Genomic DNA, 115,343 nt, shown 5'->3' with positions numbered 1-115,343 from the left:
GCGTTGGCCATCCTGGCCGAGCAACTCGCCGTCGACGTGTCTGGCTTCGCGCTCGACGCGCCGCTGCCGCCATTGCCCGCGCAGGTCGTCGTGCATAGCCGCAGCGCGTTGCTCATCAGGCTGGCGCGTGACCGCGGGCTAACGCTGCGCCAGCTCTATCATCTGGTGGCCAGTGCGCGCGGCCACCAGATCGTGGTTGGCACCGCCGCACAGGTGGCCGACCACATGATCGAATGGGTGCGTGCCGGCGCCGCCGATGGCTTCAACATCATGCCCGCCTATTTCCCCGGTGGATTTGAAGACTTCACGCGCGAGGTGGTGCCGATCCTGCAAGCTCGCGGAGCGTTCCGACGCGACTATGAGGGCCGCACGTTGCGGGACCATCTTCAATTGCCACTTCCGCAGGGTCGTTGACGCCACGTTGAGCGTGCAAGTCGGGCGCGCATATCCAAGTACGAAAAGATTTGTTCGTATTGGATGCATCCCTCCATAAGCTGATTGGTCCGCGACATTGCTTGACTGCATGCCGACATCGTGTCGGCAGGCGTGTCCGGACTCATACTGGCTTTCATCATGCTGCGCCGCAGACTGCTCGACACATTGAAATCCGCACTGGTGGCCTTTGCCTGCTCCGCCTGCGCAACCGCCGCCATCGCCGACACGCCGGCCGACAGCTTTCCGGCCAGGACCGTCCGCATCATCGTACCGGTGTCGGCTGGCGGCAGCGCCGACAAGCTGGCCCGTACATTGGCGCAGAAGCTCAGCGAGCGGTGGCACCAGAGCGTGGTGGTCGAAAACGTGTCCGGCGCCAGCGGCACAATTGGCGCGGCCCAGGTGGCCCGCGCCACGCCGGACGGCTACACGTTGCTGCTGGGCGGCGAAGGCGTAACGCTAAATGCTTCGCTGTTCAAGCGGCTGCCCTACGACACGCGGCACGCATTCCGTGGCGTGACCAAGGCTGTCGTCAGCCCGCAGATCCTGGTCGTCCGTCCCGACCTGGGCGTGAGAACCTTCGGCGAGTACCTGGCGCTGACGCGGCGCAAGCCCGGCGAACTCGCGCTGGGATTGCCCGGCAATGGTGGGATCGCCCACGTCGCGCATGAAATGCTGTCGCGCCAGCTCGGCATCGAGGTCAACTACATCCCATACCCCGGCGGCGGCCCTGCCACGCTTGATCTGCTCGGTGGCCATATCGACGCCACACTGATCACGCTGGCCGCCGTCACCGACTACGTGCGCAACGGACGCCTGACCGCGCTCGCCGTCACCACGCCCTACCGTTCGAAGGCGCTCCCGCAAGTGCCCACGATGGCCGAATCCGGTGCACCGGGCTTCGCGGTGGAAAGCTGGCAGGGCCTGCTTGCCCCGGCCGGCACGCCAACCGAGGTTGTCGAGCGCATCAACCGCGATGCCACGGCCGTGCTGACCCAGCCGTCCACCAGGCAGCAGCTTGAAGAGGCCGGCTTTGTTGTGGTGGCCTCTTCGGCGCGGGCGCTCGACGACACGCTATCGAAGGATTTGCCCCGATACGCGGCGGTCATCGTATCTGCCGGGATCACGCTGAACTAGCTGCTGCGCACCGCCGCCGCACCCCTTCATGGGAATCTCCCTTGCTGTGCAGCGATGCCTTTTCCAGGCGCCGGCTGACCAGCTTCCACTACCCAAGCCTCATGACAACCGACCACACCCTGCGCGCCATCGCCGCACTCGCGTTCACCCTCCTCGCCACGCAGCCGGCGCACGCTGATGCCACGCTCGACAAGATCAAGCAACGCGGCAAAGTTGCCATCGGCGTGCTGGTCAACGGGGGCCCTTTCGGATCGATCGATCCTGCGACCCAGCAACTGATCGGCTGGAATCCCGAACTTGCCCGCGACCTCGCCCGGCGGCTAGGCGTGGAAGCTGAACTCGTACAGGTCAATCCGTCGAACCGCGTGCAGTTCCTGCAGGCAGGCAAGGTAGACCTGCTGATCGCCTCGATGGAGTACAACGCCGATCGCGGTGAGCTGCTGTCCTATGCGCCCACGCCGTTCTATCGCGTGGGCGGTACCGCCGCGGCGCTCAAGACCAGCGGCATCCATCAATGGGATGACCTTCGCGGGAAGACCGTCTGCGCATCGCAGGGCAGCAGCTTCGTGAAGCCGCTGCAGGAGCAATACGGCGCCCAGGTACGCGGTTTCAAAACCGCATCCGAATCGCTGCTGGCCTTGCGTGGCGGCCAATGCGTGGCGGCGGTCCATGACGCCACGCTGATCCATCCGCTGCTGCGTACCAATGCCGAGTGGGCCGGCTACGCAGCGCCGATTCCGACCGAGATCCTGCCCGCGCCATCGGTGGTCTGGGCGCGCAAGGGGGAGGCGGATACCGTCGCCGCAGTAGACAAGGTCGTGCAGGAATGGCACCGCACGGGCTGGCTGATCGGCACGGAGAAGCGGCTTGGCATTACGCCGCCGCAGCCACTGCTGCCCGAGTTGCAAGCCAGGTACAAGGGTTGAGGGGGCGCCCGATGGACAAGCGTCTCGTATCGAGCGCCCTGCTCCTGGCTGGGGTCGCGCTGGCGCATACCGCATGGGCTGACGCCACGCTCGACAGGATTCGGCAGCGCGGCAAGCTGTCGGTGGGCATCGATGGCGCCAGCCCGCCATTCGGCCTCCTCGACACTGCGACCGGCAAGACCGGCGGCTACCAGACGGAACTGGCGGCAGACCTGGCCCGGCGCCTTGGCGTGCAACTTGAGACCGTACCGGTAACCGCATCCACGCGCGTGCAGTTCCTGCAGGCCGGCAAGGTCGACCTGCTCGTGGCCAACATCCAGTGGACGCAGGAACGCAGCGAGATTCTGAGCTTCGCGCCCACGCCCTACGACCTGGTCGGCGGCGGCGCGATGGTGTCCAGGCAAAGCGGCATCAAACGCTGGGAGGATCTGCGCGGGAAAGTGGCCTGCGTATCTCAGGGCAGCAACTTCGCGAAGCCGCTGGCCGAACAGTACGGCGCCATCGTCAAGGGCCTGCGCGGCATTCCGGAATCCCTGCTGGCGCTCAAGGGGGGCACGTGCGCGGCGTCAGTGCATATCCAGCCAGCGCTGTACCAGACGCTGACCGGCCCCAACAAGGCCGAGTGGACCGCCTTCGCGCTGGCCACCGAAGATCAGTTGATCCCTTCCCCAACCGTCGTGTGGACGCGGCGCGGCGAACAGGACACCGTGGCGTTTGTCGACACGGCCATCCGCGACTGGCATCGCACCGGCTTCCTGCTCAGCCAGGCCCGCAAGTTCGGCGTGCCGGACGGTGCCTATATCAGGGCCGCCCACGACCATGCCCGCCAGGGCAAGTTCGACGTGGCGCCGCAGGATTTCACGGTCTTCACGGAAAGCCGGAAACCATGACCACGCCGTCCATTACGTCGTCCCAGCGTGCCCGTCGCGTCCGGCTGTCGCCGATTGCGGCCGCCGGGCCGCGCCATGTGCTGGAAGCGGCATTGCGGCGCATCGCGCAGGCCGTGGGCACGCTGCGCCCCGCGCCAGCGGAGGCGCGCCCATGATTGACGCCTGGATCGTCTCCGTCATCGCCGCCCTCAAACCGTTGGGCCTGAACTATGCGTTCGTGCTGGACACCACGGAGCGCACCGCGTTTCTCCACGGATTGGTCGTCACGCTGCAACTCTGCGCACTGACGATTCCGTGCAGCCTGGTAGCTGGCGCGGTCCTGGCCGCGCTACTCACGTCCGGCAAGGCGGCCCTGGCCACGCCAGCGCGTGCGTTCGTCGAACTGACGCGTAACACGCCCACGCTGGTACAGCTCTATTGCGGCTTCCTCGTGCTGAACATGCTGATTACCCAGCATCTGCACAACTTGGGCAGCAGCAATCCGCTGACGCCGTTCTTCTGGGTCGTCGCCGTCGTCTCGCTGCACAAGGCCGTGTTTCACGCCGAGGCGCTCCGCGCCGGCATCGAAGCCGTGCCGGGGGCCACACTGGAAGCCGCGCGCTCGCTGGGGTTCTCCCGCCGGCAACTGCTGCTGCAGGTCGAATTGCCGCTGGCCGTCCGATTCGCGCTGCCCGCGCTGGTCAACAACCTCGTCGACCTGGTCAAGATGACTGCCGTCGCGTCGGCCATCGCCGTCGGCGACGTCACGTACGAGTCCATCATGATCTGGACCCAGCGCGACAATGTGCTGGAGCTGCTGCTGTTGATCCTGGCATGCTTCGGATTGCTGACCTGGCTGGTCAGCCGAACAGGACGCTGGCTGGAACTACGCTTGAGGATGCCCGGCTATGGCCAGTAATCCGCTCGCCCTGCGCTGGCGCGTGGCGCCCAACCCCGTCAGGAGCGCCCTCCTCAGCCCCTGGGCGCTCGCCGCCGTGTGCGTGCTGGCCGTGGTCGGATTCTGGACCGCGACCGGTAGCACCCCGGCTGTATTCCGCAATCTCTGGACCTGGTCACCCGCGCTGCTGCGCGGCATGGGGGCCAATATCGAGATCAGCATCCTTGCGATGGCGCTCGGCACACTGGCCGGCCTGGTCATCGGGGCGCTGTCCCTGTCCACCTATCCTTGGGTACGCCACATGGCGCGTCTGTGGGTACAGGCGTTCCGCAACGCGCCCATCCTGGTGCTCGTGTACTTCACCACCTACGTGTTCCCGTTCGAGCTTCACATCGCCCATTGGACCGTGCCGTTCCCGGACTGGATCAAGGTCGTGCTGGGTCTCGCACTCCCCGCCAGTGCCAATGTGGCCGAGATTTTCCGCGGCGCGATCCAGTCGATTCCAAGTGCTCAGTGGGAGGCCGCCCAGTCGCTGGCGTTCCGTCGCAGCCAGATTTTCCGGCTCATCGTACTGCCGCAGTGCCTGCGACGCATGCTACCGCCGTGGATGAACCTGTACGCGAGCATCACCATGAGCACGTCGTTGGCCTCCCTGGTTGGCGTGCACGACGTGGTCGATACCGCCCAAGTGGCCAGCAATACCGTGGCCCGCACCGATTTCACGGTGCTGGTCTACTTCACGCTGCTGGGCCTTTTCTTTGCTTACTGCTATCCGATCGCGCGCGCCACGCGTGCGCTGGAGCGTCGTCATGACCGCCACTGATTCCTTCCTGCGCAGCCGGCAGTCGCCGGCGCCGGCCGCACCGCTTGTCGCGCTGCACGATGTCCACCTGACCTTCGGCGACAACAGCGTGCTCAAGGGTATCGACGTCGAGGTACGACGCGGCGAGGCCGTGACCATCATCGGGCCGTCCGGTTCGGGAAAGAGCACGATCCTGCGCTGCATCACTGGCCTGCTGCGGCCGCAGCAGGGGCAGATTCGCGTTGGCGATACCGTGGTGGAGACCCTGTGCACCGAAGACGAGCTGATTGCGCTGCGCAAGCGCGTGGGCTTTGTCTTCCAGCAGTACAACCTGTTTCCGCACCTGACCGTGCTGGAGAATCTGGTGATCGCGCCCACTCGCGTGAATGGCCGCACCCGCCGCGAGGCCGAGCAGGAAGCCCATGCGCTGCTGGGCAAGGTGCGGCTGTCGGACAAGGCACACGCCTATCCGGGCGAGCTGTCGGGCGGTCAGCAGCAACGGGTGGCGATTGCCCGGGCGCTAGCCATGCGCCCGGAGCTGATGCTCTTCGACGAGGTGACGTCTGCGCTCGATCCCGAAACCGTTGGCGAAGTGCTGACCGTTATCCGTGAACTGGTGGAAGACGGCATGACCTGCGTGCTGGTGACGCACGAAATGCGTTTCGCGGCCGAAATCAGCGACCACATCTATTTCACCGAGGCTGGTCGCATCGTCGAGCACGGTCCGCCCGAGCAGATCTTCGGCGCTCCCCGCCACGAACGCACGCGCGCATTCCTGCGCCGGGCGCTGGGCGCCATCCCGCGCCTGCCCGCCGGATTCAATGCCGCGTTCGCCCCGGCATCCGCAACCATCCAAGGCTGACAAGGACGATCGATGAGCCAGAATTCCGCAGACGGCATCCACACGCGGCTACTGCATGCCGGCGCACCGCGCCTGCGCAACGGCGTCGGCCCCGTCAACGTCCCTGTGGTGCGTACCAGCACGGTGCGCTTCGAGGATATCGAGACGCTGGCCGACCGTCAGCACCGCCGCTCACACGGCGAGCGCATTGCCACCTACGGTCGCCACGGACTCGACACGCATGAGGCGCTGGAAGACGCGCTGTGCACGCTCGAAGGCGGGCATCGTGCATTCCTCACGCCGTCCGGATTGTCGGCGATTACGCTGGTGCTGCTGGCGCTGCTCGGTCCGGGCGATCATGCGCTGGTTTCCGACACGGTCTACGCACCACTGCGTCGGGTTGACCAGACACTGCTGCAGCGGCTGGGCGTGCAGATTCAGTACTTCTCGCCCGCACACGACAACCTTGATGCATTGATCCGCACCAATACGCGGCTCGTGTACGTGGAGTCGCCGGGTTCCTTGCTGTTCGATGTCCTGGATCTGCCTGCCCTGACCGCCATTGCCCGCGCGAGGGGCGTTCCCGTGGCCATCGACAACACGTGGAGCGGCGGCTGGTTCCTGCAGCCGCTGCGGCTGGGGGCCAATATCTCGATCCAGGCTGCAACCAAGTACATCGCTGGCCATTCCGACGTGATGCAAGGGGCAGTCGTGGTCGACGGCCAGGCAGTGGCGGACCGCATCGCCAACGCGCACGAAGCGCTGGGCCTGACGATTGGTGCCGATGACGCCTACCTGGCATTGCGCGGACTGCGCACGCTGCCCGTACGGCTCGCGCAGCACCAGCGTAACGCCACCGAGGTAGCGCAATGGCTACAGCGGCAGCCGCAGGTCGCCCGGACCTTCTATCCTGCGCTGCCCGAAGACCCCGGCCACGCGCTCTGGAGGCGCGATTTCACCGGCGCCAGTGGGCTGGTGTCGTTCGCTCTGCTGGGGACAGACCATGCCGCCGCCGGCCGTCTGGTCAATGCCTTCCGGCTGTTTTCGATCGGCGCTTCGTGGGGCGGCTACGAGAGCCTGGCACTGGTGGCGCCGGCCGAACGGCTCAACGCATCCCGAACTTGGCAGGAACATGGCAACAACGCCCCGGTCATCCGTCTGCATGTCGGCCTGGAAGATCCGCGCGACCTGATCGCGGATCTTCAGCAAGCTTTCCAACGCACCATCGCCTGAGGAAAGCATGCGCGACATCGACCCATTCGCCCGAGACACGCGGCGGCGGCCAAGGCGGCTCTGCCAGGTGTATGCGCACGCCGTCTGGCGTGGCAGTTCGATTCAACTCGCCGTCTCGGCCGCCGCGATCAGGCGGATGCCGATGTCGCCCTCGCGCCCCAGTTGTTCCACGAGATTGACCTCCCAGTMGAGATACGCCTGGAAGCCGGCATTCCGTTGCGCGACATCGGAATGCTGATACGGGCTGAACCAGTAGTCGTCGTCGCCGGTCAGCACCCGCTCGCCACCCGTTCCCACGGGTAGCCCTGCAKCCACCCACGCCTGCGTACCGCCGCTTAGGTAGCGGGTATCACGGCCAGTACGCGCCACCAGTTCCGCGGCTACCGCGCGCGAGCACACCATCCGACGAAGTGATCAGGATGACGTGATCTGCCGGAATGTCGGCAATCAGCGCTTCCAGCCGGTCTGGCACAGCGAAATACGCGCCCTCTGCATGGCGCTTCTCGTAGGCGGATCGTCGCTCCACATCGAACAACCTTGCCGTGCCGGACGCCAGCCGTTGCGACGCCTGCTGCGCCGACACCGGCGCGGCAGGCGGTTGCGATATCAGCACGCGCACCGGCTCCGGGCCGGTCACGAGACCCGCATGGGCCTGAGGAGCGTAGACGAAGACCTCGTAGCCRCCTAGCTGCGCCAGCCACGCGGCCGTGGTCAGCGCGCGCACGCCGTCGAAGTCCGCCAGAACAATGCGCGCACGGCGCGTGGCCAGGTACTCGTCGGTCGCCTGCACCAGTTGCCCGCCTGGGGCCCAGCGCCAGCCGGGCAGATGGCCCCCCTCATACTCGCTGCGCGTTCGCACATCGAATCGGTACAGCGTACGCGTCTGCGACACTGCCTCCAGTCGTTCCAGGCCGGCGGCGTCGATCCTCTGTACACCCGCGCGCGCGGCCACATGCTCGGCGCGAGCACGGGCGCCATCGAGCGTTGTGGCGGATGGCTCCGGCAGCGGCGTCACGCGCCCCTTCGCCAGCATCCGGCCAGACAGCAACCAGGCCATCGTACCGTCCTTGAGCGACGCCACCGGGTTGGGAATGCCCGCATCGATCAGCGTTTGCGCGCCCACAATGCTGCGCGTGCGGCCCGCGCAATTGACCACCACAAGCGTGTCGGGGTTCGGCGCAAGTTCGCCAATTCGGTAGACCAGCTCCGCACCAGGCAGGCTATGCGCGAACGGGAGGCTGAAATCGGCAAACTCCTCGGTGGTGCGGCTGTCGACCACAACGATGTCGTCGCCTTCTTCGATACGGCTGTGCAGCTCGTCGACGTCGATCCAGGGCGTATGCTTCTCGTGCTCGATGACCTCGCCGAACGCCTTGCTGGGAACGTTGCTGCCCGTGAACAGCTCATTCCCGGTCGCAGCCCAGGCGGCGACGCCACCTTCGAGCACGGACACATTGCCCCAGCCCAGGCGTACCAGCTTTGCGGCCGCCTGGTGTGCGAGCGCGTCGGCATTGCCGCCGCCGTCGAGCAGTACGATGCGCGTGTCGCGTCTTGGCACCAGGCGATCGATCAGCAGTTCCAGGCGCCACAATGGTGCGGACGCCGCCAGCAGCGGATGGCCCTTCGTATGGACGCCAGTTTCGCGAACATCGAGCAGCGCGATCTCCTGCCCATCGGCCAGCGCCTCCTTCAGCGCTGCGGCCCCGATCACGGGCGCGGCCAGCCGGCGCGGCGGGCCAAAGTGGCGGTACGTGCCGCCGGCCTTGCTTTCGAACACCACGCGGCCTGCCAGACGATCCAGCGCCAGCCCGTAGAAGTGCAAATGCAGCCCTTTCTCCTCACCGATCAGTTCGATTGTGTGTACGTCGTCCGGCAGCAACGTCACGGAGGTGCCAACCACGACATCGAATTCGTCGATCTCGTGCAGTGTGTCGCGCGCCGGGTCATCGGTCCCCTCACGCGCGTAGAAGTTGTTCCGTTCGCGGCCACTGATGCCGGCAATGATCGCCCATGTGGTGTGATCGTGCGGCGGTTGCGCCTTGCCTGGCAGCCCGGCTGACACATACAGCGCGAACCTGCCGTCGATATCCTCGGCCAGGCGGTAGACCTGTGCCGGGTTGCTGGCGGACACCGGAAAATGCTCACCTGGAAACAGTTCGCGTTCCTGGCCGAGTGCCTCCAACGCCCGCGCAACCGGTTCGAGCCCAGCCTTGTCGGTCACAGCAGTGCTTCCGAGCAGGCGGCGCGCTTCGGCGATGAATCCGGCTACGGCCCGGTGACGGCGGCTGGCGATGTCGGTTCCTGCTGCAGCAGGGAAAGATGTCTGAGATGCGGTCATGTCGAAGGGCCAAAGGGTCGGATGGGGACAAGCTACCGACTCTAGGGCCTGCCGCGTGCGCAAGGAACGAACAAACACGCACAAGGTTATGCGTGATTGGCAATAGGCCGCGGCGTGATGAGCATCGGCCAGAAGACCCATGTGGCCCGTGCCACGATGTCAGCCTGAGCATCCCACAAGCCTGAACTGCCCAGTCATAGCAGCCCCTTCATATGCTTCTGTAAATCTGTTCGTTTGCTTCCCCACAGCCCGGCCCTAAGCTACGCCCATGTATTGCAAGGCGGACATGAATGCCGCCAGACGACCGCCAAGGAGCAACGAACAATGAGCGTGCAGGCTGGAATTGCAGAGGAGACGCAGGACGCCAGCCTGGGCCTGGCCGCCTACGCGGCACTGCGCCGCGACATCCTGTCCTGCAAGCTCGTGCCAGGCACGCTGGTCACCGAAGGCGAGCTGATGACGAGCTACGGCTTCGGCAAGAACAGTTGTCGCATTGCGCTCACGCGGCTAGCCCACGACCGCCTGATCTTTGCCCGGCCACGTCGCGGCTACCAGGTGGCGCCCATCACGCTCAAGGATGTGGAGGAAGTCTTCGCCCTACGTGTACAGCTGGAACCGATGGCGGCCCGGCTCGCCATCGGCCGCGTCGATACGGGGCTGCTGCATGGGCTCGAGGCGGCTTGCCGCGATGAGTACGCGATTCCGGCACCACGCCGCATCGACAAGTTCATGGACGCGAACAAGCAATTCCACCTTGCCATCGTCCAGGCTACTGGCAACGAGCGGCTGACGCGCACGCTGTCGTCGCTGATGGACGAGATGTCGCGGCTCGTCGCGCTCGGCTTCAATGTCCAGCGCGTGCGTCCGGAGATCCGCCATGACCACAGTTCGCTGATCAAGGCGTTCGAGGATCACGACGAGAAGGCCGCCGAAACGATTGCGCGCCGTCACATCGAGGCATTCCGCACTCAGACCATGGAAAAGGTCTACGCCAGCTTGTCGCAGGCCGGCACATCCCTCCCCCTGCGTGTTGTGGGAAATTTCGCATGAATCCGCCCATTCTGTCTGCGCTGGGGATCGTTAAGCGCTTTGGCGCCATCACGATTCTGGATCGTATCGACGTGGCCGTGCGCCGCGGGGAGGTACTTGCACTGGTGGGTCCGTCTGGCTGTGGCAAGAGCACGCTGCTGAACATCCTGTCTGGGCTTTTGACCCCAGACGCCGGCCAGCTCGCGGTGGACGGCGTGCCCGCGACGCAGGTTTCTGACTGGCGCCGTATCGGCTACATGTTCCAGGAAGATCGGCTGCTGCCGTGGCGCAGCGTGCGCGACAACGTCGCGTTCGGCCTCGAAGCCAGCAGCCTCTCGCGGGCCGGCCGTCGCCGTCGGGCAGACGAGATGCTCGAACTCGTCGGCCTGCACGCCCGGGGCGATGCCTGGCCGCACGAGCTGTCGGGTGGCATGCGCAGCCGCGTAGCGCTGGCCCGCAGCCTGGCCGTGCAGCCCGAAGTCCTGCTGATGGATGAGCCGTTCTCCAAGCTCGATCCTCAGACCCGCAGCCAAATGCATGAGGAACTGCTGCGCATCCAGGCGTGCAACCGCATGACCGTCGTCTTCGTCACGCACGATATGGAAGAAGCCGTGGTGCTGGCCGATCGCGTGATCCGGCTTGCAGCGCGGCCCGGCCGCGTAGCCGACGTGGTCAACCTGGAAGAACTGCTCCGGCCACGTGTCCCCACCGAGCCGGTCGTGGCAGAACAGGTGCGCGTACTGCGCGCCGCTGCATGAGGAAAGGCATCGTGACAACGGCCGCTTCCCGTCATCTCGCCACGCTGGTGCTGCAACGCCTGCTACTGGTGGCCCTGCTGCTGGGGCTGTGGTGGTGGGGCGCTACGCGCGTGCCGTCGTTCGTGCTGCCGGGCCCGGAGAAAGTCGGCTTGGCCCTGATTTCGCTGTGGCACAGCGACACCTTCGCCGCCGACGTGGCCGCCACGTGCCGACGCGTACTGTCCGGTTTCGTGCTGGCCACCTTCGTTGGCAGCGGCCTGGGACTGACGCTGGGCGCAAGCCGCGTCCTGGCCCGCTTCTTTGAACCGGTACTGACGGTCTTCAACACCGTGTCGTCGGCCATCTGGGCCATCTTCGCCATCATCTGGTTCGGCATTTCCGATGCTACGACGGTTTTTGTCGTGTTCATGACGGCCATGCCACTGATCCTGACCAATGTCTGGGAAGGCACCAAGACCGTCGATCTCCACTATGTCGACCTGGCACGCAGCTTCCGCATGTCTCGGCTCCAGGTGCTGCGCAAGATCTACGTGCCGACAATCCTGCCGCATTTCTTCGCCGGCGCGCGACTGGCGTTCGGGTTCGGCTGGCGCGTATCGCTTGTGGCCGAGACGATCGGGTCGTCCAGCGGCATCGGCTATCGGCTGCGGCAAGCCGCCGACCTCGTGCAGACGGACCAGGTATTCGCGTGGACCGTCCTGCTCGTCGGCCTGATGCTGCTGCTCGAAGGCGGCTTGCTGAAGCCCGCGGAACGCTGGTTGTTCCGCTGGAAGGCAGCGGCGCGGCAATCGTCTATCCCCTCCGTTTCCTTCCAAGCCTGAGACTTCATCGTGCGCAAACTACTGTCAGCGGCCGCCGCCGCGTTCTCCGCCTATTCCGCATTCATCGCGCTCTCCTACGCCGCGATCACCCCTGCCACGGCCAGTGCCGCCGAGCCGGCGTACACCGTCAAGATCGGCTATTGGACCAGCGGCGTCAGCCTCGGCTATGGGTCGGTTCTCGAAACCAAGGATTTCCTGGCCAAGCGTGGCGTGCGCGCCGAGTTCGTTCACTTTCCCGACGTCAACGCGCCGCTGCGGGCGCTGGCTTCCGGATCGATCGACCTTGCGTTCGGCGCACCCGTAGCCGGGGTGTTCGGTACCGCCGCATCGGGCGTGCCCATCCGCATCTTTGCCGCGACACAGCCAGCCGATGTGCAGTTCGTCGTGCCAAAGGATTCACCGATTCAGTCGATCCGTGAGCTAAAGGGAAAGAAGGTGGGCATGTCGCCCGCCGGCTCCTCGGTCGCGGTAATTGCCGGGGCCGTGCTCGCCGGGAACTATCAGATCAGGAGCGGCGACTTCGCGCTGGTCGGTGGCAACGAATCGCGCCTCGCGCAGTTCCTGGTCCAGAAGCAGGTGGATGCGGCGGCGCTGCGCTCGGTCACCGTGGAGCAACTCGGCGACGAACTGCCGGTACGCAAGCTGGGCACGTTCGCCACCGAATGGAAGACGCTGACACAGTCCGATGCCGTGCCCTACATCGGCGTGGGCGCTGCGCGCGCCGATCTGGTCGACAACCATCCGGAAGTGGTGGCACGCGTGATTGCTGCCTTGCGCGACACGCTGGCCTGGGGCAACGCAAATCGCGACGAAGTCGTTCAGATCCTGCAGAGGAAGGCCAACCTTCCGGCGGACGATGCCAAGGTCTATGTCAGCCACTGGAACGATATGAACCGCGTGACCTTCGAGCCCGCGGACATCGCCACGCTGCGCCGCCAGCACGCCGTGTTCGTCGAATCCGGCCTCGTCAAGGGCGAACTGAAGGACGATCTGTTTGCCCTCAAGCCCTATGCGCAGGCCAAGGCGCTCAAGTAAGCCCGCCTGACTGATTCCACCTTTTCCATTCCGCCTTCCCATCCCCCAAAGGAATCCATCGTGACTCAATCCATGCAAGCGCTGGTGCTCGACGCACACGGCACCGTCGAAGAACGGCTGCGCGTCGTCGCCGACAAATCCGTACCCAAGGCCGACGAAGGCCACGTCGTGATCAGCGTAGGGGCGTCGTCCTTCAACTATCACGACGTCTTCACCGTCCACGGCATGCCCGGCATCAAGGTGCCGTTTCCTGTGGTGATCGGCCTGGATCTTGCCGGCACGATCACCGAACTGGGCGCCGGCGTGACCGGGTGGAAAGTCGGCGACCGCGTACTGGTGAACCCGCTCAAGCCTGGCGTGGGCCTGATGGGCGAGATGACCGATGGCGGCATGGCACAGTTCGCGCGCGTGGATGCACGTCAGTTGATCGCCCTTCCCGACAACGTCACGTTCGCGCAGGCCGCCGCACTGCCGGTGGCCTACGGCACGGCACATCGGATGCTTGTTACCCACCAGACCGTCAAGGCCGGCGACAAGGTGCTGGTACTAGGCGCCAGCGGAGGCGTGGGAACGGCCACGGTACTGCTGGCAAAGATGCTGGGCGCTGAAGTCATCGCTGCGGCGGGATCCGACGACAAGGGTGCGCGACTCAAGGCACTGGGCGCTGACCACATCATCAACTATCGCGAGGTCGATTTCGGCAAGTGGGTCATCGAGCGCTACGGCAAGCCGCAGCGGCGTACCTTCGATGGCGGTGTCGACGTCATCGTCAATTTCACCGGAGGCGATACGTGGCTGCCCTCGATCAAGAGCCTCAAGCGCGGCGGCACGCTGCTCGTCTGCGGGGCCACAGCCGGCCATGACCCGAAGGAAGACCTGCGCTACGTCTGGAGCTTCGAGCTGAACATCAAGGGGTCGAACAGCTTCTACGACGACAACCTCAAGGCCCTGCTGGCACTGGTTGCCGACGGCAAGCTCGATCCGGTGATCGACAGCGTGCTCCCGCTGGACCAGGCCGCCAAAGGGCTGGCACTGATCCGCGACCGCGCCGTGCTGGGCAAGGTCGTGGTGACGCCTTAAGGCATCGACGCAAGCCGCCTTCGCACACGCCTCCCTACCGACATCGATACGAGAACATGACACAGACCACCACCCTCCCCTCCGCCGCAGAGGTACAGGCACGATTGCTCCGCGGCCCTTATCACCAATGGCTCGGCCTGCAGGTCGAATCCGTCTCCGAAGGCGAGATCACGTTGACCGCGAAGTTCCGCGACGAATGGATCGTCAACCCTGACGGCGGCTACATTCATGGCGGCATCCTGGCCGCGCTGGTCGACCTTGGCGCTGACTGGGCGCTGGTTTCGCACACCGGCAAGGGGGTGCCGACGGTGGACCTGCGCGTGGACTACCATCGCCCGGCGCGCGGCGATCTGAAGGTCGTGGGCACGGTCATCAAGACCGGGCGCCTGGTGAGCGCAGCCGAGGCCAATGTCTACGACGCCGAAGGCCGTCTGGTGGCCAGCGGCCGGGGCGTTTACGCCACGCCTGCGCAGGCTTGACGCATCATGGCAGCTGAAGCGCACGCGGCACAGGGCCGCAATCTCGGGAGCGTGATTGCCCGCGACGCCGATCCCGCCACGCTGGCCATCGTCGGCGTCGGCGCGAACGGGGAGGCAACCCAACATACGTACGGCGCCATCGATGCCGCCGCGGACGCCATTGCGCGCGGCCTGCTCCGGCGGGGCCTGGTGCAGGGCGACCGCGTCGCGCTGCTTGGCGTGAATTCAGTCGACTACGTCGTGTCACTACTCGGCATCATGCGCGCCGGATTGATCGCGGTGCCGGTGAATTTCAAGCTGCCACAGGCACTGGTCGACTATATCGTCGACGACAGTGGCGCAAAGCTTGTGCTGTGCGACAAGGCGAAACACGCGCAGGTGCCCGCCGGCGCGCCCGTCATCGCGTTCGGCTCATCCGAATACGCGGCMCTGAGTTCGCCGAGCGGCGATACATCGCCTTTCACGCCGTACGCGCCCGCCGATGAAGACCTGGCGCTGCTGCTCTATACCTCCGGCTCCACGGGGCGGCCCAAGGGTGTGCGCCTGAGCCACGCCAGCCACCTCTGGGTGGTGCGGGCACGCCAGGCCAGCACACCGCTGACCAACGAGCGCGTGCTGATTGCCGCGCCGCTGTACCACATGAATGCGCTGGCGCTGATCCTGCTGGCGTTGGCCTGCCACGCGCCATTGGTGCTGCTGGACCAGTTCCAGGCCGCTGCCTATATCGATGCGATCGGACGCCACCAATGCACCTGGCTGACCGCTGTGCCGCCGATGATCGCGATGATGCTGCGCGAGCATGAATTGCTGGCCCGCACCGATCTGAGCAGCGTGCGGGCAGTACGCATGGGATCTGCGCCGGTCAGTCCCGCGCTGAAGGCACAGATTCATCAGTTGCTGCCCAATGCGCGCGTCATCAACGCCTATGGCACCACCGAGGGCGGCCCCGTGGTCTTCGGCCCACATCCCGATGGGCTGCCTACGCCAGCGCAATCAGTCGGCTATCCGCATCCCGCCGTGGCGATGCGGCTCATCGACGAGCGGGGTCAGGCGGCCGATGAAGGCGTGCTGGAGTTGCGTAGCCCCGGACTGATGCTGGGCTACCACCAGCGTGCGGAATTGCGGCCCTTCACCGATGACGGCTATTACATCACCGGCGACGTGTTCCGCCGCGATGCCGATGGCTTCTACACCTTCGTGGGCCGGCGCGACGACATGTTCGTCAGCGGCGGCGAGAACCTTTACCCAGGCGAGATCGAGAAGGCGCTGGAGAGGCACGAAGCTGTGCAGCAGGCCAGCGTAGTCCCGGTTCCCGATGAGATCAAGGGCACCAAGCCGGTGGCATTCGTGGTGCTGCGTCCAGGCATCGCGCCGCCCACCGAGCACGCGCTGCGCCAATGGTCGCTGACACAGCTGGCCGCCTATCAGCACCCGCGGCAGATCTGGTATGTCGATGCGCTGCCGCTGGCCGCCACGCAGAAGATCGACCGGCGCGCACTGGCCGACGAAGCCGTGCGCCTACTGGTTCCATAACACCCCCCCGATTGCAATCCGCAGGAGTCCATGATGTTGTTCTGCAAGCCGGCGCGCGCCGGCGCCATCCTCGCCGCGCTCGGCACCACCGCTCTCTTCGCCACCTCGGCCCAGGCGCTCGATGAAGTCACGGTGGCGCTGGCCATTCCCCCGGCTGTCCACGACGGTGCGCCGTATGCCGCCGCCGAAGCGCTGGGCCTGTTCAAGGAGGCCAACCTTAGCGTCAAGACGATCGTCTTCCAGGGTGCTGGCGCCCTGCTGCCCCAGGTGGCGGGCAAGCGCGTGACGTTCGGCTATCCAACATCGGAACCGGTCATCGCGAGCTATTTCTCGGGCAAGGACCCGCTGCCACTGCGCTATTTCTATAACGGGGTCCCAGGCAATACGATGGAGTTTGCCGTGCTGGCCGATTCGCCGATCCGCACCCTGGCCGACCTCAAGGGCAAGCAGATCGGCGTGGGCGCGCTGACATGGGGCACGATTCCGGGCGGCCGCGCGGCGCTGCGCATCGCAGGCCTGGAGCCGGGCAAGAACGTCGAGTACGTGGCAGTGGGCGCGCTCGGAGCGGGGTTCCAGGCGCTGCGCACCCATCGCGTTGATGCGCTGAACTTCAACAGCAGCTGGGACGACATGCTCGAGTTCTCCGGCACAAGGATCCGGCGCATCGCGTATCCGGCGGTGTTCCAGGAGACGGCCGGCAACGGCTTCATCGCGCACGTCGATACCCTGCGCGACCAGCCCGACCTGGTGCGCCGCTTCGGCCGCGCCTACACCCAGGCCCAGATCGTTTGCGAGGCGAATCCCGCATTCTGCGTCAAAGCGTTCTGGCAGCAGCATCCGGAGACCAGACCGGCCGGCGACGAAGCCAGGCAGCTCGCCGAGGCGTCCGAACTGCTGACGCGCCGGCTGAAGCGCGTGCTTTACACGCCGTCGGGCACGCTTCGCGTGCCGGGCCAGTACGATCTGCCGGCCATCCAGCGCGGCATCGATGCCATGGCCAAGGCCGGCGAATATCCCAGCGCCGACGTGCCGGTACAGAAGATCTTCTCGAACGAGTTTGTCCAGGCGTTCAGCGACTTCGATCGCGCCGCGCTGGTACGTCGCGCAAAGGCAGCCCAATGACCCGGCATCTGCACGCGCGAATCGATATCGCGCCGGCTGACGCGCTGGTGGATGTGCCGCGCGAGATCACGCTGCGAGGTTTCAACGGCGACGAATGCGTGGCCCTGGCCGCCACCTTGAACCATCCTGACGGCAGCCAGTGGGAAAGCCAGGCCGTGCTGACTGCCGATGCCGACGGCACGGTCTCGGTCAGCGCCACGGCTCCAGTCAGCGGCGACTGGATCGTTGCCGACGCCACCGCGCCGGTCTGGGCGATGCGGCGGCTGCGCGCCCCCACGCGCCCGGCATGGAGCGAAGGCACCGCACCGCTAGAGATCGCGCTGACAGCCACGGGCCAATATGGCGCACAGGCGCGCGCGCAATACACCTTGCGGTTCCTGGCGCCCGGCGTCACGCATCGGCCGGTACGCGAAGCGGGGCTTAGTGGCACGCTCTACACCCCGGCGAGCCCCGGCCCGCATCCGGCGGTACTGGTGCTTGCCGGTTCGGGCGGCGGGATGCACGAACAACGCGCCGCGCTGTACGCCTCGCACGGCTACGCGGCGCTGGCGCTCGGCTATTTCAAGGCACCGGGCAGGCCAGATCATATCGACGACACACCGCTCGAATACTTCGAAACCGCGCTACGCTGGATGCACGATCGCCTGGCGCCCCGGCACGGATTCGTTGCGATTTCAGGCGTGTCGCGCGGCGGTGAACTCGCGCTGCTGCTGGCGTCCTGCTTCCCTGCGCTGGTCTCGGCCGTCGTCGCGTACGTACCCAGCGCTGTGGTGCATGGCACGCTGCGCGCGGGCCATCCTGACAAGCCACGCGATGCCACCGCGTGGACATGGCGCGGCGCGCCGCTGCCCAATGTCTGGCGCGACAACCCCGACGCCGACTGGCACGCGTTCGATCATCCGCCCGCACCCGGCCAACCGGTACGTCAGGCAGCCGCTTTCCATACACCGCTGCGCAACGCCGGGGCCATGGCACGCGCCCGCATCCCCGTGGAAAACATCCTGGGACCCGTTCTGCTGATATCGGGCACCGATGACGGTTTCTGGCCATCCACGCTCTACAGTGACCAGGTGGCCGACGTACTGGGCCAGCGCAAGAACGGGGCGCCCGTAGAGCACGTGCGCGGCGAAGGCGCCGGACACGCAATCGGGCTACCGCAGTTGCCCGCAACGCTGATCGCAAAGCCGCACCCGGTGGCGGGCCTGCTGCTCGATGGCGGTGGCACCGCGATGGCTAACGCCAGGGCGAGCGCCATCTCTTGGGCACGGGTGGTCAATTTCCTCGCCGACGCCGAGCAGCGGTCGGCAAGCGGTCATGCTGTGGGAGCGCCCGCGTCATGAGCGCCGCACTCTCGATATGCGGCGTGGGTCTGACCTATCCGACGCGTTCCGGCCAGACCGAGGCCCTGTCCGACGTCGATGTGGAGATCGGTGAAGGCGAGTTCGTCGCCTTGCTCGGCCCCTCGGGATGCGGAAAATCCACGCTGCTGCGCCTTGCCGCCGGCCTGCTTTCACCGACGCGCGGACACATCGCACTGAATGGGCGGCCCGTCGAGGGGCCCAGCCGCAGCACCGGCGTGGTATTTCAGAAGCCGAGCCTTCTGCCCTGGAAGAGCGTACGCGAAAACGTGCTGCTGTCAGCACGCACGCAGGGACTGGACCCTGCCCGCGCAAAGGCCCGTGCGGATCAACTGCTCGACCTTGTCGGCCTGACCGCCTTCTCCGAAAACTATCCGTTCGAGCTGTCGGGCGGCATGCAGCAACGCGTCGGCATCGCGCGCATGCTGCTACCTGACCCCGCACTGCTATTGATGGACGAGCCTTTTGCCGCGCTGGACGCGCTGTCCCGGGAGACCCTGACCTTCGCGCTGCAGGACATCTGGAGCGTCCAGCGCAAGTCGGTGTTATTCATCACCCACAGCATTCCCGAGGCCGTGTTCCTGGCCGACCGAATCCTGGTCATGTCGCCCCGCCCTGGCCGCATCGTGGAGTCACTGCCAAATCCGCTGGCGCGCCCGCGCAGTCTCGACACGTTCGACAATCCGGAGTTCACTACGCTCACCCAGCATCTGCGGAGACATTTCAATGCCCACTGACACCGTGGCCCGGCGGCTGCCCGCACTGGTCTATCCCGCCATCAGCATCGGCCTGCTGCTGCTCGCCTGGGATCAGGCCGTACGATGGCTTCAGATTCCCGACTACCTGCTGCCACCGCCAGAGGCGGTGTTTCGTTCGCTCGCAGATGGCTTTTTCACGGGCACGCTGTGGCCGCATATCGGCGCCACGCTGCTCAATACGGTGGCCGGCTTTGCGGTGGGCAGCGTGCTGGCCGTGGTACTCGGCGCGTTGCTGGCGGAATCCGAGACTTTCGAACGCTTTGTCTACCCTCTGCTGGTGGGCCTGCAAGCCACCCCGAAGGTAGCGCTGGGACCCATCCTGCTGGTCTGGTTCGGTTTTGGCGCAGCATCGAAGATTGTGCTGGTGGCCCTGGTCTGCTTCTTTCCGCTGTTCGTCAACACGGTCAACGGCATCCGGCGCACCGATCCCGAACTGCTCGAAGCGTGCCGCGCCTTCAGCGCTTCGCGCGGTTTCCTGCTCTGGCACGTAAAGCTGCCGGCAACGCTGGGCGACATCTTCTCCGGCTTGCAGATCGGCGTATCGCTGGCATTGATCGGCGCCGTGGTGGGCGAATTCCTCTCCGCGCAGCGGGGGCTGGGTTTCCTGATTGCGTCATCGTCGGTCAGCATGAACTCGGCCACGATGTTCGCGGGCGTATTGCTGCTTGCGCTGACAGGGCTCATTGGCGTGGAGGGGGTTCGGGCCGTCCACCGGCGCGTCGTCTTCTGGCATCCGACGGTACGGGGCCGATAGCAGCGGCGAGAAATCTAGACCAACAGACCGCGTGCGTCCGAGATCGGCCGTGGATTCAACCGGTCGACGGATCGTTGTCTCACTCCAGCCGACACCTGCGCCAGAGTGCAATGCGCCGCGCAAGGGAAATACAATCGGTGCTCTAAGGGATTTTAGGCAATCAGCTGGTGATCCACCGAAGCACGATGTTTAAAACCTCCACCGCAATCCCACCGTCCCGGTATGGTCCTGGTTGCCGCCGCCAAACTGCCCGGTATAGCGCAGGCCGAGCGTGGCCATGGGCGAGATGGCGAAATCGGCGCGCAGTTCGGCCAGGGCCGCGTTCTGGGCGATCGGGGCGCCCGTCACCGTGAACGGCTGGCTGCCGTCGAACGCCAGCGTTGTGGCCGGGCGTACGTCGCCGAACGCGTGGCGCCAGCCCGCCCCGACGTAGAACGCCGCGTCGGTGCCGCCAACCTGGACGCGCGCGCTGGTGCGCAGGCCGAGCGTGGTGGTGGTCAGCGTGTTGCTGTCGCCCGGGCTGTGCAGGGCCGTCGAGCCGCCCGTCTCCGCGAAGCTGCGCGTGCGTGTGTCGCTCCAGGCCACGCCGGCATACGGCTCGAGCTGGGTTGCCGCCGATAGCGGCATGGCGAAGCCGGCTTCCGTGAAGACCTGCGCCGTGCTGGCGTGATAGCTGGCCGTCAGGGACTGGACCGTGCTGCCCCCGAGGCTGGCCTGCCGGTCGGTGTCGGCGTCGTGCCAGCTATAGGCGGTGCCGAACAGCCATTTGAGCTTGCCGCCGCCGAGCGCGAAGGCGCGGCCGCCATATAGCGTGGCGCTGAAGGAATCGGTGATGGCGCGCGAGGACCGTTCGCTCACGCGCAGCGTGCTGTTGGCGTAGCCGAACGCCCCGCCGATGCGCCAGTCTTGCCCCACCGCCCCGTCGCCGCCGAGATAGAAGCCGCCAGTCTGCTGGCGCGCGCGCGCCGCATCGGCACTCCCATGGAAATTCTGCCAGTTGCCAAGCACCTCCACCCAGAGCGGCTGGGCGGCGGAAATGGGCAGCGCTGCGGCCGGCAGGGGGCCGCCTAGCTGGGCGATGGGCGCGCCGGGCAGCATGCCGGCGGACAGGCTGTCGTTCAAATGCGCCAGCGGCAGCGCCCGTGCGCCACCGGCCAGGGTCATCAGACCCGTGGCCACGCTGGCGTGGGCCTCCCCGGAGAGACTGTCGAAGACAGCCGGCGGCGCGCCCTCGGGCAACGTCACCACGGCTTCGTGCACCGGGTTGCTGTCCGACAGGGTCTCCAGTGCGTTGGCCACGGCACGCTGGTTGCCGGTGACCGCGGCGTCGGCAAAGCGCATCGGGCGCGGGGCGGCTCCGCCAATCCCGCCACCTGCGCCGCCACCCGTGCCCGGATCGACTGGCGAGACGGGCGATACAGGGTCCGTCACGTCCTTGCGCGCGAGTGCCAGGGTGACCTCGTTGGGGCCATATGTCAGCGTCGGGTCAAGGAACGCGTAGTTCGAACTTACCGACGCAAAGCGGCCCTGCACCGTCCCGGCCGTCAGGATGCTGTAGCGGCGCGTGGACGCGAAGTTGCCGTCGGGGCCGACATGGACCACCGCACCGCCGAGTGTGGCCGTACCGCTCACCGCCACGCGGTCGCTGGCCGACGAGGCCGGGTCGGCTTCCACGCGATAGGTCGAACCGGCGGCCAGCGTCAGGTCGCCGATGACGGTCAGCGTGCCGATGGAATTGCCCGGTGCCAGCGTGCCGCCCGATGCAATCACGGTACTGCCCACGCTGCCGGCGCCGCCCAGCGTGGCGCCGTTGTTGACCGTGACCGCACCCGCCACGCTGCCGTTCACGGCCAGCGTGCCCGCGTTCACCTTCGTCGCACCGGTGTAGGTATTCGTGCCGCTCAGCGTCAGCGTGCCGGTGCCGATCTTGATCAGACCGCCGCCGGTGCCGCCACCGGCCCCGCCATCCTCGATCGTGCCGCTCACGGTGGTGGAGGTGTTGTTGCTGCCCACGGTCAAGACGTTCTGGCCGAGCTGGAAGCGCCCCGCCCCCGCGATGGCGCCGGCGGTGATCCGGTGGTCGAAGGCCGGACCGGATGTGCCCGAGAAATCGACCCAGCCGCCCGCATCCGCCACCAGCGAGGCGTTGCCGGCGGTACTCCAGCCCCAGAACTCGGTATAGCTGCCACTGCGGGTGGTGACCTGGCTGTTTCCGCCGGTGCTGCCTTCCTGGAAGGACATCACGCCCCCGTTGTTGACGATTGTGGCATTGGCCGCCGTGCTGCTGCCGAGCAGGTACGTGAACCCGCCGAGGTTCGTCACCTGGGCATCGCCAAGCGTGCCGGCGCCGTACAGGTTGATGTAGCCGGATCGATTGACCACCTGCCGGCCGCCCAGGTCGAAGCCGCCGTTCAGGCGCAGCGTTGCGCCGCCAGCGACACTGACTGCACCACTGCCCAGCGCGCCGTTGACGTTGGCGATCAGCGTGCCGGCGCTGACCTGCGTGCCGCCGGCATAGGCGTTCACGGCGTTCAGTTCCAGCGTGGCGTTGCCGGTCTTGGTCAGGCCGCCGGGGCCGTCGATGACACCGTTGTGCGTCAGCGTGCCATTCGTGACCTCGAAGGTGCCGCCGCCGGCACCGAGCGTGGTGGCGCGCCCGGTGGTCATGGCTGCGGTGGTGCGCAGCGTGCCGCCGTTCAGCCCGAGCGTGCCAGCTGCCGCCCCAAGGTGGGCGTCGGACGAAATCGCCAGCGTGCCGCCCAGGATTTGCCAGCTCGTGATATCCGTGTTGCTACCGGCGAGGGTCCAGACCGACGCGCCGATTTTCTCGAAATGCTCGAAGCCACGATAAAGGCCGGCGTTGCCGATGCCGCCGGTCAGCGTGGCAGCGCCCGTGTCGCCAGCCAGCGCCAACGTGTCGTCAGTGCCGTAGGCCTCGATGCTCCCCACGAAGCTGTTGGTCCAGAACTCGAAACGGTTCGTGCCGCCCGTGAACTGGACCGCCGCCGCGCCGGGGCCGCTTGCTACGATGGTCCCCTTGTTGACGATGGTCAGGTTGCTGCCGCGCACGCCCACGCCGGACGCACCCGTAGTGCCGTTCGCGGCCGGCGAACCATCGAAGTTCATGCCACCCTGGCCACCCGCKCCCCCCGCGCCCCCCCTGATCGTGCCCTCGTTCAGCAGCGTGGAGCCGCTGGCCAGTTCCATGCCGCTKCCGCCCATGCCGCCCTTGCCGCCCACGCTGCCGTAGACATCGTAGACGCCGTCGCCGCCGTTGCCCCCGGTCCCGCCATTGCCACCCGCCACCACGGCATTTGCTTCGATATGTACCGTGGCTGCGCTGGTCAGCAACATGCCGACACCGCCGTCGCCGCCGTTGCCCGCGCCTTGGAGGCCCGCGATCGGCTTCGACCCGCCGCCGTTCCCGCCATTGCCGCCCCGGCCGCCGGACACCCCGCCGCCCGCCTTCACCACGATCTCGGTACCGCCCGCGTGGATCAGGCCGTACCCACCTTCGCCACCGCCGCCGCCGCCCCCCTGATACGCTACCGGCAAATAGCCGTCATCGCCACCGTTGCCACCCTTGCCACCACTGCCGCCGAACACGCCGGTGGAGATGGTGGTCGGCACGGCACCCATCACCATGCCATCCGCGCCACCCCCGCCGCCACCGCCGCCGCCGCCTGCGTACGAGGCATTGTCGAAGTTACCGTTGCCACCGTCGCCACCACCCTGGCCCGGCGCGGTACCCGCTGCGCCCGCCAGCCCCCGCGGCATCGCCTGGGACGCGTTGATGCCGCCCGCCCCACCGGCCGCGTTGCGCGCGCCGCCCCCGCCGCCGGTGCCGTCGCCATCGGGCACGGTCAGCCCACTCTGGMCAGCCTGGCCCGAAGCGACGCCGCCCAACMCGCCCGGCAGGTTAAAGCTGTAGCCCCCGGCGCCACCATTGCCGCCAGCGGCCTGCGCCGGCGACCCGGAAAGGGACATCATGAGGATGGCAACAGCGCCGGCAATGGCGCGCAGGCACGGCTGTTCACCGGCGGTGAGGCTCGAATGTCTTGTCATGCGGATTTGCGGCCGGCCAGGCCGGCGACCCTTTTCCCTGCGCGGCGACCAGCGGCTTGCCGCCTATGCGTGCGCTTTCATTGTTTTAATGTGCAGGCGGGCGCCCGTGCGAACATCAGTGGCATCGGCAAAAAGCCGAAACGGTGCACGAGATGGCCCMCTCGGGGCGGGATTTTCGCAATTTTGCGAATAGAAAGATACGCCTGAGTACCGCAGATATGCCTCAAAACAACAGCCCATATGTTTTAAGCCGCGCTTCGAGGTTAACGTTCATGCGTCCCGCACGCCCAATGCGCATTCACGGCTAGATGCGCAAAGGTGCCCCCGCGTGGATCGCCAGGCGGACAGCGAGGCTGGCCGCGACACTTCTTTCGAGTCCCCGGTCCGTCGCCCTTCGGCTAGTCCCCAATCCCAGTTCATAATAACGACCGCGGCGCGACGAATGGAACGGCGTGTGCCTGCATCTCTTATTTCGACGTGGAGAACGCAAATGCGTGACATCATCGACGGCTTCCTGCGTTTTCAGCGAGAGGTCTATCCGCAACGCGTTGAGCTCTTCAAGCAACTCGCGACGACGCAACATCCAAAGGCGCTGTTCGTCACCTGCTCGGACAGCCGCGTCGTGCCTGAACTCCTTACGCAACGTGAACCGGGCGAATTGTTCGTGATTCGCAATGCCGGCAACATCGTGCCTTCGTACGGTCCAGAACCCGGCGGGGTCTCGGCCACCGTCGAGTATGCGGTCGCGGTGCTGGGCGTAAAAGACATCGTGATATGCGGCCACTCCGACTGCGGCGCGATGGGCGCCATTTCGCGGTGCACGTGTCTTGACCATCTCCCGGCGGTTGCGAGCTGGCTGCGCCATGCGGATGCCGCCAAAGCCATCAACGCGGTGCACCATTTCGACACGCCCCGCGCCAAGCTCGACGGGCTCGTGCGCGAAAACGTGATCGCGCAACTTGCGAATCTGCGCACGCATCCCTCTGTGGCACTAGCCCTCGAGCAAGGACGACTGAATCTGCACGGCTGGGTGTACGACATCGAGGCAGGTAGCATCGACGCACTGGACGGCACGACCCGACGCTTCGTGCCGTTGGCCGAGTCGCCGACGACAGTTGCGGTGACTTCCCATCACCACAGAAGCGTATGACTGCGCCCTCCCTTCGCGCCAGTAGGAAGGTGCCAGGAATATCGTAGCGCAGGCGTGTACGGTGGCGGCCGAGTGTTAGCCATTCGACACGAAACTCCAKGATGTCCTCGACATTCGGTTCACACCGGCGAGACGCGTGAGCGTCCGCCGGCGTGTGCCGTCAGTCGGCGTTGACGGTGATGCGGCGCGACTTGGCCAGGAGGGTATTTCCCATACCGTCAACGCCAATCGAAAATTGCGCAGCGATGGAGGGGAGAATTGTAGATATTGCCGGCGGCCCATAGGTCGCGGCACGCTCGTTCTTCGTTMACCATCCAGCGTGTGTGTGCCTCCGCCGCTGCCAAGCTGCCCAAGCCATTCCCACTAGAAACGCMAGTGCCGGGGCGAAGATAGGCACAGCCGCACGAAGGACCACTCTACTTACCGTCATGGCCTGCTCTCTCGGTCGATTCATTGATCACGGTTGGGCGATGCTTCCAAAGCAGGGCCTCCACGCCTTCCAACTGCAACAGGTCCACGCCGGTGACGATCAATCTCGCGCAATCGCCATCTGAGTCCTCGTGGGCCTCCGGGCTCTGAGCGCCTACGATTTCCACAATCAGGCTGCGAAGTGCGGGTAAAACTCCCTGCTCGCCCTCCTCGCCCACCGATTTCTGTGAAAGCTGGACGCTAACGGCGAGGCCGGGATAAGTGTCTCGCAAAGCCTGACAGGCACTGGCTGCTGAAGATTGATTAGAAAAGCTCGCCGTGATCGTGGACATTTCATCCTCCGTGTCCTGCGCATCGAAATTAGCGATTCCTGCAACCACCATGCCAAGTCGCGCGCCTTCATCGTGTTCGCCTCCGACCGTGGATGGTCAAGCCTAACCCGCGCCGGCGGGCGGTTCAGGCGACTAGGGAATGAGGCCGGCCTGGCGGCAGCCCATAACCGCGTTATCGAACAGGCCGATGTCCCGGCGCCCACGCGCCACCAGTTGCGCGCCTTCGAGGGCGGCAAACATCGCCAATGCGCGTTGGCGGCGCTTCTGCACGCCCGCAAGTGGATCGTCCATTTCCACCACTCGCATGAGCCACGCGATATTGACATCGGTAAAACGGCCCACTTCCGAGCGCACGGCCTCAGGCAGGGCTTCCTGTTCCGCTGCCATGATTCCACAGAGGCACATACGGTTGCCGTTCAGCAGCGCGGCCCGAAAGATCGCCACATACGCGTCGAGCAGTGCCGTCGGATCCTCGGAGGTCTTGAGCAACTGTTCCAGCATCTCCGCGCCTGAATCCGTGTACTCGCGCGCCAAGGCTGCGCCGAGATCTCCCTTGGTGGGGTAATGGTGATGGACGGCGGGTCCTTTTATGCCCAGCCGAGCCGCAATGTCGCGGAAGCTGAGCGCGTTATAGCCCTGCGCTTGGACCATTCCTCGGGCTATTTCTAAGATGCGTTGTTTGGTGTTTGTCGAAGCCATGCCGCATTGTACTAAATGACTTAGCGCTAAGTAAGCTTGACGCGGTGCGAATGAGCCTTTAGGATCTGCCTACTTATCAATAGGTAAGCCACCCAAGAACGCGCGCTACAGGCACAAAATGAAAATCTTCGACATCCCAGGCTTTCCTAATCCGCTGCGCATCCGCATCGTTCTCGCTGAAAAATCGCTGGCCGACCGCGTGACTTTCGTGAAGATCGATCTTCCCGCCGCCGAGCACAAGCAGCCAGCCTTCCTGGCCATCAATCCGACAGGCACCGTTCCGGTGCTGCAGTTGGACGATGGCACGTACATTTCAGAATGCACGGCCATCACGGAATACCTCGACAATCTCGATGGCAAGCCGGTGCTGACCGGCCGCACGCCAAAGGAGAAGGGCGTCATCCATATGATGCAGAAGCGCGCTGAGTCTGAACTGATCGATGCAGTAGGCATCTATTTCCATCACGCGACGCCCGGGCTAGGCGCCGGGTTGCAGCCCTACAAGAGTCCGGACTGGACCGGACGGGTGGAATGGGGCAATCGCCAGCGCGAGAAGGCCGAGGCCGGTATGCGCTACTTCAACGCGGTGCTGTCCAAGCAAGCGTATGTGGCGGGTGACGCGTTCTCGATGGCCGATATCACTGTGTGGGCGGGGCTTCTGTTCGCGGGCTTTGCCGAGATTCCGGTGCCGGCCGAATGCGTTCATCTGATGGCATGGCGGGCCAGGATGGATGCGCGACCATCGGTCAGCCATCCGGCCTGACCGCGTCTCCCTCCGGTTAAGTCGCGCCGGCGTTACTTCGGCGCGCCCAGCTGCGGGGGTCCACCCGGCGCCGTTGTGTCGTCGCTCTTAAAGGTGTATTGAAATTGGTCACCGGGACGTGAACCATGAATTCGCCGATGCGCTGACTGCCGCCCCGATTCGGCAGACGGGCTGATCGTCCACACGCTTTCCTACTCCCCCTGCATCGTCCTCTTCGCTTCGCGCCGCAGGATCGAGACGAATTTCACCAGCGTTTCATCCTGGCCGCCACGTCGCCACACCACGCCGACTGGGCCGAACGAGCCCACGTCGGTCAGGGGCAGGCGGCGTACCAGCGAGCGGGCCACGAGGTGCCGGGCCATGGCGCCCGAGCAGACGCCCAGATAATCGCTGGCATGGAGAATGGATTCGAGAACCATGACCGATCCTGTCTCCAATGCCGGCACGATTCCCGCACCGCCCCGCTCCAGCAGCGTGTTTTCCAGCCGCACGCGCATCAGCGTATCGCGCGGCGGCATGGCCCATGGATAGGCGTACAGGTCCGTCCAGTCGATCTGGGTGGCGTTCGAGAGCGGATGGTCGGGTCCGACCACGATCGCAATATCGTCTTCGAACAGCACTTCGTGCTCAAGCGTCGGCCCATAGGCGCGTGCATCGATCGAGCCCACGATCAGGTCGAATTCGCGCTCTTCGAGCTGGCTCAGCAGCCTGTTAAAGACACCCTCCGACACCTGGAAGGCCACGTTGCCTTCGTCTTTCTGGAACGCGAGGATGGCACGCGGCAGCAGATGGGCGATCCCCGCCGTCACACTCCCAATGTGCAGCCGCGACACCTCGCCTCGTTCGAGCGAAACGAGTTCGTCATTCGTCCGGCTGACTTCGCCGAGCACGCGCAGCGCCAGCTTGCGCACGGCTTCGCCCGCTGGCGTCAGCCGCATCTGCTTGCCCCGTAGCACGAGCCGGGCGCCGACCAGTTCCTCCATCTCGCTGAGCCAGTGCGAGACGGCCGACTGGGTCATGTGGAGCCGGTCGGCAGCCAGCGTCAGCGTCCCCGCCTCGATCAGTACCAGGAACGACTCCAGATGGCGCATGCGCAACCGCCGGGCCCACGCTACGGCGTCTTGCGGTGACTGCATGAGCATTTCCTCATAGTAGGTTCGTAAGTTTTCATTGGCGACGACCGGGAAGTCGCGGCAATAATGCGATAGCAGCGGCCGCACTGCAACCACGACACGACTGAAGATAAGGATACGACATGAGGAAAATCTCCACTCGGGGGACGATGCTGGCTGCCGCGCTGGCGCTGGGCGCCACGGGGCCGGCCTGGGCCTGCGGGGAGGCCGGTAACACCAGCCCGATCCGCCTGGTGGTCTCGCAGCAGGCCGGTGGTGGCACCGACACGCTGGCACGCATGTGGGCCGAAACCGCGCGGCGGGAACTGGGCACGACGGTCGTCGTCGAGAACAAGGCTGGCGCTGGCGGCGTGATCGCGGCGAAGTACGTGCTCGGCCAACCTGCCGACGGCTGCACGCTCTTCCTGGCCGGCGTGTCGCAGATGGTGCTCAACAAGTTCGCCTACGCGCCGCTCGCCTACAAGCCTGAAGTCGACTTCGCGCCGGTGGCAGTGCTGACGACCACGCCTTTCGTGCTGGTCGCCAATCCGCAATCCGGTATCCGCACCCTGCAGGACCTTGAGGCGATGGCGAAGGCCAAGCCCGACGCGATCAACTTCGCATCGTCGGGCAAGGGCAATTCCACGCACGTCATCGTGGAGTTGTTCCAGAAGAACCAGAAGCTCCGCATGACCCATGTGCCCTACAAGGGCGAGCCCGATGCCATCGTCGGGACGGTCAGCGGACAGACCCAGGTCATGGCGCCCACCGTCGCCACCGCCACGCCGCAGATTCAGGCCGGCAAGCTGGTTCCCTTGGTGCTGTTCTCGCCGAAACGCGTCCCCGAACTGCCTAACGTGCCCACCGCATCCGAGCTGGGCCTGACGGGGTTCGACGACCTCGGCTGGATGGGGATTGCTGCCAAGGCTGGCACACCGCCTGAAACGATCCGCCGCCTGCACGCCGCCTCGCAAAAATTCCTGACCGACAGCGCCGTGCTTCAGAAGATGAAGACGATGCAGGTGATCCCGATGCCGGGACCGTCGAACCTGCTGATGCAACTGACCGAACGCGACACCGCCCGGCTGCAGAGCGCGATGTCCGACGTCGATTTCAAGGCGAACTGACCATGAGCACGCGTGGAATGGTGGTGTGCCCGCAGCCGGAAGCTGCGGAATCGGGCGCGGAGATCCTGAAAGCCGGCGGTAACGCCATCGACGCCGCAGTGGCGTGCGCGCTCGCCCAGACCGTGGTCGATCCGCTGATGTGCGGTATCGCCGGATTCGGCACCGCAGCGGTCTACCTGCCCGGCAGCAACGTGCATGAGTATTTCGACTTCCACGCGACCGCGCCGGGCAATGCCCGACCGGACATGTGGGCCGACCTGCTCGAAGGCGAAGCCCGCGACGGCTTCGGCTTCTTCATCAAGGACCGCCTCAACGACATCGGCTATCAGTCCGTCGCCACCCCGGGCACGCTGCGCGGACTCGAGGCGATGCACGCCGCGCACGGCCGCCTGCCGTGGGCCGAAGTGGTCGCCCCGGCCGTCGACTGGGCGCGGCACGGCTACTTCGTCCGCCCCGGCATGTATGCCTTCTGGAACGACGACGCCACCTTGGGCCGCGCCAGCAACCGGGAGCGGCTGGCCTTCAGTGCATCGGGCCGTACGCTCTACTGCAAGGCGGATGGCAGTCCCAAATCCGTTGGCACGCCCATCGTCAATCCCGACATGGCCAACGTGCTGGAGCGGATCGGTCGCGTCGGTGCCGACGATTTCTATCGTGGTGAAATTGCTGCTGCGATCGTCGAAGACATGCAGCGCCATGACGGCCTGATTTCGAAAGCGGATCTCGATGACTATCAGGTGGTCCGACAAAAGCCGCTGTTCGGTCGATACCGCGACCGCGTCGTGGCGACGAACCAGCCCCCCGGCGGTGGCGCCATGTTGCTGGAGATGCTGCACGCGCTCGAACAGTTCGACCTGGCGGCCATTCCGCACAACTCGCCCGAGTACATCACGATTCTGTGCGAGATCATGAAGCAGGCCACCGTCGACAAGGACCGCCATATCGGCGACCCCGCCTATGTCGACGTCCCGCTCGACTATCTTCTGTCGGCCGAGCGGGCGGCGGCAACGGCCGACGCGGTGCGTAGCGGGCAGCGTGTCGAAGTGACGCGCGTCAATCCGGGCCATGCGGTGCCGCGCGACACCACGCATCTCTCGGTGGTCGATGGCGACGGCAACTGCGTGTCGCTGACGCATTCGCTCGCCATGCCGGCCGGGGCGATCACACCCGGACTGGGGTTCATGTACAACGGCTGCATGGGCGTGTTCGATCCCCGGCCCGGTCGGGCTGGGAGCATCGCGCCGGGCAAGCGCCGCTTCACGTCGTCTTGCCCGACCATCGTGTTCCGGGATGGCAAGCCGGAGATCGTGCTCGGCGCGCCCGGGGGCACCCAGATCGCCATGGGCGTGCTGCAAGCCATCCTGAACGTGGTGGATCGCGGCATGACGATGCAGGAGGCCGTGTCGGCGCCCCGGTTCTCGTCGACCAGCAACGCCATCGACATCTGCAATCGGGTACCGCGGGCAGTGGCTCGGCAACTGGAGCAACGCGGCTACGAAGTCATCCGAAATCCCTACAACTACACCATCGGCTGGGTGCACGCTGTGCGACTCAGCGACGGCCGCCTGGAAGGCGGCGCCGACCCCGGACGCGATGGCGTCGCCTACTCGGTGGAATCGTTGATGTAGGGCAGATGCGCCGCGCTACCCAACCGTGGCGTACGCCAACGTCTTCGGCGTCTGGACGATCACCTCAGGCGCATCGCCAACAATGACGGTGTCGTCCAGACGAAAGCCGCCGAGACCGTAGACGTACAGGCCCGGCTCGGCCGAATAGACCTCCCCGGCCAGCAGTGCCCGCGTGTTGAATGCCATGTCTTCGGGGTACTCATGCAGCATGAGGCCCACCGCGTGGCCGGTCCTGTGGAAGACGAATTCCCCGCATCCCGCGGCTTCGATCACGGCCTGCGCGGCGGCATCCATATCGCAGACGCGCCGGCCGACCACGGCGGCGGCCACCGCAGCGTCCGTCGCCTGCGCGGCTACACGATAGAACTTCGCCTGCTCGTCGCTCGGCTGGCCGCAGAACCACGTACGTTCATTCTCGACGTAGAGCCCGTTCAGCCTCGGGAGTACGAGGTTGACGATGGTGTCGCCCTTCGCAATGCGCGCGCCGCAAGAGGCGCCATCGCCGTGCGGGGAAGCGGATGCAGCGCCGGTGAGGGTCCAGCACTTCAGAATCTCGAAGTCCTCGCCGGGGAACCGCCTCGCCGCTTCTTCCACCATGAGCGCCGCCATGGCGTGGTCGAGTTCCTGAACCAGACGGCCGGGGCGAATGTTCTCCCGGTACCGATCCTGGACCCAGTCGGTCAGGCCGGCCAACGCCCGCATGTTCTGGAGTTCCTCTTCATGCTTGACCCACCGGAGACTGCGCATCTCGGCAAGCGCCGGTCGCAACGTTATCTCGGGAAGGTGGCGCTGCGCCCCGGCCAGAATGGGATGCGGCACGTCCACAGCGATGCGCGACATCGCCAACCCCTTCTGGCTCAACAAGCCTGCTACCACCTCCGGCAGTTGCGACGGCAAGGCAAGACGGTTGGCCACACGCGGGTGCTCGGCATAGTAGGTCACGTCCGACAGCCAGACCGTGCCCTTCTCCGTGGCGAAGCGCATGTGGTTGGTGGAGAGCTCGTTCATCACCGCGAACGTATCTCCGTTACGCGGCACGACAACGAACACCGGTCGCTCCCAAGGCCACACATCGAGCTGGAAGTTCGTTGCGTACTGGAAGAAGTCGGGCGTGCCGAACACCAGGGCATCCACGCGCAAGCGGTCCATCAGGCGTCGCATGGCCGACAGCCGGTATTCGTGTACAGCGTTGGTCAGATGAGGCATGTCGTGGCCTAGAGAGCGATGTTGAGACGGCGAATGGTGGGGCCCCACGCGTCGGCATCGCGCTTCATATAGCGCTCGACTTCCGAAGGCGGGCCCTTGATGGCATCCAGAAACTGGAATCCCAGCTTTTCCTTGAACTGCGGATCGTCAAGAACATGGTTGATATCCGCGTTGATCTGCTGGACCACCCCCGGCGGCGTGCCGGCCCGCGCCACGATCGCGTACCAGCCGGGCACCTCGACGTCGTAGCCCAGCTCCTTGAACGTAGGCACCGTCGGCAGCGCAGTCAGGCGCCGCTCACCGGTGACCGCCAAGGGCAGCAGTTTCTTGCCCACGATGAACGGCTGCACACCCGCCACGACGTTCATCATCACGGGCGTTTGTCCATTCATCAGGCTGGTCGATCCCCCCGTCCCGTTGAAGGGCACGTGCTGCATCTTGATGCCGGTGCGCTCCGCCACCAGTTCCATGGCGAGGTGCGTGGAGTTGCCGATGCCCCCGGACGCAAAGCTGATCTCGCCGGGCCGTGCCTTGGCCATGCGCACGAAATCCTGGAACGTTTGCACGTGCAGGGATGGAGCCGCGACGAAGACGAACGGCGAGTTGGCGAGCATGGCCACGCCAGTCAGGTCCTTGGTCGGCGAGTACGGCAGCTTCGGATAGAGGAAGGGATTGAAGGCCAGGTTAGACACGCCGGCAAAGAACAGCGTGTGGCCATCGGCCGGCTGCCCCAGTACGTACGAGATGGCCAGCGTGCCGTTGGCGCCTGGCTTGTTCTCCACGACAACCGGCTGCTTCCACGCCTGCCCGAGCTTCTCGGCCAGTGCGCGTGCCAACACATCGTTGCCCGTTCCACCCGCCTGCGGCACTACCAACCGGATGGACTTGGTCGGAAAACCTTGCGCGCCGGCGGTGGCCGACAGCGCCAGTGACGCAACCGCCGCAGCAGTCCATCCCCATAACTTTTGCACGTTCATCTCGCACCCTGAAATCATCTGTTTCGTCGCTACCGCTAGCGACGATGACCGAAATGTACCATGTGGTACACGATGGGACGAAATTGGGGTTTACGCGAGCGCGCAACGACGGTGTCGGGTGAGAGTGCTTCGGGGGTCGGTCGGGGCTACGCGCCCTTCTTCGACTTTCCAGGCGAGGTCATCTTGCTGGCGAAGTACTTGAGCGCGGCCGTGGTGCCCTTGCGGTCGCCCGTCGTGATCAGGTCCAGCAGCAGGCCGCGAATCGTCGCCACTTCGACGCGTGCGAACAGCCGCGCCTCTTCCGCGCTGATGTGCATGGCTTGCTGCAATCGCTCGGCAATTACTGCGGTMCAGCTACCAATGACATCGTCAAGAAAGCCGCTGAAGCGTTCACGATCCCGGATGGCTCTTCCGTAGATTTCGAACAGCAACTGCATGATGGGCAGATAGCTCGACGCGGAGTAGCGCTCCCATGCCGCCACCAGGGTCGCTTCCGCATCCAGTCCATCCACGTGCAATTGCTCACGTGCCTGCTGCTCGGCATGCCGCACGCGGAACAGCAGTGCCTGCCAGAAGCCGTCAGCGGAGCCAAAGTAGTAGATGAGCATCCGGTGGCTGGTTCCCAGTGCATCCGCCACACTGCGCAACGACAGATCCCCAAGACCGTTCTCGAGAACATGCACGGTTGCCGCATCGAGCAATTGAATGGCCTGCTCGCTAGCGGAGCGGTCGGGCGGCGAGGCTTTGGTTTTTGGCATCCTTGGCTTCGGAGTCAGGAATAGGGCGCGGGGTGCAAAATGTACCATGCAGTACAAGACGGCAGCGCTCCCTTCATTCGTCGGCCTGGCCGCAGCGCCACGCTGATCGCTATCCAGCCTCGCCTTTCATCCCGATCTTCGTCACCAGCGCCCCGTAGCGTGAGGTTTCCGCTGCAACCAGCTCCGCGAACTGTGCAGTCGAGGCGCTCTTGCGAATCTCCCCGCCATTGGCCTTCATCGTGGCGTCCAGCTTGCCGCTGGCTTGCAAGGCGGCTACCGCCTCGAACAGCCGCCTGGCGATCGGGGCAGGGAGGCCCGCTGGCGCGAACAGTCCACTCCAGTTGTCGAGCACGAAGCCGGGCGGTAGCGATTCCGCCAGCGTCGGCACTTCCGGAAAATGTATGGAACGCGCCGCCGCGGACACGGCCAGCGCGCGCACCTGTCCCTGCCGGATCATCGGCGCGGCCGTGCTGAGCACAGGCATGCCGAACTGCGTCTGCCCGCTGATCATCGCGGTGAGGATTTCGTTGGCGCCCTTGTACGGGATGTGCACCGCTTCCGTGTGCGTGTCATGCAGCAGCGTTTCCACCGCCAGATGCGACACACTGCCTTTGCCGCCCGAACCATAGTTCAGCGCGCCGGGTCTCTTGCGCATCGCGTCGATCAGTTCGCGGGCCGACTTGTAGGGCGACGAAGCCGGCACGGCAAGCACCACGGGCCCGCCCGACAGCGCCGAGATCGCCGTGAAATCGCGCGACGGATCGTAGGGCGGTTCGCGATACAGGTGCACATTGATCACGTGCTGGTTGGCCAGCACGCCCAGCGTGTAGCCATCGGGAGCCGCCCGCTTCAAGGCGCGCGCGCCGATGATGCCGCCGGCCCCGCCGACGTTCTCCACCACCAGCGGTTGCCCCAGCACCGGCCCGAGTTCGGCCGAGATGGTTCGGGCGATGGAATCCGGCGCGGTGCCCGCGACAAACGGCACGACGAGCCGGATGGGCCGGCTGGGATACGGTGCGGCGGCCAGCGCCACGCGGCCAAACGTGCCGCCCAGCGCCGCGGCGCCGGCGGCGGCGCCTGCGCTGGCAAGCCATTGACGACGATTCATGGTTGTCTCCTGATAGGCGCGCGGTCTGGGCCGCGTCACCGGTCTGCGTTCAGGCAGCAGCGGGATCGAGGATCGCCTTGGCAATCGTGTTGCGCTGGATCTCGCTGGTGCCGGTGAAGATGCGGAACATGCGCAGCTTGCGCCAGGTCTGCTCCACGGGATGTCCGCGTGTCACGCCCACGTTACCGTGGATCTGCACGGCCTTGTCGGCCACTTCGAAACAGCGCTCGGACACGAACAGCTTGCAGGCGGCGGCCTTCATGCGCAGGTCGGCGCCGGCATCGGCCAGCATCGCCGTCTGCGCAATCATGCTCTCGCAGGCCCACAGCGCTGCCGCCATATCGGCCAGCATATGCTGGATGGCCTGGAAGCGCGCGATCGGACCGCCAAACTGCCGCCGTTGTCCCGCGTACTCGACCGATGCCTGGTACGCGCGCGTCGCCAGCCCGAGCATCGAGGGGCAATGCAGCAGTCGGTTCACGTTGATGCGCGACATGCCGAGCTTGAAGCCCCGCCCTTCCCCGCCGAAGATGTTGGCGCGCGGCACACGCACGTTCTCGAAACGGATATCCGCATCGATATGCTGGCCGGACATCGGCACGTAGGCCTGTTCGACGGTGACGCCGGGCAGGTCAAGGTCGACCAGCACTGCGGTGATCGCGGGCGGCGTGGTGCTTGCATCGGTCACGCACATCACGATGGCGAAGTCCGCAAACGGTGCCCCGCTGATGTAGTGCTTCTGGCCATTGACGACCAGATCGTCGCCATCTGCGACGKCGGTGGTCCGAATGCTCTGCGCGTCAGATCCGGAATGGGGTTCCGTCAGCGCGAAGCAAGTGGACTTCTCGCCCCGGATCACCGGGCGGAAGTAGCGCGCCACCTGGTCTGGCGTGGCGTACTTGAGCATATTGCCCACGCGGGGCGGGCCACCCAGATCGCCCAGCACGTGCGGTGCCAGTACCGCGCCGCTGGCGGCAAGGTCGGCCTTGAGCGCGCACTGCTCCTGGATGTTGAGTCCCTTTCCGCCAAGTTCTACCGGCAGGCACGCGGCGTAGAGGCCCAGTTCGCTCGAACGGCGCCATACCTTGCGCAGCACCTCGCGCGGCCATGGGTCTTCAGTGCCCAGACCGAGCTCCTGTTCGAGCGGGCGCAGTTCATCGTCGATGAAGCGCGCCACGGCGGCCCGCGTATCGATCAGCACCGGATTGGTCAGATGGTCGAACATAAGCACTCCTCAGTTCACGCGGCGGCCGGCGCCGGCCCAGTACTGCTCGCGCACGAGCTTGCGGGCCAGCTTGCCGCTGGCGTTCTTGGGTAGTTCCGCCACGAAGTCCACCGAGCGCGGCGACTTGTAGTCCGCAATGCGCGCGCGGCAATGGCCGATCAGTTCGTTCGCGCTGGCCTGCCGGCCCGGCCACAACGCCACGACAGCCTTGACGCTTTCGCCCCAGGTATCGTCCGGCACGCTGATCACGCACGCCTCCATCACGTCGGGGTGCTGGTACAGCGTGGCCTCCACTTCGTTCGGATAGACGTTGAAGCCGCCCGAGATGATCATGTCCTTCTTGCGGTCGACGAGATAGATATAACCCTCCGCATCCACGCGGGCGAGATCGCCGGTATGGAGCCAGCCATCGACCAGCACCTCGCTGGTCAACGCCGGCTCGCCCCAATAGCCCTGGAACACGTCTGCGCCGCGAATCACCAGTTCGCCGATCTCTTCGCCGCTGACCTCCTCGCCGCGCTCGTTGACCACGCGGACTTCGGTCTCGCCCAGCGCGCGGCCGCAGGACGCCAGCCGCTCGGGGTATTCGTCGATGGCCAGTGCATGGTCGACCGTGGAAAGCCGCGTGACGCCGGACGTCGATTCGCTCGCGCCATAGCCCTGCGACAGCACCGGGCCGATGCGCTGCCACGCCTCGCGGATGCGCGCCGGCGCCATCGGTGCGGCGCCATAGGCCAGCGTCTTGAGGCTGCTCAGGTCGGCAGTGGCAAGCGTCGGCTCGGCCAGCAACATGTTGATCATCGCCGGCACCATGAAGACATGGGTCAACTGCAGGCGCGCGACCTCGGCCAGGAAATGCGCGGGCTCGAACTTCTCGAACAACACCAGCGTGGCGCCGAGGAACAGGTACGGCTGCATCAGCATGCCGGAGGCATGCGTGACTGGGCCGATCAGCGCGAGGCGGTCGCCGGGGCGCGCGGGCCGGTCCATGGTCAGGATCATCTTGCGCAGCGCCGCCAGCCGGTTGCCATAGCTCTGCATGGCCGCCTTGATCTTGCCCGTGGAGCCCGAGGAGAAATGCAGCACCGCCAGATCGTCGGGGTGCGGCGTGTAGTCGATCGCTGCCATGCCGCCACCGGCCACGAGCGACTCATAGTCACCATGGCCCGGTGCCACGGTCTCGATGGCGAAGAAGTGCTCCACGCTGCCAAAGCCTTGGGTATCCCGCGAGTAGCCGGTATATCCGGGCCCCACGATCATCACGCGCGGCGTGCAGTTCTCCACCACGTCGGAAGCCTCGGCGGCGGTGAAGCGCGGGTTCAGCGCCGCCTTGACGAGCCCGGCCTTGTACAGCGCGCATTCAATCTCGACGATCTCGGGGCAGTTGCGTGACTGAATCGCCACGCGGTCGCCCTTGCGCAGGCCCAGCGCCAGCAGCGCGTTGGCCAGCCGGGTCGAACGGTCTTCAAGCTGGCGATAGGTCAGCACGCGGTCTCGGTACAGCACAGCGGGGTTATCGCCCCAGTAACGCGCCGCGCGCCTGAGGAAATAGGCGAAGGACATGGGTGTCTCCTTGATGGCTTGGTTTTTGTGCCCCCAGTCTGTAAGCTGCGGCCCATCACCACAATGAGGTAAGTGGCATGAAGCCATAACCATCAGGAATGCCATATGGAGACGCGGGATCTGGACTACGTGCTGGCAGTGGGCACGCACGGCGGAATCGGGCGGGCGGCAGACGCGCTGGGCATGACCCAGCCCGCGCTGACCAAGGCCATCCAGCGCGTGGAAGCGCAACTCGGCGTGTCGCTGTTCGAGCGCACGGCGCTCGGCATGCGGGTGACGCCGGCTGGAGCGGTGTTCCTGGAACGGGCGCGCCGCATCCGGCTGGAATACGAAGACGCGCTCAAGGAGATGCGCGGCATCCAGACGGGGGAACTGGGCTTGCTGCGGCTGGGCTATTCGCCGTCGATGCCAACCGGGCTGGTGCTCGGCGCGTGCCGCCAGTTGATCCGGGAGCGGCCGGTAGCCAGGCTGCGGCTGACAATGCGCGTAGCGCGCGAACTGATGGATCTGGTGGAGACCGGCGAACTGGACCTGGCCTTGGCTCCCCTGCCGCGCCAGCCCAACCCGGCGCTAGAGATGCGGGAACTGTTCACCGACCGCCTCGCCGTGGTCGCCGATGAGGCCCATCCGCTGCAGCAGCGGCGCAACCTCACGCTGGCCGATCTGGTCGGCCAGCAATGGATGCTGCCCAGCGCCCACGTATTGATTCGCCAACAACTCGAGGCCGCGTTTGCCGAGCTTGGCCTGCCACCGCCCATCCTGCGCGTGGAGACGGATTTCGGCAGCGCCACGCTGTTCGACCTCGTGCGCGGCACCCACATCCTGTGCATGGCCGCTGCCAACGGCAACAGCCGGATTGCCGGACTGCACCCGATCGCGCTGCGCGCCGATGCACTCGACCTGGGCCGCCGCGTCGGCGTGCTGTCGCGGGCGGGCGCCTACCTGTCCCCGCTCGCGAACCGGATGGTGGATCTGCTMGCCGCGAAGTCGGTGTGAGCGAATTCGCTGGCCAGTGGCAGCCGCTTCCGCCCCTATGCTTTGGCATAGGTGTCGATGGCTCTTCGAACAATGATGCGGATACAGACTGAGAATTGGCGTCCGACCTCCATCTGTCTAACATTCCGGCTATCAGTCGCACGTTTTGTTCGACATCCGGAGGAACCTCATGACCCCCAGCAATATATCCGCCCCCGTCGCCKCCACGCGTGCCGGGTTCGCCGTTCCGGCCTCTGCCATGGGCATTGTGCTCGGCATGGCCGGCCTATCGAACTGTCGGCGGGTCGCTCATACGCTATGGGGTGTCAGCGCGGAGATTTCTGACGCGCTCTTTGCGGTCACCACGCTCATCTGGGCCGTGCTCGTGCTCTTGTACGCCGCCAAGTGGGTGGGGCATCGTAGCGAAGCATTGGCGGAGGCACGACATCCCGTCGCCTGTTGCTTTATCGGCTTGATCCCGGTGGCCACGCTGCTGATTGCGGTCTGGCTACACGGTTACGTTCCAACGTTGGGGCGCGCCCTGATCGTGGTGGGCGTGGTTGCCCAACTGGCCTTCTCGACGTTCCGCAGCGGCGGCATGATGCGAGGGGGTCGCAAGCTCGGCGATACCACCGCGGTGATGTATCTACCCACCGTGGCGGGCAACTTTGTCTCCGCGATGGCCATGAGTTCGCTTGGCTGGATGGATCTCGCCAAGCTTTTCTTCGGCGCCGGCCTGTTCTCGTGGCTCGCGATCGAGTCGATCCTCACCTACCGACTGCATCTTGGCGACGAACTGGCCACTGCGGTGCGACCGACACTGGGTATCCAGTTGGCGCCACCGGTAGTTGGCGCGGTGGCATACCTTGCCGTCACAGGTGGCAGCCTGGACTGGCCCTTCTACGCAATGTTCGGTTATGGCGTCCTGCAGCTACTGTTCCTGGCGCGGCTCGCAACCTGGTTTTCGGCGGCGGGCGCGACACCGGGCTTCTGGGCGTTCAGCTTCGGGGTCACCGCGCTGGGGCTGTCCTGCATGCGCGCCGCGACCATCGCACCTGCTTCTCTATTCKCGAACCTCGCATTGCCCCTGTTCGTCTTCGTCAATCTCTTTGTCGGCGCGCTGTTCCTGATGACACTGCGCCTGTTGCTGCAAGGTCGTCTGTTCCGTCGCACCACTTAACCGGCAGTCACGAAAGCGCGCCCAGGACCGCAAACGCGGTTCTGGGCGTTGCGCCTGCCTTGCCTCGGCTAGCTACGCTCGAGGACTATCTTCCCGACGGTCTTGTTGCTCTCCAGCGCTGCATGGGCACGACGGAGGTTTTCGGCCGTGATATCGCCGTAGTGCTCGCCAACCGTGGTCTTCAGCACACCCTCATCGAGCAATGCCGCCACGCGCCCGAGCAGCTTGTGCTGCGCGATCATGTCGGCGGCCCGGTACATCGACCGCGTGAACATGAATTCCCAATGCAGCGAGATCGACTTGCGCTTGAGCGGCATCGCGTCCAGCGTTGCGGGATCGTCGATCAGCGCCAGTTGTCCCTGGGGCTTGAGCAGGTCGACGATCTGGGCGTAGTAGCTGTCCGTGTGCGTCAGGCTGATGACATGCTCGACCTGAGGCAGCCCCAACGCCGCCAGTTGCGGCTGCAGCGGCTGGCTGTGGTCGATCACATGGTGCGCGCCTCGCTCGCTCACCCACTTCCGGGTCGCGGGCCGGGAAGCCGTGCCAATGACCGTCACGCCGGTGAGCCTGCGCGCCAACTGGATCAGGATCGAGCCGACACCACCGCTCGCGCCGATCACCAGCAGGCTCTGTCCCTGGCCGCCACCCTCGGGGATGCGCAGCCGATCGAACAGCAGCTCCCACGCCGTAATGCTGGTCAGCGGCAGCGCCGCGGCCTCGGCGGGCGCGAGCGAAGTGGGCCGATGCCCCGCAATCCGTTCGTCGACAAGGCCATACTCGGCGTAGCTGCCCTGGCGCGTGATATCGCCGGCGTACCAGACCTTGTCGCCCACCTTGAAGAACTCCACCGCAGCGCCAACGGCCTCCACCGTGCCGACGGCGTCCCATCCCAACACGCGCGGCGCGCCCGGCTGCACACCGAGGCGTAGCTTGCTGTCCACCGGATTCACTGCAATCGCCTCGATCCGGACCCGCAGATCACGGGAATCCGGTTCCGGCCGCGGGAGGTCCACCTCGTACAAGGCACGCGGATCCTCGATGGGCAGCCCGGCCTTGTCGTAAACAATCGCTTTCATTCTGCTTGACTCCTCGATAGGTAGAACAGGCTACGCGCCGCGCAGGAACTCGCGCACGTGCGCGACGTAGGTGGGGGCATACTGGAAGAGGGCCCCGTGACCGGCGTTCGGATAGACGATCAATGTCGCATCTGGCAGACCCTCCGCCAGCACAAAGCTGTTACGCGTAGGGATCATGGTGTCGTTGTCCCCATTGGTCACGAGCACGGGATGCGAAATCTTGCCGAGCTTGCCGGTGACGTCACCCTCCCAGTTCGCCCAGGCGATCATCGCGCCAAGTTGCGCCGGCGCAACCTCGGTGCTGGCCGGCAGGTCCGGCTCGCCGGTTCGCGATGCAAGGCGCTCCAGGAAAGCTTGCGCAGCGGCGGTGCCGGCGGGCGTCGCCGGGAAGAAGAGCCGCTTGAGTTTTTCCGGCATCGGCATCTCGCCATCCGTGTAGATCGCAACCAGTTCGGGACGATCCATGCCGGCACCCTCGCCGCCCTGCGGCGCACTGCCCGACAGGATCACACGCGCCACCAGTTCCGGTCTGGCGATCGCGATATCCTGCGCGAGAAAGCCGCCGAGCGAGTAGCCCAGGATGTGGCACTTGCGGAGTGCGATGGCGTCGGCGAACCGCAGGACATGCCGGGCCATGGCCTCGATGGTGGCCGGCACGGCACCGCCGGAGCGTCCCACCCCCGCGTTCTCGAAGAGGATGATCTCCCGGTCCGCGGACAGCGCATCGATGATCGCCGGGTCCCAGTTGTCGAGCGTGCCAGTGAAATGCTGGAGGCAAAGCAGGGGGAAGCCGCCGTTTGCGTTGCCGAAGCGCCGATAGGCGTAGCGGACGCCCTCGGCTTCGGCATACTGCGTCGGGGCATTGGATGAGGTTACGGGTGTCATGCTCGTGTCCAGTGTTGTTCAGCCATCGTTGTCATGCCGCCGCGGAGCCGTCGTACGCGGGCATGACCAGCACCGCCCGGAACMGGACATCGGCACGCATCATGCGGTCGTAGGCTGCCTGCGCCTGCTCCAACGGGAAGGTCTCGATCATGGGCCGGATGCCCTGCAAGTTGGCAAAGGCCAGGGTCTGCTCGTTGTCGAAGACCGTTCCCGTGAGAGCGCCTACCACCGCACGCGCGCCGAACACGAGGTCCATTGCCGTCAGCGAGATGGGGTCGCCCGGGACTGCCACGACGACCAGCCGTCCGCGCGCCGCCAGGCCGGGAACGAGCGCCGACATGCCGGCGCCCGTAGGTGCCGTTCCCAACACCACCTTGGCCCCGCCGAGACTGCGCAGCACGGCCACAGCGTCTTCGCTTTCCGAGTCGATATAGCGATGGGCGCCCAGCTCGGCCGCCAGTTCCGCCTTGTCGGCGCCACGCGCAATCGCCACGGTATGGAAGCCCATCTTGCGCGCGAACTGCACCGCGAGATGGCCGAGGCCGCCCAGTCCATGGACCGCCACCACGTCGCCGGCCCGCGCATTGGCGTTACGCAAGGCGTTGAAGGTGGTCAGGCCGGCGMACAGCAGCGGAGCCGCCTCGGCAGCGTCGAGTTCTTCCGGCACACGTACCAGCCCGCGCGCTTCGGCGAGCATCCGTTCGGCGTAGCCGCCATCCGTCGTCATGCCCGTAATGACCGGGCTCTCGCAGTTGACGATATCGCCCTGCCGGCATGACGGGCAGCTACGGTCTTCGCCGGCCAGGAAGCCTACGCCCACGCGCTGGCCGATGCGCCAACCATCGACACCATGGCCCAGTGCCTCGATCCGGCCCACGACCTCGTGGCCGGGCACCATGGGCCGCTCCGGGTCGGCGGGAGCGCGCCCCACCGTGGCGCTGTCCGAGTGGCAGACGCCGCACGCTTCCACGCGGATACGGACCTGTCCGTGTCCAGGCTCGGTCACCGGGCGATCGATCAGCGCCAGCTTGCCAGGCGCCACCACTACGGCGGCGCGATAGGTTTGCGTTGCAGTCATGGTTGCGCCCTCACTCGAAGCGGAAGTCCGACAGATCCACGCCCACGATCAGCGGCTCCGCCATCGCCAGGTTCTCGGGCGTGCGCGGGTAGATGCGCATGCGCGTCGGCATGCGAATGCCCTGCACCTCGACATAGTCGGAAAGGTAGCGGGCGGCGGCGTTACGGCCCTGGATGTCCACCTCGTAGTCATGACGGCGCAGCAGGCCGTCCGCGTCGAAGTAGTAGGTCTGCTCCGCGCTATGCGTGGCCACGGCATCGGGGAAGGTCACACGCAGACGCCGCCAGGAGAGGCCGTCCACCACCCACGGCTCGATCTCGGTGGCACGCACGCCGGGGTGGCGCAGCACGAATGGCGACGTCAGATACGTCCACATCGTGTAGCCAGCGAAGTACGCCAGTTGGGCATTCGACCAGGGGGTCTCAAGCTCGAAGCCGGCGAATGAGGCACGGGGGTTCGAGAGGGTCTCGACCGGCGTACCGTCCGGTTGCAGGATCTCCACGCGCGCCGGCGTGAAGACCGAGTGGTTCGTGGTCGGTGCGAAGGGTTCGTGCGACACCCGTTGTGCGTGAAGGTCGACGGTCACGCGTGAATCCGTCAAGACCCCTTCACGTTGCTTCAGCGTCCACAGGACACCCGTGTGGTGCAGGCGCGCCGACACGCGCTGGAAACCCTGGAAGCGTTCGAGGCCACCCGCGGCCTCGATGGCGAAACTGATCAAATCCGACATGCTTTACCTTTCTGAAGACGAAACGATCCACTTCGACGCTGACGCGCGAAGGTGGGGAAATGGTGCGACCGGCGCGCCGTGTGCCGGTCGGTATCCGCTAAGCGTGGGTATCGATGAAAGCGGCCACGTGCCGAGCAGCCGCAACAGGAAACTGGAGGTGGGGACCGTGCCCGGCGCGCGGGAACGTCACCAGGTGGAGGGTCGGCAACTGGTTGTTCAGCGCATACCAGTTCTCGACCGGGAACACGATGTCGTGATCGCCGCCCACATGCAGCACCGGAATGTGCGTGGACTTGAGCGCGTGAATCACGGCTTCGACCGGGAAGGCGGGGTTCCGCGGCCCATCGCCAAGTTGGGCGCCGGCCCATTGCCATGGCACCTCGGGGCTGACGTCGGCTTTGCGCGCGGCGAGCCGCTCTGCGGATTGCCTGGCCGCCTCCCGGCTCTCCGGAGAGGCCGGCTCGAAGAACAGGCTGACGAAATCGTCGAAGTCGTTCTCGCGCTTGGCCAGCGTATAGAACAGCGCCTCGCCCGGTTTGGCCAGCTCGCCCGGCGGTGTCGTGGCGAGCAGCACGGCGTGGCTGACGAGCTGAGGCGCCAGTGTCATCACGAGTTGGGCAGCAATACCGCCGACCGACCAACCGCCGATGATGACCTTGCCGAGGTCTAGCGCGGCGATCAGGTCGATCGCATCACGGGCCAGCGACGCAGGCTGATAAGTCGGCTCACCGGTGGATTGCCCCATGCCACTGTAGTCGAACACGGTCACCTGGAAGCCCTGGCTGGCCAGGGAATCGAGGAAGAGAGGATCCCAGGCGTCCATGGTGCCCCGGAACCGCACGCAGAGCACGACCGGCTTTCCACGCCCGAAGGTGCGATAGGCGAGGCGCCGTCCCGGCACGTCGGCGAACCGGGTTTTCGCGGTGAGGCTTGCCGAGACTTCGGCCGTTGAAGCATTCATTGAGTCCAACCTTGCATGACCATCGATGCACTGTGAGGCACGGATGCCAGGCCTTCATGATTCCCGCTCCGCAGAAAATCTCAAACGACATTTATCGTGAGGTTTTCGGACATGCGGACCCTGAATGCCGTGCCGCGCCCTCCCAATCGCGGCGCTTTCGATGCGCGCCGCGCCAGCATCAAAACTAGCCGCAAAGCCAGACCGGATAAAGCGTGGACGCCTGAACAGTACATCCGTGCGGGCCGAACAATGGGTCTCCAATGCCGCGCTGACGCCAGTTTCCCGCACGTTTCCGGGGCATGACACGTTCACTTCGCACAGGGGGGATATGCGACAATCGCCGCGACCTTGAAGACAGAAACACAACGCTGTCATCGCGGTTGGTGCGTTTTTTAAACCCGTGAAGTGAAGCATGTCCATGGATGCCAAGACACAGGACGCGACGTCAGTCGTCTACATCGTCGACGACGAGGAATCGACCCGCTCGTCATTGACCAACCTCCTGCGTTCCGTGGGATTCACCGTCCGCAGCTTCGAAGGGACAGCGGCGTTCAAGGCATCGGCGAGCGCGAACGTACCGGGCTGCCTGCTACTCGATGTTCGCCTGCGTGGAGAGAGCGGATTGTTCTTTCAGCAGCAGGAGAAGGCGAACCACCGGATGCCGATCATCTTCATGACGGGATATGCCGACGTGAGCATCTGCATCAAGGCGATGAAGGCCGGAGCTGCGGACTTTCTTCTCAAGCCATTGGCAGAGCAGGATGTCATCGACGCCGTGACGGCCGCCCTGGCATTGGACAAGACCCTGCTCGATGCGGATCACGCGCGCAACAAGCTGGCGCAGCTCTATGACTCGCTGACCGCGCGCGAGCGCGAGGTGCTGGCCTACGTGGTAGGCGGCGCGCTGAACAAGCAGATCGCTGCCGGCATCGGCATCAGCGAAGTCACTGTCAAGGTGCATCGTGGCACTGCCATGCGGAAAATGAAATCGAACTCCGTCGCCGACATCGTGCGCAAGGCGCAGATGCTTGGCATCGAGCCGATGTGGCGCTGATCAGGGCCGCCGCGCCTGTCCTTGCACGCCCGGCAGCGTAAAGCAGAGCGTCGCGCCCTCGCCTCCCATCGACTCGGCCCAGATGCGGCCGCCGTGGGCCTCGATGATCGACTTCGAGATGGACAGGCCCAGGCCCATGCCTTCGGCCTTGGACGTCGCGAAGGGCTGGAACAGCCTCTGGAACGCTTCAGCGTCGATACCCGGCCCGGAATCGGCCACCTTGAACCGAATGCTGTCCTCGCCTTCCGGCTCCGCCTGCACGGCGAGACGGCGTACCGGCGCATTCGTTCTCGCTTCGATGGCGTGGATACCGTTCAGTAGCAGGTTGCCCAGGACTTGCTGCAGCTGCAGACGGTCCACGAACACTCGCAGGCCGGCATCCACGTCAGTTTCCACGACGATGCCCTTCGCCTCCGCTTCAGGCGTGATCAGGAAGATCGCCGACGCCACCACTTCGGCCGCCGACTGCAACCTGGCCTGCGGCGGCGTATGTGTMATGAAACCGCGCAGCTTGTGGCAGATCTCGGTGGCGTCGCGGGCCCAGCGCGCTGCGTCGCGCACGGATGACTTGGCCTCCTCCATCTCCGGCTGGTCGCGCTCCAGCCATCGGGCTGCGGCTTCGATCGACGTCCTGGTCGCGGACAGCGGCTGGCTGATCTCATGCGTGATCGACGCCGCCAATTGTCCGATCAGTGCAATGCGTCCGGCGCGTGCCATCTCGGCGCGCATCGACTGCAGGCGGCTGATGTTCTCCTGGTACTCGGAGATGTCGAACGCGAAGAACTGCAGCCGCGCATAGCGGGCAGGCTGGGCCGGCAACGAGCAGCGCCATACGATGGGGATCGTCCGTCCGGTCAGCGACGTCAGCGTGCGCTCGCCCTGACAGGCTGTCGCGCCATCGAACATCGCCTTGAGTACCTTCGAGTTGCTAAGCCGGCTGGCGGGAAGCAGGTCCCTGGCCTTCGCGAAGAAAGATGCCCGGGAGTCCGCATCGAACAACGCCAGCGCGGCGTCATTGGCGTCCACGAAAACGTGATGACGATCGCGCAATTCCTGGATGGCCATCGGATTGGCGTCCAGATAGGCCTCCAGATCCGTCACGCCCTCCGCCTTGCGCGCGTCAACCCATTGCCGGATCCCGGACCAGTCCTCGATCAGGATGGGAATCGGCGCGAACCGAAAGGTCTCATCCCCAGGATGGCTACACGATGCCAGGCGTGGACAGGCGTCGGGGTCGATTGCGATCTGGGGCGTGGAAGCTTCGGGGCTGGGATGGATCATGGAAGACGGATATGGGCGGCAGGTCACGCGGGCGCCATGGCAATCATGCCGGACMGTGGATGTACCGGCATCTATACGAACGTATAGTCTGCCGCCCTGTGGGCCTTGAAGCTACGGCGCCACCAGCCCCGAGGCCGGAGGCTTCTTCGGGACAAACCCGATGTGCCATGGCGTACGTGCCGCGATACGTCCGTATAAGTGTCCCCGGCACCGCGATTGCGCTAATGTCCGGACGAGAGACCCTTCGCCGCGTTGCGCTACCGATATGTCGTGTCAGTCCTGACGCCCGTGCCTGCCAAGATTGTCTGTGTCATCGATGATGAACCGTCCGTCCGGAGTTCCACCGGCGCGCTGATCCGCGCGCTGGGTTGGGGCGTCTCCTTTTTCTCGTGTGCCGAAAGCTTCATCGCCCATCCGAGCAGCACCGCCTACGACTGCCTGATCTGCGATATCGCGCTGGAAGGTATCTCCGGCCTCGAACTGCTGCGACGGTTCCGTCATGCGGGGCACGTAACACCGTGCATCTTCGTCACCGCCCATGGCACGCCTCGAAACCGTTCCGAGGCCATGCAGCTCGGTGCGGCATGCATGCTCGACAAGCCGGTGGATCCTGATGAGCTGGTCGACTGGATGTCACGCATCCTGGGTTCGATACCCTGACGCGACACGCGCCCGGCCCGTGCCGCCACGTTGCGCACGGTTATACGAACGTGTCGCCCACCATGCGCCAATCGCGACTATTGCGGGCGTGCTGCCGTCCCTACACTCGACGGCATCACCAATCGAGCTGATGCACAGGGGAAACCGGCCATGGAACGCATGCTGCAAGCGATGGAGGTATTTGCGCGGATCGTCGAGTGCGAGAATTTCACGCGTGCGTCGAGTCTTCTCGGCATACCGAAGGCCTCGGCGAGCTTGCTGATCCAGCAGCTCGAAGTCCATCTGCAAGTGAAGCTGCTGCACCGGACGACGCGCCAGGTTCGACCCACCCCGGCCGGCATGACCTTCTACGAACACTGCCTCAAGATACTCCTCGCCATCACCGACGTGAAATCCGTGATCGGGTCCAGCGCGGGCAAGGCGAGCGGCAAGCTGCGTGTGGAGCTGCCGGGCGATATCGCACGCCAGCTGATGCCGCACCTGACCCAATTCCGGCATGAGTATCCGGACGTCAGCCTGCAGATCTCGACACCGCGGCACGCCTCGAACCTGATCCGCGATGGCATGGACTGCGCGATCAGGCTGGGCGAACTCGAGGATTCCTACAGTTTCAGCCGCCGGATAGGGAGCTACCGCCTGATCACCGTGGCAAGCCGGCTCTATCTGTCGCGGCATGGATGTCCTGCCAAGGTAGAAGACCTGGCGGGGCATCGCACGGCTCACGCCGCACAGCACGGTGCCGGCCGCCCTTGGGAGTTCGCGTTCGAGCTTGGCGGCCGCCACACGCGGCATCCTGTGCCGGAGTCCATCGCCTTCGACGACATGGACCTGCTGTTGCACTACGGTCTCCAGCATGGTGGCGTCATTCAGGTCTGGGATGCGGTGGCACGACCCTATCTGGCCAGCGGCCGGCTCGAGGAAGTTCTCGCCGATTGCCGACCCGGCGTCCTCCCGATTCACGCCGTCCACTCGTGCCGAACGCGGGAATCCATGTCGCTGCGCGTGTTCGTCGACTGGCTGTCCGCCGCGCTCGAAGCCGAGCATTGAGCCGGCGGTCAGGATCGCCTGGCACCATTCCCAGTCTCCACGATGCCGCACGTACATTTCGCTTGACATCTATAATCCGGGTTTTCAGGCAGCGGTAGGGGTGGAAAGGATGCATCGGATCGGCTACTTCCTGACAGATGGCTTCCAGGTCATGGCCATCGGCACCCAATCGGTGTTCGAGTTCGCCAACGTCGTGGCGCGTGAGCGTGTCTACAGCGTGACGAACTACTCTCTGGATGGCGGCGAGGTGCAAGCGTCCCTCGGCGTTTCCGTCAAGACGACACCCGTGCATGCGAGCACCGAGGCCGACACCTGGATGATCAGCGGCATCGTCGATCCGACCCAACGCACCAGCACCGCCCAGGAACTGGATTTCGTGCGGACGGCGTCGGAGCAGTCGCGCCGCACGGCGGGCCTCTGCACTGGGGCCTTCGTGCTGGCAGATGCCGGCCTGCTCGACGGCAAGCGGGCGACCACACACTGGGCGTTCGCCGAGGCGCTGCAGGCGCGCTGCCCTGCTGCGCGTATCGAGCCTGACCATATCTTCGTGGCGGATGGCGCCATCTGGACGTCCGCCGGCCTGACGGCAGCGATGGACCTGGCCCTCGGGCTGGTCGAGAAGGACCTGGGCAGCGAGGTAGCCACCAAAGTCGCTCGCGTCATGGTGATGAACCAGCGGCGCGCGGGCGGCCAGCCCCAGCAGTCCGAGCTGCTCAAGCTCGCCCCCAAATCCGACCGCATCCAGACGGCGCTCGAATATGCGCGCCAGAACCTGTCGCGGCCCTTACGCATCGATGAACTGGCGCGGGCCGCACATCTCAGCACCCGGCAGTTCCAACGCATCTTCCAGTCCGAGACGGGCCACTCCCCGGCGAAAGCGGTTCAGCAGCTTCGCATCGAAACGGCACGCACCATGATCGAGCGCGGGCGCCATTCCCTGGAAGTGATCGCGCGGGAAACTGGCTTCCGCGATCGCAATCATCTGCGAGAGGTCTTTGTTCGCACCTATGGCGCAAGCCCGCAAGAATTGCGCAGGGATGCCAGGACGCTGATCGCCGCCTAGCGAGCGTGGCGGCAGGCGATCCCCCTCAGCCCCGCAACGTCACCGAAGGCAGCTCCCCAAACTCCCGCTGGTACTCGCGCGAGAACAGGCTCAGGTGGGTGAAGCCATGCCTTAGGGCGATGGCGGATACCGCGCCCCGTTCCAGGGTGGCGCGCTGGAGGTCCGCGCGCGCGGCCTGGAGGCGCAGCACGCGCAAGTATTCCATCGGCGTGGTGTTCTTGGCCTTGCGGAAGCCCAGTTGCAGGGTGCGCTCGCAGACGCCGCAATGGGCGGCCAGCGCGCCGAGCGTGATTGGCTTGTCGAGGTGGGCGCGCAGGTAGCGGATGGCGCAGCGCACGTAGGCCGGCAGGGCGGCGTGGAAGCCGCGCGGGAGCAGGCTGCCGTCATGGCCGAACTGGTCCACCAGCAGCGTGCCCAGGATCATCCGCTCGATGGCGGCGTCAGTGGCCGGCAGCGCGGCGCCATGCGCGCGGGCGTCGAACTCGGTGCGCAGCCACACCATCATGGCCTGCCAGCGCGGCGTATCCACGGCGTGGAAATCGAAGACCAGCGGCGCCGGCGCGTCGAAGCTGAAGCATTCCAGGAACGCCGCTTCCAGCGCCTGCCGACGGATGACCACGCTGAAGCGCTCGCAGTCGGCATCAGGCTGTAGCCGCACCGGCAGCGAAGGCGAGAACACGCGCACCGCGCCCACCGGCATCTCGTCGGCGCTGCCCTCCATCACCAGCCGGCAGCGGCCCGCCGTCACGGTCTGGATCACGAACTCGTCCTTGCCGACGCGCGGCTCGATCTCCATCGCCCGGCCATAGCGCGTGGTGGCCAGCGTCAGGTGACCGATCTGGCACGTGCGCAGCTGCACGTCGGGCGTCGCGTCTTCGGCATTTCCGACGCTTTCCCCTACATCGAGCCGCGTGGGCCCGAACACCCGCGCGGAGAGCGACTGCACGTGGTCCAGCGCCCGCGCGCGGCCAGCGTGGGCCGTGTTGCCTGTCTGCGATGCGGCGCGCTGCGTCATGGCACGTCTCCGGTGAGGTGCGGCCATCGTAGGAGCCACGCTCCGCTCGGGCAAGTCAGGGAAACCCGCTGTGCCGTGCCCCTGTCCGGATCTCGCGCGGTTTCGTTTCGATGCTGGCGGCTTCGTATCGATGCTACGGCCGCCGCGCCGCGCTCGCTACTGTCAGGGCAGGCGGCCACGCGGCTGCCGGCGGCAGCACGGCCCGACCACGATCGGCCGGCCCGCCCTTCCAACATGGCAGGAGACAACCCCATGCAACCCCCAATCCACCCCGTCGACCAGATGCTGCCCGCCCGGGCGATGGTCTCGCTCGGCTTCCAGCACATGCTGGTCAGCTACCTCGGCGCCATCGCGGTGCCCATGATCGTGGCCGGCGCGCTCAAGATGACGCCTGCCCAGACCACGCTGCTGATCAGCACCGCGCTGTTCACCTCGGGCATCGCCACGCTGCTGCAGACCGTGGGGTTCTGGAAGTTCGGCGTGCGGCTGCCGTTGATGCAGGGCGTGGCGTTCGGCTCGGTGGGGCCGGTCATCGCCATCGGCAGCGACCCCGCACTGGGCTTCAACGGCGTCTGCGGCGCGGTGATCGGCGCCGGCATCCTCACGCTGTTCCTGGCGCCGGTGATCGGCCGGCTCAAGCGCTTCTTTCCGCCGGTGGTGAGCGGCTGCATCATCACTGCAGTGGGGCTGTCGCTGTTCCCGGTGGCCTACCAGTGGACCGGCGGCGGGCACGGCGCCAAGGAGTTCGGCTCGCCGATGTTCTTCGTGGTGGCGTTCGGCACGGTCGCGCTGATCCTGTTCGTGAACAGCCACGGCGGCAAGCTCGTGCGCAGCCTGGCGGTGCTGATCGGCCTGCTGGTCGGTGGCGTGGCGGCGTGGCTGCTCGGCATGGGCAATTTCGACGAAGTGGCGCGCGCGCCGTGGTTCACCCTCGTCACGCCGTTCGCGTTCGGGYTGCCGACCTTCAACGCCGGCGCCATCGCCACCATGGTGATCGTGATGGTGGTGCAGATGGTCGAGTCGATGGGGTTGTTCGTGGCCATTGGCGACATCGTCAAACGGCCCGTCACCGAGCGCGAGGCCACCAACGGCCTGCGCGCCAACGGGCTGGCCAGTGCCATCGGCGGCATGTTCGCCGCGTTCCCGTTCATCGCCTTCATGGAGAACGTGGGCCTGGTGATCGTCACCGGCGTGCGCAGCCGCTGGGTGGTGGCCACCTGCGGCGTGATGCTCTGCGCGGTGGCGCTGGTGCCGAAGATCGGCGCGCTGTTCTCGTCGATCCCCTCGGCCGCGCTCGGCGGGGCCACGCTGGTGATGTTCGGCGTGGTGGTCGCGGCGGGCATCCGCACGCTCGGCCAGGTGGACTACGAGCGCAAGCCGGCCAACCTCAGCGTGGTGGCCATCACGCTGGGCTGCGCGTTGATGCCGGTGATCATGCCGTCCCTGCTCGCCAAGCTGCCGGCCGCGCTGCAGCCGTTCGTCCACAGCAGCGTGATCATTGCCTGCGTGGTGTCGGTCTTCCTCAACCTGCTGCTCAACGGCATCCCGGCGCGCGACGAGGAGCCGGCGCTGGCCGTCGCGCCCGAGCACATCCCGGAGATGTAAGCCATGACCCCTCCCCTCTCCCCTTCCCCGCAAGGCAACCTGCTGGTGCGCGGCGCGGCGGCCGTGATGACCGGCCGGGCCGGCGCCGCGGCACGCGCGGGCGCCGTCGACATCCGCATCCGTGATGGGCGCATCGCCGAACTGGCGGCCGGGCTCGTGCCGGGCGCCGACGAGACGGTCATCGACGCCACCGGCTGCGTGGTCTATCCCGGCTGGGTCAACACCCACCATCACCTGTTCCAGAACCTGCTCAAGGCGGTGCCGGCGGGCATGAATGCCGATCTCCAGGCATGGCTGGCGAGCGTGCCCTACCCCCGGCTGGCGCGCTTCACGCCCGAGCTGTTCCGCACGGCGGTGCGGCTGGGCATCGCCGAGCTGCTGCTGTCCGGCACCACCACCTGCGCCGACCATCACTACCTCTACCACCACGGCCACGGCGCGGAAACCGGCGACGCGTTGTTCGAGGAAGCCGAAGCGCTCGGCATGCGGCTGGTGCTGTGCCGGGGCGGTGCGATCCAGTCGGCCAGCGACCATCCCGGCATGCGCGCGACCGCGCTGGTGCCGGAGACGCTCGACGAGATGCTCGGCGATATCGAACGCCTGAAAGCCCGCTACCACGACGCCGCGCCAGACGGGCTGCGCCGCGTGGCCGTGGCGCCCACCACGCCCACGTTCTCGCTGCCGCCCGTGCTGCTGCGCGAGGTAGCCGGCTTCGCCCGTGGCATGGGGCTGCGGCTGCACACGCATCTGTCGGAGACCGACAACTACGTGCGCTTCTGCGCGGAGAAGTACCGCTGCACGCCGGTGCAGTTCGTGGCCGACCACGACTGGCTCGGCCCTGACGTCTGGTTCGCCCACCTCGTCACCGTCACGCCGGACGAGATCCGCATGCTCGGCAGTACCGGCACCGGCATGGCCCACTGCCCGGTCAGCAACGCGCGGCTCGGCAGCGGCATCGCGCCGGTGCGGGCGATGGCCGATGCCGGCGTGCCGGTGTCGATCGGCGTGGATGGCGTGGCGTCGAACGAGTCCGGCAGCATGGTGCACGAGGCTAATTTCGCTTGGCTGGTGCACCGGGCGCTCGGCGGCGCGACGCAGACCCGCGTGGAAGAGGTCATCCACTGGGGCACGGCCGGCGGCGCGCAGGTGCTGGGCCTGCCCGGCGTGGGCACGCTGGCGCCGGGGCAGTCCGCCGATCTGGCGATCTACGACGTGGGCGGCCTGCGCTTTGCCGGCTTCCACGACATCGCCACGGCCCCGGTGGCGGCGGGCGAACCGACCCCAGTACGCGATGTGTTCGTGCGCGGCCGGCACGTCGTGCGCCAGGGCGAGGTGGTAGGGCTCGACGTGGAGAAGTTGCGCCAGGAGGCACGCGACGCGCTGGCGGTGCTGATGGCGTAAGCGGCTTGCCGAAAGCCGCCGCAGGGTGCGGCGGCGTTCAGGGATTCTTCTCCGCCGCCGAGGCTTCGCGGAATGCCTTCTCGCCGGCGGTGGATATCTCGACCCACTTCTTGTCGGGCGCTGCGCCGTCCACGTAGCTGTCGTGCCAGTTCCACCATTTGTAGGTGGGCGTCTGCGGGTAGCCTTCGGGCGAATCCTCCCAGAGTTCCTGACGCCCCAGCGGGGTGATGTCGAGGCAGTTCCAGGTGTTGCCCATCTGCTCGTCGCCGCGATTGTTCAGGAAGTAGGTGCGGAAGATGCGGTCGCCGTCGCGGAAAAAGACGTTGGTGCCATGCCATTCGTCTACACCAAAGTCGGCATCGAAGCGGTCCGTGATGGTGAACCACGGAATGTCCTTCCAGCCCATGCGCGCCTTCAGCCCCGCAATCTCCGCCTGCGGCGCGCGCGAGACGAACACCATCGTCGTGTCCCGGGCGTTCAGGTGGGCCGGATGGGCGATCTGGTCGGCCACCAGCGAGCAGCCCCGGCAGGCATGCTCGGGCCAGTCGTGCACGCCGGGCTCGTAGAAGGCGCGGTAGACGATGAGCTGGCGCCGGCCGTCGAAGAGTTCCGCCAGGCTGCGCTTGCCGTCGGGCCCCTCGAATGTGTAGGGGGTGTCCACCGCCATCCACGGCATGCGGCGGCGCTCGGCGGCCAGCGCGTCGCGCGCGCGGGTCTGGGCCTTCTCCTTCACCAGCAGCGCCTGGCGCGCTGCCTCCCAGGCGTCCGGCGATACCACCGGCGGGGTCTTCATGTCCTTGGTTGATGTCGTCATGGTTCGCTATCTCCTATGCGTCCTGTACGGGGCGATCCCAGCCTAGTTTGGCACCCGGAGTCGGGATTGGGGAGTAACAAGGCTGACGGGATTGCGTAGGGCGCGGCCCCGGCTGTGCCGTCGTCGTCACAATCGATCATCCGTCCGACGCCATCGGCTACGCCTCAGGGATGATGGCGGCGCCGTCGGTATAGCGCCGGCCCGTCCCCATCCGCCGCAATTCGCCGCCAGCCCTTGCCAGCACTGGCCGCGCGGCGGTCGATACCCACGTCTGATGGATTCCCCCCCGCCGGCCTTCCAGAATGAACCGGACCGTCACGGCTCACTGTCATGGGGACAGCGACCGCGCCGCACGGACCGCCTTCAGGAGGCACAAGCACATGGACGTCCAGACCATCCGGGAGCGCGCGTTCGCCGCGCCGCTTTGCAGCCCGGCCTATCCGATGGGACCGTACCGCTTTCTCCATCGGGAGTTCTTCGTCATCACCTACCGCACCGACCCCGAGCGGCTGCGCGCCGTGGTGCCGGAGCCGCTCGAGATTGCCGAACCGGTGGTCCACTACGAATTCATCCGCATGCCGGACTCCACCGGCTTTGGCGACTACACCGAGTCCGGCCAGGTGATTCCGGTGATCTACCAGGGCCGGCGCGGCAACTACACCCATGCGATGTTCCTCGACGATCACCCGCCGCTGGCGGCGGGGCGCGAGCTGTGGGGTTTTCCGAAGAAGCTGGCCACGCCACGCTTGGCGGTAGAGACCGACACGCTGCTGGGCACCCTCGACTACGGTCCGGTACGCGTGGCCACCGGCACCATGGGCTACAAGCACAAGGCGCTGGACCAGCAGGAGGTGCACGACGCGCTGGCGAACACGCCCAACTACCTGCTGAAGATCATCCCCCATGTGGACGGCACGGCCCGCATCTGCGAGCTGGTCTGCTACTTCCTCAAGGATGTGGACGTGAAGGGCGCCTGGAGCGGCCCGGCCGCGCTGTCGCTGTTCCCGCACGCGCTGGCCCCGGTGGCAGACCTGCCCGTGCTGGAGGTGCTGGGCGCGAAGCACTACGTGGCCGACCTGACCCTCGGGCTGGGCGAGGTGGTCTTCGACTACCTCCAGCGCTAGCCCCAATCCCTTTTCTCTTTCCCTTCCCCTCTTTCGGAGAAACAAACATGAAGCTCCAAGGCAAATCGGCCATCGTGACCGGCGCGGCAAGCGGCATCGGCAAGGCCATCGCAGAAACGTTGGCCCGTGAGGGCGCGGCCGTAGCCGTGGCCGATCTCAACGCGGACGCCGCCAACAAGGTCGCGGCCGAGATCGAGGCCGCTGGCGGCCTGGCCATGGGCGTGGCCATGGACGTGACCAACGAGGATGCCGTCGAGTCCGCCACGGCGGCGGTGGCGGAGCGCTTCGGCGGCGTGGACATCCTGATCTCCAACGCCGGCATCCAGATCGTCGCCCCGATCCACGAATACAGCTTCGCGGACTGGAAGCGCATGCAGGCCATCCACCTCGATGGCGCCTTCCTGACCACGCGCGCGGCGCTCAAGCACATGTACCGCGACAACCGGGGCGGTACKGTGATCTACATGGGCTCGGTCCATTCGCACGAAGCCTCCCCGCTGAAGTGCGCCTACGTGGCCGCCAAGCACGGGCTGCTGGGCCTGGCGCGCGTGGTGGCCAAGGAAGGCGGCGAGCACAACGTGCGCTCGCACGTGATCTGCCCCGGCTTCGTGCGCACGCCGCTGGTGGACAAGCAGATTCCGGAGCAGGCGCGCGAGCTGGGCATCAGCGAGGAAGAGGTGGTGCGCCGCGTGATGTTGGGCGGCACCGTGGATGGCGTGTTCACTACCGTGGAGGACGTGGCCGAGACGGCGCTGTTCCTGTGCGCCTTCCCCTCCACCGCGCTGACCGGGCAGTCGTTCGTGGTCAGCCACGGCTGGTACATGCAGTAAGGGCGACGGGCGCCCCGTGGGAAACCCCGGGGCGCCACACGCCAACCGAGGCGAGGAGAAGACATGTTTCTCGAGAAGCAACCCCTGCAGGGCAGCTCCGGCGCCGCGCGGGCAAGAATCGAAGTGGATCGCGGCTATGCCGTGCGGGCGCTGGTGCTGCAAGGCGGCGGCGCGCTGGGCTCCTATCAGGCGGGCGTCTACGAAGGGCTGGCCGAGGCCGGCATCGAGCCGAACTGGGTGGCGGGCATCTCCATCGGCGCGCTGAATGCGGCCATCATCGCCGGCAACGCCCCCGAGCACCGGGTGGCGCGGCTGCGCGAGTTCTGGGCCCATATCTGCCGGCAGCCCTGGCTGCCCAGCCTGTTCCCGTACGAGACGATTGCCGACAGCGCCCAGCACTGGCCAGACCCGCTGCGCATCTGGTTCGATGGCATCGAGGCCGCACGCGCACTGGTCGAGGGCCAGCGCGGCTTCTTCTCGCCGCGCGTGTGGCGCACGCCGGGCGCCCACAGCGCGAGCTACTACGACACCTMGCCGCTGAAGGCCACGCTGGAGCGCTTTGCCGACTTCGACCGCATCAACCGCCATGCCGACATGCGCGTGTCGGTGGGCGCCGTGAACGTGCGCACGGGCAACTTCGTCTATTTCGACAATACCCAGATCACGCTGCGCGCCGAGCACTTCATGGCCTCCGGCGCGCTCCCGCCCGGCTTTCCGGCCGTGGAGATCGACGGCGAGTACTACTGGGACGGCGGCCTGGTCTCCAATACCCCGCTGTCGGCCATCCTGCAGGCCAAGCCGCGCCGCAACGCGCTGATCTTCCAGGTGGACCTGTGGAGCGCCCAGGGCGCGCTACCGGAAGACCTGATGGCGGTGGCCACGCGCCAGAAGGACGTGCAGTATTCCAGCCGCACGCGCCTCATTACCGACTCGATGAGCGAGCAGCAGAACTTCCGCCGCCTGCTCAACGACGTGCTGGCGCTGGTGCCCCCGGCGCGCCGCCAGACCGAGGCCTACCTGCGCGCGGCGGCAAGCGCCTGCGATGCGCGCCGCAACGTGATMCAGCTGATTTACCGCGATAAATCGTTCGAAGGCAGCGCGAAGGACTTCCAGTTCGGGCCGCTGACGATGCGGGAACACTGGACCAGCGGGTTGGACGATATCCGCGACACGCTGAGCCGTCCGGAATGGCTGGCCATGCCCACGCATGAGGAACCGTTCGTGACGCACGACATCCATCGGCAAGAGGCCGAGGACGCTCAGTAACTCAGTAACCCATCGCCGCCGGCTGGGCCGCGCCATCTCCCGGGCGCGGCGCGGCCGGGCTGGCCCCGCGTGGCGGGCACAGGCCGAGTTCCAGCGCCATCTTCACCAAATCGGCGAAGGTGCGCGCTGCCATCTTGCGCATGGCCCGGGCGCGATGGATCTTGATGGTGACCTCGCTGATCCCCATCTTCCCGGCAATCTGCTTGTTCATCAGGCCCGAGGCGGCCAGCGTCATCACTTCCCGCTCGCGCTCGCTGAGCGTGGCATAACGGGCGCGCAGGTCGTCGCCGCATTGCAGCGCGTGACGCTTGGTGCGATCGACGGCAATTGCCGCCGACACCGCGTCGAGGAAATCCTGGTCCCGGAACGGCTTGGTCAGGAAGTCCACCGCGCCGGCCTTCATCGCCCGCACCGACATCTCGATATCGCCATAGCCGGTGATGAAGACCACCGGCAGGCACATGCCGCGCTGGTTCATCTCGCGCTGCACCTCCAGCCCGTTGGCCACCCGCAGGCGCACGTCGAGCACCACGCAACTGGGCGAGTCGTCGATTTTCACCGCCAGGAACTCTTCCGCCGTGAGGAAGGAGCGCGAGCGCATGCCGACGGAGCGCAGCAGGTTCGCCAGGGCGTCGTTCATGCCGGGGTCGTCATCGACGATGTAGATCAGCGGTTCGAGGGGGGCGCAGCCGTGAGGGGACTTCGGTGGCAGGGATTTCACGATGGGCTCCGGGTCTTGCAGACAACAATTTCAGTTGCTGGAAGTCTAGGCAGGCAGACGGCAGCCAACAAGACGCATGCCCGGGAGGCCGCGTTTCCAAGTCCGCACCAATCGCCCCGGATACGGACGACAAAAAAAGAACCGACGGCCCCGGAGGAGGAAGCCGTCGGTCAAACGGGATGGAGGAGACAGGATGGAGAGAAGCGGGACGGCTTAGAACGTGATGTTCGGGTTCCCGGCGGCCAGCGCCTGCTCGCGCACTGGCGCGGGCGGGTAGATCCACTGGGTGTTGATCATCATCTTGCGTTCCTTGCCTTCGGCGTGCGTCAGCTTGACCTGACGGTCCCAGCCTTCGGTGTAGACCGCGCCCCAGCTGCCCAGGTCCAGGCAGGTGGCGTAGAACGGCTGGCTGTAGTCAAGCGTCGGCAGGCCCAGCAGGTCGGCGGCCACGTTGTGGCCGGCAAAGCGGCCCATGAACAGCGCGTGCTGGCAGGACATCAGCGAGTAGTGGTCCTGGTCGTCGGTGAGCGCGCGCACCACGTCGCCGGCGCCGAAGACGTCCTTGGCGCCGATCACGCGGAGGTCAGGCGTCACGTCCATGCGGCCCTGGCGGTCCAGGTTCGGGGACACCTGCTTGGTCAGCGTGCTGGCGACCATGCCGCCGGTCCAGATGATGGTGTCGGTATCGATGCGCTCGCCGGTGGCCGTGACCACGCCGGTGGCGTCCATCGACACCACACCCGCACCCAGGCGGGTTTCGATGCGAAGCTGGTCCAGCGCTTCCAGAATCTGCGGACGCGGGCCCGGGCCGAGGTCGGGGCCGATGGCCTCGTTACGCTCCACCACCACGATGCGCGGCTGGTAGTCCTTGCCGAAGATGGCGCGCAGGCGCTCGGGCAGCTCGGTCGCCACTTCCAGGCCGGTGAAGCCGCCGCCGACCACCACGAAGGTATTGCGGGAGGCCGTGCTCGGGCGCGCGGCCAGGCCCTGCAGGTGCTCGCGCAGCTTCACGGCCTCGTCGATCTGGTCCACCGCGAAGGCATGCTCGGTCAGGCCCGGCAGGGGCGGACGGAACAGGCGGCTGCCGCTGGTCAGCACCAGGCGGTCATAGCTGACCGACTGCGTGTCGCCGGAGGTGGTGGTCACATCGACGCTGCGGTCGCCCGGGTGAACCCGGTCGACGGTGCCTTCGATGAACTTCACGTTGACCGCGTTCAGCAGCGGCAGCAGGGGCACGGCCATCTGCTCAGGCTGGGCTTCATGCAGGCGGGGACGCACGTGCAGCTCGGCCTTGGGCGACACCAGCGTGATCTCGACCACGGTGTCCGCGTTGCGCTCCATGTCCACGACACGCGCCGCACCGAGTGCGGACCAGACGCCGGCGAAGCCGCCGCCCACAATCAGAATCCTTTGTTTCATGGTCGTTTCCTCTTTATCTCAGCCAGGGGTGCCGCCGGGCACGGCAGCGATGGGATACCTACGGGAGGGCAGGGCACCGCTGCAGTGCGGGGACACTGCGGCGGTGCGGCTTGGTTGCCGTCCTGCTTGGGATGAATCGTAGGTGGAGGGGCGGTGGACCGGAAGTACCGCCACGGTACGCATGCTGTTGCCGCGCAGGCACCAATCGAGGGTGTACTCAGTGGGCGATGGCGATGACGCTTCGCATGCCCTCGCGGGCCATCTTGGCGTAGGGGCACATGCGCTCGGTATTGCGCACAAGCTCCTCGGCCACGTGCCGTTCCACACCCGGCATGCGGATGCGGACGTCCGCGATCAGCGCGTAGGCGCCATCGGCGGGGTCGCGCCCGAACGCGACCTCGACGGCCACGGTCATTGCTGCGACATCGACGTGCGCGCGCTTCGCGATCAGGCTCAGCGCGCCGTGGAAGCAGGCGGCAAAGCCCGCCGCGAAGAGCTGCTCGGGATTGGTGCCGCTGCCCGGGCCGCCCAGCGCGGCGGGCAGCCGCAGGTCCAGCATCAGATTGCCGTCATCGGATCTCGCCACCCCGGATGCACGGCCGTGCTCCGCCGTGCCGCCCGATACCGTGACGGTGGTCGTATACAGCGCGGTGAAGCCCTGGCCCCGGTATCGGTCGAGCAGCGTCAGCGGTGGAGGTTCCAGCCTCTCGTTATCCATCGTGTCTCCCGGCTGGTTGTTATCGATGCATCCAGTCGCTGAAGCTGATGTGGCCGAGCCGCGCCTCCCCTTCCGGCACCAGCGTGCCCTCCTGGAGTTCGGCGCCGAAGTAGCGCGCGTCCGGATCCGCCACGGCGGTCTTGGTAGCGCCGGTGGCCTTGAGGTAGCGCTGTACGAGGTCGCTCATCTGGAAACGCTCCGGGCCGGCGATGTCGACGATGCCGTTGACCGGCGCGGCCAGGGCGGCGTCCGCCACGGCGTCTGCCACGTCATCCGAGGCAATCGGCTGGATCAGCGCGGGCGTGATGCGCAGCGTGTCGCTGTCTCCCGCCGACTGGACGATGGCGCCGAGGAATTCGAGGAACTGCGTGGAGCGGACGATGGTGTAGGGGATGCCGGCGCCCCGGATCAGCGCTTCCTGGGCGATCTTGCCGCGGAAATAGCCGCTCTGCGCGAGCTTGTCCGTGCCGACCACCGACAACGCCACATGATGGGCGACCCCGGCGGCCTTCTCGGCGGCGGCCAGGTTGCGGCCGGACGTCTCGAAGAAGTGCAGCACCGCGTCGTCGGCGAACGAGGGCGAGTTCGCCACGTCCACCACCACCTTGGCACCGGCCAGCGCCTTGTCCAGCCCTTCGCCGGTCAGCGCGTTGACGCCCGACTTCGGCGAGGCCGCCACCACGTCATGCCCTTGCGCGACGAGACGCGCCACGACCTTCGTGCCAATGAGGCCGGTTCCGCCAATGACCACAATCTTCATGATGCTTCTCCTTGCTGAGTGCTGCGTTGCCGAGGGGGGATGAATTCACCCTCATGCTAGACACCGGCGGCGCGTGGCGCCAGACCGACGCCAAGCGCACGGTGTTTCCTGTTTCGCACCAATCACAAGGAGACGTACAAAAAGAAGGCTAGCGGTTCACCTGCAGGCGGTATTCGCTGGGGGAGAGGCCGAAGTGGCGCTGGAAGGTCACGCGCATGCGCTCCTCGCTGCCGAAGCCGCATTCGTTGGCAATCTGGTCGATGGCCCGGTTCTGGTCCTGGAGCGCCCGCCGGGCGGCTTCGAGCCGGAACAGCTCCACGCCCTTGGCCGGCGTGCGGCCGGTCTTCTGCTTGTAGACCCGTGCGAAGTTGCGCGGGCTCATGCCGACATAGTCGGCCAGCTGCTCGACGGAAAGCTCGGCCCGGGACAGGTTTTGCACGATCCACATATGGAGCGACTCGAACACCGGCACCTGCCGGCTCTGCGTGATCAGCATCTCGCTCAGTTGCGGTTGCGCGCCGGGCCGCTTCATGTACACCGCGAGTTCCTTGGCGGTGTTCAGCGCCACCTCGTGGCCGTAGTCGGCCTCCACCATGGCGAGCGCGAGGTCGATGCCGGTGGTGACGCCGGCCGAGGTCCAGAGATGCTGCTGTTGCACGAAGATGGCGTCGGCGTCCAGGTCCACGCTGGGAAACAGCTCGTGGAAGCGGTCGCGCATCGCCCAGTGGGTGGTGGCACGCTTGCCGTCGAGCAGGCCGGCGAAGCCCAGCAGGAAGGCGCCGGTGCACACGGACGCCACGCGCCGCACCTTGCACGGCGCGTCGTGCAGCCAGGCGATCAGCGACGCGGAATGCTGGGCTACGTCGATGATCTTCGGGGAGCCCGGCACGATCACCGTGTCGACAAGGCGCAGATCGAACGTCTCCAGCGACTCGACCTGCAGCATCGTGCCTTCCGCCGACGGTACGGCGCCCCCATCCAGGCTGGCGGTATGACAACGGTAGCCCGCCAGCCCGTGCTCGTGCGCGTAGCGGGAAGCGGCCCAGAACACGGTTTGCGGTCCGGCCAGGTCGAGCAGGCTCACTTCGGGATAGACCACGAAAAGAATATTGCGTGGCATCTGTTCAATGTTCCCTGCGTACGGCGTAGGTGTCTGGCCCATGGCTGGTAGCGCTGAAATCGGTGGATGTTAAGTCTTGCGGACAATCTGGCGCAAGACCGTGACGGGCGGATGTCGGGCTGCCTGGTGGACCCGGCGGACCCGGCGGCACGTGGCGCAGATCGATCACGGCCTGCATCAGCGCAGGGCGTTCGACCATGCCGAGGTAGGCACCGTCCCGGGTCACGACCAGCGGGTCCGCCGGGTGCCGGTGCAGCGTCGGCGTCAGTGCCCGCGCCAGCTCGATGACCGTGGCATCGATGCAGAGCCGGTGCGGCGCGTGCGAGACGAACTGCACGCAGTGTTCGCGATGGATCCAGCCCCGGTAGCACGGCAGCCGCACCACATCGCCAATCAGCTCGCGGCAGATCACCCCCACCGGCACCTCCCCCCTCAGCACGGCCACCGCGCTGGCGGTGGGATGCTGGGCCAGGATCCGCAGCGCGTCACCCAGGGACTGCGTGTGCTGCACGGCGGGAATTCGGCGCAGCAGGGTCGGCAGCACAGCCGTTGGCACGCGATACGGGTCTTGTCTCATCGGGGAGTCGGGGGGCCCACGCTGGCGCAGGCTGGATCGGGACACTGTCAGAGCGAGTCTAGTCAGGCGCGGGATGGTGAACAAGACACCTGGCGCGGCCACGAAGTTTCCCCGTACGCACCAATCGCCCGGCCGATGCCCGGTACGTGCCGAACGCGGCGGGCAGCTTGGCAGGAATTATGGGAACGCTGTCATTTACGTCACATTGGCCCCTAATTACCATCGAAGCAAGTCCAGAACAGGCCGAAAAACCGGCCGGCATCGAAGTCTTTAGTGAGAAGCAAGCATGAACAATGCAGTACGCGTCGCGGTGGTGTACCACAGTGGGTATGGTCACACGCGCCGACAGGCGGAAGCCGTGCACGCGGGCGCCGCCAGTGTCATGGGGGTAAGGAGCGTGCTGATTCCCGTGGAAGACGTCGACGCGCACTGGAAGGACCTGGAATCGGTCGACGCGGTCATCTTCGGCACGCCCACCTATATGGGTAGCGCCTCCGCGCAGTTCAAGGCGTTCATGGACGCCTCGTCGCAGACCGTGTTCGCCACCGGCGCCTGGAAAGACAAGGTGGCCGCCGGTTTCACCAACGCGGCCTCGCGCTCCGGTGACAAGCTGAACACGCTGCAGCAACTGGCGATTTACGCCGCGCAGCTCGGCATGCACTGGGTCAACCTGGGCCTGCCGCCCGGCCACAACCACTCCGGCTCCACCGAGGACAGCATGAATCGTCATGGCTACTTCCTTGGCGCGGCGGCCCAGAGCGATGCGGATGTCTGCGCCGATGACGGCGCCACCGCGGCGGACCTCAAGACTTCAGCCTACCTGGGTGCGCGCGTGGCGCGTGTGGCCCTGCAACTGGCGGCCGGCCGGGCCGAGCTGGCCAAGCTGTCGCTGGCGGCGTAATCACCGCGGCGGCCCGCGCACCGGCTCCGGGTGGGTGCCCTAGGTGGGCACCCTCAGGTGGGCACGCTCAGGCCGCTTCCTGCGCGGCAGCCAGGTAGCCGTGAATCTGCGAGACGACCACAGCCCCTTCGCCCACGGCGGTGGCCACGCGTTTGGTCGATCCGGACCTCACATCGCCGATGGCGAAGATGCCCGGCACGCAGGTTTCCAGCGTGTTGGTCGGCTGTCCGGCCAGGGTGCCTGTCAGCACGAAGCCCTTCTGATCCAGGCCCACCTGGCAACCGCCCAGCCATGCCGTATTCGGGTCGGCGCCGGTGAACAGGAACACATGCTGAATCGCTTTCTTCTCTTCCACACCCGTCTCGCGGTTGCGGAGTACCACGCCGGTGAGCCGGGCGTCGCCGCTCAGGTTCGTCACTTCGGTATGCGCATGGACGGTGATGTTGGGCTGCGCGGCGATGCGGTCGATCAGGTACCGGGACATGCTCTGTTCGAGGCTCGCCCCCCGGATCACGATATGCACGTGCGCGGCGTGCGCGCCGAGGAACACGGCGGCCTGGCCGGCCGAGTTGCCGCCGCCCACCAGCACCACTTCCTGGCTGGCGCAGAGCTTGGCTTCCACCGGCGATGCCCAGTAATAGAGTCCCCGGCCCTCGAACATCGCCCGGTTCGGGATCGGCGGGCGACGGTAGGCGGCGCCGCTGGCGATGATCATCGTGCGCGCGCGCACCGTATCGCCGGCCTTGGTACGCACCTTGTGCACCGTGCCGCAGTCCAGCCGGGCGACTTCGACGGGGCTCGCGATATGCGCGCCGAACTTCTGCGCCTGGGCGTAGGCATTGGCGGTCAGCGTGTGGCCCGAGATGCCCGCCGGAAAGCCGAGGTAGTTCTCGATGCGCGCGCTGGCGCCCGCCTGCCCGCCGGGCGAGAGGGCGTCCAGCACGATCACGCGCAGGCCTTCGGACGCCGCGTAGACGGCGGCGGCGAGTCCCGCCGGGCCGGCGCCGATGATGCCGACGTCGTAGACGCGGTCCTTGTCGAGTTCGGGCAGCAAGCCGAGGCAGGCCAGCACCTGCGTGGTATCGGGCCGGCGCAGCACCGTGCCGTTGGGGCAGATCATCAGCGGGAGGTCGGCCTCGTGGGCGTCGAACTTGCGCAGCATGCCGGCGGCGTCCTCGTCGGTGTCGAGATCGAACACCGAGTAGGGGTAATTGTTGCGGCGCAGCAAGGCCTGGAGTTCGACCATGGCGGCGTCGCTGCCGTGGCCGACCAGCGACGGGCCGCGCCCGCGCTGGATCATCGCCGTGCGGCGCAGGATCAGCGCCTGCATGATCAGTTCGCCGAGCACCGCCTCCGCCACCATCAGGGAGCGCAGGCAGGCCGGGCGCACGACGATGGCGCGCACATCCTCCATGGCGATGCCGTCCACCAGTTCCGGCATGCCGGAAAGCTGGCCGATCTCGGCCAGGAAGTTGCCCGGGCCGTGTTCCGTGACCAGCGTGCTGTCGCCGATGCCGTCACGCTGGACGATGCGCACCCGCCCTTCCACCACCAGCACCAGCCCGCTGGCCGGGTCGCCGGTGCGCACCACCAGTTCGCCGGCACGCCAGGTCCGTTCAGCGCCATAAGGCGCGATCCGGGCGATGTCTGCGGCGGTCAGGTGCGGGTACATCTGCCGACGATGAAACGCAATGACCGGAGCGCCCGGTTGCTCTCCCGACGCATCGCCAGCGGCGGTGGCGGAAGTGAGGGGGTTCGGGAGGGTGTCCATGGCGTTTTCGAGGGTGAGGTGGGCTTGGATTGCAGAGTAGCAGTCCGGCCMCGGAAACTCAGTCATGCACTCGGCGACTCCCGTACGACTTACGTATATCGATCCGCAACCGCTTCGACTGGGGAACAGCAGGAATGAACCGATCCGACACATTGGACCCGGCGGCAGGCGTGGCATCGATCGTCCCGGCGACGCCCTTGGCGCCCGGGGAGGCCATGGAACGTGGCTTCCGCGTCAGCCTCCCGAATCGCGCCGATGCGCTGTCCACGGGCTTTGCGGCGAGCTACGCCGGCATCATGGCCTTCATGGCGGTGGCCAGCGAGGGCAGCTTCGCCAAGGCCGGCGAGCGCCTCGGCATCGGCCGCTCGGCGGTGAGCCGCAACGTGCAGAAGCTGGAGACGCAGCTGAGCACGCGGCTGTTCCTGCGTACCACGCGCACCACACAGCTGACACGCGAGGGCCAGCGCTTTTTCGAGAATTGTCATCAGGGCGTCACGCATATCGTCGAGGCCATGAACGACATGCTGGAGCTGCGCGAAGGCCCGMCGCGCGGCATGATCCGCATCAGCGCMACCGTGGGCTTTGGCCGGAAGGTGGTGGCACCGCTGCTGGAGCCATTCATGGCCGCCTATCCCGAGATCGCCATCGAATTGCTGCTCGACGACCGGCCCACCGACTTCGCCTCCGAGCAGGTCGACGTGGCCTTCCGCAACGGGCGCATCGAGGACTCCAGCATCATCGCCAAGCAGCTGATTCCGATGCAGATGGCGCTGTGCGCGTCGCCCGCCTACGTGGCGCGGCACGGCCTGCCCGATGCGCTGGAAGACCTGAGCCGGCATACCTGCATCAACTTCCGCTTTGCCAGCGGGCGGGTCTTCGAATGGGAGTTCAAGGTGGAGGGGCAACTGCGCAAGGTCATGCCGACCGCGCGGCTCACGTTCAACGACGCCGACCTGGTCCTGCATGCGGTCCTGCAGGGCTGGGGCATCGCGCAGCTGGCCGGGTACCAGATCGCCGAGCCCCTGGCCGCCGGGCAACTGGTGGTGGCGATGGGCCGCTACGCGCCCGACGACCGCGGGCACTACCTCTGCTACCTGAGCCGGCAGCACCTGCCCACGCGCATCCGCGTGTTTATCGACTTCATGACCGATGCGATCCGCGCGCAGGCGCTGAACTGCCTGACCGACTTCAACCCCGAGCCGGATCTGATCCCGGCGCCGATCGGTTGAGTGCCGCCGCGACGAAGTCGATGAACACCTTCGCGCGGGCGGGCAGGCGCCGCCCGAAGCTGTGCAGCACCTGCAGCGGCACGGGCCGCAGGCCGACATCGGGTAGCACCACGCGCAGGCGGTCGGCGTCGAGATCGGCCTGCACAGCCGTGCGCAGGATCTGGGCGATGCCCAGCCCGTTGACGGCGGCGGTGCGCAGCGCCTCGCCGCTGTCCGAGTCGAACGCGCCTTCCAGCGGCACGCGCGCCCCATCGGCAAAGGCGATCGGCACCACCTGCCCGGCCAGCCGGTAGCGCACGTGCCGGTGCGCGGCCAGATCCGCCACCGTGCGTGGCACGCCGTGCCGCTCCAGATAGTCCGGGGAGGCCACCAGCACCAGCGGCAGGTCCGCCAGCGGCTTGGCGAACAGGCCGCTGTCGACCACCTGCCCGGCGCGCAGGGCCAGGTCGAAGCCTTCACGGATCAAATCGACATGCTGGTCGCTGACGCTGACCTCCAGCGCCAGCCGGGGATGGCGCGGCATCAGGATCGCCGTGACCGGCCCCAGCAGCGAGCGCGCGAGGTCGCTCGGCATGCTGATGCGCAGCGTGCCCACCGCCGTGGACGGGGTGCCCAGCACCTCGGCGGCCTCCTCCAGCCCCCGCACCAGCGACGCCACGCGCCCGTAGTAGGCCTGCCCCTCGTCGGTCAGCTCGAAGGCGCGCGTCGAGCGGTGGAACAGCTTCACGCCCAGCCGCGCCTCCAGCCGCGCAATGCTCTTGGACACCGCCGAGGGCGTGGTGCCGAGCCGCCGCGCGGCGGCCGTGAACGAGCCCGCTTCCACGGCGCGGACGAAGGCGGACAAGCCATGCAGGCGTTCGATCGACATTGATGACAGGTTGGCACAAGTGATGGGTCTATTGTAGGGCTGGGAGGCCCCGGCCCGCTCTGGCTAAATGCGTAGGCAAACCCATCAGGGTTATCGAGGAACGCATATGAACACGCTAGCAGGAAAGGTCGCCGTCGTTACCGGCGGCAACAGTGGCATCGGTTTCGCCATCGCCCGTCAATTCGTCGACCAGGGCGCCCATGTGGTGATCGTCGGGCGCCGCAACGACGCCGTGGAGGCCGCCGTGGCCGAACTGGGCGCGAAGGCAGTCGGCCTGACCGGCGACATCGCCGATCTCGCCACCCACGACCGCGTGGCCGCCCTCGTTGCCGAGCGCTTCGGCAGCGCCGACATCTACGTGGCCAACGCCGGGATGAACATCATCACCGAATCCGCACAGGTCGGCATCGACGAGTACGACACCCACTTCGCCACCAACACCCGGGCGGTGTTCTTCGGCGTGCAGAAGATTGCGCCGGTGCTGCGCAACGGCGGCGCGGTGCTGCTGGTCAGCTCGATTGCCAGCGGCAAGGTGCTCGACGGCCACGCGGTCTATGCCGGCAGCAAGGCCGCCATCGAAGCGTTCGCGCGGAACTGGGCGCTGGAGTTCAAGGGACGCGGCATTCGCGTCAACGTGATCAGCCCGGGCCCGACCGAGACGCCGATCCTGGCCAAGCTGGGCGTCGGCCCGGCCGAGCGCCCCGGCTTCGAGGCCGCCATGGCCGCCGCCATCCCGCTGGGCCGGCTGGGCCGCGCCGACGAGGTGGCATCGGCCGCCGTGATGCTGGCAGGCAATGCCGGGAGCTTCATCACCGGCGTGAACCTGCGCGTGGACGGCGGCATCTCGCTGACCTGAGCCGGCTGATCCGGGCGCAGAAACGAAGAAGCCCGCCGGAAGGCGGGCTTCTGTCATGCGTACAGCGGTGTAGTGCTTACTGCGGACGGTTCACCGAGATGTCGAAGAACGGCACCGGCGCGCTGAGGCTGATCATCACGCCCACGCCGGTGTTGTTCAGCGTCATGGCAATGCCCTCGCGCACGCTGGCGGCGGCCGCGCGATAACGCAGGCCCGGCAGCGGGCTGTTCTGCGTCCAGGTGTCCGGACGGCCGTCGCCGCGCAGGCGCGAGTAGACGCCGGTCACCGGATCTGCCGCAGTGATCGTCGTCGACGCCTGTTCCATCAGGATCGTGCCGTCGGCGAAGGCCGTGGTGTCCCAGTACGAATTGGTCGTGCCGACCACCGGCACCGCGCGCGCGATCGCCTTGGTGGCGACCACGATGCCGTTGCCATGCGAGATCACGGCGGTGATCAGGCCATCGGTGCCCTTGAAGGCCACGGCTTGCGCCACACCGCCCGAGGTATAGGTCAGGCTGAAGCCGCCCTGGGGGTTGGCAGAGACCTCGGCCAGTTCCTCGGCGGCCCATGGCGTGCAGGCGCTGGTCCCCGTGCAATCCGAGCCCGCGGTCATCTTGCCGTCCGCGTTCAGGGTGAACGTCACGCGCGTCGGGGCGAACGCCACGGTGGAGTCATCCCGCTCGAAGCCCAGGCCGTTCCAGTTGCCGGCCAGTTCCGCCAGCGGCAGGGTCTGCGCCGGGACGATCAGGGCGGGAATGACGCCGGAGGTGGTCGGCGGCACGAACATGCCCATGCCCGACTTCGCCATCATGATGTCGAACCCGTATGGGGCGATGCCGGCAGCGAAGTGGCAGTCATCGCCGCCAACGGGCGTAAGCGGCAGGGCGGGGCCCGGTTCGGCATCCGGGCTGAAGCTGGTCAGCGGGATGAGCGACGTGGTGTTGGCGTCAAACTTGAACGCACCGCCACCGCCGCCTACCGCCATCAGGAAATAGTTGCCCGTGCGCAGCCCCGCGCAGGTGGCCGAGGCCGGCTGCAGGATCGTGCCGATGGCGGTTGCACCGGCGTTGCTGCCCACCGCTGCCGACAGGTCGGCCAGCGTGGTCTTCGCCGTGGCCAGGCGTGCCATCAGTTGGTCCAGCAGCTTGTCCAGCGCATTGCCGGCGTTGCCGCCATTGGCGGCCACCAGCGGTGCCTTGAACGGGTCGATGCCCGTCAGGTCGACCACGCCGGTCAGGACCAGGCTCACGGCATTGTTGGCCTTGGTCAGGCCGTCCGCGGTGATGAGGTTCTGGGCATTCTTGTCGAACTGGGTGAAGAAGGTCGTGGTGCTCCCGCCCGCCAGCGAGGCGGTCAGCAGTTCGGTCAGCGGCGTGATGTTGGCCACGGCGCTGGTGCCGGAGCCGCCTTCCACCACCGAGTGCAGCGTCGTGCCGTCCGGCGTGGTCACGGCCAGCACGCACGGACGCACAGCGTTGTCGATATTGAGGGTGAACGTGCCGTCAGCGGCCGTGGTGGCCGTGCCGCTACCCGTGGCGCATTTCGCCTGGACCGTGGCGCCAGCCAGCGCCGCACCGACCGCAGCCGTGCCGCTGATCTTTGTGGTCACCGGCGCGCTGCCCGAACCGCCGGCCGGCGTGCTGGTGATGCCATCCCCGGAGCCGCCGCCGCAGGCCGAAAGCACCGCAGCCGCCAAACCCGTCAACAAAATCCTCGATTTCATCCCTGACCTCTTTCTTATGATGTCTTTCCCCGCGCAGCGACCCGCAGCGCGTACCCGCGGGCAAATCTACGATGCCCGGCGGCGTGGAGTGTCAGGGAGTGGTCTTGCGCCGGCCAACCCGCTGTGGGGGGATTGACAACACAACAGGATTGGCACATTTCGGCGACTTTGTCTCAAATCGCAATAATGCGTTATTCGACACCTGAATCCTTGTCAGAGCGGCGGCAGCCGCCGCCTGACCGGCTGGGATTTGACGATGGACGAACTGGTCTCCGCCATATCGGTAATCCGCTCGAGAATATGGTCCAGGTGTTCGATGGAGCGGAGGTACAGCCGTCCGATAAAGCAGTCGTCCCCGGTCACCTTGTCGCATTCGCCGAATTCGGGAATCGATTCGATCAGCTTCTKCACCTGCTGGAGCTTCCCCGGCAGCGGCCGGATGCGGACGATGGCCTGCATCGGGTAGCCGAGCGTGCGCGGTTCGGCATCCACGGTAAAGGCGCGGATCACCCCGCGCTCCTCCAGCCGCCGCAGCCGCTCCGACGCCGCCGGCGACGACAGCCCCACCTGCTCCGCCAGCGCCTTCACCGGCATGCGCGCGTCCTGCTGGAGCAGCGCCAGGATACGGCGGTCCAGATCGTCGATCGACATAGGAAATTTCCCCCTTTTGCCTAATTAAGTAAGGAATATAGGCGACTTGCCTACATTCCGGCATGGGCAGCGGGCGGACGACCTCGTAAACTGCCTAGCCTCGATAGGAGGATTCGCAGTGGACGAGCGCAAACGCGGGATGATGGAAATGGTGGCGGCGATGGTCATCTCCGGCACCATCGGCTGGCTGGTGGTGGTGTCGGGCCGCCCGGTGACGCAGGTGGTGTTCTGGCGCTGCGCGTTCGGCGCGGCCGTGCTGCTGGCGGTCTGCGCCGCCAAGGGCTACCTCAAGCCGGGCACGCTGAACCGCCGCCAGTTGCTGCTCGCGGTGGCGGGCGGCGTGGCCATCGTCGCCAACTGGCTGCTGCTGTTTTCGGCCTACGCGGGGGCGTCCATCTCGATTGCCACGGCGGTCTACAACACCCAGCCGTTCATGCTGGTGGCGCTCGGCGCGGTGTTCCTGCGCGAGCGGCTCACACTGGCCAAGCTCGGCTGGCTGCTGCTGTCCTTCGGCGGCATGCTGCTGATCGTGCAGGCCAAGCCCGGCGCCGGCGCGCCGCACGGCGACTACCTGGTCGGCATCCTGCTGGCGCTGGGCGCGGCGTTCTGCTACGCGCTGGCCGCGATGTTTGCGAAACAGCTCAAGGGCACGCCGCCGCATCTGATCGCCCTGATCCATGTGATCGTCGGCACCGTGATGCTGCTGCCGATGGCGGTGTMGTCGGATTTGCCGTCCGGCCTCGTGCCGTGGGCCACGCTGACCACCATGGGCGTGGTCCATACCGGCCTGATGTACATCCTGCTCTACGGCGCGATTCAGAAATTGCCTACGCACCTGACCGGCGCGCTGTCCTTCATCTATCCGATCGTCGCCATCCTGGTGGACCGGGTGGCGTTCGGCCACCAGTTGCACCCGACCCAGTTGGTCGGGGCGACGCTGATCCTGCTGGCCGCCGCCGGCATGACGCTGGGCTGGCCATGGCGCAAGCCGGCAGCAATGGTGGAGGTGGAGGGCAAGTCCTCAACGTGAGGCGGGGTCCGGCGCGCCGATGCGGTCGAGCGCCGCGAGCACGTCCGGCGCCGGCGCCAGCGTGGCTGCCTGCAGGTTTTCGCGCAGATGGCCGACCGACGAGGTGCCCGGGATCAGCAGGATATTGGGCGACCGGTGCAGCAGCCAGGCCAGCGCCACCTGCATCGGCGTAGCGCCCAGCGAGCGCGCGATATCCGCCAGCGCCGTGGACTGGATCGGCGAAAACCCACCCAGCGGGAAGAACGGCGTGTAAGCGATGCCCTGCCGCGCCAGATCGTCGATCAGCGCCTCGTCGTGCCGGTGCACGAGGTTGTACTGGTTCTGCACGCAGACAATCTTCGTGATGCGCTGCGCCTCCGCCACCTGCGTGGCAGTGACATTGCTCAGACCGATGTGGCGAATCAGGCCCTTTTGCTGCAGTTCGGCCAGCGCCACCACCTGCCGCTCCAGCGATCCTTCGGACGGCGCGTGGATATCGCCCATCGCCCGCAGATTGACGATATCCAGCGCCTCCAGCCCCAGGTTGCGCAGGTTGTCGTGCACGCCGCGCGCGAGGTCTTCCGGCTCCAGCGCCGGAATCCAGGCGGCATCCGCGCCGCGCACCGCGCCCAGCTTGGTCACGATCAGCAGATCGTCCGGATACGGGTGCAGCGCCTCGCGAATCAGCTGGTTAGTGATATGCGGGCCGTAGTAATCGCTGGTGTCGATATGGTTCACGCCCAGCGCCACGGCCTCGCGCAGGACGGCGATGGCGGCGTCGCGGTCCTTCGGCGGGCCGAATACGCCGGGGCCGGCCAGTTGCATCGCGCCGTAGCCGAGGCGGCGAATGGTCCGACCGGCCAGCGAAAAGGTGTTCAGGGGTTGGGATGCCGACATGACGCGCTCCTTGGAAGTGGGTGAAGCGAGTATGAGAGCGATTGCGCTGTTCGATAATCCCATCTAGATTGCACAGGTTGTTCAATAATCTGCACAGTCCGTGCCATTGCTGCGATGGAATTCAACGACCTTGCCGCCTTTGTTTCAGTCGCCCGCGCGGGCGGGTTCCGGGATGCTGCACGGATCGGCGGGGTATCCGCATCGAGCCTGAGCATTGCCGTGCGCCGGCTGGAAGCGCGGCTCGGCCTGCGGCTGCTGAACCGCACCACGCGCAGCGTGGCGGCGACCGAAGCCGGGCTGCGCCTGCTGGAGAAGCTGACGCCGCTGTTCAGCGAGATGGAAGCCTCGCTCGACGTGCTGAACCTGTTCCGCGACAAACCCACCGGCACGCTCCGGCTCAACGTGCCGTCGAGCGTGGCCACGCTGGAGCTGACCGCGCTGCTGCCCCGCTTTCTTGAGACTTATCCCGATATCCGCGTCGAGGTGATCGTCGAGGACAGCTTTGTCGATCTGCTGACGATTGGCTGCGACGCCGGCATCCGCTATGACGAGCGGCTGGAGCAGGACATGATCGCCGTGCCGATTGGCGCGCGCGTGCAGCGCTTTGCGACGGCTGCGGCGCCGTCCTATCTGGATCGGCACGGCCGGCCCAGCCATCCGCGCGAACTCCTCGGCCATGCCTGCCTGCGCGGCCAGTTCGCGGGCGGCGCGATGCCGCCGTGGATCTTCGAGCGCGATGGCGAGGTCGTGACGCTGGACCCGCCCGGCCCGCTGGTCGTGAAGCCGGCCGCCGCCTTCCACCTCGCCTTCGAGATCGCCCTGGCGGGCGGCGGCGTGGTCCATTTCTTCGAGGGCGGCCTGCGCCGCTACCTCGATAGCGGCGCGCTGGAGCCCATCCTGGAGCCGTGGTGGCAGACGTTCTCCGGACCGTTCCTCTACTACCCCGGCCATCGCCACGTGCCCGCGCCGCTGCGCGCTTTTATCGATTTCGTGAAGGCGGCGTAAATCAGAACGGCGCCGCCAAGGTCAGCCGCACGCCCTGCTGCAATCCGCCCATGCCGAACATCACGTTGTAGTCCAGCCCGAAGCGCATCGAGCGGGTGCGCAGCTTGGCGCCCAGACCCACCTGCACGCGGTCGCGACCGTACGGCGAGCCGTTCACAGTGTAGGCCGGCCCGGCGCCGGCCAGGTCGGCATAGGCCAGCCCGGCCCCGCTCTGGCCGTTGAAGTCATGCTGGAATTCGACCCGCGCGAACGGCAGGAACAGGCCCCAGCGCGTGGGCTGCGCGTACTCGGTGCGCAGGCCCAGCGTGCCGGACACCGCGGTCACGGTCTGCCCGAAGTAGGTCAGCGAACTGAAGCCGGCGCCCGTTTCCGAATACCGGTCGAGCGTGCTTTCCGAGACCGACAGGCGGCCGTAGGGCGACACCAGCCACGCCGAGTCGCGGTACTCGTAGCCGGTGGAGACCGAGGCGAAGACCTGATGCCCGTCGCGGCTGCCATAGGCGAAGGCGCTTTCGTCGCCCACCCAGCGGCGCGAATCGAAATTCAGCGAGCCGTAGCCGGCCACCCCGTCGATAAACAGCGAGGGCTTCGGGCGATAGCTGCCGTAGAGCGCCACGCTGAAGGCGTCGGCCTTGCTTTGCGTGCCGGAGGCCCCGACGTCCGTCGAATCGCGCCCGTAGCCAAAGCCGAGGCCGAGCGTGAATTCGTCCGAGAACCGGTAGTCCGCGCCGGCGGTCACGCCGCCCGTGGTGAAGCGGAAGCCAGACCGTTGCGCCGTGGTGTTGGCGAAGCCGAAGTCCACCGTGCCGGCGGTCCAGAAGGCCAGGCGGATATCGTCATTGTCCGGCGTCGACGCGGCGCCGGCATTCGGCAGGTCTGGTGCGGTGCCCTCGCCGGTCCCATCGCCGGCGCCGGCTTCGGCGGCCACCGCGGCCTCGCGCGATCCCGCTCCCCTATCCATCCCACCGCGCCGGCCCGTGTCGGCCAGCCGGCTCGCGGGCAGCACGCCGCGCAGGCAGGCATCGCGCGCGGTCAGGTTCTGCTCGGACTCGCAGCGCCGCGTATCGCCCTCGGTGCGCGGCATCTGCACCGTGATCTGGTTGCCAGACGGCGCCCGGCCCTTGCCGTGCAGCTGCTCCAGACGCTGGTTGTAATTGCTGAGCTGCGCCGTCGCAAAGCGGCGCGCGGCCTGGATCTGGGCGTTGATCAGGCCCGAGACGTCCGGGTCGGTCGACGGATCGCGGCGCGCGGCCACGCTCAGCTCGAGCACGGCTGGCGACGAGGTGGCGATGGCATTGCTCAGCGTGTAGGTCACCACGGCGGCGCCCGAGAACGCGGCAGCCGGCGTGAACGTCACCGTGTAGCCGGCGGCGGCAGCCACCTGCTTGTCCGCGCTGGCGGGGCTCTTGGTCGCGCTGGCGGCCACGGTGGCACTGCCGGCGTTGGCCGGCGTCACCGAGACGATGGTCACGCCCGTGAACGGGCCACCCGTGGCGCCCTCGGTCACGTCCACGCTGACCGGCCGGTTGGCGAGGGTCGAGAGCTGCCGCTGGGCCACCGCGATCGGCACCGCGTTCACGTTGACGGTGACCGTCACCGGCGCCGAGGCCCCGGCGCTATTGTTCAGCGCGTAGGCGAACGTCACCGCGCCCGAGGTGGTCGGCGTGGGGGTGTAGACAATGTCCAGCCCATTGACGACCACGCTGCCACTGGCCGGCGGCGTGGTGATCGTCACGCCCGAGAACGGCGCGCCCGTGGCGTTGGCGGCGGCATGGATCGTCACTGGTCCGTTGGAGGCCGTGGTCACCGCCACCGGCGGCGCTGTGGGAATCGTCTGCGCCGTGGCCAGCGTGAAGCTGCGGGTGGTGGTGAATGGCGCGCCCACCCCCGTGCTGCTGTCCATGATCTTCACGGTAAAGGTGGAGGCGCCCGGCGTGGTCGGGGTACCGCTCAGCACACCAGTGCTCGCGTTCAACGACAATCCGGGCGGCAGCGTGCCGGCCGAGATGCTGAAGGTGTAGGGTGCCACACCGCCAGCGCCGGTCAGCGTCTGGCTGTAGGCGGTGCCGAGGGTCGGCGTGGGTAGCGTGGCGGGCGACAGCGTCAGCGTGGGCGTTCCCACGATCAGCGTGTAGGGCCGGCTGCCCGTGTATGGGCCGCCGCCGGTGCTGCTGTCCGTGGCGGTTACGGTGACGTTGAAGGCGCCACTCGCTGTCGGCGTCCCCGACAGCAAGCCCGCCGGGGACAGCGTTACGCCAGCCGGCAGCGCCCCGCTGGTCACGGCATAGGTATACGGCGCCGTGCCCCCACCTGCCGTCAGGACCTGGTTGTAGGGCGCACCCACGGTGCCGTTTGGCACGGCCGTCGGACTCATGGTCACCATCGGCACGCCGACGGTCATCACGTAGCTCTGCGTAGTCGAGAAGCCTGCGGTGTCGGTCGCGGTGATGCTGAAAGCGACAGCGCCGCCCCCGGTTGGCGTGCCCGCTAACACCCCACTCGGGCTTAGCGCCAGCCCGGACGGGAGCGTACCGCTCGTCACGGCATAGCTGTACGGCGCGGTCCCGCCGCTTGTCGACATGGTCTGGCTGTAGGCGATGGCGACCACGGGAGTCGGCAAGGTGCTCGGACTCATCGAGAGGGTTGGCGGAAGGACCGACAACGTCAGCGGACTGCTCGTCTTGGAGAACGGGCCGACACCTGTGCTGCTGTCGGTCGCTTTGACCGTGAAGACGTAGGTGCCGGCGCTCGTGGCCGTGCCGGCCAGCGTACCGTTGGAGGCGAGGCTGATCCCAGACGGCAGTGCGCCTGAGGCGAGCGTATAGGTGTACGGCGCGGCGCCGCCGGACGCCATGGCCAGCGACTGGCTGTACGGCACGCCTGCGGTGGCGGCGGTTGGCGAGGGCAGCGCATAGTTGATCGTCGGCGCCGAAACCGTGACCGTGACCGTGGCCGGCGCCGAGGTACCCGCCCCGTTCGTCGCCGTGTAGGTGAAGCTGTCCGGGCCGGCATAGCCGGCAGTGGGCGTATAGGTGATCGTCGTGCCCGACGGCGTAGCGGTGCCATGGGAGGCCCCCGTCGCCACCGCGACGCTGGTGGCCGCGCCGCCGGTCAGATTCAGCGTGATCGGGTTGTTGGTGCTCCCGTAGGCCACCGTGGCGGATACCGCCCCCGCCGTGGGCAGCGTGACATAGGTGAACCTGTCTGCGGCGCTGATGGCGCTGGTGCCGTCTGCCGTGGTCACGGTCACATCGACCGTGCCGGCGGCCCCGGGGGGCGCTGTGGCGGTGATATTCGTCGAACTGCCCACGACGAAGCTGGCCGAGGTCGCGCCGAACCTGACGTCGGGTATGCCTGTGAAATCGGTCCCGATGATCGTCACAATCGTGCCGCCGGCGGTGGATCCGCTGGAAGGGCTGATCGACGTCACCGTGGGCGGCACCGCCCATGCCAGTTGCGCGACAGCCATCAGCCACAGCGCCAGGATCGTTCCCAGCCATCGCCGGAAGACCCTCGCCATGCCCGTGGACCCTGCGCGCGCCACCCCTGCGGCGCCGTGCTGGCAACCGCCTCGTTTTTTGTTGTTTTGCACCCGATTTCTCCCGCAACCCCGCTTTTATTTAGGGGGCTGTTCTTTTTTCAGACCGGGCAGACCATAAGCGAAAGTGGCGCCTACGGCATCCCCCCTATTGGGTACTGTCGCCCGTGCAGCGGCCGCTTTGTCCATTTTTCACAACGGACTCGCCCATCAAAAATTCCTGAAAATTCCTCTTGAAATGAGATCGATTCCCATTTACACTGCTTTCACTGTCTGACGAACGGCACCGCCGGCGCAGACAAAACAGTTTTCAGGGCGTGGCAGCAATGCGGCGCCTGTTACCGACTTTTGTGGGGACCGCTCCGACACACGGAGCGTTTGGTAGTAGCCAGTCGCAGGAAGATCGGGAAAACATCCAGACCCCGTTTTCCCGATCGCGTCATCCTGCGACAAGCCAGGCCACCTTTTTATTCCGCGCGCCGTCAGGCACGGCGCGCCGCCCGGGACGGGCTGCCAGTCTGCGTCGTCCGGCCCGGGTGCTTCTCGCCTGATTTCCAGCACGCCTCGGCCGGTGGGCCATCGATACCTCGATACCCGCGCCCACCGCCTTCGGAATCCTCGTGGAGTCAACTAACTGAGCGCACCCCGCCCGGTGCGAGCCGCCGCATGTCCCTGTCATCCGTGAAGTCCAGCCCTACCCCTCTCCAACGCGCCGGCCTCAAAGCCACGTCGCCCCGCATGCATGTGCTGGAGGCGTTCCGGCGCAGCGACCGCCGCCACCTGAGCGCGGAAGATGTCTACCGGATCCTGCTGGCGCAGGAAGTGGATGCGGGCCTGTCCACGGTCTATCGCGTGCTGAACCAGCTGGTGCAGGCCAATATCCTCCTGCGGCACACGTTCGAAGCCGACCACGCCGTGTTCGAACTGAACGAAGGCGGCCACCATGACCACCTGATCTGCGTGAGCTGCGGGGTGGTGGAGGAATTCCGTGACGAGGGGATCGAGCAACGCCAGCGCAAGGTGGCGGCCGAGAATGATTTCGAGTTGCGCGAGCACATGCTGGTGCTCTATGGCCTGTGCCCGGCCTGCCAGGTGGTGCCGGGAAGCGAGTAATCGGCCGGGCAGAAGTGCCGGCCGGATCTCTTACAGAATTGGCCGATTCTGTTACAAATGTGCGTGAATAGTAATACGCCAGATGGGTAGAGTGGAGTCATAACCTCTCACCCCCTGGTGAATACTATGAACAAGCGTCCTCTTTCCCTGCTGGTTTTCGTCGCTGGCGCCGCCGCGCTGGCAGCTTCCACTGCCGCCGTGGCGCGCGTCGATATCGACGTCAACCTCGGCGCGCCGGCCCCGGTCTACGTGGCACCCGCTCCCGTCTATGTCGAGCCCCGTCCGGCCCCGGTCTACATGCCGCCGCCGCCGGTGGTCTATCGTCCGGCGCCGGTGGTGGTGGCGCCGGTCGTGATCGGCTGGCATGGCGATCGCTACTGGGATGGCGGCCGCTGGTATGACCGCCGCCAGTACCAGGCGTGGCATCGTCACGACAACGGCCATGGCTATGGGTATGGCCGCGACCGTCACGATGACCATCGCGGCCATGACGACCACCGCGACCATGGTGACCGTGGCGACCACCGCCACTAAGTCAGACCAATAAGCCAGTCGTCAGGAGCTTGCCGCAGCGGGCTTGACCGCCGGCGCGGCCGGCTTCAGCACCAGCCAGACCGCCGCGCCGATCAGCAGCATTCCGGCGGCATGCGCCCACGACAGCGTCTCGCCCAGGAACATCCAGCCCCAGACGATGCCGAACGGCGGAATCAGGAAGGTCACCGTCAGCGACCGCACCGGGCCCAGATCCGCCACCAGCCGGAAATACAGCACGTAGGCGATGGCCGTGCAGACCATGCCGAGGCCGAGCATGGCCGCCCACACGCCCAGGCCAGCGGCCGGCAGCGTGTTCTCGCGCACCAGCGCGGCCAGGCTGAACGGCAGCAGGAACAGCGTCGCGCCGACCATGCTGCCCGCCGCCACGAGCCGGTTATCCAGGCCGCCGCGCGCGGTGATCCAGCGGCGCGTCAGGAAGCCGGCCAGCCCGTAGCACGAGGTCGCCACCAGGCAGGCCAGCGCGCCGAGCAACACGTCGTGCGAGAACACCACCGGGCCAGTGCGCGTGAGCACCGCCACCCCGGCCAGCCCGATCAGCACCCCCATCCCCTTGGCGCGCGTCAGCTTCTCGGCGAAGAACAGACTGCCGATCAGCACGCCCATCAGCGGCGTCATGGCGTTGAAAATGGCCGAATAGCCCGCCGGCAGCCACAACGCAGCCACCGAATACATCACGAACGGGATACCCGAGTTGATGATGCCCAGCGCGATCACCGGGCGCCACTTGCCCTGCATATCCCATTTCACTTTCATCAGCATCAGGCAGGCCGCCAGCGTGACGGCACCGATCAGCACGCGGAAGAACGCTGTCGGCAGCGGCCCCAGCACCGGCGCGCCGATGCGCACGAACAGGAAACTGGCGCCCCAGATGGCGGACAGCGACAGCAGACGAATCAGGTCGGAGGGTTTCATGGGCTTCGTGAGAAGCAACGATTCGGGCGCCTGCCGCGAAACCGTTGCGCATTGGATACAAAACGACGAAAAATCGATCGATATGCCCCGTGCCGTAGGTTGATTGAACAACACGACGCGCGACACCGTACTGCCATTACACCGCGCCCGACGGCAGGCTGCGCGCTGGAATCGGACCTGATCCTGACCACGAAAATGGCCAAAGAACACGCGCTAAAAGTCGCAAAGTCTGCCCAAAAGTGGGGCAAAGATCACCATTGTTGCGGAATCGCCGCAGAATCGCTTTCGGATGCCTTTCATACCTACCCCCCATATGTGGGGAGCCCTAGCACAGGGCGTGACATCGCGTATTCGATTCCGCTAAACTCTGTTCTGCGCCAGAGTTAATTGACCCCTCCGACGCATTCCCGACAAGCCGCCAGGCAACCCTGGCGGCTTCTTTTTTTTCTGCCGTCGGAAAGCGCCTATCGTATGCGACTTCGGCATCTCTTGGGCAGCGCCGCAGCGCGCGCGGTAAAATCCGCGTCAACCGCCAGTCCCCCCTTTGCGTTGCCTGCCTCATGAAACGACAGTTCCTCGGCTTGTTAGCCCGCGTCTACGTCTTGCAATTCGCCATGGAGGTGCCCGCCACCGTGGCCATGCTTGCAGAAATGCTGATGGAGTACGGATTCCAGGTGGATATCGGCACGGTGCGGCCTTTGCTGCGCGCGTTGCAGATGGATGGGTATCTGGAAAGTGTATTGCGCGACGGTATCGGGCGGGTCTACCAACTGACCGAACAGGGACGCGAGGAACTGGCGAGCAGCCGGCTGCGCATCGACGAACTGTACCGCCGGCTCCATTCGCCCAACGGCGAGGACGCGGCGGCGTCCATCGTCAACGGCTGAGCCCCGACTGATCCCCAGACAAGACAAACCCGGCTGTGCGCCTGAGCGCCAGCCGGGTTTTTTCATGGCCACAGCGAACCTGAAGCGTACCCGTTTCTGCGGCGCCGGATGGGTGCCGGAGGGGCCTCAGGCGACGCGCGAGAAGCCGTCCCCGGCCAGCAACAGGTCGCGCAGCGCGTTCAGCCCCAGCGGTTGGGAGAACAGGAAACCCTGCACCGCGTCGCAGCCCTCGCCACGCAGGAAATCCAGCTGCGCGGTCGACTCCACACCTTCCGCCACCACGTGCAGGTGCAGTTGATGGCCGAGCGCGATGATGGCGGCCGCCACCGCGCGGTCGTGGCCGGGCACGGCCAGGTCATCGACAAATGACTTGTCGATCTTGAGCTTGCTGATCGGCAGCCGCGTCAGGTAGCCCAGGCCCGAATAACCCGTGCCGAAGTCGTCGATGGACACACTCACGCCCAACTGGCGCACGCGCCGGAACGACTCGATCGTGGTCTCGCCGCCATCCACGAGAATGCCTTCGGTGACCTCGATGGTCAGGCTCGGGGCCGGCAGGCTGGCCGCCTGGAGGCAGCGCGCGACGGTCTCCGGGAAGTCCGCCCGGCGCAGTTGCAAGGGCGAGATGTTCACCGCCACGTCGATGTCGCGGCCCAGTTCGTTGCGCAGGGTCTGGATGTCGCGGCATGCGGTGGCCAGCGTCCACTCGCCCAGCGCGTCGATCATCCCGCACTGCTCGGCAATCGGGATGAATTCGGATGGCTGCATCACGCCGCGCTCGGGGGTTTCCCAGGCGATCAGCGCCTCCACGCCCACCACGTTCAGCGTGGCGAGGTCGACGATGGGCTGGTAGCGCAGCCGGAATTCCTGTTCGGCCAGCGCGCGGCGCAGCAGCGCCTCGATCGTGAAGCGGGTCAGCGAAGCCTCGGCCATCTCGCTCGCAAAGCGCCGCAGCTGCGCCCGGCCGCCGCGCTTGGCCGCGTACATGGCCGAATCGGCGGATTTCAGGAGGTCGGTCAGCGTCTCGCCATCGTCGGGATAGATCGCCATGCCGAGCGAAGGCGTCACCCGCAGCGGCTGCCCGGCCAGGTGCCCGGCCAGCTGCAAGCCTTCGGAGACGCGCGCCAGGATCTTGGCCGCCGTCAGTTCGGCCTCGCTGTCATGGCGCAGGCCGCCCAGCACCACGGCGAATTCGTCGCCGCCCATGCGTGCCACCACGTCGCGCGGCTGCACCGTGCCGCGCAGGCGCTGGGCAATCGTGCGCAATACGTCGTCGCCCACCGGGTGCCCGAGGGTTTCGTTGATGTGCTTGAAGTGGTCGAGGTCGAGCAGCAGTAGCGCCACGCGCTCGCCATGGCGGCGCGCATCGTCGAGGACGGCCTCGGTGCGGCTGTGCAGCGCGGCGCGGTTCAGCAGCCCGGTCAGCGCATCGTGCTGCGCCAGATGGCGGATGTACTCGTCCACGCGGCGGCGTTCGGTCTGGTCCTGCGTCGCCTGGGCCTGGGTCACCTGCCCGGACGCCCGGCGGCTCCACCAAGCCCGCGCCGCCCAGCCCGCCAAAGCGCCGCCCGCTGCAACCAGCAGCCAGGGCAGAACGGGCAACCACGCGGACAAAGTCATGAAGGCAGGATAAAAGACGGTGGAAAATGGCGCCGGCCCCCCCTCGTTTGGGGGGCAATTTCGACACGCCGGCCGCACTATACCGTGCCGGCCCAACGGCGCACAGTGCTTCCGCACACACATGCGCGGGCCGCCAGCAGAAATGCGCGGCCGTTGTCAACGCCGTTTCTCCCGGCTGACTCAAACGGGTGATGCGTGATAGGTTCCCCCCGCTGCCGCACCCCCGGAATCAGGCACGGGAAGTGCGTGAGCAGCATTGTTTTCCACTCCCGCGCGCCCTCGCCCTCCGTATTGCCCGCGTTTGTCAGCATGCCCCGCATCCAACCCTCCCTGAAGGCGCGCATCGCGCTGATCACCACGGTGCTCGCCGCCGTGCTGGGGACGGGCATCGTACTCGGCTCGCTCTATTACGCGCACCGGGACCTGGAGGACGCCCTCCAGAACCAGCAGGACTCCATCGTCAAGCTTTCTGCCGACCAGCTCGACACGGCCATGGACGACCGCATCGTGATGCTGGCCCATATGGCACCGCAGATCGGCGCGGTGCTGGAGGGCGCACACGGCCGGGCTCGGGAGGACGTGCGCGCCGACCTGCTCGACGTCATCGGCAAGACCATCCCGGTGCCGGCGGCGTTCAATTCGGTGGTGGTGACCGATGCCACGGGCAGCGTGCTGACATCCTCCGGCCCGCCGATCGAGGTGTCCGACCGCGACTACTTCCGCGAGGCGGTGCGCACGCTGAACCCGGTGGTGGCCGCGCCGATCCACGCGCGCGTCGATGGCACGATTGGCGTGCTGGTGGCGATGCCGGTGGTCTCGGCGTCGAAGCAGTTCCTCGGCCTGGTGGGCGGCTGGCTCGATCTGTCGCGCTCGAACTTCCTGGTCGAGATCGCGCGTAGCCGGCTGGGTAGCACCGGGTTCTACTGTCTGGTGTCAGCGGGTGCCAAGCCGGTCTACGTGCAGCATCCGGACACCCGCCAGGCCCGCCAGCCGGCCCGCGCCGTGGGCGACACCTGCGGCGAGACGGAGCGACGCTTCCTGATGATGGCGGGGCTGGTGCTGGGCGGCGTGGCACTGGCGATCTGGCTGGCGGTGCGGCGGCTGCTCATGCCGCTGTCGCGGCTGCATCAGGTGGTGCAGGCCAGCGCCGACGACGCCGACGCCTTCGAGCGCCTGCCGCGCCGCCCCCAGCGCGATGAAATCGGCGACGTAACGCGCGCGTTCATCCGCCTGATGCGCGATGTGCGCCAGCGCGGCCAGCAACTGGCGCGCAGCGAGCGCCGGCTGCGCGCGGTCACGGACAACCTGCCTTCGCTGCTGGCCTTTGTCGACAACGACGAGCGCTACGTCTTCAACAACATCGCCTACGAGCAGGCATTCGGCATGCCGGTGGAGGCGATCCGGGGCAAGACTGTGCGGGAGCTGCTGGGCGAGGAGCGCTACGCGCTGGCGCGCCCCTTCCTGCAACAGGCGCTGGCGGGCGCGGTGATCACGTTCGAGAGCGAATACCGCACGCCGCAGCCGCACTGGATGGAAATGAGCTACCGCCCCGAATGGAGCGAGGACGGCAAGCAGGTGGTGGGGGTGCACATCCACGTGCAGGACATCACCCAGCGCAAGCTGGAGCACCAGCGGCTRGCGCGGATCTCCCAAACCGATCACCTGACGCAGCTCGAGAACCGGAGCGCCTTCGAGAGCCAGCTCCACGCGGCCATGGCGCGCAGCCGTGATGAGAATAGTCTGATAGCGCTGCTGTTCCTCGACATGGACCGCTTCAAGGCGGTGAACGACGCGCACGGCCATGCCACGGGCGACATGCTGCTGCAGTCGTTCGCCCTGCGCGTGCGCCGCTGCGTGCGCGACCAGGACCACGTCGCACGGCTGGGCGGCGATGAATTCGCGGTCATCCTGGAAGACATCCCCTCGCCCGCCACGGCCCAGCGCATTGCCGAGTCCATCCTGGACTCCATCGGCCAGCGCTTTTACTTCGACGGCGTGATGGCCGATGTGGACGTCAGCATCGGCGTGGCGCTCTATCGCGGCAGCCCGATGACGGACGAGACGCTCAAGCGCATGGCGGACGCGCTGCTCTACCGCGCCAAGGCGCTCGGCCGGGGCCGCTACGAGATTGGCCCGGCGGAGCTGATGGCGCTGGAAGCCTGACGCCCTGAAGGGGCATCACCGGCGGACTTTCGGCGCTGAAAGCGCCACCCGCCCGGGGGCTCAGTGCTTGGTCGAGTCGTCGGACGCGTCCGATGCCTGCGGCGCGGCCTCGTCGAACGGCACGTGCCGGCCATCGGCCGACTGGTAGCCCAGCCGCGCGCTCTCGCCCATCATCCGCTCGTAGGCCAGCATGGCCTCGGCCACCGCCTGGGGTTCGCCCTTGAATACGACTACATCGTTGCCGCAGCTCGGGCACTCGCCGCCGAATACGGCGTCGATGCCGCGCAGGCCGGGGGCCGGAATCGCATCGAAATTGGTGAACGAGGTCTTGCACGCGCCGCAGACCAGTTGTGCGGGCCGCAGGGCGTCGATTCGTGCCTGCGCCTGCTGCGCCCGTTCCTCGGGCGTGCCCCGCCGTTTTGCTTCACCCATGATGCCGTCCTTTCTCGCAGCTTATCGCTGCCAATTTGCAACTTCTTCACGCTTCTCCGGCCATTCAAATCGATGGACCGGAACTATCCAACGCTGACGGCGCCGAACCTGAGGCGGCCATTGTAGACCACGCCACATTGCGGCAGGACGCCGAGGCGCCTGCTATTGTGGATAACGGTTGCTGGTTGTCGACCACCCACCCCCAAGGAGGACACCCGATGATTCGACCCACAGTGCGAGAGAATTTTGACCGGTATGCCGACTGTATCGCCGCCTGCAATGCCTGTGCGGCCGCCAGCCTGAAGTGCGCGGCCGCCTGCCTCGAGGAGCAAGACGCCCGGAAGATGACCCGCTGCATCGCCCTGGACATGGACTGCGCCGGCATCTGCACCCTCGCCGCCTCCTACATGCTGCGCAATAGCGAATTTGCTCCCCTCGTCTGTGAAGACTGCGCCGAAGTGTGTAAATGGTGCAAGGAAGAATGTGAACGACATGACCATTGGCACTGCCAGGAATGCGCCGCGGCGTGCCAGGCCTGCATGGAAATGTGCCTCAAGATGACCGCCTGACCCGCCGGCATCGACAGCAATCTCCACGGCAATCTAACCGCCTGACGGCGAAAGGGGCTTCAGCGCGAATGTGACGCGGGAAGGCTATGCTAGCAGTCCTGCCTGATCCTGCAGCCTTCCCTCAAGGAGTCCGTCCATGTCCGCCAAGCCCGCAAACCCCTCGTCAGCCACCCGCATCGAAAAAGACAGCCTCGGGGATGTGGCCGTGCCGGCCGATCATCTCTGGGGCGCCCAGACCGAGCGCTCCCGCCAGAATTTCCGCATCGGCACTGAGAAGATGCCCCCGGCGCTGATCGAGGCGTTCGCCGTGCTCAAGCTCTGCGCGGCCCGTGCGAATCGCGACCTGGGCGTGCTGAAGCCCGAGATTGCCGAAGCCATCGAGCAGGCCGCCGAGGAAGTCATCGCCGGCAAGTGGCCGGCCGAGTTCCCGCTCTCGGTCTGGCAGACCGGCTCGGGCACGCAGACCAACATGAACCTCAACGAGGTGATCTCCAACCGCGCCATCCAGCTGCTGGGCGGCGAGGTCGGCAGCAAGAAACCGGTTCACCCGAACGACCACGTCAACGCGAGCCAGTCGTCCAACGACAGCTTTCCCACGGCGATGCACATCGCCGCCACGCGCGCTATCCAGCAGACCCTGCTCCCCTCGCTCGAAAAACTGCAACAAACCTTCGCAAAGAAGGTGGAAGCGTTTGCCGACATCGTGAAGGTGGGCCGCACGCACCTGCAGGACGCGGTGCCGCTGACCCTCGGCCAGGAATTTTCCGGCTACATGACGCAGGTGGCGGACGCGCAATCGCGCCTGCAACAGGCCATGCTGCGCGCGATGCCGGTGGCGCAGGGCGGCACGGCCGTCGGCACCGGCCTGAACGCGCCCCCGGGATTCGCCGCCGCGTTTGCCCGCTCGCTGGCCGGCTACACCGGCCTGCCGTTCGAGCCCGCGGCGAACCGCTTCGCGCTCCAGGCCGCCCATGACGCGCTGGTCGATCTGTCGGGCGCGCTGAACACCACGGCGTCGTCGTTCCTGAAGATCGCGCGGGACTTTATGCTGCTCGGCTCAGGCCCGCGCGCCGGGTTTGCCGAACTGCAACTGCCGGCCAACGAACCCGGTTCGTCGATCATGCCCGGCAAGGTCAACCCGACCCAGGCCGAGGCCCTCGCCATGGTCTGCTGCCGCATCATCGGCAACCATACGACGGTGACGCTGGCCAACAGCCTCGGCACGCTCGAACTCAACGCCTACAAGCCGGTGATCGTCTATAGCCTGTTGCAGTCTGTGGTACTGCTGGCCGACGCAGCGTCGAGCTTCGCCGAACACATGGTGGAAGGCGTGGAGCCCGACCGCGCGCGCATCCAGGAACTGCTCGAACGCTCCCTGATGTCCGTGACCGCGCTGAACCCGCATATCGGCTACGACAAGGCCGCCGAAATCGCCAAGCTGGCCGTGAAGAAGAACCTGTCCCTGCGCGAAGCCGCCATCGCCTCCGGCCACGTCACCGAGGAACAGTTCGGCCAGTGGATCGACTTCAAGGGGATGACGAAGGAGGTGTGAGCGCCCGGCTCGAAGGCGGTCAGCCCACGACCGCCACCAACCCTGCCACGCCCAGCGCCAGCGCCGCCAAGGCATCGCCGGCGATCAGCCCGCCGCCCACCAGCGAGGTCGTGCTCATGTCCTCGGGCAGCGCGGCATCGCCGGCGGGCGCCGAGCGGTTTTTCGCCACGCTGTTCGCCACACTATTCACCACGCTGGCCAGCACCCCGCCCGCCGCCATCCACGCAGCGGCCGGCAGGTTCACGAAGCCCCCGAACGACGACGCGTACGGCGACGGCAGCACGGCGGCATCGAGCAGGAAATCGACGGTCTTGCCGGTGCCGCCGGACTGCGCGAAGCGCCGGTAGCGGGCCGATGCGCGGATCGTCTTGCGCGCGACCTCGGTCACCAGGCCGATACCCACCCCGATCCACACCGCCAGCCGCTGGTAGGGCCGGTCCTCGGTCATGCTGCGCAGCGCGCCGACGATCTTGTAGGTCATCGCGGAGGTCCAGCGCGCCGGCTGCTGATCGGCCGGCAGCAGGGTCTGGTCGAGCCGCAGCACCGGATACGCCTGCATGAACAGCCGCGCCAGCAGCACCGCCAGCACTGCGCCCACGACGATGCCGGCCACCTGATAGCCGAACTGCGTCATCCGGTTGGTGCCGAGCCGCCAGCCGGTGGAGCGGTCCTGCTGCATGTCGCACGCCTCGGCCGTGGAGACGAGCAGCACGGTCGCGGCGATCAGGCCGATATGGGGCTCGCGCAGCCCCACGGCGGCCATCAGGATCACCGTGAGCACGAAGGCCGACGAGATCGGATTGGAGTCCACCATGCCGACCGAGATGCCGTTGACCAGCGCGAACACCAGCACCAGCGCCACGGCCATCAGCTGGTAGCCCACCGGCTGGCCGAACCACACCGCGCCGGCCGCCACCACCGCCGCGCCCCAGACCACCACCCAGAGCCAGATCCAGCGCATCGGCAGGCCGCGTTGTTGGGAGGCGGGGGCCGGCGCCGGGTTGGCCGGCTGCCGCTCCCGCCAGGCCCGCACGAGCAGCATCGACACATCGATCAGCGCCGCGCCCATGATCATGCCCAGCGCGATCAGGAAGGTGATCTTGCGATAGGGGTCGCCCGGCGCCAGCCAGCCAATCGACACGAAATACGGCGTCAGCGCCCATCCCGCCAGCCCCCCGACCAGCGCCGCGATACCGATGCGCGCGCCGACGATCATCCCGGCGCCGAAGGTGGACGCGGACAGGTCGATGGCGCCCAGCCACGCCACGCGCGTGACCCCCACCCCGGCCACCGCCCCAAGCGCGATGCCGCCACCCAGCCGCGCCACCGAGCGCCGCAGCAGCACCGGATCGGTCAACGCGCGCAGGATGTTGGCCACGGCCAGCCCGGACGGGAACGTCAGCTGCATGCGGTCCACCAGCAAGGGCGTGTAGAGCATGCCCACACCCACGCCATACATGCCGATGCACAGCATGTAGCCGATCAGGTGCCAGAGCGGCGGCGCATCCATGCCCATCCAGCCCATCGCCTGKATCACCACGACCATCCCGCCCATCCCGGCCACGGACGCCGCCGCCGTCTGGATGTAGTTCGCCCCATGCCGCCCCGCCGCGCCATAGCCCGCCGTCACCGCCGAACCCAGAATGCCGGCCAGCACCTGCCCGCCAATAAAGAACCCGAGCGAGAAGTTCATATAGGCCGCCGCCACGCAGCCGAGCGGCCCAAGCACCAGCATCCCCGCCGCGCCAAGCAGGGCGTGGTATTGCCAGGTATCAGGGGCGGGCAGCCAGYGCCAGCGGGGAGTGGTGAGGAGGGTGGACATGAGATTCCGGACGTGAATGCTCCCAAGCATAGTGGCGCGGACGCCACCGTGCGGTGAAGGCATGGTATCTATACGAAAACCGCCTATTTATGTCCTGTTACTGTATAGATAAGCTGGGCACCCGCAGGATCTGCACATATAATGACCAAATCTGTCCATTTATCGTAGAGATAATGATCCTCAGTGCCTTGTTGGCCACCCTGGAGCATTGGGATCGCGCCGGCATCTGGAGCTTTTCGCTTCCCGTCCTCAGCCAGCTTTTTGGGGAGTCCGGCGACACGCTCAACAAGTCGCTGTCCCGTCACCAGCGCACCGGGATGATCGAGCGGATCGCCCGTGGGCTCTATATCAATCCGCGGGCACGCTCCCTGCCGCCCGACGTGCTCAGCGCCCTGCCGGCGTTCCTGCGCCCGTGGGACCTTAACTACCTGAGCCTCGAATCGGCGTTATCCGAGGCGGGATGGCTGTCGCAACTCCCTTCGCGGCTGACGCTGATGACGACAGGCCGCAGCCAGACGTTCCACACGCCGTACGGGACGCTCGAATTCACCCATACGGCGCGGCACATCGACACCCTGCGCGACGATCTCGTCTTCGATGCACGGCGCAAAATGTATGTCGCCAAGCCCGAACGCGCGCTGAAGGACCTGCGCCGCGCCGGGCGCAATGTCGATCTCGTGCAGATTCCCTCGCAGTCTCCCCATTCGGACCATGCCATTTCGCACCCGTACTGATCTCCTGGCACTGGCCGGCCGATACGCCACCGAGCGGCGCGTGCCGGCGGGCACGATCGCCAAGGAAATCCTCCACTACGAAATCCTCTACGCCCTGCTGCAGAGCGGCGCGGCCGCCGCGCTGACCTTCCAGGGCGGCACCGCGTTGCGGCTCTGCTATCAGGGCACGCGCTATTCCGAGGACCTGGACTTCGTTGCCGGACGCGCATTCGATCCTACTGTCATGGCGCCGTTCGAGGCCCTGCTCCGACGGGAAATTGCCAATGCCTACGGCCTGGAGGTGGAGATCCGCACGCCCGCGAAGGATGCGGCCCCGTCGGACGTTCACGTCGCGCGCTGGAGCGCACGCGTGCAGATGCCACAGGCCGACCGCAGCGTGCCGCAGGGTCAGGTCATCCATATCGAGGTTGCCAATGTGCCGGCGCACGATCCCGATCTGGTCGCGGTCAGCGCCAACTATCCGCACTTGCCGGAACCCCTCCGCCAGATGATCGTCACGGCGGAGACGCCGCGCGAAATCCTTGCCGACAAGATGGTGGCACTGGGCGCCCGCCCCTACATCAAGGCGCGCGACGTCTGGGACATCAAGTTCCTGACGGACCGCCAGCTCACGCCTGACATGGCGCTGATCGGCAGGAAGCTGATCGACTATGGCTGGACCGTGCCGTCGTACAAAGACCGTCTGCGCGAGCGGCTGGCGCTCCTGTCCCAACCCGAGACGGCCAAGGCGTTCCACGCGGAAATGACGCGATTCGTCGATGCGGGCGTGGCGAGCCAGATCGCCAATCCCGCGCTGGCCGCGCAGTTCCTGCGGCGTGCGGAAACCCTGGCCCAGAAGGTACTCGACGCCGATCTCGCGGTCGCCTGATCCGGCCCGGATGGGGCCAAAGCGTACCCGTTTCTGCGCAGGCGTTTCCGCCGCCTTCCGCCTCCCCCGCCCCCAAACCGTACCCATTTCTGCGCGCCCCGACCCTTGCGTGGTCAAGCATTGATCCGGCGTCGGGCATAGAATGTCGCGTCGGTCCGCCGGCATCCTCCATTCACTTCCCTCGCCGTTACGTCATGAAGCCCGCCCTGCTTGTCCTGATCCAGCTCGAACCCGCTCATCTTGAACTTGTCTCCGCCCAGTACGACGTCCGCTACGCGCCCACGGCCGAGGGCCGGGCGGCGGAGGTGGCGGCGCACGGCAAGACGTTCCGCGCCGTGTTGACCAATGGCACGGTCGGCCTGACTGCTGCCGAGATCGCGGCCATGCCGGCTGTGGAGGTGGTGTGCGCGCTGGGCGCCGGCTACGAGAACATCGACCTGGCCGCCTGCCGGGCGCGCGGGATTGCCGTAGGCAACGGCGCGGGCACCAACGACAGCTGCGTGGCCGATCACGCCATGGCGCTGCTGCTGGCCACCGTGCGCCGCGTGCCGGCGCTGGACCACGCCACGCGCGACGGCATCTGGCGCAACACGCTGCCGCTGCCGCCGAACTTCTCGGGCAAGCGGCTCGGCATCATCGGCCTCGGCACCATCGGGCGGCGCATTGCCCAGCGCGGCCAGGGCTTCGACCTCGAGATCGGCTATCACAACCGCCGGGTGCGCGAGGACGTGTCGTTCTCGTACTTTGCCGATGTGGGCGCGCTGGCCGAGTGGGCCGACTATCTGATCATCGCCACGCCGGGCGGCGCGGAGACGCGGCATCTGGTCGATACGCCGGTGCTGCGCGCGCTGGGGCCGCACGGCTACCTCGTCAATATCGCGCGGGGCAGCGTGGTGAACACGGCGGCGCTGGCCGATGCCTTGCGCGCCGGCGAGCTGGGCGGCGCCGGGCTCGATGTCTATGAGAGCGAGCCGCTGCCGCCCAAGGAATTGTTCGATTGCCCGAACGTGGTGCTGACCCCGCACATGGCCGGCTGGTCGCCGGAAGCGGTGCTGGCGTCGGTCAGCCAGTTCCTGGAGAACGCGCGCCGGCACTTCGCGGGCGAGCCGCTGTTCGCGCCTGTCGGCTAAGCACCGACAGGCTCAGGCCGCGACGGGGAAAGTCACGCGCACGCGCAGCCCCGGCGCGGCGTCTTCCAGCGCCACGCGGGCGCCGTGCGACTGGACGATCTCGGCCACGATGGCCAGCCCCAGCCCGCTGCCGCCCGTGGGCGCCTCCGGTACGCGGTAGAAACGGTCGAACACGCGCGCGCGTTCGTCGGCGGGAATGCCCGGGCCGTTGTCGCTGACCTGCAGTTCCACGCCGCCATCAGACAACCTCGCCACCCGCACATCGATCCGCCCGCCGGCCGGAATGTAGTGCAGGGCGTTGTCGATGAGATTGGTCAGCAGGATGCGCAKCGCGTCTGCATCGCCCCGCACCATGGCACCTTCGGCATCATCGGCCTCCAGCCCCAGATCGATATCGCGGTCGATGGCCGCCTGGGACATTTCCGCGATCACCCCCGCAGCCAGCGCGCGCAGGTCCACCGGCTCATGCGGCGGCGGTGCGGCGCCGGGCTCCTGCCGCGCCAGCGTCAGCAACTGCGCGACGAGGTGCGTCAGCCGCTCCAGCCCCTGCCGCAGCTGCGACACGGCTTCCTGCCGGGCCGGCGCGCTGTCGGCGCGCTCCACCAGTTGCGCCTGCAATTGCAGCGCCGCCAGCGGCGTGCGCAGCGCGTGGGCAGCGTCGGCCACGAAGGCGCGCTGGGTGTCGATGGCCTGCGCCAGCCGCGCCAGCAACTGGTTCAGCGCGTCGGAAAGCGGGGCGATTTCGTCCGGCATCTGGCGCAAGGCCAGCGGCGCCAGCGTGTTGGCGTCGCGCGCGCGCACCTCGGTGGCAATCTCGCGCAGCGGGCGCAAACCCCGTCCCACCGCCATCCAGATCAACCACGCCAGCAGCGGCAGCAGCAGCAACAGCGGGGCGACCGTGCGCAGCGCCATATGCGCGGCCAGCGTGCGGCGCGCGCTCATCGGCTGGGCGATCTGGACCACGGTCGGGCCCAGCTGCACGCTGTAGATGCGCCATTCGCCGGAATCCGTCAGCACGCTGGAGAAGCCGAGTTCCGCGCGTGGCGGGAGCACCGGGTGGGAGTGAGACAGGTAGAGACTGCGGCCCGTGCCGTCCCAGATGTGGATGACCACGTCCTCGTCCGCATGGAGCAGGTCCGCGCTGGCGCCGCTGCCATTGCCGCCGTCGAACGGCGGCGCCATCGGGCTCGGGAACTGGCTCGGCAACGCCGCCGCCACCTGCTTCATCTGGTAGTCGAACAGCGCGTTGGCCTCCTGCCGGGCCTGCGCGTAGATCAGCCCGGTGGCCACGGCGATGCCCGCCGCCAGCCCGGCGGCCAGCCACCACAACAACGTACGTTGGATCGAGCGCATCAGGACGGATGCTCCTCGTCGGCGCCGTCTTGCTTCGGCACCATGTAGCCCACGCCACGGATATTGCGGATCAGGGCGGCGCCGAACTTGCGGCGCAGCGCGTGGATATAGACCTCGACCGTGTTGCTGCCCACCTCGTCGTCCCAGCCGTAGAGGCGCTCCTGCAGTTGCGCCACCGACCAGACCTGCCCGGGGCGCGCCATCAGCGCGGAGAGCAGCGCGAACTCGCGCGCGGACAGCCGCACCGCCGTGCCGGCCTGCGTGGCCTCGCGCGTGGCGGGGTTGAGCACGATGTCGCCATAGCGCAGCAGCGGCTCGGCTCGGCCCTCAGCCCGGCGCGCCAGTGCGTGCATGCGCGCGGCCAGTTCCTGGAGGTCGAAGGGCTTGACGAGGTAGTCGTCCGCGCCGGCGTTGAGGCCGGCCACGCGGTCCGCCACGGCGTCGCGGGCGGTCAGGATCAGCACCGGTGTGCGCACGTTGCGGGCGCGCAGCGTCTTGAGCACGTCCAGGCCCGAGCGGCGCGGCAGGCCGAGGTCGAGTAGCACGAGATCGTAGCCGCCGTCGGCGCGGGGGCCGTGCTGGTCAGACGCGGCGTCGAGGCCGGCATCGCCATCGCGCACCCAATCGACGGTAAAGCCCTCCTGGCGCAGCGCCACCTTCACGCTTTCGCCAATCATGGCGTCATCTTCCACCAGCAGTACACGCATATCGGGATCAATCAGTCAGGGGTGGGCGGCGCCGGCATGGCGCATGTCGCCCTCCAGGCGGTCTGCCAGCGCGCGCGCCAGCCCGGGCAGCGCCGGGTAGGCGGCCGTGATCACGTAGACCGGGATGTCGGCCAGATAGGCGCCCATGCGACCCTTGGCGGCGAAGCGCGCGGCGAACGGCGAGGCCCGGAAGGCATCGACGAAACGCGGCACGATACCGCCGCCGAGGTAGACCCCGCCGCGCGCACCGAGCACCAGCGCGACATCGCCCGCCACCGAGCCGAGCAGGCCGCAGAACGCCGCGAAGGCGCGCTGGCACAGCGGGTCGCCGGTCTTGATCGCACCATCCGTGACCTCGGCCGGCGTCAGTGGCTGGGCCAGGGGCGTACCCGTTTCTGCGACCAGCGCGGCATGGATCTGGGACAGGCCCATGCCCGACAGCATCCGCTCCGCCGAGACCCGGCCCAGATGCTGATGGGCGTAGCGCCAGGCGGTCCACTCGTCGTCGGTGTCCGGCATGATTTCGATATGGCCGCCCTCGCCGGCCAGCGCCACCGCGCCGCCGCCGGGCGCGGGAACCAGTCCCGAGACGCCCAGCCCCGTGCCCGGCCCCAGCAGCGCGCGTGGCGCCGTGGGCACCGCCGTGCCGTCGCGCACCAGCGCGAGGTCCTCGGCGGGCAAGTAGGGTAGCCCCAGCGCCAGCGCGGTGAAATCGTTGATGGCGACCAGCGTGTCGAAGTTGAGTGCGCGGCGCGTGGCGTCGATCGAGAACGCCCAGTTGTGGTTGGTCAGCTTGACGTGGTCGCCGGTCACCGGATTGGCCAGACCGATGGCCGCATGGCGCGGGCGCGGCAGGTCGTGCAGGCCGCGCAGGTACTGCTGCATGGCGGCTTCGAGCGACGGAAAATCCGCCACCTTCAGCGCGGTGACCGCACCAATTCGCAGCGGCGCCGTCTCCAGCGCCATCCGCACGTTGGTGCCGCCCACGTCGGCCAGCAGGCGGGGAAACGAGTCGGCTTGCGAATCAGGAGGAGGCATCGGGACCCTTTGTCGAAAACGAACGTTGGCGGGCGATCAGGTGCGGAACACATCCACGCCATGGCGGTGCCGCGCCAGCACCAGGCTCACCGGCAGCGCCGGCGTGGGCGCCTGGAGCGCGCGGGCCAGCACCTCGGCCTTCTTCTCGCCCGTGATGGCCAGGAAGGTGCGTTCGGCGGCCAGCAGCGCGGCGAGGTTCAGCGTCACGCGGGCGTGGTTCGCGCTGGTCGGATGGGTGACGAGGAAACCGGGCTTTGGCTCGGACAGCGCGGTCTGCAGCTCGGGCGCCTCCGGGAACAGCGACGCCGTGTGCCCATCCTCGCCCATGCCCAGCACCACCACGTCCGGCTGCTGGAAGCGTTCGTTGAGCCGCGCCACGGCGCGCTCCGGCTGAGACGCCTCGGCGGCATCCTCCACCAGCGGCACCCAGGCCGCCACGCCCGCGGCCTCGCGCAGCAGGTTGTGGCGCACCAGCGCGCCGTTGCTGTCGGGATGGTCCGGCGGCACCGCGCGCTCATCCACCAGCGTCACGGTCACGGCGTCCCAGCGGATGGGCCGATAGCGCAATCGCTCGAACATCGGCACCGGCGAGCGCCCGCCGGACACCGCCAGCACCGCCCAGCCTTTGGCCTGGATCACCAGATCCAGCGCATGGCCGATCGAGAGGGCCAGCGATTCGGCCTGATCCATCACGGAGGCATGTTCGTACTGGCGCATGATCGGTCCCTTTTATATATAGACAGGCGGTGGGTCAGACTTCCTCGTGCCAGAGCGCTTTGTCGCGCGACATCAGCGCCGACGACGCCGCAGGCCCCCAGGTGCCGGCGGTATACGACTTGGGCGGCACGGTGCTGTCGGCCCAGGTGTCGATGATCGGCTCCACCCAGCGCCACGCCTGCACCTGCTCGTCACGACGCACGAACAGGCCCAGCCGGCCGCGGATCACGTCCAGCAGCAGGCGCTCGTAGGCGCCGGCGCGGCGCACCTTGAACGAGTTGGCGAAGTCCAGGTCGAGCGAGGTGGGGGTCAGTTCGAGGGTATCGCCCGGCTGCTTGACCAGGAAATACAGCTTGATGCTTTCCTCGGGCTGGAGCTGGATCACCAGCCGGTTCTGCGGCGACAGCGTCAGCGGCTTGGGGAAGATGGCGTGCGGCACATCGCGGAAGTGGATCACGATCTCGGCCACGCGTGACTGCATGCGCTTGCCGGTGCGCAGGTAGAACGGCACGCCCTCCCATCGCCAGTTGGCAATCTCGGCCTTGATGGCGACGAAGGTCTCGGTGCGGCTGTCCGGGGCGATGCCCGGCTCGTCGATATAGCCCGGCACCGGCTTGCCGCCGACCGCACCGGCGCGGTACTGGCCGCGCACGGTCTTCTCGGCCACGTCCTGCGGCTGGATCGGCCGCAGCGCCTTGAGGATCTTGATCTTCTCGTCGCGGATGGCGTCTTCCGACAGGCTCGCCGGCGGCTCCATCGCCACCATGCACAGCAGTTGCAGCAGGTGGTTCTGCACCATGTCGCGCAGTGCGCCGGTGCGGTCGTAGAAGTCGCCGCGCGACTCCACGCCCAGTTCCTCGGCGATGGTGATCTGCACGTCCTGCACCCATTCGCGGCGCCACAGCGGCTCGAACAGCGCGTTGCCGAAGCGGATCGCCATCAGGTTCTGGACMGATTCCTTGCCCAGGTAATGGTCGATCCGATAGATCTGGTCTTCGGCGAAATACTTCGCCACGGAGGAATTGATGGCCTCGGACGAGTCCAGGTCGTGCCCCAGCGGCTTCTCCAGCACCACGCGCACGTTGGGCGTGTTCAGGCCGGTGCGGCCCAGCTGCTCGCAGATCGGCACGAAGATATGGGGGGCAGTGGCCAGGTAGCAGACCACCACCTCGGGCTTGCGGGCCAGCACCTTCTCGGCGAGGGCGTCGAAGTGGGCGGGCTCGCGCGCGTCGGCCTGGACGTAGCAGATGCGTTGCAGGAACGAGGCCCAGGCGTCGGGCGGCGCGTGCTCCAGCGCGGGCCGCACGGTGTCTTCCAGCGTGGCGATGTACTGCTCGGTGGTCTGGGCGTGGCTGCCCGTGGCGAGGATGCGCGCGGACGGATGCAGCACGCCGCAGCGGTGGGCGTCGAAGAGGGCCGGCAGCAGCTTGCGCCGCGCCAGGTCACCGGTGCCGCCGAACAGCACCATGTCGAAATCGGGCATGCTCACCCTGGGCTCCTTGCGGGGGGAAGTGGGCGCCCCGGCCTCTACTGAGTGCCGGCGAGGGGCGGATAAGTTCCGGCCATGTTACGTCACTCGCCCGGGATTGGGCAGTGGGCGGGGCGGATTCGGCCGGCGGGCGGACCCCGAGCGTACCCGTTTCTGCGTAGCGTCGCGGACGGCACACGGGGGTCGCACCGGGGTTCACACCGTTGTCACAGGCCGGCGCGGAACATCCGGGCGTGTGAGCGATCCGACCTGTATCCGCTCACTTCGCGCCCCAGCCGCCCCGGGGCGCATCCGGCCGATTTGGACTACGCTGATGGAGCGCCGCACGAAGCGCCCCACGCCTCACAGGAGAACACTCCATGCCACGCCACCCTGTCCTGGAGCGGGTTACGGCCCGCATCGTGACCCGCAGCCACGCCACGCGCCAGGCTTACCTCGACCGCACCCGCGCCATGGCCGGGCAGAAGGTCGAGCGCGCCAACCTGTCCTGCACCAACCTCGCCCACGGCGTGGCCGCCATGCCGGACGACGCCAAGATCCGCCTCAAGGCGCAGGAGCGCCCCAACCTGGCCATCGTCTCGGCCTATAACGACATGCTGTCCGCCCACCAGCCGCTGGAAGCGTTCCCGCGCTGGATCAAGGAGGCCGCGCTGGCCGCCGGCGGCACGGCGCAGTTCGCCGGGGGCACCCCGGCCATGTGCGATGGCGTGACGCAGGGCCAGGACGGCATGGACCTGTCGCTGTTCTCGCGCGACGTGATCGCCATGGCCACCGCCGTGGCGCTGTCCCACCAGATGTTCGACGGCGTGCTGTACCTGGGCGTCTGCGACAAGATCGTGCCCGGCCTGGTGATGGGCGCGCTGTCCTTCGGCCACCTGCCGGCCGTGTTCGTGCCGGGCGGGCCGATGACCACCGGCATCGGCAACGAGGAGAAGGCGCACATCCGCCAGCTCTACGCGGAAGGCAAGATCGGGCGCGTGGAGCTGCTGGAAGCCGAGACCCGGTCCTACCACGGCCCGGGCACCTGCACCTTCTACGGCACCGCCAACTCGAACCAGATGCTGATGGAGATCATGGGCCTGCACCTGCCGGGCACCGCCTTCATCAACCCCGGCACGCCGCTGCGCGAGGCGCTGACGCGCCATGCGGCCACCCACGCGCTGACGCTGGTGCATGGCGGCGAGCGCTACACCCCGGTGGCCGATGTGCTMGACGAACGCGCATTCGTCAACGGCATCGTCGGGCTGGTGGCCACGGGCGGGTCCACCAATCACACGCTGCACCTGATCGCCATGGCGCGCGTGGCTGGCATCCAGCTGACCTGGGACGACTTCGATGAACTCTCCGCCGTGGTGCCGCTGCTGGCGCGCGTCTACCCGAACGGCAAGGCCGATGTGAACCAGTTCCAGGCGGCCGGCGGGCTGGCAGTGGTGATTCGCGGCCTGCTGACGCTGGGGCTGCTGCACGACGACGTGACCACCATCGCCGGCAAGGGGCTGGCCGACTACACGCGCGAGCCGGTGCTGCGCGACGGCAAGCTGACCTGGATCGACGGCCCCACGGCCTCGCTCGACGACACCATCGTGCGCCTGCCCGACCAGCCGTTCGCGCCCGATGGCGGGATCAAGCTGCTCGACGGCAATCTCGGGCGATGTGTTATCAAGACATCCGCCGTGAAACCCGAACATCAGGTGGTGGAGGCGCCGGCCATCGTCTTCGAACGGCAGGATGACCTGCTGGACGCCTTCAAGCGCGGCGAACTCGAGCGCGATTTCGTGGCGGTGCTGCCGTGGCAGGGGCCGGCGTCGTGCGGCATGCCCGAACTGCACAAGCTCACGCCTACGCTGACGCTGCTGCAGGACCGTGGCTTCCACGTGGCGCTGGTGACGGATGGGCGGATGTCGGGGGCGTCGGGCAAGGTGCCGGCGGCCATCCACGTCTGCCCGGAGGCGCTGCTGGGCGGGGCCCTCGGCAAGGTGCGCACCGGCGACATCGTGCGTGTGGACGCGCCAGCCGGCGTGCTGACCGTAAAGCTGGCCGATGCCGACCTGGCGGCGCGCGAGGCGGATCGGCCTGATCTCTCGCGCAACCGGCACGGCGTGGGGCGCGACCTGTTCGGCGGCTTCCGCGCCCATGTGAGCACGGCCGAGACCGGCGCGTGCTCGCTGTTCGCGGACGAAGGGGTGGAGCCGCGCTAGTTCGGCCGGCGCGGCGGGGTGCGGCGGGCGTCGTAGCGGTCCGCCTTGCCGTCGCCGTCGGCCCCGTCTGCCAGCGCCTCCTCATCCATCTCCGGCACGTGGACTTCCTGCACCGGCACGGCGATCCGGCAGCCGGCGGCTTCCAGCGTGGGCTTCAGCTTGCTGAAGAAGCCGAACTGCACGTTCCAGAAATCGTCATTCGAGGTCCAGTAGCGCGCGTTCAGCGCGATGCCCCGGTCGGTGTACTTCGTCACCATGACCTCGGGCCTGGGCTCGGCCAGCAGCCGCGGCTCCTTGGCCAGCATGGCCTTGAGGGCATCCAGCCCAGCCTGCACGGGGCTGTCGAAGGTCACGGCGATCTCGATATCCATGCGCCGCGTGACGTTCTCGCTGTAGTTCATGATCGAACTGCCCCAGAGCTTGCCGTTGGGCACGCGCAGGCAGACCCCGTCGAAAGTCGTCAGCTCGGTCATGAACAGCCCGGTCTCGCGCACGGTGCCGGCCACACCCTGGGCGTCGATGTACTGGCCGACGCGGAACGGGCGCAGCAGCACCAGCATGATCCCGGCGGCGATGTTCTGGAGCGTGCCCTGCAGCGCCAGGCCGATGGCCAGGCCGGCGGCGCCGAGCATGGCGATGATGCTCGCGGTCTGCACGCCGAACTGCGACAGCACAAGCACCACGGTCAGCACCCGCACCACCCACTGGGCCACGCTCGCCAGCATCGGCCGCAGTGTGTCGTCCACATGGGTGTGATGGAGGCCCTGCCTGACGGCCCGCGCGGCGCGGCCGGAGAGCCACCAGCCGGCAAGCAGGATGGCCAGCGCGGCGAGGCAGTTCAGCCCCTGACTGACCGCGAACTGGGTGAGATAGGCCCAGGTGGCCTGGACTTTGTCGGCGTCGATATACGGCAATTCCATGCGTTCGCTCCTCAGTGCAACCCGGGCCGACTTGCGAAGGACGTGCCAGCCAGCCCGCCGGGCAATCCCAAAGCGTACCCGTTTCTGCGTGGGCCGTTGCCACGCAATGGCTCACGGCGGCCCGCACGGCGCGCCGCTTACATCACAGTCGGGGGAGAAAAGGCAGAGGGAGTGCAGGGATTACAACTTTCGGCCGTGAGCCGTTGTAATCCCTGCATGGAGAGCGCGGGCAGCAGGGCCCGGCGGGAAGGTGTGCGCAGAAACGGGTACGCTTTGCCCGGATCGGAAGCGGTCAGCGCGCCGGGGCCGGGCGGTCGTGGGGATGATCGTGCAGGCGGTCTCGGTCGGCCAGCGCCGGGAACAGCCGCATCCACGCGAACACCACCAGCACCGTGCCGGCGCCGCCCAGCAGCACCGCGCCCACGGGCCCGAGCAGCGCCGCCGTGACGCCCGATTCGAACTCGCCAAGCTGGTTCGACGCCCCGATAAACACCGAGTTGACCGCCCCCACGCGACCCCGCATGTCGTCCGGGGTATCGAGCTGCACCAGCGTCTGGCGCACCACCACGCTGATCATGTCCGACGCGCCCAGCACCACCAGCGCCCCCATCGAGAGCGGCAGCCAGCTGGAAATGCCGAAGACCATCGTCGCCACGCCGAACAGCGCCACCGCGCCGAACATCACGCGGCCCACGCGCCGGTTCAGCGGGTTCCGCGCCAGCCAGAGCGCCGTGACCAGCGCGCCGATGGCTGGCGAGGAGCGCAGCAGCCCCAGCCCCCAGGGGCCGGTGTGGAGGATGTCCCGCGCATAGATCGGCAGCAGCGCGGTGGCGCCGCCGAGCAGCACCRCGAACAGGTCCAGTGACACCGCGCCCAGCAGCACCTGATGGCTGCGGATATAGGCAAAGCCGGCAAACAGCGTCTTGATGCTGACCGGCGTGGTCAGCCGCTGCGCGGCCTGGCGCAGCTTGAGCGTGGCCACCAGCACGGCGGCGATGGCGAACAGCACGGCGCTGATGGAATAGACCACGCCCGGGCCCGCCACGTAGGCGAAGCCGCCCAGCGCCGGGCCGATGATGATGGCGGTCTGGCTGGCGGAACTGGCCAGCGCCACCGCGCGCGGCAGCTGGCGCGGCGTGACCACGCTGGGCAGCAGCGCCTGGAGCGTGGGCGTCTCGAACGCGCGACAGGCGCCGATGGCCGCCACGAACAGGAAGATGTACTCGCGCGTGATCCCGCCCGAGAAGCTCGCCACGGCCATCGACACGGCAATCACCGCTTCCAGCGCCTGGCAGGTACGCACGATCCGCCGGCGGTCGAAGCGGTCGGCCACGTGGCCGGACATCAGCAGCAAAACGATCGACGGCAGGAACTGCACCAGCCCGACCATGCCGAGCATGAAGGGATCGCGCGTGAGGTCGTACATCTGCCAGCCCACCGCCACCGTGAAGATCTGGTAGCCGATGGTCGTGCAGAGTCTGGCGAACCAGAAATGTCGGAAGGCGGGGTCGCGGAAAACGGTGTCCGGCTCGGCGGCCGGCACAGGTGTGGCGGTGGACATGGGGGGCGGCAGGAAGGGATGCGATGTGCGCCGGATGACACACGTGATGGCAAACGGGCGCGCGGCTCGTCGGTCATCGTACAAAGCTGAGAATTCTAGCCGACCCGACCCGAGGGCGCTGAATTCTCCATGTATCAATGTTGATGCATTCCCGCCACACCGGGGACAAATTGCGCCGTCATGGGAATCATTCGTATTTATAATCCGGGCAACTTTTGGCAAGTATTCCCTGGACCTCATCGTGCTGCCCGCATTTCGCCTCAACGTCGCCGCCACTGGCGTCGCCCTGCTCTGCCTCTCTGTGTCGGTCTCGGCACAAACCGCTCCCGAATCCGCCGAAACCCCGAACGCCCCTGCCAACGGCAGCACGCTGAACGCCGTGACGGTGGTCGGCAACTGGCTCGAGGCGCCGAACGAGGAAAAGGTGCTTGAGCACCCGGGCGCGCGGACCATCGTCGACCGCGAAGCGATCAAGGAGACCGGCGCGAACAATGTGCGCGATGTGCTCCGCCGCATTCCCGGCGTGCAGGTCCAGGACAGCAACGGTACGGGCGGCAGCGACATCTCGCTGAACGTGGGCGTGCGCGGCCTGACCTCGCGGCTTTCGCCGCGCTCCACGATCCTGATGGACGGGGTGCCGCTGGCTGTGGCGCCGTATGGCCAGCCGCAGTTGTCGATGGCACCGCTGTCGCTCGGCAACCTGGAAGCGACAGCGCCGCCTGACCACGGCGCCGCGTAATTACCACGTGTTCGCCTTCGAGCCGCGCTACTCGCAGCTCTTCCGTACCGGCAGCGTCAGCAACGAAGTGAGCGTGGGCTACCGCTACCTGCGCGAAGCAAGTGATGAACAAGCCACTCGCACGGCGTTCTATCGGCCCGGCTCGGTGAACGCGCCGGACCTCGCCGCGCCGGTCTACCAGTGGCGCACGGGCGGCACCACGGCCAATGCGGTCTATATCGATGACACGATCAATTTCGGCAACTGGACCATCACGCCCGGCCTGCGCTACGAATTCATCCGCTCGGACCTGACCGACCGCTTCACCAACGTGCGCACCGATGTGTCGTCGAACGAGCCGCTGCCGTCGCTGGCCGTGCTGTACCACATCAGCGACAACTGGACCGCGTTCGCCAACGCCGGCGTGTCGTTCGGGCCGCTGCAGTATTTCCAGATCGCCTCGACCACCAACGGCCTCGTGCCGGAGAAGGCCAAGACCTACGAGGTCGGCACGCACTTCAACAGCACCAACGGCTGGGGCGGCGAGCTGACGCTGTTCAACATCGACTTCGACGACGAACTGCAGCTGCGTGGCGGCACAGGCGGCGCGCCGGACGCGTGGACCAACCTCGGCGCCACGACGCACCGGGGCGTGGAATCGTCGATCCGCTATGACTTCGGCACGCTGTCGAAGACGCTGGCCGGCCTGAGCGCGTACGCCACGTACACGTTCACCGACGCCACGTACAACCAGGGCAACTTCGCCGGCCGCGACCTGCCGTTCTACTCGCGCCACGTGGCCACGCTGGGTATGCGCTATGCGCGCAACCGCTGGGCGTTCAACCTGGATGGCTTCGCGCAGTCGAAGCAGCGTTCGCCGGGCGACCCCGCCACGGCCACCGCCTACCAGACGGCGGAGACGGCCGATGGCCGGCTGGGCGATATTCCGGGCTACGCGCTGATGAACATGCGCCTGGGCTACGACTTCGGCAAGTCGGCGCAGAACCTGAAGCTGGCAGTGGGGATCAAGAACGTGTTCGATCGCCGCTACTTCACGCGCTCGACCGACAACAACTTCGGCAAGTACGTGGGCATGCCGCGTACGTTCTACATCCAGGCATCGCTGGCGTATTGAGCGATTGTGCTGGCAGCTCAAACGCTGCCGGTTTGCTCCCCTCTCCCGCATGCGGGAGAGGGGCCGGGGGAGAGGGATTGAGCCAGCGGCACGATCCCCACTTCCCCAGGTCAGACGATCTCGCGCGTTTCCAGGAACTGGAGGTTCGGGAAGCGCTCCTGCGTCAGGCGCAGGTTGACCATGCTGGGTGCCAGGTAGACGTGGTCACCGGCGCCGTCCAGCGCCACGTTGTGGCCGGCCTTCTCGATCAGCTTCTCGATCTCGGCAGCATCGCCACGCAGCCAGCGCGCCGTGGCGCATTCATGCGATTCGAAGATCGCATCGACCCCGTACTCGTGCTCCAGCCGGTGCGCCACCACATCGAACTGCAGGATACCGACCGCGCCGAGCACCAGATCGTTCGACGCCAGCGGGCGGAACATCTGCGTCGCGCCCTCTTCGGCCAGCTGCTGCAACCCCTTCTGCAACTGCTTGACCTTGAGCGGGTTGTTCAGCCGCGCGCGGCGGAAGAACTCGGGCGCGAATGACGGAATCCCCGTGAACTTGAGTCCCTCGCCCTCGGTGAACACATCGCCGAGGCGGATCGTGCCGTGGTTCGGCACGCCGATGATGTCGCCTGCGTAGGCTTCCTCGGTGGTGTTGCGGTCCTGCGCCATGAAGGTGATGGCGTTGTTGATGGCCACCGTCTTGCCGGCCGAGACGTGCAGCAGCTTCATGCCCCGGTCGAACTTGCCCGAGCAGACGCGCACGAAGGCGATGCGGTCGCGGTGGCGCGGGTCCATGTTCGCCTGGATCTTGAACACGAAGCCGGTGAACTTGGCTTCCTCGGGCTCCACCACGCGGCTCTCGGTCTGGCGGGCCAGCGGCGGGGGCGACAGCTCGCACAGCGCGTCCAGCATCGACTGCACGCCGAAGTTGTTGATCGCCGAGCCGAAGTAGACCGGGGTCTGCTTGCCGGAGAGAAAGGCTTCCCTGTCGAAGGTATGCGATGCACCGCGTACCAGTTCGATTTCCACGCGCAACTCGTCCGCCTGGCTGCCCAGGATGCGGTCGAGTTCGGGGTTGTCCAGCCCGTCCAGGATCGCGGCGGTGCCCTTCTCGCCCTTGGGGTCGAACAGCTGCACCTTGTCCTCGATCATGTGATACACGCCGCGGAACGCCTTGCCCATGCCGATCGGCCAGGTCATCGGCGCGCACTGGATCTTGAGCACGTCCTCGATTTCATCGAGCAGTTCGATCGGCGAACGGCCTTCGCGGTCGAGCTTGTTGATGAAGGTCAGGATGGGCGTGTCGCGCAGGCGGCAGACGTTGAGCAGCTTGATGGTCTGCGCTTCCACGCCGTTCACCGAGTCGATCACCATCACCGCCGAGTCGACGGCGGTCAGCGTGCGGTAGGTGTCTTCCGAGAAGTCCTCGTGGCCCGGGGTATCCAGCAGGTTGACGATGTTCTCGGGGACGTCCGGCCGGCGGCGGTAAGGGAACTGCATGACCGACGAGGTCACCGAGATCCCGCGCTGCTTTTCCAGTTCCATCCAGTCGGACGTGGCGTGGCGGTCGGCCTTGCGGGCACGCACTTCGCCGGCCACCTGGATGGCGCCGCCGAACCACAGCAGTTTTTCGGTCAGCGTGGTCTTACCCGCGTCAGGGTGGGAGATGATGGCAAAGGTGCGACGACGCGCAATTTCGGAAACGAGCGAGCTCACGGCAACGGAATCTGGTGACTGACAGGCAGGATCGGGTGGAGGGCCCCGGGCGGGGCACAGGGAATGGGGCGGTATTTTACCGGTTCGCGGCCCCCGGCGKGGTGGCGCCGTGCGCGGCACCCGGCCCCGCGCGGTTTTCCATCGCCGGATCCCGCCCGCGCAGGCTGCCGAACTGCAACGCGTACTGGCGCGTCAGCTCGGCGCCGAAGAAGAAGATTTGTGCCGAATAGTACACCCACAGCATCAGCGCCACGACCGAGCCGGCCGCGCCATAGGACGACGCCACCGCGCTATTCCCCAGATAGATCCCGATCAGCCGCTTGCCTACGGCGAACAGCAGCGCGGTGATGATCGCGCCCATCGTCACATCCCGCCAGGCGATGCGCGCGTTCGGCAGCATCTTGAAGATCACCGCGAACAGGGCCGTAACCACCGAGAACGAGAACACCGTGGAAATGGCATCCGCCACCGGGGCGAACCAGGAGGCCGTCCACAGCGCGCCCCAGAAGCGGTCGATGACGGCCAGGGCCGCGTTGACCACCAGCGAGACCAGCAGCATGAAGGCCAGCGCCAGCACGATGCTGAACGACAACATCCGCGCGCGGAGCAGCTTCTTCCAGCCCGCGCCAGCCGGGGGCGGGGCGTGCCAGATGTCGTCCAGGCTGCTCTTGAGTTCGGCGAAGGCACTCGTCGCGCCGACGATCAGGATGCCGAACGCGATGGTCGCCGCCACGCCGCTACCCCCGGCGCGGTGCGTGGCGGCCAGAATCCCCTGGATGGCGGCGGMGCCCTGCTCGCCCACCAGACCGTTGAGCTGGGAGAAGATCTCGCCGCGCGCAGCCTCGGCGCCGAAGAACAGGCCGGMGATCGAGATCACAAGCACCAGGATCGGCGCGAGCGAGAACAACATATAGAAGGAGAGCGCCGCGCCCTTGCTGGCCGCGCGGTGCTCGAACCAGGACTGGATGGCGGCCGAGACCACGCGGAAGGTGCGCGCGGCCGTGTGGCGGTCGGGCAGGATGCGTCCACGCTGGGGCCGGGGCGGCGCGCCCTCGGGCGGCCGGGAAGCTTGTTCAGGAGGCATGCCGGATCTCGGATGGTGGAGGGTGATGACCTCGTCACGTTCAGAGCATGGACGACGCGGCCGGGGCTGTCTGACCGCGCGCGTCCGACCTGCGTTCATGATAATGCGCATCCGGAGCGGCGCCGGTGCAACCTGCTACAGTAAGTTCAGGCACACCCGCCGGCGCGCGGACCCGCCGCGCCCGGCCAGGAACAGGAGACTTCCGTGATCCGCACCTCGATCAGGCGCCCCGTTGCCGCGCTCTGCCTTGGCCTGCTGGCGCTGGCCGGCTGCGAACAACAGCGTGGACAGCCGGGGCCGAAGCCCATTTCCGGCGCCACGTCCAATGTGACCCCGGGCGACCGTCCGGCACCGATGGCGCCGAGCGCATCGGTCCCGTCGGGCACCCCGCGCTAGCCGCCGGCGCCTCGCGCCCATCCTCCCCTGCCCTGCCACGCCGGCTCGACGCCCGGCGAGCGTACCCGTTTCTGCGTCGATCCTCCCCGCCACCCTCATGTTTCAGCCCTGCAACCGGGTGCACACGCGTGCCGCGCCTCCGTGCGGGCGCGTCCGGGCTGCGCATCAGGACGCGCCATCGGCCCTGCCGCCCCACCGGCACGCGCAACGGCGTGCCGCCGCGCGGTCATTCGGGGGCGACATGTGCTGCCGCCTCCCACTTTGGCAGCGTTGGCAAGGGCCAGGGCAACGCGCGATGACGCGCCGATCGCCCCAGCCGCCCTGCCACATGTCACACGACCACGCGCGCCTCCGTCCGCTTGCGTTACAGCGGCGAAACCGATCGACGCCGCCTGGCGTCCCGTTCCGGGGCTGGCACAGGTGCCGACGTCGCGCAGCCCCTATAAAACAAGCGTTCGGCGCGCATTGGCACACTTGTCGCTCTGTACCGGGCAGGGAGAAGCACGCGCCTTAGACAACTATTCGACTGACACGCAGGAGGAACCTCCGCCATGCGTCATCCGCCCGCGCGAATGACGGCACGCAGGCGCGCCCATCGGTTGGCGGGCCCCGCACCGTCCGTGATTGACCTGCTGTCGCCGCCCCTGCTTCCGTCGCCCCGCCAGCCACTGCGCCCGATCGCCTMGTATTGCGCCGCGGCCAGCCGCACGCTGGCGGTGTCCGCCAGCCGGCGCCGCAACGGGTTGCCGGCAGGCTGAGGGCACGCCGCAGGGACAACATGAGATGACAGCCGACATCGGCATTGCTTGCAGTATTTGAAAGCTTTACGTGCTCCGTCCCCCGGCGGGCACCTTTTTCCAGCAAGGGAGTGAGCCACCCATGAACGCCAGAGTCCCCGCCATCATCGCGCTGGCGCTGCTCTCGACCGCGACGACTGCCGCGTTCGCCGGCAACTACGCGTACTTCGACCGGCCCGACTGCGCCAACCTCAACAGTCACGCCGCCCTCAGCAATGACAGCTATGTGCRCAGCTTCGCCTGGGCCTGGGGCGATCTGACCTTCGCGCCCGACCAGAGCGCGAACCACCCCGACGAGCGCCAGGCGCGCGACAGCGCCGAGCCGCGCGACCCGCTGCCCACGCGCGGGCCAGTCGACGCCACGCCGCCAAGGCACCGGCGCGACAAGATCAGCATKAGTTGAATGGACTAAGGAACGAAGGGAGGGAGGCAGGAACGATTCTTGTGTGCGATCGAGATTGAGGACGATCTCCGCGCGGGCCAGGCCGCGCTAGCCTGCCGCTGCTGTCCGGGCGGTGGGACGAAGGGGGTCCGGCGAGCGGACGTCGCCGGGTTCCCCCTGGCACTTCGGCACGGGCGTGCCCGGGGCGAATTACTCCGCCACGGCGCCCGGTTGCGAATCGACGCGGATGTTGTGCTTGTGCATGAGCCGGTACAGCGTCACGCGCGACACATTGAGTTCGCGCGCCGCCGGCACCACGTGAAAGCCGTGGCTGGCCATCACCGTGCGGATCGCCTCGCGCTCCGCCTCCTCGCGGATGGCATCGAGCGTCTTGCGCGGCAACTCCACGCCCCCATGCAATTGCAGGTCTTCCGCAGTGATCTTGCGGTTGTCCGTCATGACGATGGCGCGCCGGACCCGGTTGATCAGCTCCCGCACGTTGCCCGGCCAGGCGTACTGCATCATCGCCTGCGTGGCGCACGCGGAGAAGCCGCGAATACGCCGGTGGGCCTCGTGCCCGTGCTCGGTCAGCACCGCGTTGGCCAGCAGCAGGATGTCTTCGCCCCGATCGCGCAGCGGCGGAATCGTCAGCGTCAGCACGCAGAGTCGGTGGAACAGGTCGGAGCGGAAGCGGCCGTCCGTCTGCGCCAGCACCAGGTCCACGTGCGTGGCCGAGATGATGCGCAGGTCGAGCGGAATCGACTGATGCCCGCCCAGCCGCGTGATGCAGCCCTGCTGCAGGAAGCGCAGCAGCGCCACCTGGCTCTCGAGCGGCAGGTCGCCGATTTCATCGAGGAACAGCGTGCCGCCCTGCGCCTGCTCGATCCAGCCGATCTTGCGCGCGTTGGCGCCGGTGAAGGCGCCTTTCTCGTAGCCGAACAGTTCCGACTGCACCAGGTGCGAGGGAATGGCGCCGCAGTTGATCGCCACGAACGGGCCCTTGCGGCGGCTCGATGCCTCGTGGACGGCCTGCGCGGCCAGTTCCTTGCCGGTGCCCGACTCGCCCGAGATGAAGACCGGCGCGTCGTTGTGGGCCACCTTGGCCAGCGAGCGGAACATCACGCGCATGACGTTGCAGTCGCCGATCATCGGGCCGTGCGGCACATGCTCGGGCGCGCGCACGCCATGCAGGCTGGCCATGCCGTGGGCGTGCTTGAGCGTGTACGCCAGTTCATCGAACGAGAACGGGGTGCGCACGTAATCCACGCAATAGTCGCGGATCATGCGGCGGATGCGTTCGTCCTCGATCATCTCGTTGGAGGTGATCGCCACCCAGGTCACGTGCAGATGCTGGAGGCCCTGCTCCAGTTGGGTCAGCTCCGCATCGGAATAAGTCGATTGCAGGTCGAGGATGCCCGCCATGGGGGCACTGCCCCGCACCACGCGCTCCAGGTCGCGCACCTGCTGCACGCGCCGGATCTCCCAGCCCTGGCCGAATTGCTCGGCACTGAATCCAAAATCTTCGAAACGCGACACCAGCACGATCTGTGCGGAGCGTGTCGACGCTTTGCACAGTCGGTCCATGCCGTTCTCCCTGACGTTTGTCTTTTTGTTCGCGGCGGCCACCCCGGCAATCGGGCCGGAAGCGGGCCACATGGCCCGGCTGGTTTCCGCMGGCTGCGGGGGCTCCCMCGCGCGCAACGTCGGCATCACGGTCTGGACAGACTGCGAGACTGTTCTTCGAGCACGCTGTCGTAGTCACGGCCGGCGTGCAGTTCGTCGCGGATGCGGCGGCGCACCATGTCTTTCTCGCGCATCAGGTCCACGCTGGGCGCTTCGGGCGACTGGCCGGAGTACTGGAAGTAAAGCGCCTTGTAGGTGAGCTGGCTCAGGATCCATTCCTGGAGCAGCGTGCGCTGGCGCGCGAGTTCCTCGGCCAGCATGCGATGGCGTTGCATCAGGGCCTCGACGGCCTGGCGCGTGCGCGGCGAAATCTCCGTGTCCTCGGCGAGCAGCACGGCGACTTCGGTGTCCGGGCCGCCTAGGTCGGCGTCCCGTAGTGAAATATMGGACGCGTCACTGGCCAATGGCGCGCGGTGAATCGATCGACTGGCGGATGCACTGATGGGCCCGAATTCGGGACGCCGGATCTCTCCTGCGGTCATGATTTGTTCCCCGTTGAACAACACCCCCGGCACTGCGTACGATTACCACTGTCTATGTTTGGTTTTGAGCTGTCTGTTGTCTGCCACACGTGTCGGCCGTGTGGTCTGTTATGACTTCTGTGACTTCCTGGTGGCCCCGCCGCCGCTGCGAGACGGTCTCGTTGGACGCTCTCGGCCGATGGCGGCCRCCGCGCGCGGGCCGCGGCCCTCCATATAGGCCGGAGTCAAGAAAGGGCGCTCTCACGCGCCCTTCTTCTACTTCGCCTCTAGTTCAGTGCATTTGAGACGGTTTGTCCAGCCCGAAGTGATCGGTTTCAGCCATGTCTCATACTTTAGTGTGAGATCAKAATCTCACACTGCAGGCGACCCGTCAGGTTAATGAGCGCTCACATTTAACGCAGAATCGGGTACGGCGTCGGACGTTTTCGGTCGGTTTCAGTGCCCCGGCAGGTAATAGAACTTGAACAGAAACACGGCGGCGATGATCCACGCCATGACCGGTACTTCGCGCGCGCGGCCGGTCAGCGGCTTCAGCACCGCGTAGGCAATAAAGCCGAACGCGACGCCATTGGCCACCGAGTACGTAAACGGCATGCCGAGGACGGTGAGCACGGCGGGAACGACCTCGGTGACATCGGTCCAGTCGATGTCGACCAGCTCGCGCAGCATCAGGCAGGAGACATAGAGCAACGCCGGCGCGGTGGCATACGCCGGCACCGTGCCGGCCAGCGGCGCGATAAACAGGCAGGCCAGGAACAGCACGGCCACGGTCACGGCGGTCAGGCCGGTGCGGCCGCCGGCCTGCACGCCAGACGCGCTCTCGATATAGGCGGTGGTCGACGACGTGCCGAGCAGCGAGCCGGCCATGATGGCAGTGCTATCGGCCATCAGCGCCTTGTTGAGCCGGTGCATCTTGCCAGCCTTGAGCAGCCCGGCGCGGTTGGCCACACCCATCAGTGTGCCGGTGGCATCGAACAGCTCGACCAGGAAAAAGACCAGCACCACGTTGATGATGCCGATGGACAGCGCGCCGGCGATATCTAGCTTGAACAGCGTGGGCGCGATCGACGGCGGGGCCGAGAACACGCCGTGGAAGGTGTTGCCGCCGAACAGGAAACTGAGCACGGTGGTGAGCAGGATGCCGATCAGGATCGCACCCTTCACCTTCAGGCGGTCCAGCGCGACGATCACGAAGAACCCGATAGTCGCCATGATCGCGGGAGGCTGGTGCAGATCGCCGATGGTCACCAGGGTGGCCGGGCTGGCCGCGATGATGCCGGCGTTCTTCAGCGCGATGATCGCCAGGAACAGCCCGATGCCCGCCGTGATCGCACCCCGAATCGCATGCGGGATGCCATTGACGATCATCTCCCGGATGCGGAACAGCGTGACCAGCAGGAACAGGCAGCCCGAGATAAACACCGCGCCGAGCGCCGCTTCCCACGGCAGGCCCATGCCTTTGACGACTGTATAGGCAAAGTAGGCGTTGAGGCCCATGCCCGGCGCCATCGCGATCGGATAATTCGCAAAGAACCCCATGATCAGCGTGCCGATGGCCGCGGCCAAGCAGGTGGCGACGAACACCGCGTCCTTGGGCACACCGGCATCGCCGAGGATGCTCGGATTGACGAAGATGATGTACGCCATCGTCAGGAACGTGGTCACGCCGGCCAGCACTTCAGTGCGCACGTTCGTGTTGTGCTCGGCCAGGCGGAACAGGCGCTCGGCCAGGCTGGCGCTGGCCTGGCTGGACTGGAAGGCGGGCGCGGAATCGCTGCCCGGCCGCTCGGCGGGGTCCGGTAGGGACATGTCGGGTCTCCTGGAATGTGTTGCGCCTGCTTTCGTCTGGCTCGCCCGGCCCGGGCGGCAGCCATGGGCTGCATGACAGACAATAGGCAAAAGGCGGGATGATCCCATAGGCCAACGTGACGGTGCCAGCCCCTGGCGGGGAATCCCCACCTTGACGAAGCCGCGAATCCCCCGTATAAACCACAGCTAGATTCAAGCGACGAGGCAACAGTTCATTCGTTAGCCACCGTTGGTACTTCGGTTGTCCATGGTGTCCTTTCCTTGAGTTGGCAGTGCGATGGTGTGTGCACCATCGGTTTCTTTTTTATCTTTTTTTGGAAAGCAATACCATGCAAACCGGTATCGTCAAGTGGTTCAATGACGCCAAGGGCTTCGGCTTTATCAAGCCGGACGCAGGCGGTGATGATCTGTTCGCCCACTTCTCCGAAGTGCGCGCCGACGGCTTCAAGTCGCTGCAGGAAAACCAACGCGTGTCGTTCGAAGTCAAGAACGGCCCGAAGGGTCTGCAAGCTGCGAACATCACGCCGCTGTAAGCCAAGGTAGCTCCGGCACGCCGCAAGGTGTGCCAGCAACCGAAAGAGCCCCGCCATCACTGGCGGGGTTTTTTTTCGCCTGTTTTCCGCCGGATCGGGCTTCAGGTCGACCGGCTTCAATTTGTMGTGCGTCTTTTTTCGTGCCCCGCGCAGTCGCGCCGCAGAAACGGGTACGCCTTCCTGATTGATCTCCGCAGAAATGGGTACGGCTGGCGGCTGGCCGTCGCCTCGGCAGGCCGCTATCGCACGCAGAAACGGGTACGCATTGGCTTGTGGCGTCCCATCGCTCGAGGCCGGTTTCCTTCGATTTTTGCCTGGCTAGGGTGGGAATCCCCCGCGAGTTGTCCCCGCAGAATCGGGTACGCCGCGAAAGCCCGCCGTATACGGTCCGCAGCCTCGTATGGGGTCGCAGAAATGGGTACGGTTTCAGCAGCAGGTGACGTCGGAGGTGTGGATGCACGCGCAGAAACGGGTACGGTCGCTCAGGGCGCGGGAGATGTATACGTTCCGAGCGGCACTGCGGGGCGTMAACGTAGCGCAGAAACGGGTACGCAGCGGATTCCTCGGTTTGATTCGGTATACGTTGAGAGTGAGTACTGGCTTTTAAGCAAAGCTAATGCTATAGTCGGACTGGTTTTGCAGGCTGACGCATTGCGCCCGCAATTTGCGCAGAATTGGGTACGCACTTGGCATTTGCTGGCGCTGGAATCGCCGCAGAAATGGGTACGGTTCCCGGCAGCGCAGCAAAATGCTGCCAACTCGCAGAATTGGGTACGCCGCAGAAACTGGTACGCAACGAGGCTGGGAGGCTTCGAACCGGCCCAGCGCAGAAATAGGTACGCTTTGAGCCGCTTGGCCCGCAGAATCGGGTACGCATCGACTGGCTGGAAACCTCACGGCGCACCCATTTCTGCGGGGATAACGCGGTTGTTCACAGCCCCTCCACGCAGGGAAACGGCCGTCGGGTACGGTTCGCGCAGAAACAGGTACGCTTTTTGCCCATCCCGCTGTGGAAAAGCCTGTGGGATCAGTGAGTTATCCCCGCAGAATCCGGTTCGCTGTTTCCGCTGAAACGGGTTCGCCCAGTCGCAGATTCGGGTTCGGGGCTTCGCAGAATCGAGTACGCTTCCACGCAGAATCGGGTTCGCGGGGCGTACTTTTCCCTTTTGAAATCAACGGCGTTTTCCCTCCGTATACGGTTTACAAGTAGTTAACCCGTAACGGTATCGTTTACTTGTAGCTGATGCGCCGCCAACCGTGGACAACCCTGGCGGGTTGCCCACCGCATGCCGGCCATCCTGCCAGTCGTGAGAAACCCGACACCCGAAACAGATCGCTTGCAGAGAAGCCCGTCAGCGCTGACAGGGAACCGCAAGCTCGGGGGCAACGCGACCGGACAACCAAAACACACAAAGAACGTATACGTACCTGTTTCTGCGTGACAACGTTTACGGGTTCGCGTAAAAAGGCGGGTAATCCGAAGCCCGTCAATATGCCCATCAAACGCTCCCTGGCCACCGAGGGGGATCGCTCCGTCCTGCAAGGGGATCACGAGCCTTCCCGCATCATCGTTCCCGGTAACGAGAACGTCCTGGTTCCGTCCGAGAAATTCCAGCGCCTCTTCGACGAGGCCCAGGCGATGGAGCGCGAGGACGCCTGGCACAGTGGCGAAGTGGGCTTCCTGAGCCGCGCCAGCGTGCAGGTAACCCTGCCGTATCKCGCCCCGAAGGGCGCGCCGCCCGTGTGGACGCGCACCAGCGGCAACATCTCGCTGATGATCCAGCCGGGCTACTTCACGCAGCAGCGCTCCGAACGAGCGGCCAATGGTCGTCAGAAGCTCGTCTCCGAAACCGTTTCACTCGGGTATCCGTACGGCTCCTATCCGCGTTTGATGCTTGCCTGGATCGGCAAGGAAATCATGGCGAAGAAGAAGCGCGGCGAGTTTACGGGCACGGTCGAGGACCGCCGCATCTCGCTCGGCAATTCGCTGTCGGAATTCATGTACAACCTCGGCATTCCGATGGCCACCGGCGGCAAGCGCGGAACCATGACGCTGGTGCGCCAGCAAATGATCCGGCTGTTCTCGGCKACCATTGCGATCGTGCAGAACAAGTCGACGCCGACGCCC

99 protein-coding genes and 2 pseudogenes (2 of these 101 cut by a window edge) are annotated in these 115,343 nt (G+C 66.7%); 54 read left to right on the top strand and 47 right to left on the bottom strand.

Annotation, left to right across the window (positions count from 1 at the left end):
• The 9 genes from AC1EJR_RS00735 to metC all read left to right on the top strand — a co-directional run.
• Positions 1-414, top strand: partial view of an LLM class flavin-dependent oxidoreductase gene (locus AC1EJR_RS00735; protein WP_441591237.1) — the 3' portion only. Its footprint begins 867 nt before the window's first position; only the last 414 of its 1,281 coding nucleotides appear in the window; its start codon lies beyond the left edge, outside the window; it ends in the stop codon at positions 412-414.
• A gap of 159 nt (positions 415-573) precedes the next feature.
• Positions 574-1,569, top strand: a complete 996-nt coding sequence (locus AC1EJR_RS00730; protein WP_092294006.1) for a tripartite tricarboxylate transporter substrate binding protein — start codon at positions 574-576, stop codon at positions 1,567-1,569.
• A 101-nt stretch (positions 1,570-1,670) separates the two neighbouring features.
• Positions 1,671-2,495, top strand: a complete 825-nt coding sequence (locus AC1EJR_RS00725; RefSeq protein WP_092294008.1) for a transporter substrate-binding domain-containing protein — start codon at positions 1,671-1,673, stop codon at positions 2,493-2,495.
• Between the two features lie 11 nt (positions 2,496-2,506).
• Complete coding sequence (locus AC1EJR_RS00720; RefSeq protein WP_092294010.1) at positions 2,507-3,385, top strand: transporter substrate-binding domain-containing protein; 879 nt, start codon at positions 2,507-2,509, stop codon at positions 3,383-3,385.
• Complete coding sequence (locus AC1EJR_RS00715; protein WP_441591236.1) at positions 3,382-3,540, top strand: hypothetical protein; 159 nt, start codon at positions 3,382-3,384, stop codon at positions 3,538-3,540. Before AC1EJR_RS00720 ends, AC1EJR_RS00715 begins: the two co-directional genes overlap by 4 nt.
• The gene (locus AC1EJR_RS00710) at positions 3,537-4,283 is read left to right on the top strand and encodes an amino acid ABC transporter permease (RefSeq protein WP_092294012.1); all 747 of its coding nucleotides are present in this window, start codon (positions 3,537-3,539) and stop codon (positions 4,281-4,283) included. The genes AC1EJR_RS00715 and AC1EJR_RS00710 overlap by 4 nt, the downstream gene beginning before the upstream one ends.
• Complete coding sequence (locus tag AC1EJR_RS00705; RefSeq protein ID WP_441591235.1) at positions 4,273-5,085, top strand: amino acid ABC transporter permease; 813 nt, start codon at positions 4,273-4,275, stop codon at positions 5,083-5,085. The genes AC1EJR_RS00710 and AC1EJR_RS00705 overlap by 11 nt, the downstream gene beginning before the upstream one ends.
• Complete coding sequence (locus AC1EJR_RS00700) at positions 5,072-5,926, top strand: amino acid ABC transporter ATP-binding protein (protein ID WP_477113133.1); 855 nt, start codon at positions 5,072-5,074, stop codon at positions 5,924-5,926. The genes AC1EJR_RS00705 and AC1EJR_RS00700 overlap by 14 nt, the downstream gene beginning before the upstream one ends.
• 12 nt (positions 5,927-5,938) lie before the next feature.
• Positions 5,939-7,138 (top strand): cystathionine beta-lyase, encoded by a 1,200-nt coding sequence (metC, locus tag AC1EJR_RS00695; RefSeq protein WP_454758114.1) that lies wholly within the window; start codon positions 5,939-5,941, stop codon positions 7,136-7,138.
• Between the two features lie 102 nt (positions 7,139-7,240).
• On the opposite strand, the pseudogene AC1EJR_RS00690 reads toward metC, so the two are convergent.
• Positions 7,241-9,476: pseudogene (locus tag AC1EJR_RS00690) on the bottom strand (rhodanese-like domain-containing protein).
• A gap of 324 nt (positions 9,477-9,800) precedes the next feature.
• On the opposite strand from AC1EJR_RS00690, the gene AC1EJR_RS00685 reads away from it, so the two are divergent.
• The 11 genes from AC1EJR_RS00685 (at position 9,801) to AC1EJR_RS00635 (ending at position 20,203) form a co-directional block, all read left to right on the top strand.
• Complete coding sequence (locus AC1EJR_RS00685; protein ID WP_092294021.1) at positions 9,801-10,526, top strand: GntR family transcriptional regulator; 726 nt, start codon at positions 9,801-9,803, stop codon at positions 10,524-10,526.
• The gene (locus AC1EJR_RS00680; RefSeq protein WP_092294023.1) at positions 10,523-11,263 is read left to right on the top strand and encodes an ABC transporter ATP-binding protein; all 741 of its coding nucleotides are present in this window, start codon (positions 10,523-10,525) and stop codon (positions 11,261-11,263) included. The genes AC1EJR_RS00685 and AC1EJR_RS00680 overlap by 4 nt, the downstream gene beginning before the upstream one ends.
• Before the next feature lie 11 nt (positions 11,264-11,274).
• The gene (locus AC1EJR_RS00675) at positions 11,275-12,084 is read left to right on the top strand and encodes an ABC transporter permease (protein WP_477113132.1); all 810 of its coding nucleotides are present in this window, start codon (positions 11,275-11,277) and stop codon (positions 12,082-12,084) included.
• A 9-nt stretch (positions 12,085-12,093) separates the two neighbouring features.
• Positions 12,094-13,119, top strand: a complete 1,026-nt coding sequence (locus tag AC1EJR_RS00670) for an ABC transporter substrate-binding protein (RefSeq protein ID WP_477113131.1) — start codon at positions 12,094-12,096, stop codon at positions 13,117-13,119.
• Positions 13,120-13,191: 72 nt separating this feature from the next.
• Positions 13,192-14,199: a zinc-binding dehydrogenase gene (locus AC1EJR_RS00665; RefSeq protein ID WP_177219907.1), complete on the top strand. Its 1,008-nt coding sequence runs from the start codon at positions 13,192-13,194 to the stop codon at positions 14,197-14,199.
• A gap of 56 nt (positions 14,200-14,255) precedes the next feature.
• Positions 14,256-14,678, top strand: a complete 423-nt coding sequence (locus AC1EJR_RS00660) for a PaaI family thioesterase (protein ID WP_092294031.1) — start codon at positions 14,256-14,258, stop codon at positions 14,676-14,678.
• Positions 14,679-14,684: 6 nt separating this feature from the next.
• Positions 14,685-16,211, top strand: coding sequence for a class I adenylate-forming enzyme family protein (locus AC1EJR_RS00655; protein ID WP_477113130.1), 1,527 nt, complete (start codon positions 14,685-14,687; stop codon positions 16,209-16,211).
• 30 nt (positions 16,212-16,241) lie between these two features.
• Positions 16,242-17,333: an ABC transporter substrate-binding protein gene (locus tag AC1EJR_RS00650; protein ID WP_255370788.1), complete on the top strand. Its 1,092-nt coding sequence runs from the start codon at positions 16,242-16,244 to the stop codon at positions 17,331-17,333.
• Positions 17,330-18,673 (top strand): acyl-CoA thioester hydrolase/BAAT C-terminal domain-containing protein, encoded by a 1,344-nt coding sequence (locus AC1EJR_RS00645; protein WP_477113129.1) that lies wholly within the window; start codon positions 17,330-17,332, stop codon positions 18,671-18,673. The genes AC1EJR_RS00650 and AC1EJR_RS00645 overlap by 4 nt, the downstream gene beginning before the upstream one ends.
• Entirely contained in the window at positions 18,670-19,428 is a 759-nt protein-coding gene (locus tag AC1EJR_RS00640; protein ID WP_092294039.1) for an ABC transporter ATP-binding protein, read from the top strand. The genes AC1EJR_RS00645 and AC1EJR_RS00640 overlap by 4 nt, the downstream gene beginning before the upstream one ends.
• Positions 19,418-20,203 carry an ABC transporter permease gene (locus tag AC1EJR_RS00635; RefSeq protein WP_441644903.1) on the top strand — a complete coding sequence of 262 codons (786 nt, stop codon included), beginning with the start codon at positions 19,418-19,420 and terminating at the stop codon, positions 20,201-20,203. Before AC1EJR_RS00640 ends, AC1EJR_RS00635 begins: the two co-directional genes overlap by 11 nt.
• Before the next feature lie 189 nt (positions 20,204-20,392).
• On the opposite strand, the gene AC1EJR_RS00630 is transcribed toward AC1EJR_RS00635, so the two are convergent.
• Positions 20,393-24,268 (bottom strand): autotransporter domain-containing protein, encoded by a 3,876-nt coding sequence (locus AC1EJR_RS00630; RefSeq protein ID WP_477146794.1) that lies wholly within the window; start codon positions 24,266-24,268, stop codon positions 20,393-20,395.
• A 490-nt stretch (positions 24,269-24,758) separates the two neighbouring features.
• On the opposite strand from AC1EJR_RS00630, the gene AC1EJR_RS00625 reads away from it, so the two are divergent.
• The gene (locus AC1EJR_RS00625) at positions 24,759-25,418 is read left to right on the top strand and encodes a carbonic anhydrase (protein ID WP_092294045.1); all 660 of its coding nucleotides are present in this window, start codon (positions 24,759-24,761) and stop codon (positions 25,416-25,418) included.
• 416 nt (positions 25,419-25,834) lie between these two features.
• On the opposite strand, the gene AC1EJR_RS00620 is transcribed toward AC1EJR_RS00625, so the two are convergent.
• Together AC1EJR_RS00620 and AC1EJR_RS00615 are read right to left on the bottom strand one after the other, a co-directional pair.
• Positions 25,835-26,179, bottom strand: a complete 345-nt coding sequence (locus AC1EJR_RS00620) for a hypothetical protein (RefSeq protein WP_441591228.1) — start codon at positions 26,177-26,179, stop codon at positions 25,835-25,837.
• A 132-nt stretch (positions 26,180-26,311) separates the two neighbouring features.
• Positions 26,312-26,878: a TetR/AcrR family transcriptional regulator gene (locus AC1EJR_RS00615; protein ID WP_477113127.1), complete on the bottom strand. Its 567-nt coding sequence runs from the start codon at positions 26,876-26,878 to the stop codon at positions 26,312-26,314.
• A gap of 118 nt (positions 26,879-26,996) precedes the next feature.
• On the opposite strand from AC1EJR_RS00615, the gene AC1EJR_RS00610 reads away from it, so the two are divergent.
• Positions 26,997-27,641: a glutathione S-transferase gene (locus tag AC1EJR_RS00610; protein WP_477113126.1), complete on the top strand. Its 645-nt coding sequence runs from the start codon at positions 26,997-26,999 to the stop codon at positions 27,639-27,641.
• A 191-nt stretch (positions 27,642-27,832) separates the two neighbouring features.
• Here AC1EJR_RS00610 and AC1EJR_RS00605 read toward each other — a convergent pair whose 3' ends face one another.
• Positions 27,833-28,777, bottom strand: coding sequence for a LysR family transcriptional regulator (locus AC1EJR_RS00605; protein ID WP_441591226.1), 945 nt, complete (start codon positions 28,775-28,777; stop codon positions 27,833-27,835).
• A 119-nt stretch (positions 28,778-28,896) separates the two neighbouring features.
• On the opposite strand from AC1EJR_RS00605, the gene AC1EJR_RS00600 reads away from it, so the two are divergent.
• Both AC1EJR_RS00600 and ggt read left to right on the top strand, forming a co-directional pair.
• A complete protein-coding gene (locus AC1EJR_RS00600; RefSeq protein WP_092294053.1) occupies positions 28,897-29,880 on the top strand; it encodes a tripartite tricarboxylate transporter substrate binding protein in 984 nt (327 codons plus the stop codon).
• A gap of 2 nt (positions 29,881-29,882) precedes the next feature.
• The gene (gene ggt / locus AC1EJR_RS00595) at positions 29,883-31,508 is read left to right on the top strand and encodes a gamma-glutamyltransferase (RefSeq protein WP_441591225.1); all 1,626 of its coding nucleotides are present in this window, start codon (positions 29,883-29,885) and stop codon (positions 31,506-31,508) included.
• A gap of 15 nt (positions 31,509-31,523) precedes the next feature.
• Here ggt and AC1EJR_RS00590 read toward each other — a convergent pair whose 3' ends face one another.
• The 6 genes from AC1EJR_RS00590 to AC1EJR_RS00565 form a co-directional block, all read right to left on the bottom strand.
• A complete protein-coding gene (locus tag AC1EJR_RS00590; protein ID WP_454758120.1) occupies positions 31,524-32,714 on the bottom strand; it encodes a M24 family metallopeptidase in 1,191 nt (396 codons plus the stop codon).
• Positions 32,715-32,722: 8 nt separating this feature from the next.
• Positions 32,723-33,691, bottom strand: a complete 969-nt coding sequence (locus AC1EJR_RS00585; protein WP_477113125.1) for a Bug family tripartite tricarboxylate transporter substrate binding protein — start codon at positions 33,689-33,691, stop codon at positions 32,723-32,725.
• 146 nt (positions 33,692-33,837) lie between these two features.
• Positions 33,838-34,449 carry a TetR/AcrR family transcriptional regulator gene (locus AC1EJR_RS00580; protein ID WP_477146793.1) on the bottom strand — a complete coding sequence of 204 codons (612 nt, stop codon included), beginning with the start codon at positions 34,447-34,449 and terminating at the stop codon, positions 33,838-33,840.
• A 109-nt stretch (positions 34,450-34,558) separates the two neighbouring features.
• Entirely contained in the window at positions 34,559-35,557 is a 999-nt protein-coding gene (locus AC1EJR_RS00575) for a tripartite tricarboxylate transporter substrate-binding protein (RefSeq protein ID WP_441591223.1), read from the bottom strand.
• Between the two features lie 49 nt (positions 35,558-35,606).
• Positions 35,607-36,782, bottom strand: a complete 1,176-nt coding sequence (locus tag AC1EJR_RS00570) for an acyl-CoA dehydrogenase family protein (protein WP_477146792.1) — start codon at positions 36,780-36,782, stop codon at positions 35,607-35,609.
• Between the two features lie 9 nt (positions 36,783-36,791).
• Positions 36,792-38,345, bottom strand: coding sequence for an AMP-binding protein (locus AC1EJR_RS00565; RefSeq protein WP_477113124.1), 1,554 nt, complete (start codon positions 38,343-38,345; stop codon positions 36,792-36,794).
• A gap of 105 nt (positions 38,346-38,450) precedes the next feature.
• Between AC1EJR_RS00565 and AC1EJR_RS00560 the strand changes: the two genes are divergently transcribed.
• Both AC1EJR_RS00560 and tehA read left to right on the top strand, forming a co-directional pair.
• The gene (locus tag AC1EJR_RS00560) at positions 38,451-39,341 is read left to right on the top strand and encodes a LysR family transcriptional regulator (RefSeq protein ID WP_477113123.1); all 891 of its coding nucleotides are present in this window, start codon (positions 38,451-38,453) and stop codon (positions 39,339-39,341) included.
• Between the two features lie 169 nt (positions 39,342-39,510).
• Complete coding sequence (gene tehA, locus AC1EJR_RS00555) at positions 39,511-40,500, top strand: dicarboxylate transporter/tellurite-resistance protein TehA (RefSeq protein ID WP_477146791.1); 990 nt, start codon at positions 39,511-39,513, stop codon at positions 40,498-40,500.
• A gap of 68 nt (positions 40,501-40,568) precedes the next feature.
• On the opposite strand, the gene AC1EJR_RS00550 is transcribed toward tehA, so the two are convergent.
• The 5 genes from AC1EJR_RS00550 to AC1EJR_RS00530 all read right to left on the bottom strand — a co-directional run bounded on the left by AC1EJR_RS00550 (position 40,569) and on the right by AC1EJR_RS00530 (position 45,230).
• Positions 40,569-41,576, bottom strand: coding sequence for a zinc-binding alcohol dehydrogenase family protein (locus AC1EJR_RS00550; RefSeq protein ID WP_092294072.1), 1,008 nt, complete (start codon positions 41,574-41,576; stop codon positions 40,569-40,571).
• A gap of 30 nt (positions 41,577-41,606) precedes the next feature.
• Entirely contained in the window at positions 41,607-42,461 is an 855-nt protein-coding gene (locus AC1EJR_RS00545) for an alpha/beta fold hydrolase (protein WP_441591218.1), read from the bottom strand.
• Positions 42,462-42,492: 31 nt separating this feature from the next.
• Complete coding sequence (locus AC1EJR_RS00540) at positions 42,493-43,539, bottom strand: alcohol dehydrogenase catalytic domain-containing protein (protein WP_477146790.1); 1,047 nt, start codon at positions 43,537-43,539, stop codon at positions 42,493-42,495.
• A gap of 10 nt (positions 43,540-43,549) precedes the next feature.
• The gene (locus tag AC1EJR_RS00535; protein ID WP_092294078.1) at positions 43,550-44,269 is read right to left on the bottom strand and encodes a hypothetical protein; all 720 of its coding nucleotides are present in this window, start codon (positions 44,267-44,269) and stop codon (positions 43,550-43,552) included.
• A gap of 97 nt (positions 44,270-44,366) precedes the next feature.
• A complete protein-coding gene (locus tag AC1EJR_RS00530; protein ID WP_477113121.1) occupies positions 44,367-45,230 on the bottom strand; it encodes an alpha/beta fold hydrolase in 864 nt (287 codons plus the stop codon).
• A 412-nt stretch (positions 45,231-45,642) separates the two neighbouring features.
• Here AC1EJR_RS00530 and AC1EJR_RS00525 point away from each other — a divergent pair, with 412 nt between their 5' ends.
• Entirely contained in the window at positions 45,643-46,284 is a 642-nt protein-coding gene (locus tag AC1EJR_RS00525) for a response regulator transcription factor (RefSeq protein ID WP_092294082.1), read from the top strand.
• Here the strand turns inward: AC1EJR_RS00525 and AC1EJR_RS00520 are convergent, their stop codons facing one another.
• Positions 46,285-47,565, bottom strand: a complete 1,281-nt coding sequence (locus AC1EJR_RS00520) for a sensor histidine kinase (RefSeq protein ID WP_477146789.1) — start codon at positions 47,563-47,565, stop codon at positions 46,285-46,287. It lies immediately after the preceding gene.
• 270 nt (positions 47,566-47,835) lie between these two features.
• On the opposite strand from AC1EJR_RS00520, the gene AC1EJR_RS00515 reads away from it, so the two are divergent.
• From AC1EJR_RS00515 to AC1EJR_RS00505, 3 genes are all read left to right on the top strand, one after another.
• Positions 47,836-48,225, top strand: a complete 390-nt coding sequence (locus AC1EJR_RS00515) for a response regulator transcription factor (RefSeq protein ID WP_477113120.1) — start codon at positions 47,836-47,838, stop codon at positions 48,223-48,225.
• A gap of 150 nt (positions 48,226-48,375) precedes the next feature.
• Positions 48,376-49,272, top strand: coding sequence for a LysR family transcriptional regulator (locus AC1EJR_RS00510; protein ID WP_092294088.1), 897 nt, complete (start codon positions 48,376-48,378; stop codon positions 49,270-49,272).
• Positions 49,273-49,381: 109 nt separating this feature from the next.
• The gene (locus AC1EJR_RS00505; protein ID WP_092294090.1) at positions 49,382-50,335 is read left to right on the top strand and encodes a GlxA family transcriptional regulator; all 954 of its coding nucleotides are present in this window, start codon (positions 49,382-49,384) and stop codon (positions 50,333-50,335) included.
• Between the two features lie 25 nt (positions 50,336-50,360).
• Here the strand turns inward: AC1EJR_RS00505 and AC1EJR_RS00500 are convergent, their stop codons facing one another.
• Positions 50,361-51,350 (bottom strand): AraC family transcriptional regulator, encoded by a 990-nt coding sequence (locus AC1EJR_RS00500; RefSeq protein WP_477113119.1) that lies wholly within the window; start codon positions 51,348-51,350, stop codon positions 50,361-50,363.
• Between the two features lie 252 nt (positions 51,351-51,602).
• On the opposite strand from AC1EJR_RS00500, the gene AC1EJR_RS00495 reads away from it, so the two are divergent.
• Both AC1EJR_RS00495 and AC1EJR_RS00490 read left to right on the top strand, forming a co-directional pair.
• Positions 51,603-52,955 (top strand): nucleobase:cation symporter-2 family protein, encoded by a 1,353-nt coding sequence (locus AC1EJR_RS00495; RefSeq protein ID WP_092294094.1) that lies wholly within the window; start codon positions 51,603-51,605, stop codon positions 52,953-52,955.
• Positions 52,956-52,958: 3 nt separating this feature from the next.
• Complete coding sequence (locus AC1EJR_RS00490; protein ID WP_092294096.1) at positions 52,959-54,356, top strand: amidohydrolase family protein; 1,398 nt, start codon at positions 52,959-52,961, stop codon at positions 54,354-54,356.
• Positions 54,357-54,393: 37 nt separating this feature from the next.
• Here the strand turns inward: AC1EJR_RS00490 and AC1EJR_RS00485 are convergent, their stop codons facing one another.
• Positions 54,394-55,170: a DUF899 domain-containing protein gene (locus tag AC1EJR_RS00485; protein WP_477113117.1), complete on the bottom strand. Its 777-nt coding sequence runs from the start codon at positions 55,168-55,170 to the stop codon at positions 54,394-54,396.
• Positions 55,171-55,550: 380 nt separating this feature from the next.
• Here AC1EJR_RS00485 and AC1EJR_RS00480 point away from each other — a divergent pair, with 380 nt between their 5' ends.
• The 3 genes from AC1EJR_RS00480 to AC1EJR_RS00470 all read left to right on the top strand — a co-directional run bounded on the left by AC1EJR_RS00480 (position 55,551) and on the right by AC1EJR_RS00470 (position 58,390).
• Positions 55,551-56,294: an acetoacetate decarboxylase gene (locus AC1EJR_RS00480; protein WP_092294100.1), complete on the top strand. Its 744-nt coding sequence runs from the start codon at positions 55,551-55,553 to the stop codon at positions 56,292-56,294.
• Between the two features lie 47 nt (positions 56,295-56,341).
• A complete protein-coding gene (locus tag AC1EJR_RS00475; RefSeq protein WP_092294102.1) occupies positions 56,342-57,124 on the top strand; it encodes a 3-hydroxybutyrate dehydrogenase in 783 nt (260 codons plus the stop codon).
• A gap of 63 nt (positions 57,125-57,187) precedes the next feature.
• Entirely contained in the window at positions 57,188-58,390 is a 1,203-nt protein-coding gene (locus AC1EJR_RS00470) for a DUF3734 domain-containing protein (protein WP_477146788.1), read from the top strand.
• Position 58,391: 1 nt separating this feature from the next.
• On the opposite strand, the gene AC1EJR_RS00465 is transcribed toward AC1EJR_RS00470, so the two are convergent.
• The 6 genes from AC1EJR_RS00465 to AC1EJR_RS00440 form a co-directional block, all read right to left on the bottom strand.
• Positions 58,392-59,111 carry a response regulator transcription factor gene (locus tag AC1EJR_RS00465; protein WP_255370790.1) on the bottom strand — a complete coding sequence of 240 codons (720 nt, stop codon included), beginning with the start codon at positions 59,109-59,111 and terminating at the stop codon, positions 58,392-58,394.
• A gap of 213 nt (positions 59,112-59,324) precedes the next feature.
• Positions 59,325-60,530 (bottom strand): NAD(P)/FAD-dependent oxidoreductase, encoded by a 1,206-nt coding sequence (locus AC1EJR_RS00460; protein ID WP_092294106.1) that lies wholly within the window; start codon positions 60,528-60,530, stop codon positions 59,325-59,327.
• A 217-nt stretch (positions 60,531-60,747) separates the two neighbouring features.
• A complete protein-coding gene (locus AC1EJR_RS00455) occupies positions 60,748-61,248 on the bottom strand; it encodes an Ohr family peroxiredoxin (RefSeq protein ID WP_092294108.1) in 501 nt (166 codons plus the stop codon).
• A gap of 19 nt (positions 61,249-61,267) precedes the next feature.
• Entirely contained in the window at positions 61,268-62,008 is a 741-nt protein-coding gene (locus AC1EJR_RS00450; protein ID WP_441591207.1) for an SDR family oxidoreductase, read from the bottom strand.
• A 148-nt stretch (positions 62,009-62,156) separates the two neighbouring features.
• Positions 62,157-63,128, bottom strand: a complete 972-nt coding sequence (locus tag AC1EJR_RS00445; protein WP_255370791.1) for a GlxA family transcriptional regulator — start codon at positions 63,126-63,128, stop codon at positions 62,157-62,159.
• 4 nt (positions 63,129-63,132) lie between these two features.
• A complete protein-coding gene (locus AC1EJR_RS00440; protein WP_477113116.1) occupies positions 63,133-63,705 on the bottom strand; it encodes a CBS domain-containing protein in 573 nt (190 codons plus the stop codon).
• A 286-nt stretch (positions 63,706-63,991) separates the two neighbouring features.
• On the opposite strand from AC1EJR_RS00440, the gene AC1EJR_RS00435 reads away from it, so the two are divergent.
• Complete coding sequence (locus tag AC1EJR_RS00435) at positions 63,992-64,606, top strand: flavodoxin family protein (protein ID WP_092294117.1); 615 nt, start codon at positions 63,992-63,994, stop codon at positions 64,604-64,606.
• Positions 64,607-64,673: 67 nt separating this feature from the next.
• On the opposite strand, the gene AC1EJR_RS00430 is transcribed toward AC1EJR_RS00435, so the two are convergent.
• The gene (locus tag AC1EJR_RS00430) at positions 64,674-66,377 is read right to left on the bottom strand and encodes an FAD-dependent oxidoreductase (RefSeq protein ID WP_477105198.1); all 1,704 of its coding nucleotides are present in this window, start codon (positions 66,375-66,377) and stop codon (positions 64,674-64,676) included.
• A 215-nt stretch (positions 66,378-66,592) separates the two neighbouring features.
• Between AC1EJR_RS00430 and AC1EJR_RS00425 the strand changes: the two genes are divergently transcribed.
• Positions 66,593-67,606, top strand: coding sequence for a LysR family transcriptional regulator (locus AC1EJR_RS00425; RefSeq protein ID WP_477146860.1), 1,014 nt, complete (start codon positions 66,593-66,595; stop codon positions 67,604-67,606).
• Here the strand turns inward: AC1EJR_RS00425 and AC1EJR_RS00420 are convergent.
• The gene (locus AC1EJR_RS00420; protein ID WP_092294123.1) at positions 67,566-68,474 is read right to left on the bottom strand and encodes a LysR family transcriptional regulator; all 909 of its coding nucleotides are present in this window, start codon (positions 68,472-68,474) and stop codon (positions 67,566-67,568) included. The genes AC1EJR_RS00425 and AC1EJR_RS00420 overlap by 41 nt on opposite strands.
• A 106-nt stretch (positions 68,475-68,580) precedes the next feature.
• Between AC1EJR_RS00420 and AC1EJR_RS00415 the strand changes: the two genes are divergently transcribed.
• On the top strand, positions 68,581-69,330 hold the full coding sequence (locus AC1EJR_RS00415; protein ID WP_477113115.1) for an SDR family NAD(P)-dependent oxidoreductase: 750 nt from the start codon (positions 68,581-68,583) through the stop codon (positions 69,328-69,330).
• Between the two features lie 76 nt (positions 69,331-69,406).
• On the opposite strand, the gene AC1EJR_RS00410 is transcribed toward AC1EJR_RS00415, so the two are convergent.
• Together AC1EJR_RS00410 and AC1EJR_RS00405 are read right to left on the bottom strand one after the other, a co-directional pair.
• Positions 69,407-71,053 (bottom strand): hypothetical protein, encoded by a 1,647-nt coding sequence (locus AC1EJR_RS00410; RefSeq protein WP_477113114.1) that lies wholly within the window; start codon positions 71,051-71,053, stop codon positions 69,407-69,409.
• A gap of 213 nt (positions 71,054-71,266) precedes the next feature.
• Positions 71,267-71,704 carry an Lrp/AsnC family transcriptional regulator gene (locus tag AC1EJR_RS00405; RefSeq protein WP_477146787.1) on the bottom strand — a complete coding sequence of 146 codons (438 nt, stop codon included), beginning with the start codon at positions 71,702-71,704 and terminating at the stop codon, positions 71,267-71,269.
• A gap of 118 nt (positions 71,705-71,822) precedes the next feature.
• Here AC1EJR_RS00405 and AC1EJR_RS00400 point away from each other — a divergent pair, with 118 nt between their 5' ends.
• Positions 71,823-72,734: a DMT family transporter gene (locus tag AC1EJR_RS00400; RefSeq protein ID WP_477146786.1), complete on the top strand. Its 912-nt coding sequence runs from the start codon at positions 71,823-71,825 to the stop codon at positions 72,732-72,734.
• Here AC1EJR_RS00400 and AC1EJR_RS00395 read toward each other — a convergent pair.
• Positions 72,726-73,610 (bottom strand): aldo/keto reductase family oxidoreductase, encoded by an 885-nt coding sequence (locus AC1EJR_RS00395; RefSeq protein ID WP_477113112.1) that lies wholly within the window; start codon positions 73,608-73,610, stop codon positions 72,726-72,728. The genes AC1EJR_RS00400 and AC1EJR_RS00395 overlap by 9 nt on opposite strands.
• Before the next feature lie 114 nt (positions 73,611-73,724).
• Between AC1EJR_RS00395 and AC1EJR_RS00390 the strand changes: the two genes are divergently transcribed.
• Positions 73,725-74,615 (top strand): LysR family transcriptional regulator, encoded by an 891-nt coding sequence (locus AC1EJR_RS00390; protein ID WP_092294135.1) that lies wholly within the window; start codon positions 73,725-73,727, stop codon positions 74,613-74,615.
• Between the two features lies 1 nt (position 74,616).
• Here AC1EJR_RS00390 and AC1EJR_RS00385 read toward each other — a convergent pair whose 3' ends face one another.
• Positions 74,617-78,084 carry an autotransporter domain-containing protein gene (locus AC1EJR_RS00385; protein ID WP_477113111.1) on the bottom strand — a complete coding sequence of 1,156 codons (3,468 nt, stop codon included), beginning with the start codon at positions 78,082-78,084 and terminating at the stop codon, positions 74,617-74,619.
• Between the two features lie 735 nt (positions 78,085-78,819).
• Between AC1EJR_RS00385 and fur the strand changes: the two genes are divergently transcribed.
• Positions 78,820-79,266, top strand: coding sequence for a ferric iron uptake transcriptional regulator (gene fur, locus AC1EJR_RS00380; RefSeq protein ID WP_092294139.1), 447 nt, complete (start codon positions 78,820-78,822; stop codon positions 79,264-79,266).
• Between the two features lie 126 nt (positions 79,267-79,392).
• Positions 79,393-79,800, top strand: coding sequence for a hypothetical protein (locus AC1EJR_RS00375; protein ID WP_454758128.1), 408 nt, complete (start codon positions 79,393-79,395; stop codon positions 79,798-79,800).
• A 21-nt stretch (positions 79,801-79,821) separates the two neighbouring features.
• Here AC1EJR_RS00375 and AC1EJR_RS00370 read toward each other — a convergent pair whose 3' ends face one another.
• The gene (locus tag AC1EJR_RS00370; protein ID WP_441591199.1) at positions 79,822-80,733 is read right to left on the bottom strand and encodes a DMT family transporter; all 912 of its coding nucleotides are present in this window, start codon (positions 80,731-80,733) and stop codon (positions 79,822-79,824) included.
• A gap of 560 nt (positions 80,734-81,293) precedes the next feature.
• Between AC1EJR_RS00370 and AC1EJR_RS00365 the strand changes: the two genes are divergently transcribed.
• Positions 81,294-81,620, top strand: a complete 327-nt coding sequence (locus AC1EJR_RS00365; RefSeq protein ID WP_092294144.1) for a PadR family transcriptional regulator — start codon at positions 81,294-81,296, stop codon at positions 81,618-81,620.
• Between the two features lie 126 nt (positions 81,621-81,746).
• Here AC1EJR_RS00365 and AC1EJR_RS00360 read toward each other — a convergent pair whose 3' ends face one another.
• The gene (locus AC1EJR_RS00360; RefSeq protein WP_092294146.1) at positions 81,747-83,240 is read right to left on the bottom strand and encodes a putative bifunctional diguanylate cyclase/phosphodiesterase; all 1,494 of its coding nucleotides are present in this window, start codon (positions 83,238-83,240) and stop codon (positions 81,747-81,749) included.
• Between the two features lie 309 nt (positions 83,241-83,549).
• Here AC1EJR_RS00360 and AC1EJR_RS00355 point away from each other — a divergent pair, with 309 nt between their 5' ends.
• On the top strand, positions 83,550-85,403 hold the full coding sequence (locus tag AC1EJR_RS00355; protein ID WP_477113110.1) for a sensor domain-containing diguanylate cyclase: 1,854 nt from the start codon (positions 83,550-83,552) through the stop codon (positions 85,401-85,403).
• 60 nt (positions 85,404-85,463) lie between these two features.
• Here AC1EJR_RS00355 and AC1EJR_RS00350 read toward each other — a convergent pair whose 3' ends face one another.
• A complete protein-coding gene (locus tag AC1EJR_RS00350; RefSeq protein WP_092294150.1) occupies positions 85,464-85,835 on the bottom strand; it encodes a hypothetical protein in 372 nt (123 codons plus the stop codon).
• Between the two features lie 218 nt (positions 85,836-86,053).
• Here AC1EJR_RS00350 and AC1EJR_RS00345 point away from each other — a divergent pair, with 218 nt between their 5' ends.
• The gene (locus AC1EJR_RS00345) at positions 86,054-86,404 is read left to right on the top strand and encodes a four-helix bundle copper-binding protein (protein ID WP_092294152.1); all 351 of its coding nucleotides are present in this window, start codon (positions 86,054-86,056) and stop codon (positions 86,402-86,404) included.
• Positions 86,405-86,540: 136 nt separating this feature from the next.
• Complete coding sequence (gene fumC, locus AC1EJR_RS00340; protein ID WP_092294154.1) at positions 86,541-87,956, top strand: class II fumarate hydratase; 1,416 nt, start codon at positions 86,541-86,543, stop codon at positions 87,954-87,956.
• A gap of 19 nt (positions 87,957-87,975) precedes the next feature.
• Here the strand turns inward: fumC and AC1EJR_RS00335 are convergent, their stop codons facing one another.
• Entirely contained in the window at positions 87,976-89,778 is a 1,803-nt protein-coding gene (locus AC1EJR_RS00335; protein WP_477146785.1) for an OPT/YSL family transporter, read from the bottom strand.
• Between the two features lie 173 nt (positions 89,779-89,951).
• Between AC1EJR_RS00335 and abiEi the strand changes: the two genes are divergently transcribed.
• The 3 genes from abiEi to AC1EJR_RS00320 all read left to right on the top strand — a co-directional run bounded on the left by abiEi (position 89,952) and on the right by AC1EJR_RS00320 (position 92,510).
• Complete coding sequence (gene abiEi / locus AC1EJR_RS00330; RefSeq protein ID WP_092294158.1) at positions 89,952-90,512, top strand: type IV toxin-antitoxin system AbiEi family antitoxin; 561 nt, start codon at positions 89,952-89,954, stop codon at positions 90,510-90,512.
• Positions 90,490-91,380, top strand: coding sequence for a nucleotidyl transferase AbiEii/AbiGii toxin family protein (locus AC1EJR_RS00325; protein ID WP_092294160.1), 891 nt, complete (start codon positions 90,490-90,492; stop codon positions 91,378-91,380). The genes abiEi and AC1EJR_RS00325 overlap by 23 nt, the downstream gene beginning before the upstream one ends.
• Before the next feature lie 194 nt (positions 91,381-91,574).
• Positions 91,575-92,510 (top strand): 2-hydroxyacid dehydrogenase, encoded by a 936-nt coding sequence (locus AC1EJR_RS00320; protein ID WP_477105206.1) that lies wholly within the window; start codon positions 91,575-91,577, stop codon positions 92,508-92,510.
• A 12-nt stretch (positions 92,511-92,522) separates the two neighbouring features.
• On the opposite strand, the gene AC1EJR_RS00315 is transcribed toward AC1EJR_RS00320, so the two are convergent.
• Genes AC1EJR_RS00315 through zwf form a run of 5 tightly spaced genes read right to left on the bottom strand, consistent with a single transcriptional unit; the run spans position 92,523 to position 97,808 of the window.
• Complete coding sequence (locus AC1EJR_RS00315; RefSeq protein WP_477146784.1) at positions 92,523-93,863, bottom strand: sensor histidine kinase; 1,341 nt, start codon at positions 93,861-93,863, stop codon at positions 92,523-92,525.
• The gene (locus tag AC1EJR_RS00310) at positions 93,863-94,570 is read right to left on the bottom strand and encodes a response regulator (protein ID WP_441591195.1); all 708 of its coding nucleotides are present in this window, start codon (positions 94,568-94,570) and stop codon (positions 93,863-93,865) included. Before AC1EJR_RS00310 ends, AC1EJR_RS00315 begins: the two co-directional genes overlap by 1 nt.
• A gap of 15 nt (positions 94,571-94,585) precedes the next feature.
• Positions 94,586-95,608, bottom strand: a complete 1,023-nt coding sequence (locus AC1EJR_RS00305) for a glucokinase (protein WP_441591194.1) — start codon at positions 95,606-95,608, stop codon at positions 94,586-94,588.
• A 36-nt stretch (positions 95,609-95,644) separates the two neighbouring features.
• Positions 95,645-96,325: a 6-phosphogluconolactonase gene (gene pgl, locus AC1EJR_RS00300; protein ID WP_092294169.1), complete on the bottom strand. Its 681-nt coding sequence runs from the start codon at positions 96,323-96,325 to the stop codon at positions 95,645-95,647.
• A 34-nt stretch (positions 96,326-96,359) separates the two neighbouring features.
• Positions 96,360-97,808 (bottom strand): glucose-6-phosphate dehydrogenase, encoded by a 1,449-nt coding sequence (zwf, locus tag AC1EJR_RS00295; protein ID WP_092294171.1) that lies wholly within the window; start codon positions 97,806-97,808, stop codon positions 96,360-96,362.
• 365 nt (positions 97,809-98,173) lie between these two features.
• Here zwf and edd point away from each other — a divergent pair, with 365 nt between their 5' ends.
• Positions 98,174-100,012 (top strand): phosphogluconate dehydratase, encoded by a 1,839-nt coding sequence (gene edd, locus AC1EJR_RS00290; protein ID WP_441591193.1) that lies wholly within the window; start codon positions 98,174-98,176, stop codon positions 100,010-100,012.
• On the opposite strand, the gene AC1EJR_RS00285 is transcribed toward edd, so the two are convergent.
• Both AC1EJR_RS00285 and AC1EJR_RS00280 read right to left on the bottom strand, forming a co-directional pair.
• Complete coding sequence (locus AC1EJR_RS00285; RefSeq protein WP_092294175.1) at positions 100,009-100,932, bottom strand: mechanosensitive ion channel family protein; 924 nt, start codon at positions 100,930-100,932, stop codon at positions 100,009-100,011. The genes edd and AC1EJR_RS00285 overlap by 4 nt on opposite strands.
• Before the next feature lie 292 nt (positions 100,933-101,224).
• Entirely contained in the window at positions 101,225-102,493 is a 1,269-nt protein-coding gene (locus AC1EJR_RS00280) for an MFS transporter (protein WP_477146783.1), read from the bottom strand.
• A 241-nt stretch (positions 102,494-102,734) separates the two neighbouring features.
• On the opposite strand from AC1EJR_RS00280, the pseudogene AC1EJR_RS00275 reads away from it, so the two are divergent.
• Positions 102,735-104,346 (top strand): annotated as a pseudogene (locus tag AC1EJR_RS00275) (TonB-dependent receptor family protein).
• Between the two features lie 110 nt (positions 104,347-104,456).
• Here the strand turns inward: AC1EJR_RS00275 and AC1EJR_RS00270 are convergent.
• Positions 104,457-106,049: a peptide chain release factor 3 gene (locus AC1EJR_RS00270; RefSeq protein WP_092294181.1), complete on the bottom strand. Its 1,593-nt coding sequence runs from the start codon at positions 106,047-106,049 to the stop codon at positions 104,457-104,459.
• 76 nt (positions 106,050-106,125) lie between these two features.
• Positions 106,126-107,133 (bottom strand): YihY/virulence factor BrkB family protein, encoded by a 1,008-nt coding sequence (locus AC1EJR_RS00265; protein ID WP_477146782.1) that lies wholly within the window; start codon positions 107,131-107,133, stop codon positions 106,126-106,128.
• Between the two features lie 1,275 nt (positions 107,134-108,408).
• On the opposite strand from AC1EJR_RS00265, the gene AC1EJR_RS00260 reads away from it, so the two are divergent.
• A complete protein-coding gene (locus AC1EJR_RS00260; protein WP_477146781.1) occupies positions 108,409-108,729 on the top strand; it encodes a hypothetical protein in 321 nt (106 codons plus the stop codon).
• 189 nt (positions 108,730-108,918) lie between these two features.
• Here AC1EJR_RS00260 and AC1EJR_RS00255 read toward each other — a convergent pair whose 3' ends face one another.
• From AC1EJR_RS00255 to AC1EJR_RS00245, 3 genes are all read right to left on the bottom strand, one after another.
• On the bottom strand, positions 108,919-110,292 hold the full coding sequence (locus AC1EJR_RS00255; RefSeq protein ID WP_092294389.1) for a sigma-54-dependent transcriptional regulator: 1,374 nt from the start codon (positions 110,290-110,292) through the stop codon (positions 108,919-108,921).
• Positions 110,293-110,417: 125 nt separating this feature from the next.
• Positions 110,418-110,873: a hypothetical protein gene (locus AC1EJR_RS00250; protein WP_477146780.1), complete on the bottom strand. Its 456-nt coding sequence runs from the start codon at positions 110,871-110,873 to the stop codon at positions 110,418-110,420.
• A 435-nt stretch (positions 110,874-111,308) separates the two neighbouring features.
• A complete protein-coding gene (locus AC1EJR_RS00245; protein WP_092294190.1) occupies positions 111,309-112,682 on the bottom strand; it encodes an NCS2 family permease in 1,374 nt (457 codons plus the stop codon).
• A 329-nt stretch (positions 112,683-113,011) separates the two neighbouring features.
• On the opposite strand from AC1EJR_RS00245, the gene AC1EJR_RS00240 reads away from it, so the two are divergent.
• On the top strand, positions 113,012-113,215 hold the full coding sequence (locus AC1EJR_RS00240; protein WP_008646365.1) for a cold-shock protein: 204 nt from the start codon (positions 113,012-113,014) through the stop codon (positions 113,213-113,215).
• A gap of 1,492 nt (positions 113,216-114,707) precedes the next feature.
• On the top strand, positions 114,708-115,343 hold the 5' portion of the coding sequence (locus AC1EJR_RS00235; protein WP_477146779.1) for a replication protein RepA. The gene runs 459 nt beyond the window's last position; 636 of the gene's 1,095 nt are visible here — the first part of the coding sequence; its start codon is at positions 114,708-114,710; its stop codon lies beyond the right edge, outside the window.

The sequence above is a fragment of the Cupriavidus sp. 05T42 genome (assembly GCF_056396345.1).
This window is presented reverse-complemented; position numbering and strand designations above follow the sequence as displayed.

Excerpts from the sequence above, each read along its gene's own strand:
- AC1EJR_RS00730 (WP_092294006.1), top strand. The coding sequence starts at position 574 with ATGCTGCGCCGCAGACTGCTCGACACATTGAAATCCGCACTGGTGGCC.
- AC1EJR_RS00725 (WP_092294008.1), top strand. The coding sequence starts at position 1,671 with ATGACAACCGACCACACCCTGCGCGCCATCGCCGCACTCGCGTTCACC.
- AC1EJR_RS00720 (WP_092294010.1), top strand. The coding sequence starts at position 2,507 with ATGGACAAGCGTCTCGTATCGAGCGCCCTGCTCCTGGCTGGGGTCGCG.
- AC1EJR_RS00715 (WP_441591236.1), top strand. The coding sequence starts at position 3,382 with ATGACCACGCCGTCCATTACGTCGTCCCAGCGTGCCCGTCGCGTCCGG.
- AC1EJR_RS00710 (WP_092294012.1), top strand. The coding sequence starts at position 3,537 with ATGATTGACGCCTGGATCGTCTCCGTCATCGCCGCCCTCAAACCGTTG.
- AC1EJR_RS00705 (WP_441591235.1), top strand. The coding sequence starts at position 4,273 with ATGGCCAGTAATCCGCTCGCCCTGCGCTGGCGCGTGGCGCCCAACCCC.
- AC1EJR_RS00700 (WP_477113133.1), top strand. The coding sequence starts at position 5,072 with ATGACCGCCACTGATTCCTTCCTGCGCAGCCGGCAGTCGCCGGCGCCG.
- metC (WP_454758114.1), top strand. The coding sequence starts at position 5,939 with ATGAGCCAGAATTCCGCAGACGGCATCCACACGCGGCTACTGCATGCC.
- AC1EJR_RS00685 (WP_092294021.1), top strand. The coding sequence starts at position 9,801 with ATGAGCGTGCAGGCTGGAATTGCAGAGGAGACGCAGGACGCCAGCCTG.
- AC1EJR_RS00680 (WP_092294023.1), top strand. The coding sequence starts at position 10,523 with ATGAATCCGCCCATTCTGTCTGCGCTGGGGATCGTTAAGCGCTTTGGC.
- AC1EJR_RS00665 (WP_177219907.1), top strand. The coding sequence starts at position 13,192 with ATGCAAGCGCTGGTGCTCGACGCACACGGCACCGTCGAAGAACGGCTG.
- AC1EJR_RS00660 (WP_092294031.1), top strand. The coding sequence starts at position 14,256 with ATGACACAGACCACCACCCTCCCCTCCGCCGCAGAGGTACAGGCACGA.
- AC1EJR_RS00650 (WP_255370788.1), top strand. The coding sequence starts at position 16,242 with ATGATGTTGTTCTGCAAGCCGGCGCGCGCCGGCGCCATCCTCGCCGCG.
- AC1EJR_RS00645 (WP_477113129.1), top strand. The coding sequence starts at position 17,330 with ATGACCCGGCATCTGCACGCGCGAATCGATATCGCGCCGGCTGACGCG.
- AC1EJR_RS00640 (WP_092294039.1), top strand. The coding sequence starts at position 18,670 with ATGAGCGCCGCACTCTCGATATGCGGCGTGGGTCTGACCTATCCGACG.
- AC1EJR_RS00635 (WP_441644903.1), top strand. The coding sequence starts at position 19,418 with ATGCCCACTGACACCGTGGCCCGGCGGCTGCCCGCACTGGTCTATCCC.
- AC1EJR_RS00625 (WP_092294045.1), top strand. The coding sequence starts at position 24,759 with ATGCGTGACATCATCGACGGCTTCCTGCGTTTTCAGCGAGAGGTCTAT.
- AC1EJR_RS00620 (WP_441591228.1), bottom strand. The coding sequence starts at position 26,179 with ATGTCCACGATCACGGCGAGCTTTTCTAATCAATCTTCAGCAGCCAGT.
- AC1EJR_RS00615 (WP_477113127.1), bottom strand. The coding sequence starts at position 26,878 with ATGGCTTCGACAAACACCAAACAACGCATCTTAGAAATAGCCCGAGGA.
- AC1EJR_RS00610 (WP_477113126.1), top strand. The coding sequence starts at position 26,997 with ATGAAAATCTTCGACATCCCAGGCTTTCCTAATCCGCTGCGCATCCGC.
- AC1EJR_RS00605 (WP_441591226.1), bottom strand. The coding sequence starts at position 28,777 with ATGCAGTCACCGCAAGACGCCGTAGCGTGGGCCCGGCGGTTGCGCATG.
- AC1EJR_RS00600 (WP_092294053.1), top strand. The coding sequence starts at position 28,897 with ATGAGGAAAATCTCCACTCGGGGGACGATGCTGGCTGCCGCGCTGGCG.
- ggt (WP_441591225.1), top strand. The coding sequence starts at position 29,883 with ATGAGCACGCGTGGAATGGTGGTGTGCCCGCAGCCGGAAGCTGCGGAA.
- AC1EJR_RS00590 (WP_454758120.1), bottom strand. The coding sequence starts at position 32,714 with ATGCCTCATCTGACCAACGCTGTACACGAATACCGGCTGTCGGCCATG.
- AC1EJR_RS00585 (WP_477113125.1), bottom strand. The coding sequence starts at position 33,691 with ATGAACGTGCAAAAGTTATGGGGATGGACTGCTGCGGCGGTTGCGTCA.
- AC1EJR_RS00575 (WP_441591223.1), bottom strand. The coding sequence starts at position 35,557 with ATGAATCGTCGTCAATGGCTTGCCAGCGCAGGCGCCGCCGCCGGCGCC.
- AC1EJR_RS00565 (WP_477113124.1), bottom strand. The coding sequence starts at position 38,345 with ATGTCCTTCGCCTATTTCCTCAGGCGCGCGGCGCGTTACTGGGGCGAT.
- AC1EJR_RS00550 (WP_092294072.1), bottom strand. The coding sequence starts at position 41,576 with ATGAAAGCGATTGTTTACGACAAGGCCGGGCTGCCCATCGAGGATCCG.
- AC1EJR_RS00545 (WP_441591218.1), bottom strand. The coding sequence starts at position 42,461 with ATGACACCCGTAACCTCATCCAATGCCCCGACGCAGTATGCCGAAGCC.
- AC1EJR_RS00535 (WP_092294078.1), bottom strand. The coding sequence starts at position 44,269 with ATGTCGGATTTGATCAGTTTCGCCATCGAGGCCGCGGGTGGCCTCGAA.
- AC1EJR_RS00530 (WP_477113121.1), bottom strand. The coding sequence starts at position 45,230 with ATGAATGCTTCAACGGCCGAAGTCTCGGCAAGCCTCACCGCGAAAACC.
- AC1EJR_RS00525 (WP_092294082.1), top strand. The coding sequence starts at position 45,643 with ATGTCCATGGATGCCAAGACACAGGACGCGACGTCAGTCGTCTACATC.
- AC1EJR_RS00510 (WP_092294088.1), top strand. The coding sequence starts at position 48,376 with ATGGAACGCATGCTGCAAGCGATGGAGGTATTTGCGCGGATCGTCGAG.
- AC1EJR_RS00505 (WP_092294090.1), top strand. The coding sequence starts at position 49,382 with ATGCATCGGATCGGCTACTTCCTGACAGATGGCTTCCAGGTCATGGCC.
- AC1EJR_RS00500 (WP_477113119.1), bottom strand. The coding sequence starts at position 51,350 with ATGACGCAGCGCGCCGCATCGCAGACAGGCAACACGGCCCACGCTGGC.
- AC1EJR_RS00490 (WP_092294096.1), top strand. The coding sequence starts at position 52,959 with ATGACCCCTCCCCTCTCCCCTTCCCCGCAAGGCAACCTGCTGGTGCGC.
- AC1EJR_RS00485 (WP_477113117.1), bottom strand. The coding sequence starts at position 55,170 with ATGACGACATCAACCAAGGACATGAAGACCCCGCCGGTGGTATCGCCG.
- AC1EJR_RS00480 (WP_092294100.1), top strand. The coding sequence starts at position 55,551 with ATGGACGTCCAGACCATCCGGGAGCGCGCGTTCGCCGCGCCGCTTTGC.
- AC1EJR_RS00460 (WP_092294106.1), bottom strand. The coding sequence starts at position 60,530 with ATGAAACAAAGGATTCTGATTGTGGGCGGCGGCTTCGCCGGCGTCTGG.
- AC1EJR_RS00455 (WP_092294108.1), bottom strand. The coding sequence starts at position 61,248 with ATGGATAACGAGAGGCTGGAACCTCCACCGCTGACGCTGCTCGACCGA.
- AC1EJR_RS00450 (WP_441591207.1), bottom strand. The coding sequence starts at position 62,008 with ATGAAGATTGTGGTCATTGGCGGAACCGGCCTCATTGGCACGAAGGTC.
- AC1EJR_RS00445 (WP_255370791.1), bottom strand. The coding sequence starts at position 63,128 with ATGCCACGCAATATTCTTTTCGTGGTCTATCCCGAAGTGAGCCTGCTC.
- AC1EJR_RS00440 (WP_477113116.1), bottom strand. The coding sequence starts at position 63,705 with ATGAGACAAGACCCGTATCGCGTGCCAACGGCTGTGCTGCCGACCCTG.
- AC1EJR_RS00435 (WP_092294117.1), top strand. The coding sequence starts at position 63,992 with ATGAACAATGCAGTACGCGTCGCGGTGGTGTACCACAGTGGGTATGGT.
- AC1EJR_RS00430 (WP_477105198.1), bottom strand. The coding sequence starts at position 66,377 with ATGGACACCCTCCCGAACCCCCTCACTTCCGCCACCGCCGCTGGCGAT.
- AC1EJR_RS00420 (WP_092294123.1), bottom strand. The coding sequence starts at position 68,474 with ATGTCGATCGAACGCCTGCATGGCTTGTCCGCCTTCGTCCGCGCCGTG.
- AC1EJR_RS00415 (WP_477113115.1), top strand. The coding sequence starts at position 68,581 with ATGAACACGCTAGCAGGAAAGGTCGCCGTCGTTACCGGCGGCAACAGT.
- AC1EJR_RS00410 (WP_477113114.1), bottom strand. The coding sequence starts at position 71,053 with ATGAAATCGAGGATTTTGTTGACGGGTTTGGCGGCTGCGGTGCTTTCG.
- AC1EJR_RS00395 (WP_477113112.1), bottom strand. The coding sequence starts at position 73,610 with ATGTCGGCATCCCAACCCCTGAACACCTTTTCGCTGGCCGGTCGGACC.
- AC1EJR_RS00390 (WP_092294135.1), top strand. The coding sequence starts at position 73,725 with ATGGAATTCAACGACCTTGCCGCCTTTGTTTCAGTCGCCCGCGCGGGC.
- AC1EJR_RS00385 (WP_477113111.1), bottom strand. The coding sequence starts at position 78,084 with ATGGCTGTCGCGCAACTGGCATGGGCGGTGCCGCCCACGGTGACGTCG.
- fur (WP_092294139.1), top strand. The coding sequence starts at position 78,820 with ATGTCCCTGTCATCCGTGAAGTCCAGCCCTACCCCTCTCCAACGCGCC.
- AC1EJR_RS00375 (WP_454758128.1), top strand. The coding sequence starts at position 79,393 with ATGAACAAGCGTCCTCTTTCCCTGCTGGTTTTCGTCGCTGGCGCCGCC.
- AC1EJR_RS00370 (WP_441591199.1), bottom strand. The coding sequence starts at position 80,733 with ATGAAACCCTCCGACCTGATTCGTCTGCTGTCGCTGTCCGCCATCTGG.
- AC1EJR_RS00365 (WP_092294144.1), top strand. The coding sequence starts at position 81,294 with ATGAAACGACAGTTCCTCGGCTTGTTAGCCCGCGTCTACGTCTTGCAA.
- AC1EJR_RS00360 (WP_092294146.1), bottom strand. The coding sequence starts at position 83,240 with ATGACTTTGTCCGCGTGGTTGCCCGTTCTGCCCTGGCTGCTGGTTGCA.
- AC1EJR_RS00350 (WP_092294150.1), bottom strand. The coding sequence starts at position 85,835 with ATGGGTGAAGCAAAACGGCGGGGCACGCCCGAGGAACGGGCGCAGCAG.
- AC1EJR_RS00345 (WP_092294152.1), top strand. The coding sequence starts at position 86,054 with ATGATTCGACCCACAGTGCGAGAGAATTTTGACCGGTATGCCGACTGT.
- fumC (WP_092294154.1), top strand. The coding sequence starts at position 86,541 with ATGTCCGCCAAGCCCGCAAACCCCTCGTCAGCCACCCGCATCGAAAAA.
- abiEi (WP_092294158.1), top strand. The coding sequence starts at position 89,952 with ATGATCCTCAGTGCCTTGTTGGCCACCCTGGAGCATTGGGATCGCGCC.
- AC1EJR_RS00325 (WP_092294160.1), top strand. The coding sequence starts at position 90,490 with ATGCCATTTCGCACCCGTACTGATCTCCTGGCACTGGCCGGCCGATAC.
- AC1EJR_RS00320 (WP_477105206.1), top strand. The coding sequence starts at position 91,575 with ATGAAGCCCGCCCTGCTTGTCCTGATCCAGCTCGAACCCGCTCATCTT.
- AC1EJR_RS00310 (WP_441591195.1), bottom strand. The coding sequence starts at position 94,570 with ATGCGTGTACTGCTGGTGGAAGATGACGCCATGATTGGCGAAAGCGTG.
- AC1EJR_RS00305 (WP_441591194.1), bottom strand. The coding sequence starts at position 95,608 with ATGCCTCCTCCTGATTCGCAAGCCGACTCGTTTCCCCGCCTGCTGGCC.
- pgl (WP_092294169.1), bottom strand. The coding sequence starts at position 96,325 with ATGCGCCAGTACGAACATGCCTCCGTGATGGATCAGGCCGAATCGCTG.
- AC1EJR_RS00285 (WP_092294175.1), bottom strand. The coding sequence starts at position 100,932 with ATGGAATTGCCGTATATCGACGCCGACAAAGTCCAGGCCACCTGGGCC.
- AC1EJR_RS00255 (WP_092294389.1), bottom strand. The coding sequence starts at position 110,292 with ATGGACCGACTGTGCAAAGCGTCGACACGCTCCGCACAGATCGTGCTG.
- AC1EJR_RS00245 (WP_092294190.1), bottom strand. The coding sequence starts at position 112,682 with ATGTCCCTACCGGACCCCGCCGAGCGGCCGGGCAGCGATTCCGCGCCC.
- AC1EJR_RS00240 (WP_008646365.1), top strand. The coding sequence starts at position 113,012 with ATGCAAACCGGTATCGTCAAGTGGTTCAATGACGCCAAGGGCTTCGGC.